The organism is Microbacterium hydrothermale (assembly GCF_004854025.1).
Taxonomy (GTDB): domain Bacteria; phylum Actinomycetota; class Actinomycetes; order Actinomycetales; family Microbacteriaceae; genus Microbacterium; species Microbacterium hydrothermale.
In genome coordinates this window covers 399,253-512,563 of the sequence record NZ_STGM01000002.1, presented here as the reverse complement: position 1 = coordinate 512,563, position 113,311 = coordinate 399,253, and the positions used below count along the sequence as shown (strand labels likewise).

Sequence of the window (113,311 nt, the reverse complement as noted above, 5' to 3'; positions counted from 1 at the left end):
CGTGCGGGGTCGGCAAGGGCGGCGTGCCGTGCGGCGCGCCTCTCGAGGTCTGTTTGCTCACCGTTCATTGTCTCAATCTTGATTGATGTAGTGTGGCGCCGTCAAGGTAGGAGAGACATGAATTCACAGACGATCGCCCCCGTCTTCGCGGAAGCGGTGGGCACCGCAGCGCTGGTCTGCGTCGTGGTGGGCTCGGGGATTGCCGCGTCATCCCTGACGGATGATGCGGGTCTTCAGCTCCTGGCCAACAGCATCGCGACGGCCATGGGCCTGTTCGCGCTCATCTCCGTCCTCGGTCCCGTCTCGGGTGCTCACCTCAACCCGGCCGTCACGGTGGTCGATCTGTTCCGCCCGGGGAGCGCCCTCTCAGGCCGCGTGGGCCGTGCCGCGCTCTACGTGACCGCACAGCTGGTCGGGGCGATCGGCGGAAGCGTTCTGGCGAACGCCATGTTCGATGTCCCCCAGGCCCTGTCCACCTCCGACCGCGGCGGGCTCGGGGTGCTCCTCGGAGAAGTGGTCGCGACGGCCGGGTTGATCGTCGTCATTCTGCTCGCCGCACGCCAGGGCGCGGGACGCGCGGTCGCCTTGTGGGTTGCGGCCTACATCGGCAGCGCCTACTGGTTCACCAGCTCCACCTCCTTCGCGAACCCCGCCGTCACCGTCGGGCGGATCTTCACCGACACGTTCGCCGGCATCGCCCCCGCCTCCGCCGCCCCCTTCGTGATGGCGCAACTGCTCGGCGCCGCCGTGGGCGTGGCGGTGGCCTCCCTGCTCCTGGCGTGGCCCCCGCGCGTGCCACGCGACGCCGTCGCCGCTCCCGTCGTCTCATCCCTCTGACCCGAAGGGCCCCTCATGCACATCGTCGCCATCGGCGGGAGTGACGCCGGTATCTCGGCCGCGCTCCGCGCCCGCGAGCTCGACCCGTCCGTCGACGTCACCGTCGTGGTCGCCGACGCCTACCCGAACTACTCCATCTGCGGCATCCCCTATTTCTTCTCCGGAGAGGTGACGCCCTGGCAATCGCTCGCGCATCGCACCGCAGTCGACCTCGAAGCAACCGGCATGCGCCTCCGGCTCGACACTCTCGCCACCGACATCGACGTCGAGGGTCACCGCCTGCACCTGCGGGGGCCGGACGGCGCGTTGAACCACCTCGATTACGACGCCCTCGTCGTGGGGACCGGTGCTGTACCGTCGCACGCGGGGATCGAGGGGCTCGGTGCCCTGGGGCCCGCGGATGGTGTGCATGTCATCCACTCCATGGGCGACACCTTCGCCCTCGACGACGACCTGAACGCTCGCAGCCCCCGCAGCGCCATCATCATCGGCGCGGGCTACGTGGGGCTCGAGATGGCGGAAGCCTTCATCGCGCGGGGCATGCAGGTCACCCAGCTGCAGCGCGGACCCGAGGTGCTCTCGACGCTGGATGCCGAGCTGGGCTCGCTGGTGCGCGACGAGCTCATCGCGCACGGCGTCACCGTGCGCACCTCGACCGTCGTCCGGGGCATCGAGAAATCGGGGACGGAACTCACCGTCCACGCCCTCACCGATGGCGAAGAGCGCGCGTACACGGCCGATCTCGTCCTGGCCGTCGTCGGAGTCCGCCCGAACACCGAGCTGTTGAGACGAGCCGGGGCATCCCTCGGGGCGGGCTCGGCGGTCACCGTCGATGCGGCGATGCGCACGGGGCTGCCCGACGTCTTCGCCGCCGGCGACGGCGTCATCACCCACCACCGTTTGCTCGGCGAGACCTACCTCCCCCTCGGCACCACCGCCCACAAGCAGGGCCGCGTCGCCGGAGAGAATGCGCTCGGCGGCACCGCCCGCTTCGCCGGTTCGGTCGGCACCCAGGTGGTGAAGGTGTTCGATCTCGTCGCCTCCCGCACCGGGCTTCGTCATCACGAGGCCGCGGCCGCCGGATACGCACCGTCGACCACGCAGAGCGTCGCCGACGACCACAAGCGCTACTACCCGGGCGCGCAGCCGATCACCCTCCGCATCACCGGCGACGAGAACACCGGACTGCTCCTCGGCGCGCAGCTGGTCGGGCGCCTGGGCACCGAGACCGCGAAACGCGTGGACACGTATGCCACCGCGTTGTTCGCCGGCCTGAGCGTCGAGCAGGTCAGCGATCTCGACCTCTCCTACACCCCGCCCCTCGGATCCCCGTGGGACGCCGTCCAGATCGCGACCCAGGCCTGGTCGCGGCAGCAGCATTCCTCTGGAGTACGCGCATGACCGCCCCCGCCGTCCTGTTCATCTGCACGCACAACGCCGGACGCTCGCAGCTCGGCGCGCACCTCATGGACCGCGTCGCACAGGGGAGGGTGCGCGTCCTCAGCGGCGGTGTCGCCCCGGCCGACCGGATCAATCCCGCCATCGCCACCACCCTCTCGGAGCTCGGGATCGACACGACCGACGCCACTCCCCGGGCCGTGACGGCCGACGACCTCGCCACCGCCGACGTGGTGGTGACGATGAAGCCCAACCTCGACCTCCCCGGTCCGATCCGCGGGGAGCACGTGCAGTGGAGCTTCCCCGACCCCGCCGAATGGGATGCCGACGGCGCCCGAGGAATGCGCGACGCGGTCAAGAGCGCGGTGGAAGATCTCGAGCGACGTCTGCGCGAGACGGCCCGCGCGCGCACCGCAGCGCGATCTCGCCGTCGTTCGTGAGGTGGTACTCCGCCCCCTTTCGGGCGACCCAGCCGAGGTTCGTCAGGCGCCACAGCGTCTCATCCCGCATCCTCGGCAACCGCTCGCGGTGTCCGGCGCCGAGGTCGGGACGTCGACGCTCCCACTCGCGAAGGATCCCTTCGCGGGTGAGCGGGCCCATGGCGGACAGGATCTCCAGGGCCAGGGCTCGCACGGCGGTGAGGTGTCGCGCGACGTCGATCTCGCTCATCCGCGCCCGTTCATCGTGCTGCGGCGCTCGATGAGCACAGTGTCGCGCCACTGCCCGGCCCGCGGGCCGACGGCCGAGCGGGCGATGCGTTCGCGGCGACCGACCTCGCGGAAGCCGAGGCTCTCGTGCAGGCGGAGGGATGCCGCGTTCTCGGGGAAGACGCTCGACTGGATCGTCCACACCCCGTTCATCTCGGCCGCGGCGATGAACGCGCGCAGGAGGGCGGTGCCGATGCCGCGGCCCTGCGCGCGCCCGGCGACGTAGACGGAGTGCTCGACGACGCCCCGGTACGCGGCGCGTGCCGACACCGGCGACGCCGCCGCCCACCCGACGACGCTGTGCGCGTCGTCGACGGCGACCAGCCGGCCGAACCGGGTCTTCGCGCGGTCGAACGCGTCCCAGGTCGGCGTCTCGGTCTCGAAGGTCGCGTTGCCACCCACGATGCCCTCGCGGTAGACGTCCTCGACCGCGGCCCAGTCCGCGCGTTCCAGCGCACGCACGAGCGTCATGTCAACAGCACCCGCCGGCATCCGTCGAACACACGCCGGTGGCCGGAAGGGCGAGCTCGACGCGCGAGGCCGAGGCAAGATCGCCCGCGAGCCAGGCCGCGATCGAGCGCACCTGCTCGTATCCGGTGGCCAGGAGGAACGTGGGCGCGCGGCCGTACGACTTCATCCCGACGACGAAGAAGCCGTGCTCGGGGTGCGTCAGCTCGCGGAAGCCGTGCGGCTCGACGGTGCCGCACGAGTGCGCGTTGGGATCGATGAGGGGGGCGAGCAGCCGCGGTGCCTCGACGACGGCATCCAGGTCGGTGCGGATCTCGCGCAGCGGGGCCAGGTCGGGCCGGAACCCGGTCGCGTTGACGACGACGTCGGCGGTGACCGCGTCGCGTTCGCCGCGTCGCGTTCCGAGGAGACGGATGCCGTCCGGCAGGGCCTCGACGCCGCCGATCTCGAACGAGTCGATCTTCTCGACGGCTCCGTCCTCGACGTAGCGGTCGACGCGTGCGCCGAGCTGCGCGCGTCCGACGAGCTCGTCATCCGCCGATGACGACACGCGCACGGCGCCGGCGTTGCGGATGAGCCACGTGATGCGGGTGCCGGGGGCGTCGCGCTGCAGGCGGACGAGCGAGATGAGGGTGTTCGCGGCGGAGTGCCCGGCCCCGACGACGACCGTGTGCCGCCCGGCGAAGCGGTCGCGCTCGCGGCCGAGCACGTCGGGGAGGGCGTGGGAGATGCGGGCGTCGTCGATGGTGGGGAGGCCCGTGGACAGGAGGGAGTTGGGGGAGTCGTACGTTCCCGACGCGTCGAGCACGGCGCGGGCGAGAAGCTCTCCCTTCGGGGTGCGCACGAGGAACGGCGTGTTCTCGCGATCGGCGGATCGCGTGCGGTCCATGCCCTCGCGCGCGATCCCGGTCACGCGCGCGCCGTAGCGGATGTGCGCCGCGATCTCGGGCAGCTCGGCGAGCGGGCGCAGGTAGGCGTCGACGAGCTCGCGGCCCGTGGGGGCGCGACCCTCCGCCGGCATGGTCCAGCCGGTGGCCTCGAGGAGGCGGCGCGCGACGGGGTCGACGACCTCGCGCCAGGCCGAGAACAGGCGCGTGTGCCCCCACTTCTCGACGGCGGCGGCGGGTCCGGATGCCGCCTCGAGCACGGTGAACGCGATGCCGAGGTCGGCGAGGTGCGCGGCGGCGGCGAGGCCGACGGGACCGGCGCCGATGATCGCGACGGGGAGGGTCGCGAGACGATCCGTGACCCGGGGCCGCGGGGTGAGGGTGAGCGTCGACATGGAACTCCTCGTGCATCGATGACGGTCGATGCTTTATCGTGCCCGCATCTATCGATGGATGTCAATATCGACTATCGTCGATGCATGACCACGCTGCCGCTCCTCGACCCCGTCGCCTGCTGCGTGTCCTCCGGGGGTGCCGCGATGTCCGTCGCCGACGCCGAGGAACTGGCCGGGCGGCTGAAGGCCCTCAGCGATCCGACACGGCTGCGCCTGCTGTCGATCGTCGCGAGCGCGGCGGAGCAGGAGGCGTGCGTGTGCGACCTCACCGAGCCGGTCGGTCTCTCTCAGCCCACGGTGTCGCACCACCTCAAGGTGCTGACCGAAGCCGGGTTCCTCACGCGTTCGAAGCGCGGCACCTGGGCGTACTACCGGCTCGTGCCGGGCGCGCTCGACGCCGTCGCGGGTGCGCTGCGCATAGAGGGGTGACGCGGCGCGGTGTCGTCGCCGTAGCCTGTCGTGGTGTCCACCGAGCGATCGAAGAAGTCGGCCGAGAAGCGCGTCCTCGGGTTCCTGCAGGACTACGACGAGCAGTGGCGTCGCGCCGCCCCCGCCTTCGAAGCCCGCGACCACACGGTCGACGCCTTCGAGATGTGGCGCGGGCTCACGCAGCGCGTGGCGCGTGAGCACTTCGTCGACGGGGCGGAGGATCTCTCGACGTCCTTCGGGACGCCCCCCGAGTACGGCGTGGCGGTCGAACGGATCGTGCGCTCGGAGGTCGACGCGGACACGGCCTACGTCCTGACCGAGGTGTTCGGGTCCCCGGTCGACATGTTCCACGAGTTCACGCTGCGCAAGAGCGGGTTCCGCTGGCGGATCGCATCGATCGCCCAGCATTTCGACGATCCGGTCGCGCCTTTCGCCTCGCCGGCAGACGTGCGGGCGTCCCTCGACGCGACGTCGACCGAGATGGCCTTCGACCCATTGCCCGCCCCGCAGCTCGGTCTCGACGAGGAGCGCAACTTCACGCCGCGCTCCGTGGTGTTCCCCGGCGGCGAGGGCCCCGAGATCGTGACGGTCGAGCACGTGGGGACCCTCGTCACCGACTCCGGAGCTCTCTCGGTCATCGACTTCGGCTACGAGAACGACGACGCACGACCGCTCGCGCGGCGCGTCGCCCCCGGCTCCTACCCCGTGGACCGGGTCACCGCGGCGGGACGCATCGCCGCCGTGCGCGTGCGCTTCGCCGACCGTCCCGCGGTGTCGTGGCATCCGGCCTCGCAGCGACCCGGTCAGGGCCACGTGATCGGCGTCGACGCGGGGTGCGTGTGCGTCGTGGACTATCCCGCGTACGCGGGCATGTCGCGCAGGGCGAAGGCCGAGCGGTTCGAGGCGTTCGGGGCTCGCCCGCGGCCCTCGGTCGCGATGTTCCCCCTCGGCGAGGGGCAGGTGGGGCTGGCGACCGAGTCGGGGTGGGGCGACGGCGGCTATCCGGTGCTCTGGGGCCTGGATGCCGACGGCGCGGTCGTGCAGCTCGTCGTCGACTTCATGGTGCTCGCGACCGAGGCGGAGGGCGGTCGGCTCGTCCACCTGTGACGGGCGGTGCGCCGATCCTCGATCTGCGCTCTCGTCGGGCGCGGACGCCCTGCGCGTGGACTCAGCGCCCGAACAGCTTCGCGAAGAAGCCGCCCTCGGTGGGCTGCTTCTGATGACCCTCGCAGCGATCGCGTCGGGGGACTCCCGCCATCACCTGGTCGACGTGCTGGCCGCATCCGGCCCACGTCGTCTTCGCGCACGTCCTGCACGCCACCTGTCGGCACATCTTCGGCATCCTTTCGTTCCCGGTCGCGATCGCGACAACGGCCTCACTATACCCCCGGGGGTATAAAGTGAATGCCATGAGGACGATCATCATCGGAGGAGTCGCCGCGGGCATGAGCGCCGCGACGCGGCTGCGTCGACTCGACGAGACCCGCGAGATCACGGTCTACGAGCGGGGCGAGCACGTGTCGTTCGCGAACTGTGGACTGCCGTACCACGTGGGCGGCGTGATCGCCGAGCGCTCGGCGCTGCTGCTGCAGACGCCGGAGTCGCTCGCGGCGCGCTTCGCCCTCGACGTGCGGGTCCGGCACGACGTGATCGCCATCGACACGGCCGCGCGAACGGTGACCGTGCGCGATCTCACGGCCGGCGCCGAGAGCGTCGAGACCTACGACGAGCTCGTGATCGCCACCGGCGCCGCGGCCGCACTCGGGCCGTCCGCGGGAGGTGTGCCCACGCACACGCTGCGCAGCGTCGATGACGTCGATCGTGTGCTCGAGGTGCTCGACGACGCGGGCCCCGCTCCGCGGGTCGTCGTGGCGGGGGCGGGGTTCATCGGCCTCGAAGCCGTCGAGAACCTCGTCGCACGCGGAGCGCGAGTGACGCTGGTGAGCCGCGGTCGCCAGGTGTTGTCGCCTCTGGATCCCGAGATGGCGGCGCCGCTCCTCGCGGTTCTGCGCGACGCGGGCGTCGACGTGAGGCTCGGCGCGACGATCGTCGGTGCCGAAGCGGGCACCGTGCGCCTCGACGATGGGACCGCGTTCGAGGCCGCGCTCGTCGTCGAGGCGAGCGGCGTGCACCCCGACCGCGGGCTCGCTGCCCTCGCCGGTATCGCGGTGGGCCCCTCGGGAGGCATCGCCGTCGACCCGCGACAGCGCACCTCCGCCCCGCACGTCTGGGCCGCCGGCGACGGCGTCGAGAAGCGCGACCACCTCGACGGCGAGCCGGCCCTGGTCACGATGGCGGGACTCGCCAACCGGCACGGTCGGGCGATCGCCGACGACATCGCGGGCCTCGAACCCTCCGACGCGCGCCCCGCGCTCGGCACGGCCGTGCTCGGCCTCTTCGGCACGACGATCGCCTTCGTCGGCTGGAGCGAGCGACGACTTCGCGCCGAGGGCCGGCCGCACCGCGCCATCCACACCCACCCCGCCTCGCACGCCACCTACTACCCGGGAGCGCAGTCGATGGCGATGAAGATGCTCGTCGACCCCGCGTCGGACCGGATCCTCGGGGCGCAGATCGTCGGCGTCGACGGCGTCGACAAGCGCATCGACGTGATCGCCGTCGCGATGGCGGCCGGGCTCACGGCATCCGCTCTCTCGGAGCTCGAGCTCGCCTACGCTCCGCAGTACAGCTCGGCAAAGGATCCCGTCAACATGATCGGGTACGTCGCCCAGAACCTCGCCGGGGGGACGACGGATGCCGTGCAGTGGCACGAGCTGCCCGCGGCGCTCGCCGACGGGGCGACGCTCGTCGACGTGCGCACCCCCGCCGAGCACGCCGCCGGCGCCATTCCGGGCGCGGTCAACCTGCCGCTCGACGAGCTCCGTGCGCACCACCACGAGCTTCCGGACGGACCGGTGATCGTGCACTGCCAGGTGGGGCAGCGCGGGCACACCGCCATGCGGCTGCTCGCGCAGCTCGGCCACGACGTGCGTAACCTCGACGGCGGATACCGCACCTGGCTCGCCGGCCGCGAGGCGATGTCCTCGAATCCCGTCGAAGGAGAACACGCATGAGTGACCGCAGCCTGCACGACCCCCAGGCCGTGAAGAAGGTCGCGAACCGGCTCCGCCGCGCGCAGGGTCAGCTCGCCGCCGTGATCGCCGCCGTCGAGGGCGGCGGCGACTGCCGAGACGTCGTCACGCAGCTCGCCGCGGTGAGCAGCGCGATCGACCGCGCGGGCTTCGCGATCATCTCGACCGCGATGAAGCAGTGCATCGTGGACCCGGATGGTCCGGATGCCGAAGACGAAGCCCCCTGCCGGCTCACGGTCGAGGAGCTCGAGAAGCTGTTCCTCACGCTCGCCTGAGCGGGGGAGCGGGACCGGAGCGCCGCGATGCTCCGGTCCCGCCGCTGCTCATACGGAGGCGAGCAGGTCTTTCATCGTGGCGATCTCGGCCGTCTGGCTGTCGATGATCGAGCGGGCCAGGTCGACGACCTCGCTGTTCTGTCCGTCGTCGATCTCGTCCTGGGCCATGTCGACGGCACCCTCGTGGTGCTCGATCATCTGCTCGAGGTACAGACGGGCCGCGTCGCCGCCCTCGGCATCCGCGAGCTCCTGCATGTCGGACTCCGACATCATTCCGCCGTGATCCATGCCGCTCATGCCCCCGCTCATCGACACGCCCCAGTCCGAGAGCCATCCCTCCATCGTCTCGATCTCGGGGCCTTGGGCGGCCTTGATCTGCTCGGCGAGGGCGGTGACGCGGTCGTCGACACCCGTCTTGCCGAGCAGGGTGTCCGACATCTCGATGGCCTGCTCGTGGTGCGGGATCATCATCGTGACGAACATGATGTCGGTCTCCGATGCGTCGGCGGCCGTGGTGGCCGTCGCCATCGGGCCGGAGCCGTGATCCATGCCGGGCATCGATCCGGATCCGCTCGTGCCGGAGCATCCCGCGAGGGCGATCATGGCGGCCAGGGGAAGAGCGGCCGCAGCCGCGAATCGGGTCTTCATTGATTTCTCCTTGTCGTCCGCCCGGGTGCGGGCGCTGTTGGGGTGAGGGGTCGCGCGCTGTCGCGCGCAGCTCACGTCCGACAGACGCAGAGGGAGATCCGCGAGGGGGCTCGGCCGGGGGCCTGACGCGCGCTGCGTCGTGTGCCCTCGAGAGTCAGGAGATCGCGCAGGGCGAGCCGGCGGAGCGCCGACGCCGCCGCGAAGACGAGGAGGGCCGCCACCACGAGCGCGAGGATGCAGCCCATCTCGGACATGGCGTGGTCGCCGCCGCAGTCCTCGCAGACCGGATCCGCGGCGCCCGTCGCCTGTGCGCTCATCGTTGCCAGGTTCGTGTCGACCGGGTGGACCTGATCCGACGCCGCCGGGGCGCCGATCGCGGCGGTGCCGTGATGACCGGTCATCGTGGCCCGGTCGTTGAGGACGTGCATCCCGAGCAGGCCGACGATGAGCGCGGCCGCGACCATCGCCAGGACCGCGACGAGCGCCGGTTGCCGCGCCTGGGCGTCGCGCAGCACCGATGTCCCTGCGAGCATCGTCGTCCTCCTCTCTTCCAAGCTAGGCGGTGGCTCAGCGCTCGGGGTCGTCCGCCGGCCGCAGGTCGAGGCGCCGGAGCAGCTGAGCGTTGACGGCGACGACGATGGTCGACAGCGACATCAGGATCGCCCCGATCGACATCGGCAGCACGAACCCGATGGGGGCGAGCACGCCCGCCGCCAGCGGCACCGAGAGCAGGTTGTAGCCCGCGGCCCACCACAGGTTCTGCGTCATCTTGCGGTAGGCGGCACGTGACAGGTCGATCGCGGACAGGACGGCTCGGGGGTCGTCGTGCGCCAGGATCACCCCGGCGGAGGCGATCGCCACGTCGGTCCCCGCCCCGATCGCGATGCCCACGTCGGCCTGCGCGAGAGCCGGGGCGTCGTTGACGCCGTCGCCGACCATCGCCACCGTCCTGCCCTCGCTCTGCAGCTGCTCGACCTTCGACGACTTGTCCTCGGGGCGCACGCCCGCGAAGTACCGGTCGATCCCGACGGCCTCGGCCACGGACGCGGCGACGGCCTCGGCGTCGCCCGTGATCATCACGACCTTCACGCCCCGCTCGCGCAGCGACCGCACGGCGCGGATCGACTCGGGGCGCACCTCGTCGGCGAGCCGCAGGGCTCCGGCGACCGCACCGTCGACCACGACGTGCAGGATGATCGCCCCCTCATCGCGCCACGCGTGCGCCGCGTCGATCTCGTCGAGCCCCTTCTCCTCGAGCAGGTGCGGCCCGCCGACTTCGACGACTCTGCCCTCGACCCGGGCGCGCACGCCGACGGCGGGAGCCGACGAGAAATCGTCGGCGCGCGGCACCGTGAGCGCCTTGGCCTCCGCGGCGGCGACGATCGCCCGAGCCAGCGGGTGCTCGGAATCGGATTCCGCCGCGGCGGCCCACGCGAGCACGCGGTCCGCGTCGCTGTCGGCGGTGGGGGCGACGGCCGTCACCGCGGGGGCGCCTGCGGTGAGCGTTCCGGTCTTGTCGAACAGCACGGTGTCGACGGACCGCATGCTCTCGAGGGCAAGACGGTCCTTCACGAGCACACCGGCGCGCGCGGCCCGCTCCGTCGCGATCGAGACCACGAGCGGGATGGCGAGGCCGAGCGCGTGAGGGCACGCGATGACGAGCACGGTGATCGTGCGCACCACCGCTTCGTCGGGCAGGCCGATGAGCGTCCAGGCCACCGCCGTGATGACGGCGGAGCCGAGCGCGAACCAGAACAGCCACGCGGCCGCACGATCGGCGATGCGCTGCGCGCGCGACGACGAGTTCTGCGCATCCGACACGAGCTTCTGGATGCCGGCGAGGGCGGTGTCGTCACCGACCGCCGTGATGCGGACTCGCACGCCCGAGTCGGTGGCCACCGTGCCCGCAACGACGGCATCGCCCTCGACACGACGGACCGGGCGCGATTCGCCCGTGATCATCGACTCGTCCATGCTCGCCGCGCCCTGGACGATTTGTCCGTCGGCGGGCACCCGCGCCCCCGGCCGCACCACGACGACGTCGTCGACGCGCAACTCCGACGGCGGCACGGTGACCGTGGAATCGCCCTCGACGCGCTCGGCCTCGTCGGGAAGGAGCGCGGCGAGCGAGTCGAGCGCCGAGGTGGTCTGAGCGAGCGATCGCATCTCGATCCAGTGCCCGAGCAGCATGATCACGATGAGCAGCGCGAGCTCCCACCAGAAGTCGAGTTCATGATCCAGGATGCCGAGACTCGCCCCCCACGATGCGAGGAAGGCCACGGTGATGGCCAGCGCGATGAGCAGCATCATGCCCGGCGCGCGGGAGCGCACCTCCGACACGGCGCCGGTCAGGAACGGCGATCCGCCCCAGACGTACATCACGGTGCCCAGAACCGGCGAGATCCACCCGAGCCACGCGGCATCCGGCAGCGGATAGCCCAGCAGCATCGCGAACATCGGCGAGAACGCGACGACCGGCACAGCCAGCACGAGCATGATCCAGAACAGTCGTCGGAAAGCGGCGACGTGATCGCCGTGTCCGGCGTGTCCGGCGTGTCCGCTGTGGTCACTGTGTCCGGTGTGGGCGGCATGGTCCTGGTGATTCGCGTGCTCCGCGTGGTCTCCGGGTGCAGAGTGCATCGAGTCGTGCTGCCCCCTCAGACCCTGGTCTTCCATGGGTCCTCCTCTCGTGCCGACCCGGTGAGCGTATACCCCATGGGGGTATCCGGGGGCGGTCTTGCGGCAGGATTCTCCTTCGGTTAGCGAATTCGCTCGGGCGACCCCTGAAGGCGGAGCCGTGGTGCACGGTCGCCTACCTCTTGCCCCCCGGATTGATCACCGCTAACGTGCAACCAAATGGTTGAACAACAGAGCGACGCCGACATCGACCGGGTGTTTCACGCCCTCGCCGATGCCACGCGGCGCGACATCGTGCGGCGCACGCTGGTCGCCGAGCAGTCGGTGACCCAGCTCGCGGCGGCCTACGCGATGTCGTTCGCGGCGGTGTCGAAGCACATCGCCGTGCTCGCCGAGGCGCGGTTGATCTCCAAGCGCGCGGAGGGGAGGGTCAGGCTCGTGCGTGCCGACCCCGCCGCCCTCGCCCGGGCGCAGCAACTGCTCCGCTCGTACGAAGACCTGTGGCGCGGCCGCATCGACCGACTCGACGCGCTCCTGTCCGGGGAGGCGGATGCCGCGGCATCCGTTCCGGATCGCGAGACGACCGCGCGCACGGCATCCACCCCTGAGAACTGACCTACGAAGGAGTCCGTCATGCCCGTCACATCCGTCGAGAGCGACACCGAGGCGCTCACCATGACGCTGGTCGCCGACTTCGCCGTCGGGCCCGAGCGGGTGTGGGCGGCGTTCGCCGATCCGCGGCAGCTCGAGCGGTTCTGGGGGCCCCCGGGGTGGCCGGCGACATTCACCTCGTTCGAGTGGGAGGTGGGTGGGCGCGCCCGGTACGAGATGCGCAGCGCGGGCGGCGAGGTCGCCCGGGGGAGCTGGAGGTTCGTCGCCATCGACGCTCCGCGCGGCTTCGAGGTGGTCGACTCCTTCGTCGACGAACACGGGGAGGCCATTCCCGGCATGCCGTCGATGCGCATGACCTTCGCGTTCGACGCCACCGGCGAAGGCACCCGGATGACGAACATCACGTTCTTCGACTCGCTCGAGGCCCTCGAACAGCTCGTGGCGATGGGCGCGGTCGAGGGATCGACCCTCGCGATGAACCAGCTCGACGCGGTGCTGCAGGGCCTGCGCGCCTTCGCCCAGGGCCGGGGGACGCGGCTCGAGATCCTCAGCGACCAGCACGTGCGCATCACGCGGCTGATCGACGGGCCGCGCGAGCTCGTCTGGCGCGCGCACCTCGATCCCGAGCTCATGCGGCGATGGATGCTCGGACCCGACGGCTGGCGCATGTCGGTGAGCGAGATCGACTGCCGCGAAGGTGGCCGCTACCGCATCGCCTGGGAGCCCGAGCCGGGAACCGAGGGGGAGTCGTTCGGCTTCGACGGAGAGATCCTGCTGCTCGACGAGCCGCGGCGCATGGTGCAGACCGAGCACATGACCGGCACCGACCTGCCGACCACGACCAACGACCTCTCGCTCTACGAGGAGGACGGCGCGACGCTGGTCACCCTGCTGATCGAGTATCCGGATGCCGCCACCCGCGACGCCGTGCTCGCCACGGGCATGGTCGACGGGATGGAGGAGAGCTTCCGCCGCATGGAGCGGGTCGTCCTCGGCTGACCGGCCGCACAACTCCTGCAGATCGGACGGATTCCCGGCTGCCGGGGGCGGGGCGAGCGGGATCTGCAGGAGTTGTGCCGGCCGGCTGAATCCGAGGGGGATTGGCGGGATCGGGATGCCGGGCCGGGAACCACGCCCCACCCGCGCACGACTCCTGCAGATCGGTCGGATTCCCGGCGCAAAGGGCCGGGCGTCGCGGATCTGCAGGAGTCGTGTCGGGCGGAGGACGCCGCTCCGTCCCCGCCGCGGCGCGTCAGCGGGGGACGGCCTGCTCCGATCAGCCCTTGATGTACCCGTTCGGGTTCAGCACGTACTTGCGCGGAGCGCCCTTGTCGAAGTCGGCGTAGCCCTGCGGAGCGTCGTCAAGGCTGATGGGCGTGGCGTTGACGGCCTTCGCGATCTGCACCTTGTCGTGCAGGATCGCCATCATCAGCTGCCGGTTGTACTTCATCACCGGGCACTGGCCCGTCGTGAACGACAGCGACTTCGCCCAGCCGAGCCCGAGGCGCAACGAAAGCGAACCGACCTTGGCCGCCTCGTCGACCCCGCCCGGGTCGCCGGTCACGTACAGACCCGGGATGCCGAGGGCTCCACCCGCCGCGGTGATATCGAACAGCGAGTTGAGCACGGTCGCCGGCGCTTCGTGCGACGAGTCGGAGCCGTGACCGCGGGCCTCGAAGCCGACCGCGTCGACCGCGGCATCCACTTCGGGAGTCCCGAGGATCTGCTCGATCTGATCGCGCGGGTCGCCCTTCGACACGTCGACGCTCTCGAAGCCCATCGACCGCACCTGCTCGAGACGGTCGGCGTTGAGGTCGCCGACGAGCACGGCCGCCGCCCCCAGAAGCTGCGCACCCACGGCCGCGGCGATGCCGACCGGACCCGCGCCGGCGATGTACACCGTGGATCCCGGACGGACGCCCGCGGTGTACGCGCCGTGGAAGCCGGTGGGGAAGATGTCGGACAGCATCGTCAGGTCGAGGATCTTCTCGAGCGCCTGCTCGCGGTCGGGGAAGACGAGCAGGTTCCAGTCGGCGTAGGGAACGAGCACGTACTCGGCCTGGCCGCCCACCCAGCCGCCCATGTCGACGTAGCCGTAGGCGCTGCCGGGGCGATCGGGGTTCACGTTGAGGCAGATGCCGGTCTTGCCCTCCTTGCAGTTTCGACACCGCCCGCACGCGATGTTGAACGGCACCGAGACGATGTCGCCGACCTTGACGAACTCGACATCGGGTCCGACCTCGATCACCTCGCCGGTGATCTCGTGCCCGAGCACCAGGCCGGCCGGAGCGGTCGTGCGCCCGCGCACCATGTGCTGGTCGGAGCCGCAGATGTTGGTGGAGACGGTGCGCAGGATCGCACCGTGGGGGACCTTTCGGCCGACGTTCGCCGGATTGACGCCGGGACCGTCCTTGAGCTCGAACTCCGGATACGGGGTGTCGATGACCTCGACGACACCGGGTTCTTTGTACGCCACTGCCTTGTTGCCGGACATCTTCGTCCTCTCCGGCCGGGTCGTCCCGACCTGATCGTGCCCCCGGGGCCGGCCGCGGTCGGCCCCGGCGCGACGCGCGACCGGATTCGGCCGTGAGCGACGCGAGGGATAAACCCAGCCAAGACGCCGGGGTCGGACGCGTCAAGGGATGGTGCGAGAAGCTACCTGCTGCATCATCCGGGTGGGTGCGGACGTCGCCGGGGTGAGAGCGCGGTCGGACTACCGCTTCCGACGCACCAGGCGGTCAGGCCGCCGGGGCCGCCCGACGGACCGCGTCGCGGATGCGCTCCTCGACCTCCGCCGTCACCTCGACCACGGCGAACGAGACCGGCCACATCGGCCCGTCGTCGAGCTGCGCGGAATCGTCGAAGCTCACCGTTCCGTACCGCGTCTTGAACTTCGACGCCGGCTGGTAGAACACCACGACCTTGCCGTCCTTGGCGTAGGCGGGGAAGCCGTAGAACGTCTTGGGGTTCAGGTGCCCCGCCTCCTCGAGGACGATGACGTGCAGGCGCTCGGCGACCGCGCGGTCGACGCCCTCGAGCTTGTCGATCGCCTCGAGGCAGGCCTCGTTCTCCTTCTGCAGCTTCGCGAGGCCCTTCAAACCCTTCATGGCCTGGAGTTCCTCTGCTCGCTGCTTCATCGCCGCGCGCTCTTCCGCGCTGAATCCGGTGGCCATGGCATCCGCCTCTCTCCGTCGTGGTCGCAGGATATCGCCGCCCCGGCGGCTTCACCATCCGCTGCCCGCCTCGTCGGCGATGCCCACGGAATCACCTCGTGAGTGTCCAGAACACCCGGACGGTCTTCTGAGGCGTCCGGGTGTTTTGGACACTCAGCAAGCGTGGGCGCGGGCGGGCGCGGGCGTGGGCGCGGGTGGGGCGACGTCCGGATGCCGCGACCTCAGGCCTGCCGCAGCCCCTCTTCGAGCGCAACCCACGCGAGCATCGCGCACTTCACGCGCGCGGTGTACTTCGACACCCCCGACAGGGCGGCTGCGTCGGCGAAGGTCTCCTCGTCGAGGGGGATCTTGCCGCGCGAGCGCAGCGCCTCGCGGAACGACGCGATCAGGGCTTCGGCGTCGGCGCGCGGCATCCCCTCGTCTCCGCCGTCCTCCTGCAGGAGCGCGACGAGCATCGAGGCCGAGGCCTGCGAGATCGAGCATCCCGCCCCCTCCCAGGTGACGGATGCCACGCGGTCGCCCTCGACGTCGACCCGCAGCGTGATCTCGTCGCCGCACACCGGATTGCGTTGGTGCACCGTGGCGCTGTGCGCGCCGGGATCGGCGAGACCGAAGCCGCGACGGTTCTTCGCGTGGTCGAGGATGAGCTCCTGGTACAGGGATTCGAGGCCGCTCACGCGCTCACCCCGAAGAAGCCGCGCACGCCCGACACCGCGTCGAGGAAGGTGTCGACCTCGGCTTCGGTGGTGTGGATCGCCGCGCTCGCGCGGACCGACGCGGTCATCCCGAAGCGCCGGTGCAGCGGCTGGGCGCAGTGGTGCCCGACGCGCACGGCGACGCCGCGGCTGTCGAGGAACTGGCCCACGTCGTGCGCGTGGACTCCCTCGACCTCGAAGGCCTGGAGGGCGACGCGGTCGGCGGCATCCGTGTCTCCGAGGAGGCGGATGCCGGGGATCGAGCGCAGCCCCTCGCGCATGCGCTTCTCGAGCATCGCCTCGTGCGCGTGCGCGGCCTCGAGGTCGTGTTGCCCGAGCCAGCGGACGGCGGCGGCGAGGGCGACGGCCTGCGACACGGGCTGCGTGCCCGCCTCGAAGCGCTGCGGCGGCGGCAGGTACTCCGCCTTGTCGAGCGTCACGGTGGTGATCATCGACCCGCCCGTGGTGAACGGCGGCAGGGCCTCGAGCACCTCGTCGCGCCCCCACAGCGCCCCGATTCCGTACGGTCCGTAGATCTTGTGGCCCGAGAACACGGCGAGGTCGACTCCGGATGCCGGAAGGTCGAGCGCCAGGTGCGGAGCCGACTGGCACGCGTCGAGCACCGTCAGCGCGCCGACGCCGCGGGCGAGCGTGACGAGCTTCGCGACCGGGTTCACGATGCCGAGGACGTTCGAGACGTGCGTGAACGCGACGACCCTCGTGCGCTCGCCGATGAGGTCGGCGGCGGCGTGCATGTCGAGCGTGCCGTCGTCGAGCACGGGGATGTGGCGCAGTCGCGCGCCCGTGCGGGCGGCGAGCTCCTGCCACGGGATGAGGTTCGCGTGGTGCTCGGCCTCGGTCACGACGATCTCGTCGCCCTCGCGCAGACGTCCGGCGTAGCCGAGGGATCCGGCGACGAGGTTGAGGCCCGCGGTGGCGCCGCTCGTCCACACCAGCTGCTCGGGCTCGGCTCCGACGAACTCCGCGACCGTGACGCGGGCGTCTTCGAACAGCTCGGTCGCCTCGGCGGCGAGGGTGTGGGCGCCACGGTGCACGGCGGCGTTCGCGCGCTCGAGGAAGTCGCGCTCGGCGTCGAGCACCGCGCGCGGCTTCTGGCTGGTCGCGCCGGAATCGAGGTAGACGAGGGGGTGGCCGTCGACCTCGGTCTCGAGGATCGGGAAGTCGGCGCGCACGGCGTCGACGTCGAAGGGGAGGGTCACGGTTCTAGGCTACGCGGCGGCGGGTGGGCGGGCGCCGGGTCGGCGCCGGGGCGTGGGCGGGGTCGGACGGTCGGTGCCGGGCGCCGATCGGACGGCGAGACTGCATCGGGCTGACAACTCGGCGGCATCCTGCAAACGAGATGTCAGCCCGATGCAGTCTCGGCTTATCCGGGTGGCTCGCTGGCGGGGCGGCCGGGCGGCGGGGCGCCGGGTGTGAGTGAAGGGTGAGGAACGGAGCGCGGGGCGTTCGCGAAGCGTGAGGACCGCGGATCGGCGCCGGCTCGAAGCGTAGACCGGATGCCATGACCCTCACGGCCCTGCTCCCCACCCTGCGCGCCAGCATCCCGGCGCCCTTCGACGCCACGGCGTGGCCCGCCGGCTCCGCCCCGACGCTCGACGACGTCACCGTCCGCGCGATGTCGGTCGGCCGCTACGCCGAGATCTGCGGCACGCCCTGCGTCTGCACGGGGCCGGCGGTGATCCCGGCGTCGGGCGGGGTGGCATCCGCGGTCCTGTCGACGACCGTGGTGGTCGCGACGGTGGTGGATGCCACTCCCGACACGGTGCGCCTGGACGCGTGCGCCGCAGGACTCGACGCGGTCTGGCGCGAGGCGCGGCTGCTCGGCCGGGTGTCGCACGCGTACGACGAGCCCTTCGCGGTGCTCGACGCGCACGGGGAGGAGCCGTGCGGAACCGTCGTGCTCCCCGGGGACGTGCGGGTCGGCGATCGGATCGCCTTCCCCTGCCCCGGATGTCACACCGTCGGCGAGGTGCGCTGATGCTGCTGCACTCGATCGTGTACGCCTGCCGCTGCGCGCGCGTGCAGGCCGAGTTCGAGGCGTGCGCGGGCGAGGACGAGGCGGAGGGCGAGCACAACTCCTGAGATTCCGCTCGATTGCGGCCGGAACGGGGGCTGGCGGGTGCGACCGGCTCGGTTCTTCAGGAGTTCGGCGCGGCCGGTGGCCGCCACAGCGGCCGGGCGACCGGCTCGGGCGGGTCGCGGGGCCGGTGGGTGGGAGGGGCCGGCGGGGGGCCGAGATGACCCGTAGGACGATCGAAACTCCTGAGATCCCGCGTGGTCGTGGCCTGAACGGGGGCGGACGGGGGCGACCGGCTCGGTCTTTCAGGAGTTCGACACAGCTGCACGCGCCGCGCGGAAGGCGCGTCACACCACCAGCCGGTACCCCATCCCCTGCTCGGTGAGCAGGTGCACCGGGTTCGAGGGGTCGGCCTCGAGCTTCTTGCGCAGTTGCGACATGTACAGCCGCAGGTATCCGCTGTCGGCGACCTGCTCGCTCGCCCAGATCTCCTTCAGCAGGGTCTGCCGCGTCACGAGCGAGCCCGGGTTGCGCGCGAGGAACTCCAGCATCCGCCACTCCGTGGGCGTGAGGTGCACGCGGTTGCCGTCGCGCAGGACCGCCTTCGCCGCCAGGTCCACCTCGACGTCGCCGAAGCGCACCGTCGACTCCCCGCTCGCGGGGACCGTGCGCCGCGCGTGCACGCGCAGGCGCGCGAGCAGCTCGTCGATCTGGAAGGGCTTGGTGACGTAGTCGTCGGCGCCGGCGTCCAACGCCTCGACCTTGTCGGCCGAGCCCGTCCGCCCCGACACGACGATGATCGGCGCGGTCGTCCACCCCCGTAGCGCCTCGATGACCTGCACGCCGTCGAGGTGCGGCATCCCGAGATCCAGCAGCACGAGGTCGGGGTGGGCCTGGGCGGCGAGGGTGATGGCGGCGGCGCCGTCGGCCGCCGCGACGACGTCGTAGCCGTGCGCGGCGAGCGTGATGCGCAGGGCGCGCACGAGCTGCGGGTCGTCGTCGGCGATGAGAACCTTCACGGGGCGTCCTCCGGGGATCGGGATGCCGGGGCCGCAGCCTCGGACGCGGAACGGGCGCGAACGACGGCGGGGCCGGGCGCGGGGGAGTCGCCCGCCGCCCCGCGCGGAACCGTGTACGGATCATCCACGGAGGCTTCGGCCGACACCGGCAGGGCCACGACCATCGTCAGGCCGCCGCCCGGGGTGTCCTCGGGCGTGAGGGTGCCGCCCATGCCCTCCGCGAAGCCCCTCGAGAGGGCGAGTCCCAGGCCGAGACCGGCGGTGTTGTCGGTGTCGCCGAGCCGCTGGAAGGGCGAGAACATGTCCTCGCGTCGTTCCGGGGCGATGCCCGGCCCGTGGTCGATCACGCGGATCTCGGCCGTGCCGCCCAGGCGGCTCGTCGCGATGCGCACGCGTTCGCCGTCGGGCGTGTAGCGCTGCGCGTTGGTGAGCACGTTGACCAGCACGCGCTGCAGCAGCACCGGGTCGGCGCGCAGGGCCGGCAGGTCGGGGTCGAGGGCGAGTTCGACGTCGTCGGGACCGAGGTCGAGTTCGTCCAGGGCCATCAGCACGACGCCCGCCGCGTCGGTCGGCGTCAGCGACACGGCGAGCACTCCCGCCTGCACGCGGCTGACATCGAGCAGGTCGGTGACGAGCACCGACAGTGTCGCGAGGCTCTCGTCGGCGGTCTCGAGCAGTTCGCGGCGGTCGTCGTCCGACAGGTTGTCGCCCGCGGCGCGCAGGCCGCCCAGGGAGGCGACGGCGGCGGCGAGGGGGCGCCGCAGGTCGTGGCTCACCGCCGACAGCAGGGCGCTGCGCACCTGGTCGGTCTCGGCGAGGGCCCCGGCTTCGGCGGCCGTTTCGGCGAGGTCGGTGCGTTCGAGGGCGGCCGCGAGCTGCGCGACGACGACGTCGAGAAGGCGGCGCTCGCCGGCGTCGAGGTCGCGGCCGTGCAGTTCGAGCACCGCGCGGTCGGCGCCCACCGGCACGGTCGTCGCTCGGCCGTCGCGCACGGGCTCGCCGTCGGTGGCCAGCGTCGCCCCGTCGGATGCCACCAGCCGCACCCCCGCGAGACCGAACGCCTCGCGGGCTCGGCTCACCAGCGCGGGCACGGCGCTCTCGCCGCGCAGGACGCTCCCGGCCACGGTGGCCAGCAGGTCGGCCTCGGCGGCGGCGCGGCGGGCGGCGCGGGCGCGCCGCGCGGCCTGATCGACCACGATGCTCACGAGCATCGCAATGATGACGTACAGCACCAGGGCGATCGCGTGCACGGGGTCGCTGATCGTCACGGTGTACAGCGGGGCGATGAAGAGGAAGTCGAGGGTGACCCCCGAGAGCACCGCCGCGAACACCGCGGGCCAGATGCCGCCGATGAGCGCGACGATGACGACGAGCAACTGATACGCCAGCACGTCGGTGGTGATCGACTCGTCGGAGCCGGTCGACAGCAGCAGGGCGGAGATGAGCGGCCCGCCCACGAGAGCGGCGACGAAGCCCAGGATGCGACGCTTCGCGCTGAGCGCGGGACCGCTGAGGCGCGGGAGGGTGAAGCGCCCGCCCGCGCGCGCGTGGTTGACGATGTGCACGTCGATGTCGCCGGAGAGGCGGATGACGGTCGCGCCGATGCCGGGACCGGTCAGGGCGGCGGCCACGCGCCCGCGGCGGCTCACGCCGATGACGAGCTGGGAGGCGTTCACCGAGCGCGCGAAGTCGACGAGCGCGGTCGCCGGATCGTCGCCGACGACCTGGTGGTAGGTGCCGCCGAGCGTCTCGACGAGGGCGCGTTGCTCGGCGAGGGCGCCGGGGGCGCTCGCGCGCAGGCCGTCCTGCGTCGACACGTGCACGGCGAGCAGCTCGCCGCCCGCCGATCTCGCGGCGATGCGCGCCCCGCGCCGCAGCAGCGTCTCGCCCTCGGGGCCGCCGGTGAGGGCCACGACCACGCGTTCGCGCGCCTGCCAGGATCCCTCGATGCCGTGCTCCGAGCGGTAGCGCTGCAGCGCCGAGTCGACCTCGTCGGCGAGCCACAGCAGCGCGAGCTCGCGCAGCGCCGTGAGGTTGCCGAGGCGGAAGTAGTTCGACAGGGCCGCGTCGATGCGCTCGGCGGGATAGACCGAGCCCGCCGCGAGCCGGTCGCGCAGCGACTGCGGGGCGAGGTCGACGACCTCGATCTGATCGGCGGCGCGCACCACGGCATCCGGGACCGTCTCGCGCTGGGTGACGCCGGTGATCTTCTCGACCACGGCGTTGAGCGAGGCGATGTGCTGCACGTTGACGGTGGTGATGACGTCGATCCCCGCGTCGAGGAGCGCGTCGACGTCCTGCCAGCGCTTGTCGTGGCGGGAGCCGGGCGCGTTGGTGTGCGCGAGCTCGTCGACGAGCGCGATCCGCGGGAGCCGCTCGAGAACGGCATCCAGGTCCATCTCGTCGAGCGAGACGCCGCGGTGCGCGACGGCCAGCCGCGGGACGACCTCGAGACCCTCGGCCTGCGCCGCCGTGGCGACACGGCCGTGGGTCTCGACGATCGCGATGACGACGTCACGGCCCTCGTCGCGCAGGCGCCGCCCCTCTTCGAGCATCTCGTACGTCTTGCCGACGCCCGGTGCCATGCCGAGCAGCACGCGCAGGCGCCCGCGCTTCACGACGTGCCCCTGGTGGAGACGGCTTCGACGAGCTCGGCCACCGTCGCTGTCGCGGCAGAGGTCCCTGAGCCGGTCGAAGGGACCGGAACCGCACGGCGCCGCCGCCGCGCGGGAAGCGCGACGGCGGCGGGGGACGCGACGACGGTCATGTCAGCGATTCTCGTCGCTCAGAGCGCGTCGAGCGCGCGATTGAGCTCCAGCACGTTGACCCGCGGGTCGCCCAGGTATCCCAGGTCGCGGGGCAGCGTGTGCTCCACGACCAGCGCCTCGACGTCGGAGACCGGGATGCCGCGGGCCTCCGCGACCCGCGCCACCTGGCGCTCCGCGGTGGCGACGGAGATGTCGGGGTCGAGGCCCGAGCCGGAGGAGGTGACGGCGTCGGCGGGAACCGAGCCCTGTCCGTTCAGGTCGACGAACGCCGAGCGGCCCTCCTCGATAGAGGCGATGAGGTCGGCGTTCTCGGGGCCCAGGTTCGACCCTGTCGAGGCGGCGCCGTCGTACGAGGCCGCCGAGGGGCGCGACTGGAAGTACTGCGGGAGCGCCTGGCCGTCGGCATCCTGGAACGACTGGCCGAGGAGCTGCGAGCCCACGACCGTCCCGTCGGCCGAGCGCACGAGCGATCCGTTCGCCTGGAAGGGGAGGGCGACCTGCCCGATCGCGGTGATGAGCAGCATGTAGCCGACGCCGAGCAGGGCGGTGAAGACGAGCATCGCGCGGACGGCGACGCCGGCGGTACGCAGGGTGGTGCGCATGACGGGGCCTTTCAGAAGCCGGGGAGCAGGCTCACGACGAGGTCGATGAGCTTGATGCCGATGAAGGGGACGATGACGCCGCCGAGCCCGTAGACGAGCAGGTTGCGGCTGAGGATGCTCGACGCGCTCGCCGCGCGGTACTTCACACCGCGCAGGGCGAGGGGGATGAGCACGATGATCACGATCGCGTTGAAGATGATCGCGCTCGTGACCGCGGATGCCGGGGAGTGCAGCCCCATGACGTTGAGCACCGCGAGCCCCGGGAAGACGCCCATGAACATCGCCGGGATGATCGCGAAATACTTCGCGATGTCGTTGGCGAGGGAGAACGTCGTCAGCGCACCGCGCGTGATGAGCAGCTGCTTGCCGATGCGGACGATGTCGATGAGCTTGGTCGGGTCGGAGTCGAGGTCGACCATGTTGCCGGCCTCTTTCGCGGCCGAGGTGCCCGTGTTCATCGCCACGCCCACGTCGGCCTGAGCCAGAGCGGGGGCGTCGTTGGTGCCGTCGCCGGTCATGGCGACGAGGTTGCCGCCCTCCTGCTCGCGCTGGATGAGGGCGAGCTTGTCTTCGGGCGTGGCCTCGGCGAGGAAGTCGTCGACGCCCGCCTCAGCGGCGATCGCCTTCGCGGTCAGGGGGTTGTCGCCCGTGATCATCACGGTGCGGATCCCCATCGCGCGCAGCTCGCCGAAGCGCTCGCGCAGGCCGTCCTTGACGACGTCCTTGAGGTGGATGACGCCGAGCACGCGGCCGGTCCCTTCGACAGGCTCAGGGACCTCGGTTGCGGAGGCGGCTGAGCTCGTCGAAGCCACCGGTCCCCGCGCCGGCGTCCACGTCGCTACGACGAGCGGCGTGCCGCCCGACTGGGCGATGGCATCCGTCTCGCTCATCAGCTGCGCGCGCAGCGCCGGGGCGACGGGGCTGCCCGAGGCTTCGAGCCACGCCAGAACGGCCGACCCGGCGCCCTTGCGGATCTGCGTGCCGTCGACCAGGTCGAGGCCGCTCATGCGGGTCTGCGCCGTGAAGGGCACGGACTCGGCGCCGCGGGGCATCTCGGCGACGATGCCCTGAGCGGCGGCGAGCTCGACGACCGACACGCCCTCGGGCGTGGGGTCGGCCTGCGACGACAGCGAGGCGTACTCGGCGAGCTCGGGGTTTCCGACGCCCTTCATGGGGACGAAGGCCGAGGCGCGGCGGTTGCCGTAGGTGATCGTTCCGGTCTTGTCGAGCAGGAGCGTGGTGACGTCTCCCGCGGCCTCGACCGCGCGGCCCGACATCGCCAGGACGTTGCGCTGCACGAGACGGTCCATGCCCGCGATGCCGATCGCGCTGAGCAGCGCCCCGATGGTCGTCGGGATGAGGCACACGAGCAGCGCGACGAGCACGGGGATCGAGACGGGGGATGCCGCGTACGAGGCGATCGGGTTCAGCACGAGCACCACCACGACGAACACGATCGACAGGCTCGCCAGCAGGATGTTCAGCGCGATCTCGTTGGGTGTGCGCTGGCGCGACGCTCCCTCGACGAGAGCGATCATGCGGTCGACGAACGTCTCGCCGGGCTTCGACGTGATCTTCACGATGATCCGGTCGCTGAGCACGCGCGTGCCGCCGGTCACCGCGCTGCGGTCTCCGCCCGACTCGCGCACGACGGGGGCCGACTCGCCGGTGATCGCCGACTCGTCGACGGTCGCGATGCCGTGCACGATGTCGCCGTCTCCGGGGATGAGCTCCCCGGTCTCGACGAGCACGACGTCGCCCACGCGCAGGTCGCCCGAGGGGACGGCCTCGGTCGCGGCGTTCACGGCCGACGGGTCGGCGGGGGAGTAGTCCACCACGCGGCGGGCCGAGGTCGTCGTGCGCGTCTTGCGCAGCGTCGCGGCCTGCGCCTTGCCGCGGCCCTCGGCCACCGACTCGGCGATGTTCGCGAAGAACACCGTGAGCCACAGCCAGATCGCGATGCCCCAGGTGAAGCCGAAGGGCAGGGAGCCGTCGGCGCCGCCGAGGAACGGCTCGGCGATCGCGATGAGGGTGGTCAGGGCCGCGCCGACCCAGACGAGGAACATCACGGGGTTGCGCCACTGCGCGGCCGGGTTGAGCTTCTTCGCGGCGCCCGGGAGGGCGGCGACGATCTGCGCGGCGCTGAACGCGCGGCGCGGGGCATCGGGGGTGGGGGTCGGCGCTTCGGGCGCCGGGGCGTGGGTGAGGGTGGACATCAGCGGGTCAGTCCTTCAGCGAGGGGTCCGAGGGTGAGGACGGGGAAGTAGGTGAGCGCCGTGACGATCACGGCGACACCGGCGAGGAGGCCGGCGAACTGCGGGCGGTGCGTCGGCAGGGTTCCGGCGGTCGAGGGCACGGCATCCTGGGCCGCGAGGGCCCCGGCCAGCGCGAGCACGAACACGATCGGCAGGAAGCGCCCCAGCAGCATCGCCACGCCGAGCGCGGTGTTGAGCCACGGGGTGTTCGCGGTGAGGCCCGCGAAGGCCGAGCCGTTGTTGTTCGCCGCGGAGGTGAAGGCGTAGAGCACCTCGCTCAGTCCGTGCACGCCCGGGTTGAGGATCGAGGTCGACTCCACGTCGTCCCGGATGCCGGGGACCCCGAAGCTCAGCGCGGTTCCCGCGAGCACGAGGGTGGGGGTGACGAGGATGTAGAGGCTCGCGAGCTTGATCTCGCGCGGCCCGATCTTCTTGCCGAGGTACTCGGGGGTGCGACCGATCAGCAGGCCGCCGACGAACACCGCGATCACGGCGAGGATGAGCATGCCGTACATGCCCGAGCCGACGCCGCCGGGGGCGACCTCGCCGAGCATCATGTTGATCATCGGCATCATGCCGCCGAGCGCCGTGAAGCTGTCGTGCATCGAGTTCACCGCCCCGGTCGAGGTGAGCGTGCTCGTCGAGCCGAACAGCGTTGAGCCGAAGATGCCGAAGCGCACCTCCTTGCCCTCCATCGCCCCGCCCGCGAGCATCGGGGCGGTTCCGGCGCCGGCCAGCTCCGCCCAGGTGAGCAGAGCGGTGGATGCCGCGAAGATCGCCGCCATCACCCCGAGGATCGTGTAGCCCTGACGGTCGTCGCCGACCATGCGGCCGAACGCGCGGGGGAGCGAGAACGGGATCACGAGCATGAGGAAGATCTCGAACAGGTTCGTCCACGGCGCGGGGTTCTCGAACGGGTGCGCGGAGTTGGCGTTGAAGATGCCGCCGCCGTTTGTGCCGAGCAGCTTGATGGCCTCCTGCGAGGCGACCGGGCCGCCGGGGATCGACTGCGCCGCCCCCGCCACCGTCGTGGCATCCGTGAATCCGGAGAGGTTCTGGATGACGCCGCCCGCGAGCAGCACGACGGCCGCGACGATCGAGAACGGCAGCAGCAGGCGGAACGTCCCGCGCACGAGGTCGACCCAGAAGTTGCCGATCACGCCGCTGCGACGCGACGCGAACCCGCGCACGAGGGCCACGGCGATCGCGATCCCGACGGCCGCCGAGACGAAGTTCTGCACGGCGAGGGCGGCGAACTGCACGGTGTAGCCGAGCGTGGACTCGCCGCCGTACGACTGCCAGTTGGTGTTCGTGACGAACGACACGGCCGTGTTGAACGACAGGGCCTCGCTCGGCGCCTCGAGGCCGAGGGCGAGCGGCAGCAGCGGCTGCAGGCGCATGATCGCGTACACGAACACGACGCCCACGAACGAGAACAGCAGGACCGACCGCAGGTAGGCCTGCCAGGTCTGCGCGCTCTTCGCGTCGACGCCGATGAGTCGGTAGAGACCGCGCTCGACGGCGAGATCGCGCTCGCCGGTGTAGATGCGGGCGATGTAGTCGCCGAGGGGGCGGTAGGCCAGGCCCAGGGCGACGATGAGGGTGAGGCTGGTCAGGACGATCGACCAGATGCTTCCGGCGTCCATGTCAGAACTTCTCAGGACGGACGAGCGCGACCACGAGGTACACGACGGCGGCGACCGCGAGCACCGCGGCGAGGACCGAGAAGACGATCACGAGCGCTCGCCTCCGCGTGCGGCGGGGCGGGCGGACGAGGGGCGGGCCTCGGGGCCCAGCTTCTCGACCCCCTTGGCGACGAGCGCGACCAGCGCGAACAGCGCGGCGGTCACGGCGAGGAAGACGACATCGAGCACGACGACTCCAGGTTCGGGTCTGTACCGCGGGCGGGCCGCGGGCGCCGCGGGGCGGCACGTCTGTCGATACAACTCCGCCGGGTCGCGGCATCCTCGGGCCCTAACGCTTTCCCTACGGGTCGCTCACGGACCCATACGGGGTGCTTACGGGCGGCGGGCTGGGCCGCGTCGCACATCTCCTGCGGATCGGGCCCGAGCCGGCGGGGGACGCGGGATGTGCCGGAGTCGTGCGGCGGTCCGGTGAGACCCTCGGGTTCTCCTGCCGGTCGCGCACAACTCCTGCACGACGTGATCGCGTGCGCTCCGAAAGCGTCGGAACCGCCGGTTCTGCAGGAGTTGTGCGCCGGACCGCGCATGATGGAGGCATGGCCGACAGCGACGTGCGCGTGAACGCCGCGCTCGTGATCCCGGCGTCCGAGCTGTCGTGGCGGTTCTCGCGTTCCTCGGGCCCGGGCGGTCAGGGTGTGAACACGGCGGATTCCCGCGCGGAGGTGATGTGGGATGCCGCCGCCTCGGCCGTGCTGTCGGACGTGCAGCGCGAGAGGATCGTCGACCGGCTCGGGGGGCGGCTCGTCGACGGGGTGCTCACCATCGCGGCATCCGAGCACCGGAATCAGCTGCGCAACCGCGACGCCGCGCGCGCCCGCCTCGCGGCCCTCGTCGCCGAGGCCGTGCGACCGCCGGCTCCGCCGCGCCGCGCGACGAAGCCGACCCGCGGTTCGAAGGAACGCCGGCTGAAGGCGAAGCAGCGCCGCACCGACGTGAAGCGGATGCGGCAGCGCCCGACGGACTGACGGGCGCGCGCCCGCGTCGGCCCAGCCATCCCCGTCGAGTGTCTAGAACACCCGGACGCTCCGAAGATCCGTCCCGGTGTTGTGGACACTCGACCCTGGTCGGGCGCGTCAGGCGCCGCCGCCCTCGGCCCGGCGGCGACGCACCTGCTCCTCGAGGTCGGCGAGGTGCATCTCGCGCTCGAGGTCGGCGATCTGCTGCTCGGTGCTGCGGGCGTCGTAGGGGCGCGGGACAGGGGAGGGATCGGGCGTCTTCTGCCAACGACGCGGGTCGCCGAACGACATCGGCGTGGATCGCTGCGCGTACTCGCGACCGATGGTGAACCACAGGATGGACCCGATCAGCGGCAGCAGCACGATGAAGAACACCCACACGAACTTGGGCATGTGCTTGACCTGGTCGTCGCGCCGCGTGATGGCGTCGATGAGGGCGAACACCATCACGGCGAGCGTCAGCAGGGCGAGGATCGGCATGCCTCCCACCTTGGCCGAGCCGCGCGCCGACGTCCACATCGTCCTGTCCCCTCCGCCTCTTCGGTGCACGTGCCCGGGTGCAGGGCACGCCGCGCGCTCCCGCGGCGTCGAGTGTCCGAAACACCCGAACGTCACGACGGTCCGTCCGGGTGTCGTGGACGCTCGAGCGGCCCGTCGGGCTCGACGACCCCGCCGGAAACGCCGAACGCCCCCGCCGGCGGCGAGGGCGTTCGGGACGGCTCAGGATGCCGAGCCGGCGGAGGTCTTCTTCGACCCGCGGTGCGCGGGGACCTCGGCGACCGGCTGGCCCCGGCGCTGCTGGCCGGGGAGCGGTCGGGAGCGACGGCCGTAGATGAGCTCGGACGAATCGAGCAGCCACGGCACGAGGGTGATCGACACCCCGTGCACGAGCATGAGCTGCTGCGCGAGGCGGCGCGAGCGCCGGTTGTGCAGGATCGACTCCCACCAGTGCCCGACGATGAACTGCGGCAGGTACACGGTCACGACCGACGAGCCGTGCTTGGCGCGGTAGCTCTTGATGAACGACGTGACCGGCGAGGTGTAGGTGCGGTACGGCGACTCGATGATGACGAGGGGCACGGGCATGTCGTGCTCCTCCCACTCCTTCTGCAGCTTCGCGGCATCCTCTTCGGTGATGGCCACGTGCACGGCGAGGGTCTTGTCGTGCTTGGCGGCGAGGGCGTAGTCGAGGGCCTTCATCACCGGCTTCTGCAGGCGGTTCACCAGCACGATCGCGACGTCGCCCGACGAGCCGAAGTGCACGCTGTCGTCCATCTGGATCTCGTGCTCGACGTCGCGGTAGTAGCGGTTCACGCCGATCATCAGCACCGCGAGGATCGGGATGGCGATGAAGACCAGCCACGCGCCGTGGGTGAACTTCGTGATGGTCACGATGACGAGCACGAGCACGGTCATGCCGGCGCCCACCGAGTTGATCCACAGGCCCGAGATGGCCGAGCGGCGCTCGTACGCGGCCGACTGCTGCTTCGCGGCCTCGGGGGGCAGGTCTTTCAGGCCGCTCAGCACGCGACGCCAGTGCTTGACCATGCCGATCTGGCCGAGCGAGAACGACACGAAGACGCCGATGATGTAGAGCTGGATCAGTGTGGTGAGGTTGGCCTGGTAGACCACGAGCACGCCGATGGCGACGATGCCGAGGATGATCATGCCGTTCGAGTACACGAGGCGGTCGCCGCGGGTGTTGAGCGCCTTCGGGGCGTACCCGTCGCGCGCGAGCACCGATCCGAGCAGCGGGAAGCCGTTGAAGGCGGTGTTGGCCGCGAGCAGGAGGACGCACGCGGTGGCCGCCTGGATGATGAAGAACGGGATGCTGCCCATGCCGAAGGTCGCGGCGGCGACCTGGGCCATGAGGCTCGGCTGCGGGTTGTTCGCGCAGTCGAAGCCGATGAGGTTGCAGGGGTTCTCGGCGTAGTGCACGCCCGAGATCAGCGCGAGGGCGGTGAGGCCGACGAACAGGATGATGGCGATGCCGCCCATCATCGTCAGCGTCGTCTGGGCGTTGCGGATCTTCGGCATCCGGAACGCGGGCACGCCGTTCGACACCGCCTCGACGCCCGTGAGGGCGGAGCAGCCGCTCGAGAACGCGCGCAGCACGAGCAGGATGAGCGCCGCCTGCGTGAGCGACTCGGCCTGCACCGCGTACTGCGCGCTCGAGGCGACCGGGGCGACGCCCAGCAGCGTGCGGCCCAGTCCGACGACGATCATCACGCCGACCGACCCGATGAAGAGGTAGGTCGGGATCGCGAAGACGCTCGAGGCCTCGCGCACGCCGCGCAGGTTGACGATGACGATGAGGATGACGAAGCCGACCGCGATCTCGACGCGGAACGGATTCAGTTCGGGCAGGGCCGAGATGATGTTGTCGACCCCGGATGCCACCGACACGGCCACCGTGAGCACGTAGTCGACCAGCAGGGCCGCGGCCACCACGACACCGGGCACCTCGCCGAGGTTCTTGCTGGCGACCTCGTAGTCGCCACCGCCCGAGGGGTAGGCCTTGATGAGCTGACGGTAGCTGAGCACCACCACGACCAGCAGCACCACGACGGCCACCGCGACCCACGGGCTGAGGGTCAGGAGGGCCGTTCCGCCGATGAGGAGGATCATCAGCAGCTCCTGCGGGGCGTACGCCACGGAGGAGAGGGCGTCGGAGGCGAAGATGGGCAGCGCCATCTTCTTGGGGAGGAGCTGCTCGTCGAGTTTCTCGGAGGTGAGAGGCTCGCCGATCAGGATGCGTTTCGCGATCGGCGTCTCTTCGCCGTCAACGCGACTTTCGTCAGTCACGGCGCGCGACATTACGCGCACTCCGGGCTCTGCGCAATCTGACGCGCACGTCGTTCAGCCTCTGGTCGCTCAGTCGTGATCAACGGGGGCGCAGGATGCCGTAATCCCGGCGTCGCCGGTGCGGTCCGTGCGCGGCGTTTCCTGCGGAGGAAGCCGCCGTCGCACCGATGACGATCCCCTACCGAAGAAGGGCTGCGCGGCTGCTGTGCACAAGGCGACGGAGACGCGCGCGCCGCCCGCCTAAGCTCGCGGGGTGCACAACATCCTCGGGTCGGGACTGCTCGCCGTCTTCGCGGGCGCGATCGTCGCGGTGCTGGCGTTCGTGCCCTTCGTCGCGGTCAGCTACCGCCGCCGCGGGAGACTCACACTCTGGCGCACCGTGCTGTGGGCCGGCGCCGCCGTGTACTTCTGGGCGATCTGGACCTACACGCTCATCCCCCTGCCCGACGGTGATGCCTACCGCTGCGCGGGGGTCAACCTGCGCCCCTTCGAGTTCGTCGACGAGATCCGCGCGGCGGTCGCCGTGTCGGGTCGCTACCTCACCGACCCCGTCGTGCTGCAGGTGGCGCTGAACGTGCTCCTCTTCCTTCCGCTCGGCTTCTTCCTGCGGGTGCTCGGCGGGCGCGGCATCCTGATCGCGGGGGCTGCGGGCCTCCTCATCTCGGGGATCATCGAGACGACGCAGCTCACCGGCGTCTGGGGGCTGTTCCCGTGCGCCTACCGCGTCTTCGACGTCGACGACCTCATCGCCAACACCTCGGGCGCCCTGCTGGGCTCGGTCCTCGCGTTCATCGTTCCGGCCCCGCACCGCGGGGTGCGCAAGAGCCCGGATGCCGAGCAGCCCCGCCCGGTGACGCGCCGGCGCCGTCTGCTGGGCATCGCGTGCGACGTGGTGGGCGTGTGGCTCCTCGGCTTCGCCGTCTCGGTGGCCGTGCAGGCCGTGATCGTGCTGACGCTGGGGGATGCCGCCACCTTCGCGACCGACGAGGTGGCCTCGCTCGCGGGGACGGTGGTCTCGGCCGGGGTGTGGCTGGTCGTGATCCTCGCGACCGGGAGGTCGATCGGCGACCTGGCCACGCGGGTGCGTTTCACGAACGGCGTGCTGCCGGCGTGGGTGGCGCGCCCGCTGCGGTTCCTCACGGGCGCCGGGGCGTACGCCGTGCTCTCCGCCCTGCCGGCGTCGTGGTCGCTGTCGGCGTTCGTGCTCGCCCTGGCGACCGGGGCGCTCCTCGTCGTCTGGCGCGACGGGCGCGGCCTCACCGGGTGGATCGGGCGCCGCCGGCTGGTCGACGACCGGGCGGGGGTGGTGAGTCCGTCGGTCGACGGCTGGACGGCTGCCCGTGCGGACGAAAAGCGATGACGCGCGGGCCCCTCGCTCCTGCCCCCGGGGTCACACCCCGGCGAATTCCTCCGCGAGCACGCCCATCAGCACCTCGTCGTGGAAGCGTCCGCCGTGGAACGCCACCGCCCGACGCACGCCCTCGCGCACGAAACCGGCCTTCTCGTAGGCGCGCAGGGCTCGCGTGTTGAAGGCCCACACCCGCAGTTCGACCTTGTTCACGCCCAGCTCGTCGAAGGCGTAGCGCAGCATCGTGCGGGTGGCATCCGTTCCGTAGCCCCGGCCGACCGCGTCGGGGCCCAGGATGATCGCGAAGGTCGCCACGCGCGCGGGCAGGCTGCCGCCCCACAGGGTCGCGTGGCCGATGAGGCGTCCGTCTTCGTCGTCGATGCTGAAGCCGGCCCCGCCGGGGGAATCGTTGCGGCTCCAGGCCTGGAACATCTCGCGCACGGATGCCGCGGGCCGATGCTGCACACCGCCCTGCTGCAGCACCGCCGAGTCGTCGCGACGCCACCAGTCCACGAGCGGGTCGAGATCGGCATCCGTGGTCGCCCGCAGGCGGACGCGTTCGCCGCGCAGGAGGTCGGCGCCGTAGGCGAGGGCGGAGGAGGTGTCGTGGAGGTCGTCCATCCCTCGACCGTAGCCAGTCGCCGACGTCGGCAAGACGGTCACGCGAACATCTGGCGGAGAGCGCGCAGATCCCCCGCGTCGAGAGCGCGGGCGATCACATCGGCATCGTCGGTCGACGGGAAGAGGCCCGCCATATCGTCGCGGAAGATCGCGCGCATCGCGTCGAGATCGTCCGCGTGGGCCGCGATCCTCATGGCCTCGACGGCGCGCTGATAGGGGATCTGCTGATAGCCCCCGGGAGCGTCGGGTGGGTTGAAGTACGGGATCCACGGAAGCGATCCGTCGGGCCGCAGGAGCAGCACGTCTCCGGGCTGGATCACGCGCGTGTGGTTGAGCGTTGCGATGCTCAGGGGGTTGGCGATGCAGAAACGATCGCCGATCGCGTAGAGGGAGTCACCCGGTTCGACGGTGTAGGTCGTGACGACACCGCCGTCGCCCACTCCCACGGGACCGGCGGCGAGGTCGCGCGGGCCCCGGTCGATCAGGTCGTTGTTCACGCTCGCGCTCATCCTGTCGAGGTGGATCCAGCTCGGGGCGTCGCATCCCTCGGGGTCGTTCCGCGGGATGCTGACGACGTTGCCCACCTGGACGTAGTCGTCGCCGAGGTCGGTCGGGTCGGTCCCCTCCGCGCCGGATGCCGCGACGTCGGTCGGGGACGGGGAGGGCGCGTCCGCGGCGATCGACGTCAGGTGCGGGAGAGCGGCCGACACGGCGGGAGCGGCGAGGGCGACGAGCCCCGCCACGACGAAGATCGACACCCCGGTCGCGATCGCCGCTTCCTTCTTCATGCGATCACCCTACGGGGGTGCCCCGCGGACCGCGGGTCCGATTCGCGCGCGGGTCGCGACCGAGCGTGGGCCCCGGGGCCTTTCTCGACGCCTGACCATCGCCCGCACCGATGTCGGTGGGGCCGCCTAGGCTGGAGGAGAAGGAGTCGCATGTCGTCGAGAGCAGGGCGCGCGCAGCGCGTTGGACGCGGAATCGCCGCGGCCGCCGTGGCGACCTTCATCGCGACCGTCTCGCACGCGTCCGTCGGGGCGCAGTTGCCGCCGGCGATGAACGTCGCTCTCGCGCTGTGCCTGGCCGCGCCCGTGTGCGTGCTCCTGGCCGGACGCACGGCGTCGTGGTGGCGGCTCGCGCTCGCCGTGGTGCTCAGCCAGGCGCTGTTCCACGGCATCCTGACCCTCGATCTGAGCGGGAGCGGCGCGGGACCGGTGTCGCACCACGGCGCCGCGCCGGTGCTGTGGGATGCGGCCGCCATGGGCCCGACGCACACCGCGCACTCGCCCTGGATGTGGGTCGCGCACGCCGTCGCTGCGGCCGTGACGATCCTCGCGCTCGGTCGCGGGGAGCGCGCCGTGCGCGCGATCGCGCGTTTCGTGGTCGCGGCACTGGCGGTCCTGCGCCCGTTCCGGGGGCTCGCCGCGCGAACGGATGCCGTCCGCCCGGCCCCCGAAGCCCCTCTTCTGACGAGGGCGATGACGGTGTTGTCGCCGATGAGGCACCGGGGTCCGCCGCGCGCGGCGTGATCCTCGACACCCTCATCTTCGGCGCGTCCGTCTGATCGGCGCGCCCTTTCAGAAAGCAGCATCCATGTCTCGCAAGACCACTCTTCGGCGTGCCCTCGTGGGCCTCGCGGCCGGCGCCGTGCTCGCCATCGGCGCCCCCCTGGCGGCCTCCGCCCACGTGACCGTCAACCCGAACACGGCGACACCCGGCAGCTACGCCACGGTGAACTTCCGCGTTCCGACCGAGTCCGAGACGGCGTCCACCGTCAAGGTCGAGGTCGCCCTGCCCACCGACACCCCGCTCAGCTCGGTGCTCGTCGAGCCCGTGTCGGGGTGGACGGCCACGGTCGAGAAGGGCGCCCTGCCGGCACCCGTCGAGGTCGACGGCAACACCATCTCCGACGCCGCCCTCAAGATCGTCTGGCAGGCCGACCCGGGAGTCGGCATCGGTCAGGACCAGTTCCAGATCTTCTCGGCCGTGCTCGGACCGGTGCCCGACACCGGGCATCTCCTGCTGCCGGCGACCCAGACCTACTCCGACGGCGAGGTCGTCGACTGGGCGGCGACGCCCGACCAGGTCGCGGCCGACGACACGCTCGAGCCCGCACCGGTGCTCTACATCAACGACACCCCGCCGACCGCGGAGCACAGCCACGGCTCGACCGCGACGACCACGGCATCCGGAATGGACGACCACTCGAGCGAGGCGAGCGCCGCGACGAGCGACTCCTCCTCGGGCGTCGCTCTGGGCCTGAGCATCGCCGCGCTGGTCGTCGCGGCCGCCGGCGCCGTGCTGGGCGCACTCGCGTTCGCCCGTCGTCCGAAGCGCGTCTGAGCATGCGCTCCCGCAACGCGCTGCGCCGCGTTCTCGCCGGGGCGGCGGTGATCGCTGCGGCGATGACCGCCGCCCTGGGCGGGGCCACCGCGGCCTCGGCGCACGACAGCCTCGTCTCGTCGTCTCCCACGGAGGGCGACGCCGTCTCGACCCTGTCGCAGGTCACCCTCGACTTCAGCGCCAACCTGCTCGGCGCCGACGGCGGCAACGTCGTGATCGTGGTCGGTCCCGACGGACGCCACTACGAGAGCGCCTGCACGGAGCTCGCCGGTCCCAGCCTCACCACCGAGGTCGCCCTCGGCGCGCCCGGCGCCTACCAGGTCGAGTGGCGCGCCGTCTCCTCCGACGGCCACCCGGTCTCGGGCGTCATCCCGTTCACCTACACGGGCGAGAGCACGTCCAGCGGAGCGGAGCAGTCGCCGTGCGCCTCGGCCGTGGGCGCCGGAGAGGCCGCTCCCGCGAGCGACGCCCCCGCCGGTGGCGGGATGTCGGGCCTGACCATCGGACTGCTCGCGGGCGGCGGCGCCGTCGTGATCGTCGGCATCCTGATCGTCATCATCCTGCGCACGCGCAGCCGCGAGGACTGACCCGCCCCGGGCCCTCCGGGCCAGCCGTCGTGCGCGGCGGGATCCCGGAGGGCCGGCTTTCAGGCCCGGATGCCGGCGTGCCGGGGCCGCAGTTCGCGGAACGGTCCGCAACCCGGCGCGGAACGCCCCCGCCTACAGGCTCGAGCCCGCGACCGAGAAGGTGTCGCAGGCGTTCACGCCGCCCTGGCGCCCGGCGTCGAACCACCGGGTCCGCTGCTCGCTCGAGCCGTGCGTGAAGCTCTCGGGGTTGGTGACCTGGCCCGCCTCGGCCTGGATGTGGTCGTCGCCGACCGCGGCTGCCGCTGCGAGGGCGTCGCTGATCTGCTGGTCGGTCGGGGGCTGCAGGTAGGGCGTGCCGTTCTCGTCGACCTGTTCGCCGGCCGCGGCGACCCAGGCGCCGGCGTAGCAGTCGGCCTGGAGTTCGGTGCGTACGCCGTTGCTGTCGGGTCCGGTTCCGTTGTTCGGATACTCCTGCATCACCCCGGTGAGGTTCTGCACGTGGTGCCCGTACTCGTGCGCGAGCACGTAGAGCTGGGCGAGGGGGCCCGCGGTGGTGTCGTACTGCTCCCGCAGGGTCGAGAAGAACGTGGGGTCGACGTACACGGTCTCATCCGGCGGGCAGTAGAACGGGCCGGTTGCGTTGGACGCCGTTCCGCACGCGCTCGAGGTCGACTGGTCGACGATGATCAGCTGCGGTTCGCGGTACCCGTCGAGGCGCTCCTGCCAGAACTGGTCGATGCTGAGGGTCGCCGCGGCGAGGCGGCAGGTGTCGTCGTTGTTGGCATCCTGTCCCGTCGAACAGTTCGCGATGGCTTCGCCGCCGCTCTGCGGGGCCGCGGGCGCCCCACCGCCGAGCAGCCCGGTCAGATCGGTGCCGGTGAAGGCCGAGATGAGCAACACCACGATCGCGCCGAGACCCACCGCGCCGCCGCCGACGGCCGCGACCGTCCCACCGCGCCGCTTGGCCGTGTTGCCGCCCACGCGGGCGTTGTCGTTGAAGGTCACGACCGTCACGGTACGCGCGGATGCCGCGGCGGCCACAGGGCTGGACTTCTCGCCGTCGAGCGGTGTGTGCAGCACTTCGCCGATTCCGCAACCCCCGGATGCCCGCCGGTCGTGAGCGTACCGTCGCCCGCGAGTAGCAGCGCAGCCCCGGCGTCCGCTCCTCGTTGTGCAACCAACGATCGGAGTTCGTCATGACCGTCACCCGCCGTACCTTCCTCGCCGGATCGGGCGCCCTCGCGCTGCCACTCCTGCTCGCCGGATGCGGCTTCGTGCAGACCGCACCCGCCGAGAAACGGCAGGGCACGCTGACCTTCACCACGTGGGGGACGGATGCCGAGCTGGCCGGCTTCCGCGCCGCGATCGCCGCGTTCGAGGCGGCCAACGAGGGCGCGACCGTCGAGCTCAACGCCGTGCCGTACGAGCAGATGTTCACGAACATCGACGCGCAGCTGCAGGCGGGCAATCCGCCCGACATCTTCCGCGTGCCGTATTACACGTTCGGCGCGTACGCCGGTCGCGGCCAGCTGCTCGACCTGAAGCCCCTGCTGTCGGCCGACCGCCAGGAGCAGTTCACCCCGCAGGCGTGGGCCGCGGTGCAGAACGGCGACGGCACGTTCGGCCTGCCGCACCACACCGACACCTCGGCGATCCTCGTCAACCTCGACCTGTTCCGTCAGGCCGGCATCGACGCGTCCGAGATCCCCACCTCGGCCGATCAGGCGTGGACGTGGGAGCAGCTCGACGCCCTCGGCGCCCGGCTGCGCGCGGGCCTGTCCGCCGATCGCTGGCCCTGGGCCTACAACTGGCAGGGCAACGGCGTCACGCGATGGCTCAGCCTGCTCTTCCAGTCCGACGGGGCCTTCCTGGAGTCCGATCAGAAGACCCCGGCGATCGACTCCGACGCGGCGCGCGAGGCGGTGGCGTTCTCGAGCTCGTTCTTCACGAAGAACTACGTGCCCGCCAACAACACGATCGCCTCGTCGAGCTACGCGGCGGAGTCGTGGTTCTCGCAGTCGGTGGCGATGGTGTGGTCGGGGGCTTTCCAGATCCCGGATGCCGACACCACGGCCGACTTCGAGTGGACGGCGACCTACGCCCCGCGCAACGTGCGTGCGGGCAGCGATTTCGGCGGCAACGCGCTCGTGGCGACCGCGAACACGCAGCAGCCCGAGCTCGCGGCATCCTTCCTCGAGTTCGTCACCGACGCCGGACCCATGCGCGACTTCTGCCGGGCGGCGTCGCTGCTCCCGACCCGCGCCGACCTGCTCAACGACCAGCTCACCTTCGACGTGCGTCCCGAGCTGGCTCCCGTCTTCGCGGGCCAGGCGGCTCTCGTCCAGCCGCAGGACGTCGCGCAGGTCGCGAGCCCCTCGATGTCGGGGATCATCCCTGTGCTGAAGCAGCAGCTCGACCTGGCCTTCACCGGAGCACAGGATGCCGCGACCACGGTGACCACCATGAGCTCGGGCATCCAGGCGGCCACCGGTGGCTGACACCCTCGCCGCCCCGCGGGGCGCCCTGCGGGAGCGGGCGACCGCGCCGCGACGGCCGGGCGCTCGGCGGGAGGCGCTCGCCGCGTACGGCTTCATCGCGCCGAACTACCTGCTGCTGCTGGTCTTCGTGCTCGTCCCGCTGATCGGCGCCTTCGCGGTCAGTCTGCAGCGCACCGACGGCTTCGGCGACGGCACCTTCGCCGGTCTCGACAACTACGCCCGTCTCGCGGGCGACCCGCTGTTCTGGCGCGCGCTCGGCAACACGGTGCTGTTCACCGTCCTCGTCACGCCGCTGTCGATGCTGCTCGGCCTCGTCGCGGCGACGCTGCTGAACACGGCGCTGCCCGCCCGGCCGCTGTGGCGGTCGCTGCTGATCCTGCCGATGGCGGTGTCGGGGGTGGCCACGGCCCTCATCGGGGTGCTCGTGTTCGATCAGAACTCCGGCATCCTGAACCGCCTCCTCACCGCGGTCGGGCTCTCGCCCGTCACCTGGCAGTCCGATCCCGTCCCGGCGTTCGCGACGATCGTGCTGGCGACGGTGTGGTGGCGCACGGGGTTCAACATGCTGATCTACCTCGCGGGGCTCCAGGGCATCGGTCCCGACCTGTACGAGGCGGCGACGCTCGACGGGGCGAACCGGCTGCAGCGGTTCCGCAACGTGACGGTCCCCCTGCTGGGGCCGACGTCGTTCTTCCTCGTGGTGCTGAACGTGATCTTCTCGTTCCAGGTCTTCGACATCGTCTTCGTGCTCACCGGCGGCGGACCGGGAGGGGCGACGAGCGTGCTGGTCACCTACGCCTACGAGACGGGGTTCGTCACGCGCGATCAGGGCTACGCGGCCGCGATCGGCATGGTGCTGTTCGTCTTCGCCCTCGTGTTCGCCGCCGCGCAGTATCGGGCCAGCCGCACGAAGGACGTGGTCGAGTGAGCGTCGACGAGCGGGTGGCATCCGCTTCTCCCGTGGCCCCGCCGACCGCCCCGCCGGCCCGTGGTCGCCGACCCCGGCGCGGGGGTGTCGTGGTGCGCACGGTCCTCGTCGCCGTGATCGGCCTGGCCGCCGTCTCGCCGCTGTACTGGATGCTCGCCGTCGCCTTCTCGTCGCGCGCCGAACTGCTCGGCGGTCGCGAGCTGCGCCTGTGGCCCCGGGCGGTGACGCTCGAGAACTTCGAGCGGGTGTTCTCGTCGTTCCCGGTGGCGACGTGGTTCGGCAACTCGGTCGCGATCGCCGTCGTGGTCACCCTCATCTCGGTGACGACGAGCCTGCTCGCGGGCTACGCGTTCGCGCAGTTGCGGTTCCGCGGGTCGACGGCGCTGTTCTTCGTGGCGCTGGCGACCCTGGTGCTGCCGGTGCAGGTGATCATGGTCTCGTTGTTCCGCATCGTGACGATGACGGGGCTCTACGGCACGTACTGGGCGGTGATTCTGCCGGTGTCGGCCTCGGCGTTCGGGCTGTTCCTCGCGCGGCAGTTCATGCTCGGCATCCCGCGAGAGCTCATCGAGGCGGCCCGCCTCGACGGAGCGGGACACCTGCAGACCTTCACGCGCGTGGTGCTGCCGCTGTCGAAGCCGTTGATCGCGGTGCTCGTGTTCATGAGCCTGCTGTCGTCGTGGAACGACTTCGCCTGGCCCCTGATCGCGCTGCGCGAGAACCGCCTGTTCACGCTCCCCATCGGACTGCTCTACCTGCAGGGGCAGTTCGGCAGCGACTATGGCGCGACGATGGCGTACGCGCTGCTGAACGTCGTGCCGATCGCGATCGTCTTCCTGGTGTTCCAGCGGTACTTCGTGGCGGGCTTCGCGCGCAGCGGCATCAAGTGAGGCTCCGAGGACCCGGCTGCTGCGGCGGGCTCGGACACGCGTGCGGGTCGCGCCGGCGGTTGCGCCGGGACCGCGTCCCGCGGAGGCCCCGCGAGCTCAGCCGTTCACGCCCATCGGATGCGTCGAGATGTCGTAGGTCACGAAGGGGAAGGGGGAGAGCAGGGAGAAGTCGCTCCAGTCGGTCACGCGCACGGTCATGATCGCCACGTACCCCACGACGAACGTCACGATCGTGAGCACGAGGATCGCTATGCGCGCGGTGCGCGTCATGCGCAGCGCGTCGTCGACGGTGTCGGCTCGGCGCAGGATCCGCGTCAGCGTCAGGACCACGATGAGCGCGATCGCGGTGTAGACGAGGGGGTTCGCCGTCATCGTGATCGACCCGCACAGGGGTGCGGTGTCGGTCGGGTCGCCCGCCGAGTCGACGAACCCGCCCGACGGGTCGATCCCGCCCGGGCATCCGCTCATCGAGCCGTGCAGGAACAGCGCGATCATCGCCGCCGCCACGATCGCCCAGACGAGAAGCGATCGGATGCCGACGATGATCGCGGCTCCGGGCAGCAGTCCGGCGGTACGGGCTTCGTCGCGCGTGATGGTCATGGTGGCCCCCCAGAGGTCCCCTCCACCCTCACACGACCGCGCGTCTCAGTCCAGGAACTCCCGTGCCGCGACCACGAGGTTCTCGACCCCGCGGTCGATCGTCGGCTGCATGACCGGTGCGAAGAACGGCGAGTGGTTGGTGGGGATGTCGCGCTCGATCGTGCCGCCCGCCAGTGCGTCCGCGAATTTCTGCGGGTCGACCCCGCCCCAGAACCAGAACACCAGCGGGGCGCCCGACTCGCGGGCGAACCACGACACGTCCTCGCTGCCGGTGAACATGCCCGGGTCGACGACGCCGGCCTCTCCGAACGCCCGTCGGAACGCGGCCGTCAGGCGGGAGGTGGCATCCGGGTCGTTGATGGTCGGGGGGAGCGAGTGATCGGTGGTGATCGTGGGCTCCTTCTCGGCTCCGGATGCCGACGCCTCGGCGCGCACGATCCGCTCGACCTTCGCCATCACGCGCTCGCGGGCCGCGTCGTCGGGGTAGCGCAGGCTCAGTTCGAGCTTCGCCTCGGCCGGGATGATGTTGTTCTTCAGTCCCGCGTGGATCGAGCCGACCGTGACGACGGCGACGTCGCGCGGGTCGACCTCGCGCGAGACCACGGTCTGCAGGCGCATGACGGTGGCCGCGGCCATGACGACGGGGTCGATGGTCGAGTGCGGGCGCGAGCCGTGACCGCCGCGGCCGTGCAGCACCACGGTGAGACCGTCGGATGCCGCCATCTGCGTACCCGGGCGCACGCCGATGACGCCCGCGGGGAGGGGCGTGACGTGCTGGCCGAGCACGATGTCGGGCTTCGGGTAGCGATCGAGCACCCCGTCGGCGATCATCGCCTGCGAGCCCGCGCCGTACTCCTCGGCCGGCTGGAACACGGCCACGATGGTGCCCGACCATTCGTCGGTCGTCGCGACGAGCCGCTCGAGCGCGCCGATGAGCGCGGTGACGTGCATGTCGTGTCCGCACGCGTGCATGACGGGCACGGCGTTGCCGGCGGGGTCGGTGCCGCGGGCGGTGCTGGCGTAGGCGAGCCCGGTCTGCTCTTCGACGGGCAGGCCGTCCATGTCGGCGCGCAGCCACACGACCGGACCGGGGCCGTTGTCGATCCTCGTGACCACGCCGGTGCGTCCGACGCCCTCTTCGACCGGGAGGCCGAGGTCGGCGAGGTGCGCCGCGATGACGCCCGCCGTCCGCGTCTCTTGGAACGACAGCTCCGGGTGGGTGTGCAGGTCGGTGTAGAGGCTTTCGAGGTCGACGCTCATGGATCGAGCCTAGTTCGCACCCACGACATCGACACGGGTTCGTCGCGGCGCGCGGTCGTCTGCCGCGGCGTCGCGGTCGCGGTGCGGCGGCGGGACCCTGGCGCACAACGCAGGAGATCCGCTGCCGTGCCGCGGAGCCACCGCGTCGCCGCGGGCGGTGCCGCCGGAGACTCCTGCGTTGCGCTCGGGCGCCGCCGCTGCCTCCACCCGCTACCCGATGCCGCGCACCCCCGCAACCCGCCCGATCCGGCCAGGCGGGGCGGGGAGGCTGTGCGCATGACCACGACACACTTCGATTACCTCATCGTCGGCGGCGGGATGGTCGCCGACACCGCCGCGCGCGGCATCCGCGAGATCGACACGGACGGGTCCATCGGCATCCTGAGCGACGACGTCGACGAGCCGTACACGCGCCCCGCCCTCAGCAAGAAGCTGTGGACCGACGACGAGTTCACGTGGGAGAAGGTGCCGCTGGGCACCGCCGCCGACACCGGCGCCGACGTGCGGCTGCGCACGCGCGCCTCGGCGATCCGTCCCGACGCGCACGAGGTGGATGCCGCGGGCGAGACCTTCTCGTACGGAAAGCTCCTCATCGCCACCGGCGGAAAGCCCGTCCCCCTTCCGATCGACGACCGTTCCGACGGGTCCCGCGCCCTGTCGTTCCGCACCGCCGAGGACTACCGCGCGTTGCGCGCCCTGGCGGGCGAGGTCGAGCGCATCGCGGTCGTCGGCGGCGGCTACATCGGCTCCGAGCTGGCCGCGGCCCTCGTGCAGAACGGCGTAGACACGGTGCTCGTGCACACCGGCGCGGTGCTCGGCGACGCGGTCTTCCCGGCCGCCCTGGCGGAGCGCTTCGAGAAGCTCTTCCGCGACGCGGGCGTCGAGATCGTCGCGGGGTCGAAGGTCACGGGGGGAGAGGCGGATGCCACGGGCGCCCGCCTCGAACTCGAGAACGGTGACGAGGTGCGCGCCGACGCCGTGGTCAGCGGACTCGGCATCGAGGTCGCGGCCGACCTGGCCGACGACGCCGGAATCTCGGTGGACGACGGCGTCGTCGTCGACGCGCAACTGCGCGCCTCGGTCGACGACGTGTACGCCGCGGGCGACGTCGCCAGCTACCCGGACCGTCTGCTCGGGCGTCGTCGCGTGGAGCACGTCGACAACGCGAACGAGCAGGGCAAGACGGCGGGGCGCAACCTCGCGGGCGCCGCCGAGCCGTACACGCACACGCCCTATTACTACTCCGCGGTCTTCGGCATCCGGTACGAGGCGGTCGGAACCCTCGACTCCTCGCTCGAGACCGTCGAGGACTGGATCGACGCCGACCACGGCGTCGTCTACTACCTCGACGACGACCGGGTCGTCGGCGTTCTGCTGTGGAACGTCGAGGAGGCTCGGGATGCCGCCCGCGCGGTGCTCGCGGAGGCCGACACCCTCACGCGCGACGACCTGGTCGGCCGCATCCGCTGACGAGACGGCCCTCCCGTCCGGAGCCTCTGCGCCCCCGGCGGGAGGGCGGCCGGGCGGTGTCGCGTCGGCCACCCCGGGACTAACCTGGACGCGCGTTGTGCGTCTCACGGCGCGGGATACCCGGGAGCATCCATGGCCACCGCAGAACTGCGCCTCACCCTGCCCGTCGACCGTGCACGCGAAGCCGTCGCGGCGGCGCTGACCGAACAGGGCCTCGCGGTCCAGACCACGGCCGGAGGCTCGCTCGACGTGTCGCGCGGCAGCTTCGGCACGACCCTCGTCGCGGGCGCTTTCGCCGGGCAGGACATGCACGTGCGGTTCGACGTGCACCTCACCGAGACCGCCGAGGGCGCCCTGGCGTCGTTCGAGCACTCGGCGGTCGGCGGGTTCTTCAAGGGCGGGGCGATCGGAGCGGCGAAGGCGGGCGATGTGGTCCGCGAGGCCGCGCACCTCGCCGGAGCCCGCCTCGCCTCCCAGGGGGTGATCGCCGGCGGTGTCGCGGGTGATTCGGCGGCCGCGTCGCCCGCTCCGGCGCACGGGGAAGCCGTGCCCCCGGTCGCCGGCGACGCGGAAGCGGGCGCGACCCCGCCCGGCGCCCCGGCGTGGCCCGCTCCGTCCGTCCCCCGCGACGGCGTCTCCGACGTGCCCGCGGCTCCCGCTCCGCCGTCCTCCGGGGCCCCGGCGGTGACGCCGACCGGCTACCCCGGCTATCCGGGGGCGGCCCCGGCGGGCGCGCCCTCCGCGCCGACGGCCCCGTACGGCTACGGACAGACGCCGTACGCCCCCGGCCCCGGCGCGGGCGCGGGCCCCGCGGCATCCGGTCGCACGAACGGCGTGGCGATCGCTGCGATCATCATGGGCTTCGTCCTGCCGCTCGGTGGAATCATCGCCGGCGCCGTCGCCCTCGCGCAGATCAAGCGCACCGGCGAGAAGGGACGCGGTCTCGCCATCGGCGGTATCGTCGCCGGCGCGGTCATCGGGGTGCTCTCGATCATCGCGATCGTCGGTCTGGTCTTCTTCGCGTTCGTGGGCGCGGGGGTCGCCTCGTCGTCGTCCGACCCGTTCGGCCTGCCCGAGGAGCCCGACGGGGGATCCGTGACGATCGGACCGGGTGAGCAGGCCCCGAGCGACGCGTACACGCTGCCCGTCGGAGCGTGCCTCGACGACGTCCCGAGCGGCGTCATCTCGCCCTCCAACCTCATCGACTGCGCGCAGCCGCACACCTACGAGGTCTTCGGCAGCTTCTTCCTCTCCGACGGTGCCTTCCCCGGCGACGACGCGATCGAGTCCTCGGCGTACGAGGGATGCGACGCGATCTACCCCGACTACGTCGGCATCCCGTGGGAGCAGTCGACGCTCGCGTACTACTACGTCTCGCCGTCGGAGGAGACGTGGGCCGAGGGCGACCGTGAGATCTCGTGCCTGCTGTACGACCCCGACGTCGACCAGACGACCGGATCGCTGCGGGGCGCTGCGCGCTGAGATCGTCGAGGCGTGCGATGAGCTGTGGTGTACAACGTTGTACCCTGAGCGCATGGAGATCCGATGACGGCCACGCTGCATGATGTCGCGCGGCTGGCCTCGGTGTCGATCAAGACCGTTTCGAACGTCATCAACGACCGTCCGAACATCCGGCCGGCCACACGTGAACGGGTGGAGCGGGCCATCGCCGAGCTGGGCTACACGCCCAATCTGACCGCGCGGAACCTCCGCAGCGGACGAACGGGCGCCATCGCCCTCGCCGTGCCCGACCTGGCCCTGAGTTACTTCGCGGAGCTCGCCGCGATCGTCATCGCCGAGGCGGAACGGCGGGGGGTGGTCGTGCTCGTCGAGCAGACCGGGGGAGACCGTGAGCGTGAGATCGAGTTGCTTCGCTCGCCGCGGCTCAAGCTGACCGACGGGCTCATCTTCAGCCCCCTCGGAATGGGGCAGGATGACGTCGACCGGCTCGAAGTGCCCTATCCCCTGGTGCTCTTGGGTGAGCGCATCTTCGACGGCCCGACCGATCACGTGACGATGCGCAACGTCGACGCCGCGCGGGACGCGACCCGATTCCTGCTACGCAACGGGCGACGACGCATCGCCCTCGTGGGTGCCCATGACGGGGAGGTCATCGGCTCGGCAGGACTCCGCCTGAGGGGGTATCGCGAGGCGCTCGACGAGGCGGGGGTCGCCTACGACGACGACATCGTCGGGTACACGACCATGTGGCATCGCGCGAACGGTGCCGATTCGATGCGGGAGCTCCTGGGCCGAGGCGTGGACTTTGACGCCGTTCTCGGACTGAACGACACGCTCGCACTGGGGGCCATGAGGGCCCTGCAGGAGGCGGGACGACTCGTGCCCGACGATGTGTGGGTGGTGGGGTTCGACGACCTCGACGAGGCGAAATACTCGATCCCCTCGCTCACGACCATCGACCCGGGTCAGGAGTGGATCGCGCGCACGGCGGTCGAGACGCTCCTCGCGCGCATCGCCGACGCCACAGGGGCGCCCGATCCGCACCTCGTCCTCGCCGAGTATCGCCTGGTCGTGCGCGAATCGGCGCCCGGCGCGAACTGACGCGTTCTCGCGGCGCTTGACACGTCGTCCCCCGGGCGGCATCATTCGTTTACAACGTTTACTTCCAACGTTGTAAATCGTGCAGAGCGGCACTTCCACGGCGCCGGGCTGCGCCGATCCATCTCCGAGAGACACCGGTGTTTCGCACCGCGAGAGGAATACACAGCCCATGAAGAAGAAGGTCTTCGCCGGTCTCGGCGTCGTCGCCGTCACCGTGGCTGCACTGACCGGGTGCAGCTCGTCGTCCGAGTCCGCCGCAGCCTCGTGCACCAACGAGATCCTCAAGCCGGATGCCGCCCAGGTGAGCGTCTGGGCGTGGTACCCGGCCTTCGAGCAGGTCGTCGACCTGTTCAACCAGAACCACGATGACGTGCAGATCTGCTGGACGAACGCCGGACAGGGCAATGACGAGTACACGAAGTTCTCGACGTCGATCGAGTCGGGCTCGGGAGCTCCCGACGTGATCATGCTCGAGGCCGAGGTGCTCTCGAGTTTCTCGATCCGCGACGCGCTCGTCGACCTGTCGGCGTACGGTGCGGGCGACGTCGAAGCCGACTACACCGATGGGGCGTGGAAAGACGTCTCCAGTGGCGACGCGGTCTACGCGATCCCGGTCGACGGTGGCCCGATGGGCATGCTCTACCGCCAGGACATTCTCGACCAGTACGGCATCGCCGCTCCCACGACGTGGACCGAGTTCGCCGACGCCGCGCAGAAGCTCAAGGATGCCGGAGCCCCCGGAGTCCTGGCGAACTTCCCGCCGAACGGGCGCGCCTTCACGCAGGCGCTGTTCGCTCAGGCCGGCTCGAAGCCGTTCACCTACGACAACGCCGCTCCCACCGACATCGGCATCGACGTCAACGACCAGGGCGCGAAGGACGTGCTCGAGTACTGGCAGGGCCTGACGTCCAAGGGCCTCGTCGCCACCGACGAAGCGTTCACCGCCGATTACAACACCAAGCTGGTCGACGGCACGTACGCGATCTACGTCGCGGCGGCGTGGGGTCCCGGCTATCTGCAGGGTCTCGAGGGTACCGACGACAGCGCGAAGTGGCGCGCGGCGCCCATTCCGCAGTGGGACGCCGCCAACCCCGTGCAGGTCAACTGGGGCGGCTCGACCTTCGCGGTCACGAGCCAGGCGAGGGATAAGGAGGCGGCCGCGACCGTCGCGAAGGAGGTCTTCGGCACGGAAGAGGCGTGGAAGATCGGCATCGAGGAGGCCGCGCTGTTCCCCCTCTGGAAGCCCATCCTCGACTCGGACTACTTCCGCGACCTCGAATCGCCGTTCTTCGGGGGTCAGCAGATCAACAAGGAGGTCTTCCTGCCGGCGGCCGCGGGGTACAGCGGCTTCACCTTCAGCCCCTTCCAGAACTACGCCTACGACCAGCTCCAGCAGCAGGTCACAGCCGTGACGGTCGACGGTTCGAAGGACGCGGCGACCGCGTTGGACGACCTCCAGTCGACCCTCGAGCAGTACGCCACCGAACAGGGCTTCACGATCAAGTGAGTCCGGGGTGGGCCGGCCCACGGGTCGGCCCACCGCCCGCTCTTCCCTCTCGCCCTGACCTCACCGGGAGAACACATGGCCACGCACACCGTCACGACGCCCCCGCGGCGCCGCGCCACAGGACACGCACGTCGACAGCGCGTCGGGTGGCTCTTCATCACCCCGTTCCTGGTGATCTTCGCGGCGTTCCTGATCTTTCCGCTCATCTACGCCTTCGGGATGAGCCTGTTCAGCTCCACGCTGGCCACAGGGACCAAGTTCGTCGGCGCAGCCAACTACCTCAAGGCTTTCACCGACCCTCTCTTCCTCGGCGGCTTGGGACGAGTCGCGCTCTACGCGCTCGTCATGATCCCGGCTCAGCTGTTGGTCGCTCTCGTCGCCGCTCTCGTGCTCGACACCCTGGGAACCTGGCTGGCGAAGGCGTCGCGCCTGCTGATCTTCGCGCCGTATGCGATTCCCGTCGTCATCGGGGCGCTCATGTGGAGCTTCCTGTACAGCCCTCGATTCGGCCCGGCCGGCACGATCTTCGGGCTGTTCGGTCTCGATGCCCCCGACTTCCTCGCCAGTAGCGCCATCTTCGGCAGCCTCGTCAACATCGTGACCTGGCAGTGGTCGGGCTACTACATGATCGTCATCTACGCCGCTCTGCGCTCGATCGACCCGTCGATCTACGAGGCGGCGCGCGTCGACGGCGCCGGCGGATGGCAGATCGCGACGCGCATCAAGGTGCCGATGATCGCCTCGTCGATGGTGATGGTCATCACCTTCGCCCTGATCGGAACGCTGCAATTCTTCACGGAACCGACCGTGCTGCGCTCGATCGCCTCGGGGGCGCTTCCGGCGGAGTACACGCCGAACATGTACGCCTACGCCCTCGCGTTCAGCTACAGCCAGTTCAACTACGCCTCGACGATCGCTTTCTCTCTCGCGATCGTGGTCTTCATCGGCTCGTTCGGCTTCCTCTTCCTCACCCGCAAGCAGAACGGACTCAAGTGATGGCCGTCCCCACCACCGCGCGAGACGACCGCACGCGCACCATCGTCACCGCCGGGGCGGGTCGCCCCGACCGCGCGGCCCGCCGTGAGGCGCGCCGCAACGCCCGCCTCGCGCAGGGGGGCCGCCGTATCGGTTCGCACGTGCTGCTGCTGATTCTCGCCCTGTATTTCGTGATCCCGATCTGGTGGCTCTTCGTCGCCGCGACCAAGAGCACGGGTGGGCTCTTCTCCAGCCCCGCGTTCTGGTTCGACGATCCCCTGCAGCTCTTCGCCAACATCGCCGGTCTCTTCGAGCACCAGGGTGGCATCTACTGGACCTGGCTCGGCAACTCATTCGTGTACTCGTTCGTGTCGGGAGTCGGGGCGACGATCGTGGCCGTGCTCGCCGGATACGGCTTCGCGAAGTACCGCTTTCGTGGCAGGGGCTTCGTGTTCGGCATGATCCTCGGGTCGGTCATGGTGCCGCTGACCGCGCTGGTCATCCCGCAGTTCATGCTGCTCAGCCAATACGGACTCGTGAACACCGGATGGGCCGTCATCCTGCCCTCGCTCCTCAACCCCTTCGCCGTCTACCTCATGCGTGTCTACACGCAGGACACCGTGCCCGACGAGCTGCTCGAGGCGGCCCGCATCGACGGCGCGGGGGAGTGGCGCACCTTCACCACGATCGTCGTGCCCCTGCTGCGCCCCGCGATCGTGACGGTGCTGCTGCTGTCGATCGTGGGCACATGGAACAACTTCTTCCTGCCGCTCGCGATGCTCACCAACCCCGAAACCCTGCCGGTGACCGTGGGGCTGAACCGCTGGCTGGCGCTGTCGAACGCGGGCGCCGGCGGTGAGCAGGTGTGGAACCTCATCACCTCGGGCGCCTTCATCTCCGTGCTGCCCCTGCTGTTGTCGTTCCTCCTTCTGCAGCGCTACTGGCAGGGCGGCCTGACGCTCGGCAGCGTCAAGTGACGGCCCCGCACCTCCCGACATCCTCTTCTCGCACGACCACAGAAAGCGCACCCATGCCTGACGCACGTCTCTCCATCGACCCCGGAGCCGTCATCGGCCCGATCCGGCGCAAGATCTTCGGCGGGTTCGTCGAGCATCTCGGCCGCCACATCTACACCGGCATCTTCGAACCCGGTCACCCCACGGCGGATGCCGATGGCTTCCGGCAGGATGTCATCGAGCTCGTGAAGGAGCTCGGCGTCGACACCATCCGATATCCCGGCGGCAACTTCGTCTCGGGATTCCGGTGGGAGGACTCGGTGGGACCCGTCGAGAAGCGTCCGCGCCGCATCGACCTCGCCTGGCACTCGACCGAGACGAACGAGATCGGCCTGCACGAGTTCTCGTCGTGGCTCGACAAAGTGGGATCCGACCTCATGATGGCCGTGAACCTCGGCACGCGCGGAACGCTCGAGGCACTCGACCTGCTCGAGTACTCCAACGCCCACGGCGGCACCGCACTCAGTGATCAGCGCATCGCCAACGGGCGCCCGACGCCGTTCGACGTGCGCATGTGGTGCCTCGGCAACGAGATGGACGGCCCATGGCAGCTGGGTCATCGATCTGCCGACGACTACGGGAAGATCGCGTCGCAGGCCGCCAAGGCGATGCGGATGTTCGACCCCGACCTGCAGCTCGTGGTCTGCGGCTCTTCGAGCGCCCACATGCCCACCTTCGGCGAGTGGGAGCGGGTCGTGCTCACACACACCTACGACGACGTCGACCTCATCTCGTGCCACGCCTACTATGAGGAGCGCGGCGGCGACGTCGACAGCTTCCTCGCCTCGGCGGTCGACATGGACGCGTTCATCGAGAAGGTCGTCGCTACGGCAGACCACGTCGGCGCGGTCAAGCAGTCCAGGAAGCGCATCGACATCTCGTTCGACGAATGGAATGTCTGGTACATCGATCGCTACCACGAGGTCGACAAGCTCTCGGGGGTCGGCAACTTCCCCGTCGCCCCGCGGCTGCTCGAAGACTCCTACTCCGTGCTGGATGCCGTCGTGTTCGGCAATCTCATGATCTCGCTCCTCAAGCACGCCGACCGTGTGGCATCCGCTTCTCTGGCGCAGCTGGTCAACGTGATCGCGCCGATCATGACGGAGCCGGGCGGGATCGCGTGGAAGCAGACGACGTTCTTCCCGTTCTCGATCACGTCGCGTCTGGCGCGCGGCGAGGCGCTGCGTCTCGACCTGCAGGCGCCGACCTACACGACCGAGGCCTACGGTGAGGTTCCGCTGGTCGACGCGGTCGCCACGCATGACGCGGAGGCCGGGCGCAGCGCGGTATTCCTCGTGAACCGCTCGACGACCGAGGCCCTCGACGTGGCGATCGACGTGTCGGAGCTGGGGGAGATCGCAGTACTCGAGACGCACACGCTCGCGGACGACGACCGGTCGGCCGCCAACACACTCGACGACCCCGAGCGCGTCGCGCCGGTCCCCAACGACTCGGCGACGATCACGGCCGGGAGCCTGAAGGTCACCCTGCCGCCGGTGTCCTGGACCGCCATCTCGCTCGGATGACGCGAAGGGAGACCGGTCCGCAACCGGCTCGGTCTCCCTGGCGCCCTCGCCGCGCAGAACGGTCGGTGAGGGCAGAGCCCATTCCGGCGCTCTCCGAGGTCGGGCGGAGAGCGGTCGCGCGGATCGTGCCGCGGAGCGGTGCGCTGAGGCGCGAGAGGGTCAACGCCGAGACGGAGCGGCCGTCGAGCCGCGATCGACGAGTTCGAACGGCAGGGTGCCGCGTCCGCGGGCGGGCTCGGCGCCGTCGAGCTCGGCCAGCACCGCGTGGGCCGCGCGTTCGCCCTGACCCCGCGCGAACTGATCCACGGTGGTCAGCCCGAACCACCGGCCCAGTTCGTGACCGTCGACGCCGATGATCGACACGTCGTGAGGAACGCGCAGGCCCCGGTCGCGGGCGGCGAGGATCGCCCCGATCGCCATCTCATCGGATGCCGCGAACAACGCGGTCGGCGCATCGGGTGCGGCGAGGGCGCGTGCCGCCGCCGCCGACCCGCCCTCGATCGTGAAGTCGGCCGGTTCGAAGCGCGCGTCGGTGACCCCGGCCTCCGCGAGCACCTGCTCGAAGCCGCGTCGGCGTAACGCCGGCACGGTCGATCCGGCGTCGATCGCGGCATCCGCCCCGATGTGGGTGATGCGGCGATGACCGAGACCGAGCAAGTGCGTCGTGGCGAGACGGCCGACCGCGAGGTCGTCGACCGTCAACGTGGTCACCAGGGGGTTGGGGCCGGCGATCGCGACGATCGGAACGTCGAGGCCGTTCAGCGACGCCGACTCCTCGGCATCCAGTTCGAGGGCGATCGTGATGACGGCGTCGATCCGGCGGCGCCGGAGGTGGTCGTCGAAGACGCGGCGGCGCTCGGCGGGGTCGGCGCTCACGCTGTACAGCGTGATGTCGTAGCCCTTGCGCACGAGGGCGTCGGAGATCCCGGCGAGCACGGTGCTGAAGAACCAGCGGTCGAGGAAGGGCACCACCACCCCGACGGCGCGCGTGCGCCCCGAGGCGAGGCTCGACGCGGACGCCGAGACGACGTAGCCGAGGCTCTCCGCCGCGGCGAGCACGCGATCCCGCGTCGCCACCGACACCGGACCGCGCCCGCTGAGGGCGCGCGAGACCGTGGCGGTCGACACTCCCGCGGCGCGCGCGACGTCGTCGATACCGGCCACGGTCCCGGGCCCTCGAAGAAGCGGATGCCGCGGCTCAGGCCGCGGCGATCCAGACGGTCGTGTCGGTGGGCAGGCGCTCGCCGTCGAGGGGGCCGCTCGCGACCAGCACCTCTCCCGCGGGCAGCTCGACCGCGGCGTCGCCCAGGTTGGCGATCACGAGCAGCGTGCCGTTGCGGAACGCCACCACGTCGTCGCCGTACCCGTCGACCCACGCGAGGTCGCCCGCGCCGAGGTTGCGGGCGCGGCGCTCGGCGAGCAGCGCGCGGTAGAGCGTGAGCGTCGACGACGGGTCGTCGACCTGCTGGTCGAACGCGAGGTCGGCCCACTCAGACGGCTGGGGCAGCCACGAGGCCCCGGTGTCGTTGAAGCCGTAGGCGGGCGCATCGGCCGTCCAGGGCAGGGGCACGCGGCATCCGTCGCGACCGTAGCGCTCGCCGTTCGTGCGGAACCACGTCGGATCCTGACGGGCGTCGTCGGGCAGGTCGATGACCTCGGGCAGGCCGAGCTCCTCGCCCTGGTACAGGTACGACGAGCCCGGGAGGGCGAGCATCAGCGAGGTGGCCGCGCGGGCGCGACGCAGGCCCTTCACGGGGTCGGGCTGGCCCGGGGACTTCGGGCCGATACCGGCGCCCTGGGGGTTCTCGGCCGTCAACGCGAGGCGCGAGGCGTGGCGTACGACGTCGTGGTTCGACAGCACCCAGGTGCTGGGGGCGCCGACGGCACCGTACTCGTCGAGCGACTCGGTGATCACGGCGCGGAGGGCCGCGGCATCCCATTTCGTCTCGAGGTAGTGGAAGTTGAACGCCTGGTGCATTTCGTCGGGGCGCACCCACAGGGCCGTCTCGGCGACGGTGGGCAGCCACGCCTCGGCGCAGAGCGCCCGGTCGCCGTCGTACTCGGCGAGCACCTCGTGCCATTCGCGCCACACCTCGTGCACGCCCGGCTGGCCCCAGTAGGGCACCGACTCGGCGTCGCCGCCCATCGACCCCCCGTCGGGGTCGGGCGTGTAGTCGGGGAGGCCCTCGGCCTTGATCAGGCCGTGCGCGACGTCGACGCGGAAGCCGTCGACCCCGCGGTCGAGCCAGAAGCGCAGCACGTCGCGGAACTCCGCGCGCACCTCGGGATTGGTCCAGTCGAAGTCGGGCTGGCTCTCGTCGAAGATGTGCAGGTACCACTGGCCGGGCGTGCCGTCGGCCTCGGTGACGCGCTTCCACATGCCGCCGCCGAAGACGCTCTCCCAGTTGTTGGGGGGCAGTTCGCCGTTCTCGCCCTTGCCGTCGCGGAAGATGTACCGCGCCCGCTCCGGGCTGCCGGGGGCGGCCGTCAGCGCCTCCTGGAACCACACGTGCTGATCGCTGGAGTGATTGGGCACGAGGTCGACGATGACCCGGATGCCGCGCTCGTGCGCGCCCGCCAGCATGGCGTCGAAGTCGGCCAGGGTGCCGAAGATCGGGTCGACGTCGCGGTAGTCGGCGACGTCGTAGCCGGCGTCCTTCTGCGGCGAGGTCTGGAAGGGGCTGAGCCAGATGGCATCCACCCCCAGCTTGCGCAGGTCGTCGAGGTGCGCGGTGACGCCGGGGAGGTCGCCCAGGCCGTCGCCCGACGCGTCCGCGAACGAGCGCGGGTAGATCTGGTAGATGACGGCGGTGCGCCACCACTCCGAGCCGGGTGCGGACGCGAGTTCGGGTCGCGAGTCCTGCTGCGTGAAGGTCATGGGTCCACGTTAGTGCAAGCGCTTGCAGTGACGTCAAGGGCGGTGCGGGTTCGGGTCGTGCGGGGGCGGGGCCCGGGCGCCGGGCCCGGCGCCGGGCGCGGGGCGGCGCGGGAGAGCCGCGATTAGGCTGGAACCGTGCCCGACGCCTCCGCCCTCGCCCGCGCTGAATCCCTCATCACGAGCATCCCCGATTACCCGAAGCCCGGGATCGTGTTCCGCGACATCACGCCGTTGCTGACGGATGCCGCGGCCCTGCGCACCGTCGTCGAGGCGCTCATCGAGCCTTTCGCGGGCCGCTTCGACGCCGTCGCGGGTGTCGAGGCCCGCGGGTTCCTCCTGGCGGGGGCCGCGGCCATCGCCGCGAACGTCGGTCTCATGCCGATCCGCAAGGCCGGCAAGCTGCCGCGTCCCGCCGCGACCATGTCGTACGACCTCGAGTACGGCTCGGCGCAGATCGAGATGCACGACGACAACGCCGCGGGCGCCCGCGTCCTGCTGCTCGACGACGTGCTCGCGACCGGCGGCACCCTCGGCGCGGGCCGCGACCTGCTCGAGGCCGTGGGCAGCGAGGTCGTGGGGATCGCGACGCTGCTCGAGATCGACGGTCTCGGCGGCCGCGAGGTGCTCGGCGACGACGTGCACTCGGTCTTCCACGTCTGACGCCTCCCTCTCGGAGGTGCCGTCGCCGGGTGGCGGCGTGCGAAACTCCTGACTTTCCGCGCCGTGAGGGGCGGGATGCCCCGGATTTCCGCCGTCGCAGGGTGGGCGGCGTCCGATTTCTCAGGAGTTCTGCCCGGCCCCCCGGGTGCGGAAGCCGCCGCGCCCCTCAGCCCAGAACGCTCGCGCCCAACTCCACCGGGCTGCCCTCGATGTTGCCCACGATGCCGCGGATGACGCCCGTGCCGTCTTCGCGGCGCAGGCCGTCGTACCAGGCCTGCGTCGCCTCGACGTCGAAGGCGTGCGTCTCGTGCGCGCGCTTTCGGGCGCGCAGTACGAGGTCGCCCGCGCGCTCGGTGCGGATGCGCTCGTAGCGCTTCAGTGAGTCCTCGACGCCGAGGGTCGAGGTCGCGAAGACGATGCCGAGGGCGAAGCTGTCCTCGAGGGCCGAGCACGCGCCCTGGCCGATGTCGGGGGCGGTGTTGTGCGCGGCGTCGCCGAGGATCGCCACGCGCCCGCGCACCCAGGTGTCGAAGGGGTCGATGTCCCAGATCTCCACGCGGTTGAGCGACTCGTCGGGGTCGATCCCGTCGAGCAGCGCGCGCACCCCGGGGGCGCCCCACGAGCCGAAGGCGTCTTCGAGGGCGGCCATGCGGTCCTCGACCACGCCCGACGGTCCGGGCACGTCGACGAAGAAGTAGAAGCGGTCGCCCGCGACGGGCATGACGGCGCAGCGCTTGCCGTCGCCCACGTAGGTCGTCCACTGGTCGAGGGGGCCGATCCGCTCGTCGGCGGTCACGAGGCCGTTGTAGTTGACGTACCCCGAGTAGGTGCGCTCGGGGCGGATGCCGCTCGGCTCGGTCACGTAGTCGCGCACGAGCGAGCGCGCCCCGTCGGCGCCGATCAGCAGGTCGGCCGTGTCGCTCGACCCGTCGGCGAAGACGGCTGTCACGACACCGTCGGTCTCGGAGACGCCGGTGAGCTGCTTCCCCAGCCGGATGTTGTCGGGGCCGACGGCATCCATCATCAGCTGCTGCAGGTCGGCGCGCGCGACGGGATAGGGACGCTGCCCCGTCTGCGCGGTGACGGGGGCGAGGCTGAAGCGGCACATCTCGTCGCCGGTGTGCCCGTCGTAGTAGGCCATGTCGTCCATTCGCCCGCCGAGGGCGGCGACCTGGGGGCCGAGTCCCAGCCAGTTGAGCACCTTCACGCCGTTGGACCACAGCGACAGGGCGGCACCGACGGGGCGGTTCTCGCGCATGCGGTCGTAGACGACGACGTCGTGTCCGAGCTTCTGCAGGGCCAGGGCGGCGGAGGTTCCGCCGACACCGGCGCCGATGACGATGACCTTCATGACTCTCCTCAGCTGCCGCGGTAGGTCGAATAGGCGAACGGGCTGAGCAGCAGCGGCACGTGCAGGTGCGCGTCGCCCGAGACGGTGAACGCGATGGTCGCGACGGGATGGAACGACGCGACGCCCCGGCCTCGGAAGTACGCGCCGGTCGCGAAGGTGAGGGCGTAGTCGCCGTCGTCGAGCACGTCGGGGCCGAGGGCGAGGCGGCCGTCCGCGTCGGTCGCGGCGGAGTCGATCGTCGCGCCATCGAGGTGGGCGAGGGTCACGGAGACTCCGGCGGCGGGGGTGCCGGCGGTGGCGTCCAGGACGTGGGTCGTCAGGTGGGTCATCGGGGGATACCTCGTGGGGGGATGCGGCGGGTCATTCGGCGGCTTCGGGTTCGGCGGGAGCGTCGTCGGCGAAGGTCGTGCGCAGCCGCAGCAGCGCGATCTCGGCGAGCTGGCGGGTGGCTTCGATCGTCTCGGCATCCGGGTCGTTCGTCAGGCGACGCTCGAGCTCGGCGCGCATCTCGCCGGGGGTGCGTCCGGCGGCGCGGATGAGGAAGACGCGGCCGAACCGCTCCTCGTAGGCGAGGTTGCCGGCGGCGATGGCCGCGACGTCGTCGTCGTCGGCGGATGCCATGGAGCCCTGCTCGCGCCGGGACGCCGCGGCCTCGGCGCCGTCGCCCGACACTCTCGCCCCGATGCGCGGGTGCGCGTGCAGGGCCGTCGCGAGGTCGTCGGGCGACCACGCGGAGGCGAGGTCACCCGCGTAGGCGGCGAGGGCGTCGACGCTCGCGTAGGGGCGACCGGCGACGACGGCGTCGACCCACCCCGGGATGTCGGCCCAGACGCGCACGACGCCCGTGGCATCCGCGTCGTCGAGGGCGTGGAAGTCGAGCAGGTGCATGCCGGTCAGGCTAGGCGCGCCGCGTTACGGGCCTGTGGCGGGATGTGTCCGCGATGTTGCTGTGGCGAACATTCAGGGGTGGCCGCCGGCTCGCACCTGCGACACAACGCAGGAAATCCGCCGCCGTTCAAGGCGGCGTCGACGGCATGGCGGGGCCCCAGACGGGCGGATCAGCGAATCTCCTGCGTCGTGTCCGCCGATCGCGCGGGACCGCCGCGCGTCAGGCGTGCACGATCAGCCAGTGCGCCACGGCATCCGTCTCGCCGGTGTTGTGCAGGCGGTGGGGGACCGAGCAGGGGTAGCTGATGGCATCCCCCGCCCGCAGGATCACGCGCTCGGCCTCGAAGTCGATGGTGAGCTCGCCCGCGACGACGGTGCCGACCTCGTATCCCTCGTGGTGGAACAGCCCGTCGGCGCCGTGGGCGGAGGCTCCGGGCGGGTAGATCGACTCGAAGTAGTCGACGCCCGGTGACGATCCGGGGGTGAGGCGGCGGAACGACACCCCGCTGTCGAGCACGATGTCGGGCGACTGCCCGGCCCGCTGCAGCGTGAAACCCGAGGGTCCCGCGGGTTCGACGGGGCGATCGGATGCCGGGTCGAAGGCCGCCACGAGGGGAACGCCCAGGGCGTCGGTGATCGCGATGAGCCGCGAGACGCTCGGCTGCATGACCCCCCGCTCGATCTGCGAGACGGCGCTGGGGGAGATGCCGAGGGTCTTCGCGAGGGCCCGGGCGGAGATGCCGCGGGCTTGGCGCAGGTCGCGGATGCGGGCCCCGACGGATGCCGACGCCTCGGCCGCCGCGGCCGAGTCGCGATCAACGGCGTCGGCGAGGGGCGGCTGCGTCATGCCCTCGAGTCTAGGGAGCGGCGAAGTGTGAAGGAGCGACTTCACATGCTCGTTACACGAGCGAAACCGGCGGCGTCGTGTGAACCCATAACTTCACATCAGAGCTCCACTCCGGCCGCGGACTCCACGTCGTGGCATCCATCGTCCTGAGAGGAATGACATGACTTCCACCCCCCTCACCGGCCCCCACGACCTCGTGGAGGCCGCCGGCCACCCCCACGGGGGCGGCAACATGAAGCCCCACTACGACGAGCGTCTCGCCAACGAAGACCTCGCTCCGCTGCGGAAGCAGAAGTGGTCGAGCTACAACATCTTCGCGTTCTGGATGAGCGACGTGCACTCGGTCGGCGGCTACGTCACGGCCGGATCGCTCTTCGCGCTCGGCCTGCAGTCGTGGCAGGTGCTCGTCGCGCTGATCGCCGGCATCGTCATCGTGCAGGTGTTCGCCAACCTCGTCGCCAAGCCCAGCCAGAAGACGGGTGTGCCCTACCCGGTGATCAACCGCGTCGTCTTCGGCATCCGTGGCGCGAACATCCCCGCGATCATCCGCGGCCTCATCGCGATCGCCTGGTACGGCGTGCAGACCTTCCTCGCGGCGGAGTCGCTGAACATCGTGTTCCTGAAGTTCATCCCGGGTTCCGCGGCCCTGCTCGACGTGTCGTTCGCGGGCCTGTCGGCGCTCGGCTGGATCTCGTACGCGATCCTGTGGACCGCGCAGTTCCTGCTGTTCTGGAACGGCATGGAGGTCATCCGCCGCTTCATCGACTGGGCGGGCCCCGCGGTCTACCTGGTGATGATCGTGCTTGCGGTGTACCTCGTCTCACAGGCCGGCATCGAGAACATCTCGTTCACCCTCTCCACCACCCAACTCGACTTCTGGGCCTCGATCCCGGTGATGTTCGCCGCGATCGCGCTGGTCGTGTCGTACTTCTCGGGCCCGATGCTGAACTTCGGCGACTTCGCCCGCTACGGCAACAGCTTCGCCGCGGTGAAGAAGGGCAACTTCTGGGGCCTGCCGATCAATTTCCTCTTCTTCTCGCTGCTGACCGTCATCACGGCCTCCGCCACCGTCCCGGTGTTCGGCGAACTGCTGACCGACCCCATCAAGACGGTCGAGCGCATCGACACCCCGTTCGCGATCCTGCTCGGCGGGCTCACCTTCGTCACGGCCACGGTCGGCATCAACATCGTCGCCAACTTCATCTCGCCCGCGTTCGACTTCTCCAACGTCGCCCCGAAGAAGATCTCGTGGCGCGCGGGCGGCATGATCGCCGCGGTCGGCTCGACGTTCCTCATGCCGTGGAACTGGTACTCCAACAGTGACGCGATCCACTACTCGCTCGGCGTGCTGGGTGCGCTGATCGGCCCGCTCTTCGGCATCCTGATCGCCGGTTACTACTTCGCCGCCCGCCAGCGCGTGAAGGTCGACGCGATGTTCACGATGGATGCCGCGGGCCCCTACTGGTACCGCAATGGTTTCAACCCGAACGCGGTCAAGGCCGTCATCGCGGCGGGTGTGCCGACGGTCGCGATCGCCGTCTTCCCGAAGCTGTTCGCCGACCTCGGACTGTTCAACGTTTCGTGGATCAGCGATTACAGCTGGTTCATCGGCTGCGGTCTCGGCCTGATGCTCTTCCTGCTCTTCGAGCGTCTCGACCCGCGGGTACCGACGTTCGACGGTGAAACCGAGGGCATCTCGGACGGTGCGGTCCACGGAGCGGCCGCGACCGCGGCATCCGAGCCCCCGGCGATCTCGGGCGGGGTGCCGGTGCCGGGCTCCGGAAGCTCGGGAGCGGATGCGCCCGCGGTGCTCGCGCGAACGGCTCAGGATGCCGCCGTTCCGGAGCGCGGGACAGCGCTGCCCGGGCGCGCGACCGCCGCCGGCCCGCGCACAGGCCTGCTCGCGTGAGGATCCTGCTCATCAACCCCAACACCTCCCGGGCGATGACCGCGAAGATCGCGGACGCCGCCCGGGGGGTGGCGGGACCCGACGTGGTCGTCGACGCGGTGTGCCCCGCGGTCGGGGCGTCGGCGATCGAGAGCCACGTCGACGAGGTCGCCGCGGCCGCCGCGGTGGTCGAGCTCGTCGCGGCGGACCGCGACGGTCCCGCGCCCGCCGATGCCTACGTGATCGCGTGCTTCGGCGACCCGGGACTCGACGCGGCGCGCGAGCTGGTCGACGCTCCGGTCGTCGGGATCGCCGAGGCGGCGATGCACCTGGCCGCGGTGTCGGGGCGGCACTTCGGCGTCGTCACGACCCTGAGCCGCACCCTCGGTCGGGCCCGCGATCTCGTGGGGCGCTACGGCATGGACCGGGCGTGCGTCTCGCTCGCGGCGACCGGCATCCCGGTCCTCGACCTCGAGGACACCGGGTCCGCGGCCGTGGCGACCATCGAACGCTTCGCGGCCGAGGCCGCGTCGGGCGGTGCCGACGTGATCGTGCTCGGCTGTGCGGGAATGGCCGATCTGTGCGCCGAGCTCACGGCGCGCGTCGGGGTGCCGGTCGTCGACGGGGTCGCGGCGGCGGTGGGGATGGCATCCGGAATGGTGCGGATGGGACTCGGCACGAGCAAGCGCGACGAGTACGCGTCGCCGCCGGTGCGGGAGGGGCGGGTGCCGGTCGCTTCGCGGATCGGGGCGGGTCACGTGCCCACCCCGGGTCCGTCGGCAGGGGGCTCTCTCGCGCTCACGACTCCTCCCCAGGCGGCGGATGTCGAGGTGTTCGCATGAATGTTGATGACGGTTACATTCGTGAAACGCGAGCCGCTTAGCGTGAGCGGCATGAGCACACGGATCGCCGCGCGTCGGGTCTTCCTCGGCGACGCCTTCGCGCCCGCCACGGTCGTGATCGACGACGGGGTCGTCTCCTCCTTCGAGGAGTTCGACGTCGGCGCCGACACCGTGCTCCCCGCCGACGCGGTGCTGCTGCCGGGGCTCGTCGACTCGCACGTGCACCTCGACGAACCCGGCCGCACCGAGTGGGAGGGCTTCGCCACCGGCACCGCGGCGGCGGCGGCCGGCGGCGTCACGACCGTGGTCGACATGCCGCTCAACAGCGTCCCGGTGACCACCTCGGTCGACGCGCTGGAGGCCAAGCGTGCGGCCTCCCGGGGAAAGCTCGCCGTCGACGTCGCCTACTGGGGCGGCGCCGTGCCCGAGAACCTCGGTTCGCTGCGCGAGCTGGCGGATGCCGGGGTCGTCGGCTTCAAGTGCTTCCTCTCCCCGAGCGGGATCGACGAGTTCGGGCACCTCGACGCCGACCAGCTCGAGCGGTGCCTGGAGGAGTTGGCCGCCTTCGACGGGCTGCTCATCGTGCACGCCGAAGACCCCGCGCACCTGCCCGCCCACGACGCCCTCGGACCGCGCTACCGCGACTTCGAGGCGAGTCGACCGCCGCTCAGCGAGCGCGCGGCGATCGAGCGGGTCATCGCGGCCGCCCGCCGCACGGGGGCCCGCGCGCACATCGTGCACGTCTCCGACGGCGGCTCCCTCGACCTCGTCCGCGCGGCGAAGGCCGAGGGCGTGCGCCTCACGATCGAGACGTGCCCGCACTACCTGACGCTCGACGCCGCCGAGGTGCCCGACGGGGCCGGCGCCTTCAAGTGCTGCCCGCCCATCCGCGGGGGCGACAACCGCGACCTGCTATGGGCCGGAGTGATCGACGGCACCGTCGACGCGATCGTGAGCGACCACTCGCCCGCGACGGTCGAACTCAAGACCAACCCCGACTTCGGCCTCGCCTGGGGTGGGATCGCGGGGCTGCAGACCGGACTCTCGGCGATCCACTCGACCGCGCGAGAGCGCGGCCTGGCCTTCGAGACCCTGCTGCCGCTGCTGACGACCGGACCTGCGAAGATCGCGGGCCTCACCGGTCTCGGGGTGATCGAGGTCGGCGCTCCCGCGCACCTCGTCGCCTTCGCCCCCGACGAACAGGTCGTCGTCGACGCCGCCAGCCTGGAGTACCGCCACCCCCTGTCGCCCTGGCACGGCAAGACGCTCACCGGTGCGGTGCGCGAGACGTGGCTGCGCGGGCGGTCGGTGTACCGCCGCGGCGCGCCCGTGACCGACCGCGAGGGCCGCGAGCTGCTCCGCACCGCCGCGACGGTGGAGGTGTGAGCGCCGTGTCGCCGACCTCCCCGCTCGAGATCCTCCAGCCGGGGGTCGGGTCGATCCCCGGCGATCACTACGTGCCGGCCACCCCTGCCACGGTGATGTGGGGCCGACTGCCCTGCGCTGCCGACGCCGCGGTGCTCGAGGTCGCGTCGGGTGAGAGCGTCACCTTCGACACCGTGAGCCACGAGGGGATCCTCGACGACCAGGGCAAAGACCCGCTCGCCTACTTCTCGGCCCACGGCGTACCCGCCGACCAGGTGCTCGCCGACGCGATCGAGATCGCGGCATCCGTCGGCCGTGACCCCTTCGCCGACGGTCCGCACGTCGTCGTCGGCCCCGTGCGCGTGCGGGGCGCCCGACCGGGCGATCTGCTGAAGATCACCGTCGAGGCGCTCGCTCCGCGCGTCCCGTACGGGGTCGTTTCCAACCGTCACGGCAAGGGCGCCCTGGTCGGCGAGCTGCCCCGCGGCGAGCACAACGTCAGCGTCTTCGCCGCGGTCGCCGAGCGCGACGGCATCCTGCACGGGACGCTCCCCGTGGTCGAGGGCGGCGAGCCGATCGTCGCGTTCCCGCTCGCCCCCTTCCTCGGGACGATGGGGGTCGCCGTCGCCGCCGACGAGCGGCCGCACTCCGTTCCGCCGGGCGCCCACGGCGGCAACATCGACGTGAACCTGCTCGTCGAGGGGACGACGCTGTTCCTCCCGGTGCAGGTCGAGGGGGCCCTCGCCTACGTCGGCGACCCGCACTTCGCCCAGGGCGACGGCGAGGTCGCTCTCACCGCGCTCGAGGCGTCGCTGCGGGCGACGCTCCGCTTCGAGGTGATCCCGGCGGATGCCGCCCGCGCGGCCTTCGGAGAGGTCACCGGCCCGCTCGTGCGCACGCCGGAGTACCTCGTTCCCACCGGCATGGACACCGATCTCGACGCCGCGATGCGTGCGTGCGTGCGGGCGTCGCTCGCGCTCATCGAGGGGCGCTGGGGGATGGCGGAGCACCTCGCGTACGCCTACCTCAGCGCCGCGACCGACTTCGACATCTCGCAGGTCGTCGACATCGTCTCGGGGGTGCACGCCCGCATCCGGGAGGCGGACTTCGCGGGTGTGCCCGCGGTGGAGCCCGTCGCCCTGGCATCCGGTGCCGTCGCCTCGCCGTCCGAAGCCGTTCCCTCGCACGATGAAGGAGACGTCGCATGAGCCCCGTCCTCGCTGCCGCCCTGGCCCGCGCCGAAGCCGCCGCCGGCGACCTCGCGGGCGTTCCGGCCGACACCGGCGCCACCCCGCCCCGCCGAGCGTCCAGAACACCCGGACGGTTCCTCGGGATGTCCGGGTTTTTCGGACAGTCGACGCAGGTCGGGGAGGCGCAGCGCGGAGGGGCGCAGCGCGTGGAGACGCAGCGCGGAGGGGCGCGGCGCGGAGGGGGGCGCGGACGATGACGGATGCCACGACGGCGACGCCAGAGCCCGCTGCACCCGCACCGGGCTCGGCCACGGGCTCCCCGCCGATCCCCGCCGACCTGCGCGCGGCGTTCGACGCGTACGAGCGGGCGATCGTCGCCAATGACCTCGACGCACTCGACGACTTCTTCGCCCCCGGCTCCGACACCCTGCGCGGCGACACCGCGGGGCTGCTCGTGGGGCACGAGGCGATCAGCGGGTTCCGGTCGCTGCGCGGGGGCGTGCCGCCGCGCGAGATCACCGAGATCCACTACCGGCCGCTCGCGTCGGGGGGCGGGCTCGCGGCATCCGGAACCGCGAGCGCCGACGGCGACGTCGCCCTGCTCATCTCGGTCTCGCAGTTCTCGGGCGGGGGCCGGGGCCTGCAGACGCAGATCTGGCAGCGGGTCGACGGCCGGTGGCTGATCACGGCCGCGCACGTGACCCCGCGCACCCCGGCCCTCGACCGCACGATCTGGCAAAGCGTCGGCGACCCGTTCCTGCAGGGCGCGTGGGAGGGACCGCTCGCGGGACTCACCGTGGCGGTCAAGGACCTCTTCGCGATCGCGGGCTTCCGCATCGGCGCGGGCAACCCGACCTGGCTCGGGGAGGCGCGCCCCGAGAAAGTCACCGCTCCCGCCGTCGCCGACCTGCTGCGCGCGGGCGCGTCGCTGCGGGGGATCGCGCGCACCGACGAGTTCGCGTACTCGATCGCGGGCGACAACGTGCACTACGGCACCCCGCCCAACGGCGCGGTGGTCGGGGCGCTGCCCGGCGGATCGTCCAGCGGGCCGGCCTCGGCGGTGGCCCTCGGTCACGCCGACATCGGGCTCGCGACCGACACCGCCGGCTCGATCCGCGTGCCCGCGTCGTACCAGGGGCTGTGGGGTCTGCGTACGACGCACGACCTCGTCCCGCGCCAGGGCATGCTGCCCCTCGCACAGTCGTTCGACACGATCGGCTGGCTCACCCGCGACGGCGAGACGCTCCAGCGGGTCGCCGAGTGGTGCCTCAGCTACGACGGTTCCGCCTCGACCGAGAGCGTCTACGGGGCGTCCGGCGACGACCTGCCCTGGCGCTTCCTCGTGCCCGAGGACATTCTCGCGTGCGTCGACCCCGCCACGCGCGACGCCTTCTCGCGGCTGGTGGCCGCGGTGGCGGCATCCGAGGATCCGCCCTCGTTCCGCGCCGTGCACACGGGAGACCTGGATGCCACCTTCACCGCGTTCCGCACCGTGCAGGGCGCCGAGGCGTGGCGCAACGACGGCGAGTGGCTGCGCGCGCACCCCGGGGCCGTGGGCCCGGCGGTCGCGGAGCGCTTCCGCGCCGCGTCGCAGATCACCGCGACCGAGGAGTCCCGCGCCCGCGCCGACCTCGAGCCGATCGCCGCGCACCTGGCCGAGCTGGTCGACGGGGCGGTGCTGATCTTCCCGACCGTTCCCGGCCCCGCGCCGCTGCGGACGGCCGACGTGGATGCCGTCCGCGCAGCGACCCTGCGCATGACCGCCCCCGCGGCGGCGGCGGGGCTGCCCGCGATCTCGGTGCCGCTGCTGACCGTCGGCGGCGCTCCCGTCGGCGTGTGCCTGGTGGCGCGCGCGGGCACCGACATCGCGCTGGTGCGTCTCGCCCGTCGGCTGCACGCCCTGGTCGGGGCGGGGACCGGCCGATGACCCGCGTCGCGGCGTCGGCCGGCCGCCGTGCGAAACTCCTGACATTCCGCCCCGAGCGGTCGGCGGCCGGCGCCGGCGTGGCATCCACCGTCGGTTCTTCCGGAGTTTCGCCCGCTCGCGCCGCTTGGTCGCTCCCTGCCTCCCGGCGCGCGTCCACGCCCGACGACGGCGGGTGGACACGGGCGGAACTCCTGAGAATCGGGCACGATCTCGCTTCGGCACCGGTTCCAGCGGCATTCGCGGCCGGCGTTTCAGGAGTTTCGCTCGCCCGCACGCCCGCACCGCGATGCACCGGCCGCACCCGCCCGACGTCCCACCACCCCCGCTCCCTGGAGTCCTGATGTCCCACCTCCCCGGCCCGATCGATCCGCCCGCTCGCCTGCTCATGGGTCCCGGCCCCATCTCGGCGTACCCGAGCGTGCTGCGCGCGATGGGCGCCCCGCTCGTCGGTCAGTACGACCCCTTCATGACGGCCACGATGACCGAGACGCAGGAGCTGTACCGGCAGGTGTGGGGCACGTCCAACGACGCCACGCTGCTGATCGACGGCACGAGCCGCGCCGGCATCGAGGCCGCGATGGTCTCGCTGATCCACCCCGGCGACCGCGTGCTCGTCCCCGTCTTCGGCCGCTTCGGGCACCTGCTCGCCGAGATCGCCGAGCGCGCCCTCGCCGAGGTGCACACGATCGAGGTGCCGTGGGGGCAGGTCTTCCCGGTCTCGACGATCCGCGCGGCAATCGAGCGGGTGAAGCCCCACCTCGTCGCGTGCGTGCAGGGCGACACCTCCACGACGATGCTCCAGCCGCTCGACGAGATCGGCGAGATCTGCCGCGCCCACGGCGCCCTGTTCTACACCGACGCGACGGCCTCGCTCGGGGGAAACCCGTTCGAGATGGACGCCTGGGGCCTGGATGCCGCGACCGCCGGCCTGCAGAAGTGCCTCGGCGGTCCCTCGGGATCGGCGCCGATCAGCCTGTCCGAGCGCGCCGTCGAGGTCGTGCGCTCGCGGGCCCGCGTCGAGGCCGGCATCCGCGAGGAGGGGGATGCCGTGGCATCCGACTTCATCCGCTCGAACTACTTCGACCTCGCGATGATCCTCGACTACTGGGGACCGCGGCGCCTGAACCACCACACCGAGGCGACGACCATGCTCTACGGCGCGCGCGAGTGCGCGCGCGTGCTGCTGCTCGAGGGGCGCGACGAGGTCATCGCGCGGCACCGGCTGCACGGCGACGCGATGCTCGCGGGCGTCGAGGGCCTCGGGCTCACCGTCTTCGGCGACGTCGCGCACAAGATGACGAACGTCGTCGCCGTCGAGATCCCGGACGCCGTCGTGGGCGACGCCGTGCGCAGCGAGCTGCTCGGCGACTTCGGCATCGAGATCGGCACCTCGTTCGGCCCGTTGCACGGCCGCGTCTGGCGCATCGGCACGATGGGCTACAACGCCCGGAAGGACGCCGTGCTCACCACGCTCGCCGCCCTCGAGACGGTGCTGCGCCGCCACGGGGCGACGGTCGCCGCCGGCGGCGGGGTCGAGGCGGCGCAGGGCGTGTACGCGGGGGCGGGGGAGTGAGTCCTCGCTCGTCCTCCGCTCCGCGCGACGCCGCAACCGGGGCCCGCCGATGACCACCGCGACCCGCCTGCAGGCGGCTCCCGAGCGCATCGCGGCCGCCGCCCGCCGCGTCATGGGGCGGTGCGAAGAACTCGCGCGGGTCACCGCGACGCCGGGGAGCATCACCCGCGTCTACCTCTCGCCCGAGCACGCGCGGGTCAACCGCCTCGCGGCGGAGTGGATGCGCGAGCTCGGCATGACGACCCGGCAGGATGCCGCGGGCAACCAGGTCGGACGACTCGCTCCCGCGGGCGCCCCCGACGCCCCCGCCCTGCTGCTCGGGTCGCACCTGGACACCGTCCCCGACGCCGGACGCTTCGACGGGATCGTCGGGGTGCTGATGGCGCTCGAGGTCGTCCGGCTGCTCCGTCTCATCGACGACGAGGGCGCGGCATCCAGTCCCTTCCCGTTCGCGCTCGAGGTGATCGCCTTCAGCGACGAGGAGGGCACGCGCTTCGGCAAGGCCCTGCTGGGCTCTTCGGCCGTCGCGGGGCAGTGGGACCCCGCGTGGTGGGACCTCGCCGACGCAGACGGCACCACGTTGCGCGAGGCGTTCCGCGAGTTCGGTCTCGACCCCGGACGCGTGGGCGAGGCCGCGCGCCGACCCGACGAGCTCGTCGCGTACCTCGAAGCCCACATCGAGCAGGGACCCGAGCTGCACCGCAGCGGGCAGGCGCTCGCCGCGGTGTCGTCGATCGCCTCGGCCCGTCGGTTCCAGCTCGTCGTCGAGGGCGAGGCCCGGCACGCCGGCGGGACGCCCTACGACATGCGGCGCGACGCTCTCCTCGGGGCGAGCGAGGCGGCCCTCGCCGTCGAGCGCGTCTGCCGCGGAGAGCACCACATCATCGGCACGGTCGGTCAGCTCGAGGCCTTCCCCGGCGCGGTGAACGTCGTCCCGGGCGAGGCGCACTTCTCCCTCGACCTGCGCGGGGAGTTCGACGACGCGCGCGATCGCACCTGGGTCGAGATCTCGAACGAGCTCGACGCGATCATGGGCCGCCGGGGTCTGCGCTGGCGTTCGCGCGAGGTGCACAGCGCCCCCGCCGTGTTCTGCGCGCCGCTGCTGCAGGACGTCGTGCGCGCCGGCATCGGATCCGAGGCCCCGACGCTGTTCAGCCGCGCCGGCCACGACGCGATGTCGATCGGTGCGATCACCGAGGTGGGCATGCTGTTCCTGCGCAATCCCGACGGCATCAGCCACCACCCCGACGAGGCCGTGAGCGGGGCGGACGTCGCGGCGGGACTGCGCGCTCTCGCCGAGGCGATCCTGCACCTGGGGGCGGAGCGGCGCTGAGGCGAGGGGTGCGTCCGGCAGCGGATGGACCGGTGCCGCGGCGGGGGCGTTCGGCGGCGCGTGTACCGGTACCGGGGCGGCCGCCGCACCGGTCCACCGATCCCCGACTGGCCCCCGGCGACGGGCGGCGACCTGCGCGAGAATCGCTGGATGACCGAAACACCCGGCATCCTGCACCTGCTCGCCTTCGCCGCCGAACCGGGCGGCGGCAACCCCGCGGGAGTGGTCCTGGATGCGACGGACCTCGACGACGCGGACATGCAGCGCATCGCGACCGACCTCGGCCACCCGGAGACGGCGTTCGTCGGTGAGCGCGACGGCCGCCGGGTCGCCGTGCGGTACTTCTCCCCGGGCGCCGAGGTTCCCTTCTGCGGACACGCGACCATCGCGACGGCGGTCGCCCTCGCCGAGGCGGAGGGAGTCGGGCCGTTCACGTTCGACACCGCAGCGGGCGCGATCGAGGTCGCGACCGACCGCGACGCCGAGGGCCACGTCACCGCCGGGTTCACGAGCGTCGAGCCCGACACGATCGAGCTCGAGCCCGACGTCGCCGACCGACTCCTCGGCATCCTGGGACTCGACCGCGCCGATCTCGACGACCGGATACCGCTCGCGCAGGCCTTCGCCGGCAATCTGCATCCGGTGGTCGCGATCGCGTCCCGCGAGACGTTCGATTCGTTCACGTTCGACCCCGCGGAGCTCCGTGAGCTCATGGACGAACGCGGCTGGAAGGGCACCGTCATCACCGCGCACGTCGCGGGCGAGCTCGTCGACGGCGTCGTCGTGGAAGCGCGCAACCTCTTCCCCGTCGGCGACATCACCGAAGACCCCGCCACCGGCTCCGCCGCGGCCTCGTTGGGCGCGTACCTGCGTGACCGACTCGGCCTGCCCTCGCCCTTCGCCTTCACCGTGCGGCAGGGCCGGCACATCGGCCGGCCGAGCGTCCTGGAGGTGGAGGTTCCGGCATCCGGCGGCATCCGCGTCTCCGGCACGGCTGCGCTGCAGGAGGGCTGAGCACGTCGCGCCCGGCTTGTCCCACTTGTGGCCGGTTGAGCCGGCCCGCACCGGCAATATGTGGGACAAACACCGGCTATATGTGGGACGAGGGTGCGCCCCGGCCCGCGCCTGCCCCCGGCCTGCGCCTGCCGCCGGCCTGCGCGTGCGGCCCGGTCCTTCGCCCCCTTGTCCCACTTATGGTCGGTCGAGCCGGCGCGCACCGGCCATTTGTGGGACGAGCACCGGCGACAAGTGGGACGAGCCCCCCGCCGCAGCCGGAATCGCCTCACTCCCCGCCGGCCAGCCTCCACACCCGGTCGCGCGAGAACGGCAGCTCGTACCCTCGACGGCCGACGGCTCGCGACACCGCGTTGCCGATCGCCGCACCGACGGGGTTGTAGGGCGACTCGCTCATCGACTTCGCGCCGAACGGGCCCAGGGAGTCGTCGGTCTCGGCGAAGTACACCTCGGTGTCGGGTACGTCGGCGAACTGCGGCACGCGATACGTGCGGAACACGGGATTCTGCACGACGCCGTCTTCGAGCAGCACCTCCTCGTACAGCGCGCCACCGAGCGCCTGCGCGGCCCCGCCCTCGATCTGCCCGCGGCACTGGGCGGGGTTGATGACGACCCCGGCGTCGGCCGACTGGATCGACTGCAGCACCTTCACCGTCCCGGTCTGCGGGTCGACGGCCACGCGCACCGCGTGCACGTTGAACGCGAGCGAACGGAGGTCGCCGAACTCCGCGCCGTCCGCGGTGAGCTCGCTCTCGCCCGAGGCCGCGACGATCCGCGCCCAAGAGACGATCTCGTCCCCCACGCGGATTCCGGATGCCGTGAACTCGACCTCTCCGTCCTTCGACGGCGCGTCGCGGCCGACGCCCGACCCGACGGTGGATGCCGCCACCGCGCCCTCGCCGTCCTCGAACGACGCGTCGCGGCCGACGCCCGACCCGACGCCGGATGCCGCCACCGCGACCTCGCCGCCCTCGAACGACCCGGCGCGTTCGGCCGACCCGCGCGCCCCCGACCCGACGGCGGATGCCGCCATCGCGAGGTCCCGGGCATCATCCCCGGTCGCGAGTTCTCGCGCGAGGTCGACCATCCGCCGCCGCAGCGCCGTGCACGCGCCGAAGAGCGCCTTGCCCGCGACCACCGTTCCGGCCGAGGCGAAGGCCCCGGTGTCGTGGCGCACGGCGTCGGTGTCGGCGGCCCACAGCTCGAGGCGCTCGGGCGACGCATCGAGCACGGTCGCGGCGATCTGGCGGTGCACGGTCGAGGTGCCGTTGCCGAACTCCGCCGTCCCCACCCGCAGCAGGTACGTGCCGTCGGGGCGCAGGGTGGCGGTGGTGTGGGCGATGTGGCCACGGGGAGCCATCGTCGCGATCATGGCGGTCGCCATCCCCTCGCCGACGAGCCACCCCTCGGGAGCGTCGACGCCGTTGCCGCGTCGCAGGGCGTCCTGCGCGAGGTCGAGGCACTGGTCGAGGCCGTAGCTGCCCCAGATCAGGTCCTCCTCGTACTCCTCGTCGTCGTCGGGGTGCAGGGGGTCGCCCTCGCGCACGGCGTTGATGCGTCGCAGGTCGAAGGGGTCGATGTCGAGCTCCTGCGCGAGCGCGTCCATCGCCGACTCGACCGCGAAGACGACCTGCCCGAGCCCGTACCCGCGGAACGCCCCCGACGGCGGATTGTTCGTGTACACCGCCTCGGCGTCGATCCACTTCGTCGGCACCCGGTACAGCGTCGTCGACTCGGCGCACGAGTGGAACAGCACGCCGATCGCGTGGTTGCCGTAGGCGCCGGTGTCGCTCAGCACGTCGATCTTCATCGCGGTGAGCGAGCCCGCGGCATCCGCCCCGAGGGTCGCGCGCACGCGCATCGGATGCCGCAGCGACGCCCGCACGAACTGATCGGTGCGCGAGAACTCGTAGACCACCGGACGGCCGAGCGTCAGCACGGCCAGGGCGGTGAGGTCTTCGGTGAACAGCTCCTGCTTGCCGCCGAAGCCGCCGCCCACGCGCGCGGCGAACACGCGCACGCGATCGCGTTCGAGGCCGAAGATGTGCGCGATCTCGTCGCGGGCGAGGAACGGCACCTGCGTCGACGAGCGGATGACGAGGCGCCCGTCGTCGTCGAGCCATCCCACGGCCGCGTGCGTCTCGAGGGCCGCGTGCGTGACGCGCGACGACCGCCACTCGCCGGTCACCGTCGCGTGGCTCGCGGCGAGGGCCTGGTCGATGTCGCCGCCGTGACCGGTGTGGAAGCCGGCGACCACGTTGCGTCCGGCCTCCATCACGCGCTCGTCGGGCGTGCGGTCGGGATGCAGCAGGGGAGCCCCCGGGCGACGCGCCTCTTCGGGGTCGAAGACCGCGGGGAGCACGTCGTAGTCGATCCGGACCGCGCGGCATCCGGCATCCGCCGCCTCCGCGGTCTCGGCCACGACCGCGACCACGCGCTGCCCGACGTGCCGCACGACATCGTCGAGCATGCGCGTGTCGTCGGGGTCGTCGGTGCGGTGCTCGTGCCGACCGGAGGAGTAGCGCACCTCGGGCACGTCGGCGTGGGTGAACACGGCGACCACTCCCGGCAGCGCGAGCGCCGCGGACGTGTCGATCGAGCGGACGCGCGCGTGGGCGTGCGGCGAGGACACGACTCGCAGCACGAGCGGCGGGCCGCCGGGCACGGGCTCGTCGAGCGTGAACGGTTCGCGGCCCTGCACGAGGCGGCGCGCGGCCTCGGGGATGACCGAGGCGCCGACGCGCGCGGTGGTCGCGGGCGTGCAGGACTCCTGCAGATCGGGCTGTTCCGGGGCGGACGGCAGCGGACCGCGCGGTTCTGCAGGAGTCGTGCGCGCCGCCGGGGCGGATCCGGCTGCGGCGGAGGCGCCGGCGTGTCCGCCGCAACCCGCGCCACAGGCGTCGGCGCCCGCCCGTGCGGCGCCCGTCCCTGCGGCGCCCGTCCCCGCGGCGCCCGTCCCCGCGGCGCCCGTCCCTGCGGCGCCCGTCCCTGCGGCGCCCGTCCCCGCGGCGCCCGTCCCTACGGCGCCCGTTCCCGCGGCATCCGCCCCGCTCCCCGTCTCACGGACGGGGCCCAGCACCGAGGCCCGGATGGCCTCGCGGATCGGGCGGTACCCGGTGCAGCGGCACAGGTTGCCCTTCATGCGGCGGTCGAGGTCGTCGAGGTCGTCGGCGCCCAGGGTGGACGCCGTGACGCTCATCCCCGGGGAGCAGAAGCCGCACTGGAATCCGAAGCCCGTCGCGATCGCCTCCTGCACCGGGTGCAGGTCGTCGCCGGGGGCGAGGCCCGCGGCCGTGGTGATCGCGCGACCCTCCAGACGCATCGCGGGCACGATGCACGAGTGCGTGGGGGTGCCGTCGAGCAGCACGGAGCAGGCGCCGCAGTCTCCGGCGTCGCAGCCCTTCTTGACCTCGACGTGACCCGTCTCGCGCAGCAGTGTGCGGGCGCATTGGCCGGGCCGCGGCTCCGCCTCGACCGGGGAACCGTTGACATGGAATCTCACGCGGTCGCCTCCCCGGCGGTCGAGGGGCGGTGCGGTGCGGGCACTTCGTCGTGGGAACGGATGCCGCGCCGGTGCCGCGCTCCGGAGGGTGCGCCCGGATCCTCGCCGCACGCCCACCGTGAAGACGTCGACATGCGCGGATAGAGCGGCACGAGGGCCCCGCCGCTCACGCGGCACCCCGCTGCAACGGGTGACGGGCGAAACCCGCCCGCAGGCGCTCGGCCAGCACGATGCTCACGCCGCGACGCCAATCGGCGCTGCCCAGCGGATCGGTGTAGAAGTCGGTGGCTCCGGCGACGGCGTCGCGCAGCTCCCCGGCCCCGGGGACGCGCGCGAAGCGCAGCACCCGCGGGCGACGCACCGCGGCGGTCACGACGAACACGCTCGTGCCGTCGGGGTCGACGCGCGCCGTGACGACGGCGCCCGAGCGTCCCAGCTCGGCGAGGGCGATCTTCTGCAGCCCCACGCGTGCGGTCAGGGCCCGTGCCGGGATGTCGAGGGCGCGCACGACCTCCCCCGGAGCGAGCGAGGTCGCGGCGTTGTCGACGACCAGATCGGCCACCGCGATGCGGCGCTCGCCGCCATCGGGCGTCCAGATCAGAGCCGTGGCATCCAGGGTCGAGAGCATCGCGATCATCGCGCCCGCCGCGAAGGCCTGGCAGACGTTGCCGCCGACGGTCGCGGTGTTCCAGATCTTGAACGAGGCGAGCAGTGCGTCGGCCGCGGGGCGCGCGAGGGCGAGCGACGTCCAGTCGAGGGGCGCCTCGTGCTCGACCCAGGCGAGCAGGCGGGCGATCGTGCACGTCGCTCCGATGCGCAGACCCTCGTCGGTCGCCTCGAGGTCGGCCCAGCCCAGTCCCGTCAGGTCGACGAAGCCGGTCGTATGCGGCTGCGGCTCGCTCATGAGCCACGTGCCGCCGGCCATCACGACCTCGCCGGGGCGCAGGGCGAGGTCGGCGCGCGAGCGCGCGACGCGGTACGAGGTGACGCTGGTGATGTCCATGCTCAGCCCGCCTTGATCCGGCCGGTCCAGCGCCCGTCGGCGAGGGTGTAGTGCTGCCGCGTGCTCTGGCCGAGGGCGTCGCCCCGCCAGAAGGTGAGCGTCACCGGGCGCACGCGGAAGCCGACCCAGCGTTCCGGCGGGTCGAGGTGGGGGTGCGCGGCGTCGAACTCCGCCCACAGGTGTCGACGTTCGAGCACATGCAGGTGCGCGTTCTCGTCGGTGTTCAGCCACGCGAGCAGCTGCAGGTAGCGCGAGCGTTGGCGGTATACCTCGGCGGCCTCATCGGCGCCGACGCGCTCGACGATGCCGCGCACGACGAGCTGCCGCCCCACCTCGGGCCAGGCGACCGACATCGCGGCGACCGGGTTCGCCGCGATCTGCGCGACCTTGGCGCTCGCGGCGTCGGTGTGGAAGTACAGCCCGGTCAGGTCGCGGTCGCTCACCAGCACGTGTCGCAGCGACGGCAGTCCGTCGCGGCCCATCGTGGCCAGGGCGGCGAGGGGCCGCAGTTCGCTGTCGTGCGGAGGGAGCCAGCGCACGAGAAGGCCGAGCGGGTCGTCGACGAGCGTGTCGACGTCGTCGACGTCGGAACCGAACGTGGTGCCGGCCGTGATCATGGCGATGCGACCTCCGGGGATGCTGCGGGTAGCGACGAGCGTAGGCACCACGCGTTTCGGCGATGTTGCCGTCATGAACATTCGACGAAACACCGGGTTCGTACACTCCCGGCATGAGCGTGCTGCCCCTCATCGACACCTGCCCGAAGAGCATGGAGTACGGCCCCTGCGGCGGGGTCGGCTTCGACGGATCGTGCGAGGTCGACGCGGCGCACCGCTGCGCGTTCCTGCACCGCCCGACCGTGCCGTGGACGGGACTCGACCGCTCGACCGAGGTGGCCCCGGCGCCGCGCACGGCCGCCGCCGCGCGCACCCTCGACGCCCTCGGCACCCGCCCCTGGGTGGTGGCCGATCTTCCCGCGCGGGCGCTGAGCGTGGCATCCATCGATCGGTGCGCCGCGATCCTCTCCGGAGAGGTGGATGCCGTCCTCGCCGGCGACGCGGGAAGCGCGCGGGTCCAGTTCCCTCCCGCCTACCGCGCGCACCTGCTGCAGAGCCGGGGCCTGCGCGTGTGGACGGGCCTGAACATGCGCGACCGCAATCGCGTGGCGATCGAGGGCGAGCTCGCGGCCCTCGCGGTCGAGGGGGTCGCGGGGGTGCACTGCGTGACCGGCGACCACACCCGCACGGGACACCGACCGGATGCCGCGCCGGTGTTCGATCTGGATTCGACGGAGGCCGCCGCGCTGGCCCGCGCCGCCGGGCACGCGGTGTCGGTGGCGGCCTCACCGGCGGCCCCGCCGACGGACCGACGCGCGGCGCGGCTGCGCGAGAAGATCCGGGCCGGAGCGGACGTGTGCTTCGTCAACCACGCCGGCGGGGCGGCGCCCGTGCGCCGGTTCATCGAGGAGGCGGGAGACGGTATCCGGTACATCCCGTGCGTGCCGGTGGTCGTCGATCACGCGTCGGCCGACCTGCTGGAGTCGTTCACGACCTTGGTGCTGCCCGAGGACTTCCTGGAGCGCGTGCGGCGCTCGCGCGACCCGCGGGCGGAGGGGATCTCGCTCGCGGTCGAGATGGCGCGGGAGATGCTCGCCGTGCCGGGCGTCGTCGGCGTCAACCTGTCGGGCGGTCGCGAGGGCGCCGAGGAATCGTTCGCCGAAGCCCTCGCCGAGATCGCGCGCCGGCTGCGCTGAGCGCGCGGGGGCACGGGGGGGCGCGCGCCGGGCGGGCGCGGGGCGGGCGCCGGGCGCGTCAGCGCGTGACGGCGGGCGAGAGCTCGGCGGCCACCGCGACGAGGTGCCCGCCCTTGCGCTCGGCGCGGACGACGCTCCGGGAGTCGGCGGCGTCGCGCTCGAGCAGTCGCCACGGGTGCGCGTCGATGTCGGCGCCCCCGGTCGCGCACGCCAGCAGGGCGAGGGGTTCGAGCACGCGCCAGCGGCCCCGCGGGCGCTGCATGTCGACGATGCCCGCGCGTCCGCCCGGGCGTACCGCGGCGCACGCGCGGCGCCAGGCCTCGTCGCGCGCGGGGATCACGCTCAGCGCATAGGTCGAGAAGACGGCATCCGCTCCCCGTCCTCCGGCGGCGGCGCGAAGGGTCGCGGGGTCGAGCGTCGCGGCGTCGGCCTCGACGAGCGTGACGATGTCGTGCCACCCCGCGGCGGCAGCGCCGATGCGACGACGGGCCACGGCCAGCATGTCGGAGCTGCGGTCGACGCCGATCACGCGTCCCGTCGGTCCCACGGCCGCGACGAGACCGGCGAAGTTCAGTCCGGTGCCGCACCCGAGGTCGATCACGGTGTCGCCGGGGCGCGGATCGAGAAGGCGGATGCCGGCCTCCCGGCCCGCCCGGTACACCCAGCGTTCGCCCGAGAGCACGTCGTACCAGCGTGCGCCGACGCCGTAGCGGCGCATCGGTGTCGTCATCGCGCCACCCCCTCTTCCGACCACCCTAGGCTTCGGGAATGACCTCCGTCTCGCGTCGCCGCGCCCGTCCGCTCACCGCCGTCGAAGCGGGTCGGGCGGAGTGGGACCTCGTCGTGGTCGGGGCCGGGAGCGCCGGCCTCGTCGGAGCCCGCACCGCGGCCGTGCTCGGGGCGCGGGTGCTTCTCATCGAGGCGAACGGGTTCGGTGGGGAGTGCCTATTCACCGGCTGCGTGCCGTCGAAGGCGCTCATCGCCGCGGCCGACGCCGCGCACGACGCGCGCGACGCGGCGCGACTCGGCGTCCACGTCGACGGCGTGCGGGTGGACTTCGCCGCCGTGATGGCCCACGTGAAGGGGGCGATCGCCGCGATCGAACCCGTGGACTCGCCCGAGGCGCTCGCCGAGACCGGGGTTTACACGCTGCGCGGCCGCGCCCGGTTCGACGGCCCCCGCTCGCTGGTCGTCGAGGGCGTCGGCATCCGTTTCCGGGATGCGCTGGTGGCGACCGGCAGCACGCCGATCGTGCCGGAGGGCGTCGACGTGCTCACGAACGAGACGCTCTGGGACCTCGACGAGCTGCCCGCGACCCTGCTCGTGCTGGGCGGAGGGGCGATCGGATGCGAGATGGCCCAGGCCTTCGCGCGCCTCGGCTCGCGCGTGACCCTCGTGCACCGCGGCGAGCGGCTGCTGCCGAAGGAGGATCCCGCCGCGAGCGCCCTGGTGCTGTCGGCCCTGCGCGCCGACGGCGTCGACGTGCGTCTCGGGACCACGCTCGCCGACGCCTCCCGCGGCGACGGGCGAACGACCGCGCGGCTCAGCGACGGCACGACGGTGGTCGCCGACCGCGTGCTCGCGGCCCTCGGCCGCCGCGTCGACACGACGGGACTGGGACTGGATGCCGCGGGCGTCGACCTCGACCGCTCGGGCGCGATCGCGGTGGACCGCACCCTCGCCACGAGCAACCCGCGCATCCGCGCCGCGGGCGACGCGACACCGCTGCCGCGCTTCACCCACACCGCGGGGATGTTCGGCAGCATCGCCGCCACCAACGCCGTGCTCGGTCTGAAGCGCCGCGTGCGGCTGGACGACGTTCCGCGCGTGACCTTCACCTCTCCCGAGGTGGCGGCGGTGGGGGCGTCGACGGCGGATGCCGCGGACGCGGACGTGCGCATCGTCGAGACCGCGCACCACGACCTCGACCGGGCCATCGCCGAGGGCCGCACCGCGGGGTTCACGCGCCTCGCGGTCGACCGCAAGGGGCGGGTGGTCGGTGCCACGATCGTCGGTCCGCGCGCGGGGGAGTCGCTCGGGGAGCTGTCGACGGCGGTCTCGCGCGGTCTCTCGGTGCGCGACCTGGCGGGCGTGCTGCACGCCTACCCGACGTATTCGGATGCCGGCTGGAACGCCGCCGTGCGCGATGCCCAGGGCGCCCTGCGCTCGGGCGCGGTCGCCGCGGTGATCCGGCTGCTGCGGCGCGTGCGGCGGCGTCGGGGCTGACGCGGCGGGGAGGGGCCGACTGCGGCGCATGCGGCGGCGGGGCTGACGCGCGGGGTCGGGCCGGCTGCGGTGCGTGCGGCGGCGGGCTGAGGCGCGGGCCCGAGGTCGGCGGGGCTGATGCCCGTCCCGACCCGGGTCGACGCCGTCGCGGCGTCGCGCGCTCCCGGGGCCGCCGCGCCCCGGCGGTCACCGCAGCAGGCGGTACCCCACGACGACCCGCTGCACGGCGCTGATCCCCACGAACACGCCCCACACGAGGGCGATCCACCCGGCCCAGAACGGCAGCAGCAGCCAGAGGGTGTGCACCACGATCGTCTCGGTGCCCTCGGCGATGCGCCCGAGGAACGACAGCGACCGCCCGTCGTCGATGCGGCGGCCCGTGCGTTCGGCGATCGATGAGAACGCCAGGAACGCCGTGCCGTTGACGTAGTACGTCAGCAGCACGAGCAGGAAAGGCCACCACGGGATGCCGAACGCCACCGTCGCGCCCCACGCGACGCCGAAGACGCCGGCGCCGTAGGCGATGAAGTCGGCCGCGATGTCGAGGAATCCGCCCGCCTCGCTCTCGCCGCCGTCTCCGCGCGCCCGCCGCCGCCGCGCGAGCGTGCCGTCGAGCCCGTCGGCCACCCGCGACAGCAGCCACAGAACCGCTGCGACGACCCACCACTGCGCGGCGGCTGCACCGGCCGAGGCCAGGGCGAGCACGAGGCCGGCGACGGTGAGCCGGTCGGGCGTGATCCCGGGACGGTCGAGGGCCGCGGCCGCGGCATCCAGGGGACCCGAGAGCACCGCGCGCATCGTGCGATCAAGCATCCGGCGCTCCCCGCTGATCGCGACGGCGGCGCACGATCGCCCCCGCGACGAGTCCGCCGATCACGAGCACGCCGATCGCGGCCAGCGCGATCCAGAACCCGGGACCCAGCTCCCACCCGAACGCGCCGAGCGCCACGTACGCGGCCGACCCCGGGAGGATGCCGACCGCGGTGCCGATCGCGTAGTCGCGGCGCCGCACCGAGGTCAGGCCGGCGCCGTAGTTGATGAGCGTGAACGGGATGACGGGGATGAGCCGGGCGCTCAGCACCGCGAGGAGTCCGCGGCGCCCGAGCGCGGCATCCAGTCGGGCCACCCGCGCCCCCGTGAAGCGTTCGACGGCCTCGCGGCCGAGGGCGCGACCGATCAGGAAGGATGCCGCGGCCCCGAGCAGCGCACCGATGTAGACCATCGCGAACGCCACCGGGAAGCCCCACACCAGACCGGCGGCGATGCCGAGGACGTTCTTCGGGGCGGGGCTCAACGTCAGCGCCGCGTAAAGCAGCGTGAACAGCACGACACCCGTCCAGCCGACCTGGGTCGACCACGCGCGGATCTGTTCGACGTCGTGCGGGACGAAGACGAAACCAACCGTTGCGACGACGGCGACGAAGACACCGAGAAGCACCAGACGGAGAAGGGGTCGGCGCATCGCACCGCGCGCGGGCGCGTCGGTTCGGTTCGGTTCCATCGATCACCCTCCGCTTCCCCATACCCTAAGTCCGCACGCGACCTGCGGTCGCCGGTCCCGACCGAGGAGCCCCCATGACCCCCCTTCGACACCGACGTCGTCTCGCCGCGATCACCGTGGCCGCGGCATCCGCCCTCTTCGCCCTCGCCGGCTGCGCCGCGCCCGCGGCCCCCGACACGGCGGAGTTCGCCGACTGGGATGCCGTGCTCTCGGCCGCGAAGGGTCAGACCGTGCAGCTGTGGATGTACGGCGGCGACGACCAGGGCAACGCCTACATCGACGACGTGCTCGCGCCCGCGGTCGCGGAGTACGGCGTGACGCTCGAGCGCGTTCCCGTCACCGACACCCGCGACGCGCTGAACCGCGTCTTCACCGAGCTCCAGGCCGGCCGCGAGGACGGCAGCGTCGACCTGGTGTGGGTCAACGGCGACAACTTCCGCACGGGCAAGGAGGCCGGGGCGTGGCGCTGCGGCTGGACCGGGATGCTGCCGTCGATAGCGAACACCTCGGCCGACGACCCGCTGCTGCAGTCCGATTTCGGCACCCCCGTCGACGGGTGCGAGGCGCCGTGGCACAAGGCGCAGTTCACCCTGGCGTACAACGCCGAAGCGATCCCCGACCCGCCGACCACCCTCGCCGGGGTGCTCGACTGGGCCGACGCCCACCCCGGTCGGTTCACGTATCCCGCGCCGCCGGACTTCACCGGCTCGGTGTTCGTGCGCGAAGCCCTCGCGAGCGTGTCGGGCGGAGCCGACGAGGTGCCCACGGCCTTCTCGCAGGACGCCTTCGACGAGCTCACGCCGGCCCTGTGGAGCCGTCTCGACACGCTCGCCCCGAACCTCTGGCGCGGCGGCGACACCTACCCCGCCAACGAGACCGAGCTCGGTCAGCTGTTCGCCGACCGTCAGGTCGACATGACCATGACCTACGGCCCGGCGACCCTCACGGGCCTCGTCGCCGACGGCACCTACCCCGCGCAGACCAAGGTGCTGACGCTCGAGGACGGAACGGTCGGCAACGCCAGCTTCCTCGGCCTGCCCGTCAACTCCGACGCCGCGGCGGGCGCGATGGTCGTCGCCAACGTCGCCCTGTCGGCCGAGCAGCAGGCGAAGAAGGCCGAGCCCGACGTGTGGGGGCAGTTCCCCGTGCTCGACCTGAACGCCCTGTCGGCCGAGGACCGCGCCCTCTTCGACGCCCTGCCGGTCTCGCCCGTCGTGCCGCCGTATGACGAGCTCTCGCGCAACGCGCACGGCGAGCTCGCCGCCGAATGGGTCCCCGCACTCGACGACGGCTGGCGGCAGAACGTGCTGTCGCGGTGACCTGGGCGCCCGTCGCCCGGCGCGCCGGCTCGCCCCGCGAGAAGCTGCGCGGGGCGCTGCTGGTGCTGCCCGCCGCCGTGCTCTCGCTCGTGGTGCTGGGCGGCGGCATCGGGGCGACGGCGCTGCAGGCGTTCGGGCTGCTGCCGGTGGTGGGGCGGCCCACCCCGGGGGTCGAGGCCTTCACCGCGCGTCCGGGCGAGCTGTTCGCCGCGGTCGGGGTCTCGCTCAGCGTCGCGGCGGTCAGCACCGTGCTGGCGGTGGTCATCGGCACGCTCGCGGCGATCGTGATCGTCTCGCGCACGCGCAGCAGCCGCGCGGTGGCCGCCCTCGGCACCCTCACCGTCACCATCCCGCACCTCATCGCCGCCGCCACCGTGGGGCTGCTGCTGTCGGACGCCGGCGTGCTGCCGCGCCTGCTCGGCATCCCTCCCGAGTCGTGGGCGCCGTGGGTCGGCGGACCGCTCTGGGGCGCCGCGATCGTCGAGCTGGCGTGGAAGGAGTCGGCGTTCATCGCCCTCATCGTCACGGGCACGCTCGCGACCCGCATCCAGACCTACGACGAGACAGCGGCGCTGCTCGGCGCGGGCCGCGCGCAGCGCTTCCGTCACGTGCTGCTGCCGTTGACGGCGCCGACGATCCTCATCGGAGCGGCGATCAGCTTCGTCTACGCGCTCGGGTCGTACGAGGTGCTGTGGTTGCTCGGACGCACCTCGCCCGAGCCGCTGCCCGTGCTCGCGGTGCGCCTGTTCCAGGGTGTGTCCCTCGACTCGCGGCCCGAGGCGGCGGCCGTCGCCCTCGTCACGAGCGTGCTCGCCCTCGCGGCGGTGGCCCTGACCTTCGCTGCGCTCCGGCGGACGGCGGCGTGGCGATGACCGCCGTCGACAGTCCCCTCACCCGCTCGCGCGGCGCCGGCAAGGCCCTGCGGCGACTGCTCGCCGTCGCCCTCGCGGGGTGGTTCGCTCTGCCCCTGCTGCCGCTCGTGCTGTGGTCGTTCGCCGACCGCTGGAGCTTCCCGTCCGTGCTCCCCACCGCTCTCGGCATCCGCTCGATCGACCAGGCGATCGCGCTCGGCGCGGTGCCGGCTCTGGGCCGCTCGCTCGTGCTCGGGGTCGTCGTCGCGATCGCGGCGACGCTGCTGGGTGCGCTCGCCGCCCGCGCGCTCACCTTCGGGGCCGTGCCGGGGGCGCGGTTCGTCTCGGTGCTGCTGCTCGCGCCGATCGCGCTCCCGCCCTTCGCGGCGGTTCTCGGCGTCAACGTCGTGCTGCTGCGCGCGCACGTGCCCTCGCTCGTCGGGGTGGCGATGGTGCTGACGGTCATGGCGCTGCCGTACACGGCGTTCGTGATGCGCACCGCCTACGGCGCGTACGACCGCTCCTACGAGGAGGAGGCGCGCCTCCTCGGTGCCGGGCGCCTGCAGGTGCTCCGCCGCGTGCAGCTTCCGCTGATCGCACCGGCGCTCGCGCGCGCCGCGTTCCTCGCCTTCCTCGTGGCGTGGAGCGACTACATCGTCACCCTCATCGTCGGCGGGGGAGAGGTCGTCACCCTGCCCCTCGTCGTCGCCTCGGCGGCCGCGGGGCTGGGCAACGACGCCGCAGTCGCCCTGATGTCGCTCTCGGCGGTCGCCCCGCCCGTCCTGCTGCTCGTCGGCGTGCTGGCCTTCGGCCGCCGCCGCACCCGTTCGTCGAAAGAGGTGAGCGCGTGAGCGCCGACCTGGTCCTCTCGGGACTGACCAAGACCTTCGCCGCCTCGACGGACCCCGCCCTCGACGACCTGTCGCTGACGGTCGCCGCGGGAACCTGCACCGCGGTGCTCGGACCCAGCGGATCGGGCAAATCGACGCTGTTGCGCGTGATCGCCGGCCTCGAGTCGCCCGACCGCGGCACGGTCGCGATCGCCGGCCGCGACGTCGCCGCCGTCGCCGCCGAGCAGCGCGGCGTCGGCATGGTCTTCCAGCGCTCCCTGCTGTTCCCGCACCTGTCGGTGCTCGACAACGTCGCGTTCTCGGACCGGGTGTCGGGGATGCCGCGTGCCCGCGCCCGCGAGCGCGCTGAGCGCTACCTCGACACCGTGCGGCTCGCCGGGTACGGCCGACGCCGGGTCGGGGAGCTGTCGGGCGGGCAGGAGCAGCGCGTCGCGATCGCCCGCGCCCTCGCCGCCGAGCCCGCCGTGCTGCTGCTGGACGAACCGTTCAGCGCGCTCGACTCGGCGCTGCGGGCCGACATGCACGATCTGCTCGAGGCGGTGCGCGCCGACGTCGCCCCGACGATCCTGCTCGTCACGCACGACCGCGACGAAGCCGCGCGGGTCGCCGATCGCATCGCGCTGGTCGAGCACGGCCGCCTGCTGCACGAGGGCACGGTCGTCGAGGCCTACCGCCGCCCGGGGAGTCTGCGCGCGGCCGAGCTCATGGGCACGCGCAACGCCGTCCCGGGCGAGGTGCGCGGCGGCATCCATCGCAGCGCGCTCGGTGAGGTCGCCGCGACGGGCCTCGCCGACGGGCCCGCGACCCTCGTCTTCCGGCAGGAGGACGTGCGGGTGGGAGAGGGGGCGGATGCCGGCCCCCTGCGCATCGTCGGAACGGTCCGATCGCGCCGGCCGGTGGGCGCGCGCAGCGAAATCACCGTCGACGCGGGCGCGCTCGAACTGCACGCGGAGGTCGGGTCGATCTCGCCGCTGCGACCGGGGGACGAGGTCACGCTGTCGGTGCCGGAGGCTCTTGCGCACGTCATCGCGGGCTGACGTGCGTAGGGGCGGCCTCGACCCGCGTGCCTGACGGCTCCGCACGCGGTGTCGCGGAGCCACTGGTTCCTGACCGAGACCCGCCCAGGACGGATGAGGCGCTTACCGCTGAGGCGGATTAACGAAGGCCTCGGGTAGGACGCTCGCGGAGACGGTGCCGTTGTGATCGCCGACGCTGTGGATGATGTGGGCGTCACCGTTCGACGTGTCGCCGCCCAGCTATTCGACGGGTGTTACGCCGCCTGTGGCGCGACAGAGGGGCACGTTCGGGGTGATGGTTGAATCTGTGAATGACGCCTCCTGTCCGGCCCTCACAACCTGAGGACGCTGAAACGATCACGGCTCTCCATGTGGCCTCACGAGCCTTCTACTACGGTGACTCTCTCCGAGATGGCGAATCCGAGCGCAGTCGCCTGAACATGTGGACGCGATTTTTATCGGAAGCCCACCGAAAGACTTTCGTTGTCGATACGCCCACGGGAATGGCCGGCTTCATTCACTTCCGCGTCCCGCCGGAAGAAGCGGAGCCCGTCGAGCTCGTCGGGCTCTATGTCATTCCCGAGCGGATCGGATCGGGAATAGGGACCATGCTCTACACCCAGTTCGCTCAATCGCTCGGTCTGCGACAAGCCGAACTCGGAGTCTGGCACGGCAACAAGCGTGCACAGCGCTTCTACCGGGAACGCAATTGGGTTCCCACGGATCGGTTTCGCGCGGGACCGAACGAACAGCCGTTCGTGACGTGGCGACTTTCGCGCGGTCCCGTCGGACTCTGAGCTCAGGGGCGAAACGAACGTACGAGAGTTGTCGGGACGAGATCGGCTGCAGAATCTACCTTCGCTGCCCGGGCCGGGGTCGCATCACGGGCCGCACGCTTCAATGCGTTGGGGCGGATTGCAAGCGGTGGCAGCCGTGCGTACCACTGCGAGCATTCGACGATGACAGACGGACCCACGCGCCCTACCGGGGTCATCTGGCTGGGAGTCATCTTCCTGCTGTGCGGGATCTTGGCCGTACCGCTGCTGATCTCCGACCCGACCTCGACCGGCCGCGTTCTGCCCATATGGAGTGCCGTTCTCGCTCTTTGGGTGGGCGGGACATGCGTGGTCGCGTGGGGCTGGTACTGGCGGGCGCGGAGGCGCCCCACCCGATGGGCGTGATCTGGGATCTTCTCGCCGCGCTCGTCGATCCGCTGGCGGCCCTTCTCGCCCGAGAAAGGGGCGACCCTGACGCCGAATCTCACGACAGGGGCGAGTCCGACGCTGGGGCACGGTACTGATCGCAATCAGCACCGTGGGCTCCTTCCTCTGGTACGCCGTGCTCTACCGCCGAATGCGTCGCCGGATGGAAGGCGAGCTCGAGGCAGGACTCGCCTCCCAAGTTCCCTAAGGGTGGTGCGAAACCGATCGGTTTTGCACCGTTCATCTGCTGACTTTTGGGCAACGGAGTTCAGCGCTGGTTGGAGGATTCGCGCCTGAGTGGGATGTTGTAACTCCCGCGACCCGCGCCGCCCACTGCCCAATTGCGTGGAGCGACGGTTCGTCGACGAGCATCCCGTTTGACGCACCCAGCCCCTGCCGGTGAGCCTCGTCGAGGATCGCGCCCATCGCGGAATCGCCCGCGCCGATCGTGTCGGCGACCACGATGCTTTCGGCGGGCACGGTGACGCGCGCGACGGAGGAGGCGAGCAGCAGCCCTTCGCCTCCGCGCGTAACCACTGCGAGCTGCGCGCCGAGCTCAAGCAGTCGGGCTAGCACGCCGTCGAGGTGCATTGTCGGGTACAGCCATTCGGCGTCCTCGTCACTGAGCTTGACGATCTCGCAGGACGCCGCGACCCGCTCGAAACGCGCGAGCGCTTCTCTCTGCCCGCCCACGAGAGCCGGGCGGATGTTCGCATCTACGCTCGCGGTAACTCCCGCCGGCAAGGCCTCGAGTATTTCGAGCACGGCAGAGCCGCCCGGCTCGAGGTAGATGGCGATGGAGCCCGTGTGCACGTGGGTGACGTCACTCAGGTCGGCGGTCGGCGGGTTCCAGGAGAGGTCGAAGACGTACTGGGCGGAGCCATCCTCGCGCAGCGTCGCACGGGCTGTCGAGGTGCGCGAAGCATCGCCGTGGACAACTCTCACGCCGGAGGCGCTGAGGTGTTCGGTGATGCGCCGGCCGCGGTCGTCGTCGGCGATGTCGGTCACGAGCGTCGCCTCGCGGCCGAGCCGCGCGAGCGTAAGGGCGACGTTTGCGGGGGACCCGCCCACGTGCTCCGTGACAGAGCCGTCCTTCTCGATGATGTCGATCAGGGCCTCGCCGACGACCAGGATGCGGGCCGCCGCGCTACTGCCATAATGCTGAGCGTTGGCGGGTTGCGTCTTTCTGCTGGTGGGCATCCGCTTCTCCTTCTGTGGTGACACTACGCGACGGATGCGCGAGGTCCGGGCCCCTCAGCCCTCAGCCGTCATGGTGCCTGTGCCACCGAGCCGCCCAACAGGCGCCTCTGTGGCGCAGGCACCACAAACGCGTTGCTGTTAGCGGCGCTTGTAGAGCTGCTGGCGGCGGAGGTGGTCGACGGCGACGGCGCAGACGAGGATGGCGCCGACGACGATGTTGTTGAACTGGGGTGGGATGCGGGACACGATGAGGGCGTTGTCGATGAGGGAGAGCAGGACGGCGCCAATGGCGACGCCCGTGATGTTCCCGAGCCCTCCGAGCAGGCTGACACCTCCGATGAGGACAGCTGTGACGACGACGAGCGTGGTCGCCGAGCCGCCCGCTTCAACCTGTCCTGCCCCGACTCGCGCGGAGTAAAGCAGGCCCGCGATGCCGCCGGTGACGGCGGCGATGGCGTACAGAGCGAGGTCGAGCTTCTTCACATGGAGGCCATTGGCAACGGCGGCCGCGCGATTGCCGCCGAGAGCGCGGACGTTGACGCCGAAGCGGGTGTGCTCGAGAGCAAACCACGTGATGATGCCCACCAGGACAGCGATCCAGATGATGTTGGGGACGCCGATGAAATATCCCTGACCGAGACGGACGAACTCCGTGGGGAGTGGGAGCACGTCGAGGCCTCCCGTGATGAGGGAGTTTGCGCCGAGGACGACGAAGAACACGCCGAGGGTGGCGATGATCGGGGGGACGTGCCAGTAGGTGATGATCAGGTGGTTGAGCACGCCGACGAGTGCCGCGATGGCGAGTGCAGCGACAATCGCGACCGGAATGGGCACCCCCATTTTCATCAGCGAGGTGCCGGTGAGGGCGCTGAGAGTGAAGATCGCGCCGACGGAGAAGTCGAGTCCGCCGCCGATAATCAGCAGTGCCGCACCGCAGGCCATCACGAAATAGATGACGGAACTGCGGAGGATTTCGGTGATGTTGTCGCGGTGAGAAATGCTGGGTTGATCACCGTCGCCGCGATGACGATGACGGCGACGACGCCGAGGAGGGATGCCTCTTGGCGAACCAGCACCGAGGAGATCCGGCGTGAGGCCTTCTGAGTGACAACCGGGGCCGGGGCCGGGGCTGTCGAGGTGATCTGTGTCATGACTTCTCCTTGAAGGCGGTAGCCGCAGCGCCGCGGGGGATCGCGCCGGTGATCATGCCGATGATCTCGTCACGTGTCGTTTCGGCGGTGCGCCGGGTTCCGACGCTGTTCCCGAGCCGGAGGACGGTGATGCGGTCGGAGTGTTGGAAGACGAAGTCGAGATCATGGCTAATGACGATGACGGCCTTGCCTGCGGCGCGGAGCTCGTCGAGCATTCGTCCGACCTGTGCTGTTTCCTGCACGCCGAGGGCGGCGGTGGGTTCGTCGAGCAGGATGGTGGGGGTGTCCATGCGGACTGCGCGCGCGATGGCGACGACCTGCCGTTGACCGCCCGAGAGCAGTCCTACCGGTGTCTTCACGTCGCCGACTCGGACGTTGAGGTCGGTGAGTACCTTTGCGGCTTCTCGATCCATGCGCTTGCGATCAAGGATCATTCCGAAGCGCTTGGGAAGGTTCCCGAGTGCCATGTTGGTGGAAATGTCGAGACATTCCACGAGAGCGAGATCTTGATAGACGACGGCGATGCCCTTCTCGAGGGTGCTGGCGCCGTGACTTTCGACGACGTCGCCGTTGATCAAGATGTCGCCGCCATCGCCTCGGTGGATGCCGGTGATGATCTTGATGGTGGTGGATTTGCCGGCGCCGTTATCTCCGACGATGGCGTGAATTTCTCCCGGGAAGGCGGCGAGATCCACGTGCTCGAGGGCGGCGACGGATCCGAAAAACTTCTTGATGCCTCGGAGTTCGAGGGCGGCGGTGTCGGTCACGACCATCCCTTCGCGACGTACTCGGCGTAGTCGTCCTTCGTGGCCATGCGAGTGCCCATGTCGATCAAGGTTGCCGCGCCCCCGGCAGCGGTGCCGCTTTCCAGACGATCGGCGACGGCGTTGAGTGCATCCTTTCCGCCGTCGCACAGCGCTTGGAGCAGGAAGCGGTACTCGGCTCCGCTTTCGATGGCTTCCTTGCCTCCGTTGTCGGGGCCATTGCCGATGAAGGAGATCTCACCGGTGAGGCCCTTCGCTTCGATGGCGGAGATCGCACCCTGGGTAGCGGTTCCCATGTTGGTGAGGATGACGTTCACGTCGGGGTGAGCGGTGAGGAGGGCGTTGGTCTGCGCTAGTGCCTTGGCGGAGTCATCGCCGGTGTACACCTCTCCGACGATCTCGATGTCGTCGGTGGCTGCGACGGCGGTCTTGACGCCGTCCATGAACAATTTGCCGATGCCGGTGTCGGCGCTCGTGATGATTCCCACCTTCTTGTCACCGGGGAGCTTTTCGACTTCGTCGATGTAGACCTTGCCGAGTTCGGTCCAGTTGATGCCGACGTTGATGTCGGCGCCGCTGCCATCGGCCCCGTCGCCGTACATGGTGGCCGTGACGATTCCTGCGTCGCGGGCCTGCTGGAGGAGGGGGCCGAAGGCGTCGCTGGCGGGCAGGGTGATGATGCCAGACTTCTTATTCGCGATGGCGCTCTGGATCTGCTCGATCATGGTGGTGGGGTCCATGGCCTGCCCGGTCGGGCCGGTCTCGTTAAAGTCCACTCCGCGTTCCTTGGCCTGGTCGGCCATGCAGTCGCCGATGACACGCCAGGCGGGATAGTTGGGCAGAGGGTTGACGAATTGGATGCTGACGGCGTCGGCGCTGGCGCCATCCTTGGCGGCGTCAGATGCGCCGAGCGGGCCGTCGCTGCATGCACTGAGCGACAAAGCGAGGGCGGCGGTGCCCACGAGCGCGATCATCCGGGTGGTGCGGTTCATGATGGTGCCTTTCTGAAACGGGTGGACAGGTGAAGAGCAGGAAGAGGTCAAAGGGCGTTTGAGGCGACGGACTCGAACGCGTTGCCTCGGCGAAGACGTTCAAGGGAGGAGACGTACGTCGTTCGGAAGGTGGGGTTCTCGCCGAGCGCACCGAACCAGTCAGTGCGATCCAGAAATGACCCTGCGACAACGCGCTCGTCCAGGAGTCCCTGCCACACGTCCTCCACTTGGCGGTCTGCCAGTGGACGTGAGTTGTTGTGTCTCGTCGAGGCGACGGCGACCCAACTGGCGATGACCGCTGCGGCCTCGGGCGCCGGCTGGCTGTGCTGGATGAGATCCCGGGCGATGGGGACGACGAACTTGGGGATGCGGTCGCTGGCGTCCGTGGCGAGGCGTTCGAGGGTGTCTCGAATAGAGGCGTTGGAGAAACGCTTCAACAGCGTCATGCGATAGGCGAGAAGATCGATGCCCGGGAGAGGGGGAACCGTGCTCTCTGCCTCTTGGAGGAAGGCGTCGACCAAGGAAGCCACGGCAGGATCAGTCATCGCCTCGTGGACGAACGTGTGACCGCGGAGAAGACCGACGTATGCGAGAGCCTGATGGGCCCCGTTCAGCATCCGAAGTTTCATCGTCTCGAATGGCGCGACGTCGTCGACAAGTTGAGCTCCGACGTCCTCCCAACGCGGGCGACCTGACGGGAAGTGATCTTCCATCACCCACTGGGTGAAGTCTTCGCTGACGACAGGCCAGGAATCGTCGTACCCCGTCGTGGCGCGAACCCACGCGCGGTCGGCGTCGGTGGTGACGGGAGTGATGCGATCGACCATGCTTCCGGGAAATGCGGTGTTCCCCTCGACCCAGTCGGCCAAATCGACGTCGGTCATCCCGATGAATGACACCAGTGCTTCGCGGGCCATGTCGCCGTTGTTCTGGATGTTGTCGCAGGACAGGACCGTGAACGGCGCTATCCCCGCACGACGACGGCGGCGAAGGGCGGCAGCAAGGTATCCGAAGACGGTGGTGGGGCGGTCTTCGTTCCAGGTGTCGGCGCGCATCGCGGTGTTCGTGGTGTCGAATCGTCCGGTCGCGTCGGAGAGGTTGTAACCGCCCTCGGTAATGGTCAGCGACACGATGCGGGTAGACGCAGCCGCGAGCATCTCGATGAGCGCGGCCGGGTCGTCGGGCCCGTAGAGGTAGCCGGTGATGGACGTGATCCGGTGCACTGCATTGGTGCCATCGGCGGCGCATTCGACGAGGGTGTAGGCGTAGTCCTGATCGCGGAGGGCGTCGCGCATGCGGACATCTCCGGGGAGCAGCCCCGCTCCCACGATCGCCCACTCGAGGTCACGGCCCTCACTGTGTAGCTGGTGCAGGTATTTGGCTTGGTGGGAGCGGTGAAAGTTGCCCACACCGAAGTGGAGGATGTGTGAAGTGATCATGTCGGCGTCCTTCGTTCCTTTCAACGCCCCAGCGCGGTCAGTGCCCAGGCGGGCGTGCCGCCACCGGCAATTGCCGCGCCGAAGGCGGTGTATGCGCACCGGAGAGCCTCGGCAGCCGCGGGGACGCGTGGAACCATCTGCTGGAAGCCATGGGTGAGCCCAGGATTGGGGAGGTATGTGGTGGGCACCTCCGCGCTGATGAGGCGGGAAGCGAGGTCGCGGTCCTCGTCGCGAAGCGGGTCGAAATCTGCACTGACGACAACCGTCGGGGGAAGCCCTTCGAGCTCCGCGAAGCGGGGGGCGGCGCTCGGATGACGACGGTGATCGTCTGAGGGGGTATATAGATCCCAAAACCCGCGCATGGCTTCCGCAGTCAGAAGATAATCGGCACCGTTGTCCCTGTAGGAACGGTTGTCGAATGCCGTCGGGTCGACCACTGGGTAGAGCAGGAGCATCGACGACACGATGTGCTCGGCCTTTAAAGCGATCGTCGCGCCGAGGGCGAGATTTCCGCCGGCGCTGTCTCCAGCGAGGGAAAGTGATCGACAAGGTCCTTGGTGCAGCTCCCGGAGGACGGCGATGCAGTCGTCAATGGCCGCGGGAAACGGGTGTTCCGGTGTCCGGCGGTAGTCGATCGCGACGACGGGGAGCCTGAGGTGTGCGGCCAGCCGGCGAACATCCGGGTCGTAGGAATCGACATCGCCCGCGAGCCAGCCGCCCCCGTGTATGTACACGACGAGGTCCGAATCAGCCCGCGGCTCCTCGCCATACCAGCGAACGCGTATCCCGGCTACGGAACTGTCTCGCGCAGGGACGCGCGCGAGCTCCGGCTCGACATCGCCCCGCATCCACGAGTGGAGCCGGGCCTCTCTGGCCCTGATTTCGTCCACAGTGGTCGCGGGATCGAGATTCAGTACGGAGGGCGCGTTCGCGATCAGTGTCACGACGTCGGGATCGACGGGGGCGCGAGAGGTCATCGTTGTCCTTCCGGGGCCGAAACGATCCCGGACCGCAGACACAGGGCGGTTATGCGTTCGCGGGATTCGAGACGACTTGAGGTGTACAACCGACGCTACGTCGGCACCCTCGCCTCGTTGACCGCCATTTGGCTCAATTCCTCACCAAGATTGCGCCATGCGGCGCGTCAGGTGCGAAACGCCCATCGCAACGCGGTGATTTGATCATCGAGTGCTCGCTGGCCCAGGCCCGTCATGCGGTAGCCATCGAATCCGTGGATGGTGCCCGGATATTGGATCATCCCGACGGGGACGTTGGCTGCCATCAGCTTTTGGGCATAGGCGTGTCCCTCATCGCGCAGTGGGTCGTACTCAGCTATCCAAATGGAAGTCGGCGGCGCTCCCCTGACGTCGTCCGCCAGAGCGGCGGCCGCTCTGTGGTCAACTGGCGCAGTGGAGCCGCCCAGGTAGAGCTCCCACATGAGCTGGTTCTGAGCGAGGTTCCACCCGGGCGTGGTCCTGAACCGTTGCATGGATGCCGTCTCACTTCGGCAATCCAAGACGGGGTTCACGAGAAGCTGATGCACGAGAGGTGGGGCCTCGTCCGTGCGAGACGCCAGCGCGACGGATGCGGCGATGGCCCCTCCGGCGCTGTTCCCACCGATGCTCAGCCGACGGTTGTCGAATCCCAGAGCGTCCGCCTCATCGTGCATCCACCACAGGGCGTCTACGCAGTCATGAAAGGCCGCCGGGTAGGGATGCTCCGGAGCGAGGCGGTAGTCGACGGAGACGACAGCGCAGTGCGCGTCTCGCGCGTAGTACGCGCACCGGTCGTCCTCGGTGTCTAAGCCGCCGAGCACGAAACCACCGCCGTGAATGTAAAGGATGGCGGGTAGCGTTTCGACGAGTTCGGGTCGGTAAACGCGAACAGCGAGGGCAGAGCCGTCTCGACGGGCAATCATGATGTCCTCCGCCAAAACCCCCTCAACTGTGCGACGACCTTGGGAGACGAGCTCCTGCTCAAAACGCCGTGACCCTGCCACATCGGTGAAATCGAAGCTGGGGATCATGACGCTGATCGCTGCGAGCTCTGGGTCGAGATACAGGGGGGAGGAGAGGCCGTCGACAGTCACCCCCACATCATCCCTCTCGTCCCCGCGACGCTTCGACCGCCAATCGGCACGGGGGATCTCGAAGATCAGCCGAACGGCTGGCAATCGGCGATCGTGACCGTAAAATCGGGGCATGCAGGGCCTCATGGTGAAGCTGCTCAACGTCGACACTCCCGGGGAGCGTGCCCTTCGTGTCGTGGCATTTTTCGACCAGCTGGCATCGAATACACCCGACCTCGATGCAGTGATTCGAGCGACTGCGGTCCTCGCGGATTGCCCAGCCGGCGCTGAACTCTCGTCCCAGGGCCTGCTGATTCGATACTCCAATGACGGTTCCCGGCTGGCCGGTCCGCCCACCCAGACCCCGCGAACGGTCACCGTTGAGCTGGGTCGTCATGAAAGCGGAACGCTGTGGCTGGAGCGCAGCGATGCCGGCTATGAGCTCGATGAGTTCATCCTCGAGCGGTTTGCATTGACCGTGAGGGCTGTTCTCGCCCGGCAACGCCCCTACGGTGGAGCAGAGGCCGCATCGGGTCTGTCTGACCCAGCGCTGGCTCAGCTGCTCATCAACTCGCACAGCTCTGAGGCGGAACGGTCTCGCGCCGCACGCCTCATCGGGCTCCAAGCGGCCAGTGCGATTCAGCTCATCGCGGTTGAATCGACAGAATCGGCGCCGGGAGTCCTTGCCACCCAGCCTCTGCGCACAGCGTGGCAAAGACCGGTTCACATCGCACCGCTCTCTCGCCACCTTTCACTAGTCATTGCGGTAGGTGCAGAACCCGTTGACTGGACAGCAGCCCATGGCATCACCGGCCGAGCGGCCAGCGGCCCCGTCGTCGACATCCTCGACGCGCCACGATCCTGGGCCATCGCTCGCGAGACTCTGCGATTCGCCGGCGCGACGACGTCTTGGCCCCGCATGTTGAACTCCGATCAACTCGGCGCTCTGCGCTTGCTCGGCACACTGGACCCCTCGGCCGTCGCTGAACAATCCGACATCCTGCACCTCGAGCGGCTAGCGACCGGCCCACAAGGGGCGGAGAGCATCGAGATCTTGGACCACTACCTTCACGCGGATTCCCTGCGTTCAGCGGCGCGAGCCACAAATTTCCACCACAGCAGCTTGCAGAGCAGGATCACGCGAATCAGTCAGACCCTCGGCGTCGATCTAACATCAGCGGCAGGCCGCGAGCGGATTGCCGTCGCCATGTTGCTATGGAGAGTCTTCAGAAGCTCGATGACCTGACAATCCCGATCGCAGGGGCGCGGTCAGGCTGGGTCTAGATCGCTCATCGTTTGTGCAGTGCGTCCGACTACTACCGACCCCCGCAATGCGACGAAGTCATCTCGTCTGCTATCGCAGCGTCGCGCCTGTGATAACCCGCTGAGTGCGCCGGATCCACGCCGACACGCTCGACCCGCGCCGCGTGGTGCGAAACCGATCGGTTTCGCACCACACAGCAGCGCCTGGGACCCGTACAGGCCGTCAGCGTGAAAACCAGAGTCGCCACGACAGCGCCCCGCAGTGCTCGCATACCCTGGCCGAAATAAAGGTGGCAATCGCGCGCCGTTTGCGCGTCGACGCGTTTGCGCTCACGCGCGATTCCAGGGCGGGAGTGGGTACTGCTCCCCCACCGGCGGAACCGACAGGGCCGCGGCGGTCAACCCGAGCACGACCACAGCGCTCACCGCGACAAGAACACTTGCGAGCACCGGGCGCCGCCGCGACCGCCCGAACAGCAGGATGAAGAATGCGCCAGCCGTCAGCGCGAACCACAGGATCAACGCCGTCACCCCAATGGGACGCTGAAGCTCCGTTCGGCATCCCATTGGGAGGAGTCCTTAAGGACGGTAGCGGGCTTTGAGAAGGTCCAATCGAGCCCCGTCTCAGCGAACGCAAAGGGGCAGAAGAGCCCCAGTGCCGTCGCCACGATCAGGAGCACGATCCCGCTGATGAGACGCATGGTGTCATCATGCCGACTCGCAACGGCCGTGCGACCGCCTGAGGGCCACCGCCATCGATCAGTCGACGCACCCGGCCACGCGGTTGAGGCCGGTGGCGCGCCAGCGGATGTCTGTCTCCGCCTCAACAAATGGATTCGCGAACCCCGGCTCAGGCCGTCCGTGTGCCCGTCTCGCGCACCGCGGTCAGCCCCGACGGCCGGGCCGTCACCGTCGCACCCGGGCGCACGGTCGGCAGCGGCAGGATGCGGCGGAGCTCCTCGTTCTCCTTCGGGTCGAGCACCGAGTGCTGCACGCACGCGGGCACCAGACGGCCGTCCTCGGGGTGCGCCATGGCGTACATGCACGCGCCCAGGCGCTCCTGCGTCTCGCGCAGCAGCGGGTCGTCGGCGACGACGCCCTCTTCCATGAGCTTCCACGCGGGCGCGACCTGCTCGGCATCCATGAAGTTGTGGATCACGAAGGTCTTGAACGACACCTTGCCGCGGCGCGCGGCCGACACGACCTTGCGCAGACCACCCGCGCGGCGCAGCACGCGTGACATCAGGCCGATCAGCGGGGGGATGTCGCCCGGGTGCGACGCGAGAGCGCGCACGACCTTGACGGCCAGGACGTGACGGGGGATGCCGCCGAAGATCATCCCGCCGAAGTGCGACAGGAACCGGTCGCGGGCCGCGATGTCCTTGGGGTCGTCGGGATCGAGCACGGGCGCGAAGGTCTTGCCGACGCGCACGCCCACGGTCGAGCGGTTGCAGCGCGGGTCGCCGAACTGCGTCGCCTGCCACGGCAGCTTCTGCCCCGCGCCGGCCTCGATCTTCTCCCAGACCGCGTCGATGGTGACCTCGCCGAAGTCCTCGCGCCAACGGCGGTCGTCGCCGATGAACGCCGCCGGCTGGAACGACATCATGTCGAACGGCATCTCGAGCACGTCGCGCGTGACCTGCTCGACCTCCGCGACGTTCGACGGGGTGACCGTCATGTTGTGCGCGAGGTAGCTGCTGACGCCGTGGTCGCGCTTGAGGTCGACGAACATGCGCGCGAACTTCTCGCGGAACGGGTTGAGCTCGGCCTCGCCACGCGGGCGCACGGCACCGCGACGACCGCGCATGAGCGAGTCGAAGTGCGCCGCGAACGACACCTTGTCGAAGCGCGGTTTGCCGTCTTCGTCGAGGACGACGTCGAGCAAGTAGTCGTAGTCGAAGTCGCCGTGCGTCATCGACATCGGCTCGCGGCCGACGGCGCGCATGGCGAGCAGGGAGCGGGCGTGGTCCTCGGCGCTCAGCAGACTCACCTCGCCGCCGATGAGCTGGGCGTGCGCGCGCGGGCCGCGCACCGCGCGCAGGTAGTCCATCTGCCGGGTGACGTTGTCGACGGTGTGGTCGCCGTCGATGCGCACCTTGTTGGCATCCGCCGAGTGGTAACAGGGCGAACACGTCAGGTTGCACTTGGGGAAGACGCCGTGCGTCCCCTCGCACCCGACGGCGCTGCGCCCAAGCAACTGGCTGGGCGTCTTGGCGTGTTCGGGCAGTTCCGCCCACCGCTGGTCGAGAGCGCGGCGCGTCTCGGGGTGGATGGGGCGGGTGTCGAGTTCGAACCGCCGGAGGGTCGTCGCCAGTCGCATGTCGTCCTTTCGTGGCGTCATCGCACTACGAGAAGTGTTCGCCGCGCGCCCGGGTTCGGATTGCGCAGGGCTCCATCCTGCCCCCATCCGGAGCGGAGCACCCTCGAGCCGGGCGAAACTCCTGAGAAGTCGCGCGGTGGCGGTCGGGCCGCGCGGCAGGGCGCGGGATGCGCGAGCCGATGGCGTGGTTTCTCAGGAGTTTCGCTCGCGCGCCCGGGCCGGGCCGGGCGGGGACCCGGTCGTGGCGGCGCGTCGGGATCGCCGGATGGGCGGGTCAGCGGATGCCGGCGACCCGGCGCGCCGTCGCGGCGGCCGTGACGGCCCCCGCGACGCGATCGGTCTGCCGCAGCGACAGGGCGTTGGAGTTCGGTCGGGTGAAGGCGCCGGCCTCGATTCCCGCGGTGAAGGGACCCAGCGCGAACAGCGTCTCGTGCGCGCTGCCGTCGCGCGCGATCACGCGGCCGTCGGGGTCGACGTCGATGCGCCCGAGCGAGCCGGCGAAGGCCTCGTCGGCGACGTGCACCTCCCGCCCGTGGCGCGTGGCCAGTTCGCGGAGGGCGGGGTTGTCGCTCGCGGCGGCCCCCGGGGCGGGGAGCCAGGCGTCGACGAGGGCGGTCGCGACGACCTCGCCCCGGTGGCGCGGCGAGGTCGCGACGAACCCTCGCTCGGGGTCGAGGTGCACGGTGAGGTCGGGCCCGAGGAAGCGCACGACACCCGCGTCCGCGAGCGCGAGCAGCTCCTCGAGGCGGTGCGGCGGAGGCCCCGACGCGACGTAGCTGAAGAAGGTGTGCCACGTGACCGGCAGGTCGACCGCACGCGAGCGCGCGCTCCAGCGGTCGACGGGGATGTCGCCGAGCGCGAGGAACGATCCGAGGATGGTCAGGAACAGCGCCTGCGTCGCGCTGTGCTCCGGCGAGGTGCGCAGCAGCAGGTCGTGGGCGACGTGCTGCCGCACGCGCGCGTGCACGGCGTCCTCGTCGGAGAAGGTCTCGTCGCCGAGGGGGAGGTCGAGCGCGGGCACGTCGAAGCGATCGAGGGGGTCGGGCACCACCTCGGCGACCGCGCGGCGCAGGGCCGCCGTATCGCCGTCGATCGCCCGCAGGGTCTCGGAGAAGACCTCCCAGCTGGTGGTGACCCGTTCGGGATGCCCCGTGAACAGCTCGCGGTAGTGGCCCCACATGAGCTCGCGCGCGATGAGCGGCCACACGTCGTGAAGGAAGTCGATCGAGCCCGGACGCGCCAGCAGCGCGGCGATCGCCGCCGGCGTCAGCACCTCGCGCTCGGGCGGGTTCCCCCGCACCTGCGACGTCACCTTCGACCGGTACGGCACGCCCCGGCGCGATCCGAGGTGCAGCCGCGGCTCGCGACCCGACGGCGCGTACTCGAGTGTGCCGTCGGCGCGACGCGAGAACCGGCCGCCGCGCCCCTGGGTGAGCAGCACGACGGCATCCACCGAGGCCAGTCCCATCCCCCGAACGATCACGTCGGCGCCGGGAGCGAGTCGCGAGAGGTCGGCATCCGCGGTGAACGCGGGCTCGAGGTAGGAGAAGCCCGCCGCGGCGGCCGCGGCGCTCAGGTCGAGAGCGGTGCTCTCGGGTTCACGGCCGTTGTGTCCGAGGGCGTAGACGACGACGTGGGCCCCGAGCCGCGTTCCGTCGGCGAGAGCCACCTCCCACCCGTCGGGGACGTCGTCGACCCACTGCACGGTGCCCGGCTGCCACCGCACCTCGACGCCGGGCGGGGCGATGGCGACCGTGCGCCGCCAGAACCAGTCGAGGTACAGGCTCTGGAGGCGGCGGGTCGGAAAGCTGTCGCCGCGCAGGGCCTCCACCTCGGCGAGGAGGTCGGGGTCGTCGATCTCGACGTCGGGCAGCCGCCCCTCGCGGACGCGCTCCGCCCACTCGCCGAGCGACGGGCCGGAGCGGACCGGACCCGCGATCACGCAGCTGTCGTCGGTGAAGACCGTGACGTCGCGCGCCATCGAGTTGAGCTTCAGCAGCGGGGATTGGGCGTAGCGCCAGATCCGGCCGCCCCCGGGAGGGAACGGATCGACGAGCGTGATGCGCAGGGGAACGGCGTCGGCGCGGGTGCGGCGCGCGAGCACACGCTCGACGAGCATCACCGCCCGCGGCCCCGCCCCCACGATCACGATGTCGGTCATCGTCCGACGACCTCCCGCGCGACGGAGGGCAGCCCGAGCAGGTCGTGCAGTGTCGCGCCCTCGTCGTACGAGCGGCGGTACGAGCCGCGCTCCTGCAGCAGGGGGACCACCTTCTCGACGAACTCGTCGAGGCCGTGCGGGGTGACGTGTCCGACGACGGTGAATCCGTCGGTCGCGCGCTCCTGCACGTAGCGGTCGATCTCGGATGCCACGTGCTCCGGCGTCCCGACGAACGTGTGGTTCGCGGTGAGACGGATGACGAGCTCGCGGATGCTGAGGTTCTCGGCCGCGGCCTGGGCGCGCAGCTGCCCCACGCGCGCGCGGATCGCCGCGTGCCGGCCCGCGAAGCCCTGCGCGGTCTCGACGCCCGTGTCGGGTTCGACGTCGGGCAGAGGTCCCTCGGGGTCGTAGCCGCTGAGGTCGCGGTTCCAGATCTGCTCGAGGTAGGTGATCGCCGTCTGCGGGCGCACCTGGGCGAGGGCGATCTCGCGGGAGCGCTCGCGGGCCTCCGCCGCCGTGTCGCCGAGGACGAACGTCGCTGCGGGCAGGATCTTGAGCGAGTCCTCGTCGCGTCCGTGGGCGGCGAGCCGCCCCTTCACGTCGCGGTAGAACTGCTGCGCGTCGTCGAAGGCGGTGTGCAGCGAGAAGATGACGTCGGCGTGCTCGGTCGCGAAGTCGCGGCCGTCGGGGGAGTCCCCGGCCTGTACGATCACGGGTCGGCCCTGCGGCGACGGCGGAACGTCGAAGACCGCGTCGACGTCGAACAATCGCGACGCGTGCCGCACGCGCGCGATCGCGTCGTCGCGCAGGAACGTCCCCGACGCGGCATCCGCTTCGATCGCGTCGTCGCGCCACGACGACCAGAGCGCCTTCGACAGCGCCGCGAACTCCGATGCCCGCACGTAGCGGTCGGCGTGGTCGAGGTAGCCGCCGCGGCGGAAGTTCGCGCCGTGGAACGCGTCGGAGCTGGTGACGGCGTTCCAACCGGCCCGCCCGTTCGAGAGCAGGTCGAGCGTGCCGAGCTGTCGCGCGAGCTCGTACGGCTCGTTGAAGGTGGTGTTGAGCGTGCCGACGAGGCCGATGTGCTCGGTCACCGCGGCCAGGGCGGTGAGGATCGCGAGGGTGTTCGGGCGCCCGGCGACGTCGAGGTCGTGCAGCTGCCCGCGGTGCTCGCGCAGCCGCAGCCCCTCGGCGAGGAAGAGGTAGTCGAAGACGCCGCGCTCGGCGGTGCGGGCGAAGTACTCGAACGACGAGAAGTCGATCTGACTGCCCGCCGACGGGTCGGTCCAGACGGTGGTGTTGTTCACGCCCGGGAAGTGCGCGGCGAGATGGATCCGACGGCGGGTCATGCGCCGACCTCCTGACGGGCGTAGCGGCTGGCGGGGCGGGGGAGTCCGAGGCGTTCGCGCAGCGTCGGCGCCCCGTCGTCGGGCAACAGGATGCCGGCGGCCGCCGCGCGCGGGACGACTCGCTCGGCGATCGCGTCGAGGTCGGCGGGCAGCCGCGCGGGGCGCAGGCGGATGCCGTCCACCCCCGCCGCGGCGAGCGCGCGGATCTCGTCGACGACGTCGTCGGCGCTTCCCACGACGACGCGCGCGTCGCTGCGCAGCGGTGCGCGGTCCTGCAGGCGGTTCCATACGGCTTCCGCCTCGGCGCGCGTCTCCTCGACGAGCACGAGCAGATCGGCGAACACGCGCAGGGGCTCTCCGCGGTCGACCGCGGCGCCGTCGAGCTCGCTCAGGATGCCGCCGACCTCCCCCGCATCGGCGGGGGTGACGAACACGAGGTCGGCGTGCTCCGCGGCGAAGCGGTAGGGCACGCTCTGGTGCGCGAGCGCGGTGATCAGCGGCTGACCCTGCGGGGAGCGGGGCACGATCGAGGCGCCGGTGATCGAGAAGAACTCGCCCGCGAAGTCGACGTTGTGCACGCGATCGCGGTCGAGGAACTTCCCGGTCTCGAGGTCGCGCACGATCGCGTCGTCCTCCCACGAGTCGGCGAGCAGGCGGATCGCCTCGGCGACCTCTCCCGCCTCGCGGAACGCCGCGAGCAGAGCGGGGTCGTCGTCGACGCGACCGGATGCCGGGAGACCGGTGGGTCCCTCGGTGCGGCGTCCGAAGTTCGCGCGCTCTTGGGGCGTCGAGCCCGCGATGAGACGCACGCCCGCGCGGCCGCGGCTCGCGTGATCGAGGGTCTGCAGCCCCGTCGCGAGGTGGAAGGGCTCCGGGTGGGCGGTCGTCGCGGTCGGGACGAGGCCGAGGCGCCCGGTGAGCGGGGCGAGGAACGACGCCAGCAGCACCGCGTCGAGGCGCCCCCGCACGCGATCGCGCCGGGTCTCGGCATCCGCTTCGAAGGAACGCCCGCCGAGGCTCAGCGCGTCTTCGATCGTGGCGAAGAGAAGACCCGCGTCGTCGGCGGTGCGCACGAGGTCGCGCCAGTAGGCGGCCGACGTCAGCTCGCGGGGCCGGGCGGTGGACTCGCGCCACGCGGCCGGGTGCCAGCCGGCGCCGTCCAGGGCGACGGCGAGATGGATGCGGTCGGGCATCGGGGCTCCTTCGCGGCGGGCCGGTCCCGCCGAGAGGCCTACTGTGCCGCCGGGCGCGCGGCGGCACAATCGCGCGCGTCACACAGCGCCGCGAGGCGTCATTGTTACGGCGCGCACGCGTGCTCGGCGCTGCGATCGCGCGTCGGGTGTCCACGAAACCCGGACGCCGCGGGGATTCGTCCGGGTGTTCTGGACACTCGGTGCTCGGTGCTCGGTGCTCGGTGCTCGGTGCTCGGTGCTCGGTGCTCGGTGCGGGGCGCGGGGCGCGGGAGCGCGGGAGCGTAGCGGGAGCGCGGGAGCGTAGCGGGAGCGCGCCCGCACGCGCTCGATCGTGACGCCGCGCGACGTTGCGTGACGGACCGCGACGCATCGCGACGGCGCGTTTCCGTCGAGGTGAGGGCGGCACCGGTGTCGCCCTAGCTTCGGCTGCACTTCCGTCCCCATCCCGAGAGGCCCGCCCATGAGCGCTCCCCCCGCGACCGTCCTCCGCACGGGCCTGTCCGCCCTGCTCGAAGCCGTGGCCGCGGAGGCGCCGCACCTCGACGTGCGCGCGCCGTCCGCCGCGACGGCCCCGTTCGCGTGGGACGCCGGCACGGCGCCGCGTCACGGTGAGGGCGTCGAGGTCGACGGGCCCGCGGTGGCTTTTCCGACGACCGCCCTCGAGGTGCAGCAGCTCGTGCGCCTGGCCGCGCGGTACGGGGTGAGCGTCGTGCCGCGCGGGGCCGGCAGCGGACTGTCGGGAGGGGCAACCGCGACCCGCGACCAGCTCGTCGTCTCGACCGATCGCCTCGATCGCATCGTCGAGGTGTCGCCGGCCGACGAGATCGCGGTCGTCGAGCCCGGCGTCCTGAACGCGGCCCTCAACGAGCACCTCGCCCCGCTCGGCCTCTTCTACGCCCCCGACCCCGCGAGCTGGCGCATCTCGACGATCGGCGGCAACATCGCCACGAACGCCGGGGGCCTGCGCTGCGCGAAGTACGGCGTGACACGCGAGTCGGTGCTCGCCCTCGACGTCGTCCTCGCCGACGGGAGCCTCGTGTCGATCGGGCACCGCTCGATCAAGGGCGTGACCGGTCTCGACCTCGTGTCGCTGTTCGTCGGGTCGGAGGGGGTGCTCGGCATCGTGGTCGCCGCGACCGTGCGCATCCGGCCGCTCCCCGTCGCGCGCCGCACGGTGACGGCGTTCTTCGCCTCCACCGCCGCGGGAGCGGCGGCGATCGGGGCCATCACGGCGTCGCGCGTGCGTCCCAGCGTCATCGAGTTCCTCGACGAGCCCACCCTCGACGGCATCGACGCCGCCAACGACTCCGGCCTGCGCACTCGCGGCGCGGCCCTGCTGCTCATCGAGCTCGACGGCTTCGGCATCGAGGAGCAGACCGCCGAGCTCACCACCGCGCTCGAGGCCGTCGGCGCCCGCGTCGCGGTCGAGAGCGAGGCGGATGCCGAGACGCTCTGGGAGCTGCGCCGCTCGGGCCGTCGCCTCGGCGACGGGTCGTGGTTCGTCGGCGGGGACGTGGCCGTGCCGAAGTCGCGGATCGCCGACGTCTTCGCGGGCTTCCCCGCCCTCGAGGCCCGCTACGGCGTCGCCGTGAGCGCCGTCGCCCACGCCGGAGACGGCAACCTGCACCCCGTCATCACCCTGCCCATCCCCGCCGGCGCCGACCCCGCCACCGTGCCCGCGGTCTTGCACGACGCGGCCGATGACCTCGTCCGTGCGGCCCTCTCCGTCGGCGGCACGGTCAGCGGTGAGCACGGCATCGGCACGGTCAAGCGCGACCTCGCCGCCGAGGAGCTCATTGAGCGCGTGCGCATCGCGCAGCTCGCGATCAAGCACGCGCTCGATCCGGCGGGTCTGTTCAACCCCGGAAAAGCCCTGTAACCCGTTCCCCACCGCACAAGGATCCTCATGACCACTCGCCTCCGACGCCTCCTCGGCGTCGCCTCCGCCCTCACCGTCGGCGCCGTCCTGCTCAGCGGGTGCGGCGCCGGATCCTCCGCCGCTCCGGCGGAGAGTTCCTCGCCGAAGCCCGGCGGCGACCTCGTCTTCCTCATCGACTCGCTCGGCGCCACGTGGATCCCCAACAACAGCGCGATCTCGAGCTACCAGGGCCAGATCTGGGGCAACCTCACCGACAAGCTGATCTACGTCGACGCCGAGGGCACCCTCAGCCCGTGGATCGCCGAGAGCTGGGACGAGAACGCCGACAAAACGCAGTTCACCCTGCACCTCAAGGAGGGCGTCACCTTCTCGGACGGCACGCCCCTGGATGCCGCCGCGGTCGTCGCGAACATCGACATCTGGGCGAAGGGGCGTCCCGACGACGGCATCAACCGCATCGGCCTTTTCCCATCGGCGAATTACGTGGGCGCCGAAGCGGTGGATGCCACGACGGTAAGGGTGTCGTTCTCGGCTCCGACCCTGAGCTTCATCCCGACCCTGGCCTACCACGGCTCGATCCTCATCTCGCCGGCCACCCTCGCCCTCCCCGCCGCGCAGCAGGCCGACCTCACGAAAGACATCGGCAGCGGCCCGTTCGTCGTCGAGAAGGTCGCCGAGGGTGACAGTGTCGTGCTGAAGAAGCGCGACGACTACGACTGGGGCCCCGAGGCCGTCGGCCACGAGGGCCCGGCCTACCTCGACACGATCACCTACAAGCAGGTCGCGGAGCCCACCCTGCGCACCGCCTCGGTCGAGTCGGGCCAGGCGCAGGTGGCGTACAACGCCAGCCCGCAGGATCTGGAGGCGTTGAAGCAGGAGGGTCTGACCGTCGAGACGCCGCGCTACCTCGGATTCGTGAACGGGTACGCGCTGAACACGTCCGTCGCCCCCTTCGACGACCTCACGGTGCGCCAGGCCGTCCAACACGGCATCGACCGGGACGAGATCCTCTCGACGGTCTACACCCCCGACTGGTTCGCGGCCGAGTCGCTGTTCCAGAGCACGGTGCCCGAGGCCACCGACCACACGACGGACTTCGCGTACGACCCCGACAAAGCCGCGGCTCTGCTCGACGAGGCGGGCTGGACGAAGGGCGCCGACGGCGTCCGCACGAAGAACGGCCGGAAGCTGTCGTTCACGCTCTACCCCAACCCGTACCTGCAGGCCTCGCAGGCGGTCGACGAGCTCGTCGACCAGCAGCTGACGACCCTCGGTTTCGAGGTGAACCTCGAGACCTACGACGTGCCCACCTACGGGCAGAAGGTGATCGGCAACGCGACGATCCCCGCGACCGAGATCACCCGCAGCTTCGTCGACGTCGGGACCGTGGCCGGCGTCCTGACCTCGCAGAAGAAGGGCGACGAGGACTGGTTCAAGGTCGGCACCTCGGATGCCACGCTGAACGACCTCTCGACCCGGATCGCCACGGCGACCGACCGCGACGCCCGCGCAAAGGTCGCCGACGAACTGCAGGGGTACGTGCTCGAGCAAGGCTACTTCGTGCCGCTCACCCAGATCGTGCAGCGCGTGTACGTGCAGTCACCCGAGGTCAGCGGCGTCAGCTACAACGGCCTCGCCTACGCGTACTACCTGGACGCCTGGCTGAACAGCTGATCCGAAGGGGGGCGGATGCCGTGGCATCCGCCCCCGTTCGCCCCACCGACATGGAAGGAGAGAGCATGCTCCGCACCTACGGCCGCTTCGCGCTGCGGCGCACGGGCCAGGCGCTCGTCGTCGTGCTGCTGGCGTACCTGCTCACGTTCTTCGTGATCAGCATCCTGCCCGGCGACCCGATCACGAGCACGCTGCGAAACCCCGACAACGGCTTCACCGAAGACGACATCGCGCGCATCGTGGCCTACTACGGTCTCGACCAACCCTGGTGGGTGCAGCTCGCGTCGTCGCTCGGGCGCTTCCTCGTGGGCGACCTCGGCGTCTCGCTGCGGTCGAACCTGCCCGTGAGCACCCTCGTGCTCGACGCGCTCGGCTCGACCCTCAGCCTCGCGGCCGCTGCCCTGCTGGTGGCCGTCGTCCTCGCCGTGGCGATCGCGTACGGGACGCAGTTCCTGCCCGCGCGCTTCGGTCAGGGCGTCCTGCGCTCGCTGCCGTCGCTGTTCCTGTCCGTCCCGAACTTCGTGATCGGCCTGCTGCTCATCCACGTCTTCGCGTTCGGGCTCGGACTGTTCAGCATGATCGACACCGAGACGCCGTGGGGCACGTTCTTCGCGGCGGTGGCGCTCGGCATCCCGGTCTCGGCGCAGCTCGCCGAGGTGCTCATCGCCTCGCTCGATCACGAGTCGCGGCAGGAGTACGTCGCGGTGGCCCGCTCGCGCGGGCTCGGGCAGGGCGCGCTGTTCCTGCGTCACCTCGTGAAGCCCTCGGCGCTGCCGGCGGTGACCGTGCTCGCGCTGATCGTCGGCGAGCTGCTGGGCGGCGCGCTCATCACCGAGGCGATCTTCGGTCGCGTGGGCATCGGCACCCTCGTCGAGCAGGCCGTCGCGAGCCAGGACCTCCCGGTGCTGCAGGCGGTCGTCTCGCTCGCGGCGATCGTGTTCGTCGTGGTCAATCTCCTCGCCGACCTCGCGTACCCGCTGCTCGACCCCCGCGTGTTCATCGGGGCGCGCGGGCGCGCGGTCGTCGCCCCCGCGTCCGACGAACCCGCACCGCCGCTCCGTGAGGAGGTGAGCATCGTATGACCGCCGCGCCCCTGCCCCCGGTCGCATCCCCGGTGCCGCCCGCGGCCGACCCGTCGCCGGGATCGGTACCGGAATCAGTGCCGGGCGGGCCGCTCGCCCGCATCCGTGGCATCCGTCTCTCCGTTCCGATCGACGTGATCGTCTCGTTCGCGGTCGTCGCCGTGGTCGTGGCCTTCTCGCTCGCGCCGTGGCTCTTCACCGCGCAGAATCCCGCGCAGGGGGTGCCCGCCGACAAGCTGCAGCCGCCGAGCGCGGCGCACCTGCTGGGCACCGACCACCTCGGTCGCGATCTGTTCGCCCGTATCGTCTTCGGCGCGCAGTCGTCGGTGACCAGTGCCCTCGTCGCCGTGGCGATCGGGGTCATCGTGGGCGGGCTCATCGGACTGCTCGCCGGATTTCTCGGATCGTGGACCGACACCGTACTCGCCCGTCTCGTCGACGTGCTGCTGGCCATCCCGGCCTTCCTGCTCGCCGTGGTGATCGTGAGCTCGCTGGGCTTCCAGACCATCAACGCCGCGATCGCCACGGGCGTCTCGGCCGTCGCCGTGTTCGCGCGGGTCATGCGGTCCGAGGTGCTGCGCGTGCGCTCGGCGGTGTTCGTCGAGGCGGCGCGCCTGCAGGGCGGCTCGAGTCTGCACGTGCTGTTCCGACACGTGCTCCCCAACGCCTCGCGCTCGCTCATCCCGCTCGCCGTGCTGCAGTTCGGGCTGTCGATCCTCGTCATCGCGGGGCTCGCCTTCCTCGGCTACGGCGATCCGCCCCCGGCATCCGACTGGGGTCTGCTCATCTCGGCCGGCAAGGACTATCCGCGCGCGCCGTGGCTCGTCGTCTGGCCCGCCGTGGTCACGGTGGCGACCGTGCTCTCGATCAACCGCATCAGCCGCTGGCTCCGGAGGACGTCATGACCCTCACCGCCCCTCTGCGCGAGCAGACGCCCGCGCCCCTCTTGCGCGTCGAGGACCTCTCCGTCGCGTACGGCCGCACCCCCGTGGTGCACGACGTGTCGTTCTCGATCCCGCCCGGGGGCAGTCTCGCCCTGATCGGCGAATCCGGCTCGGGCAAGTCGACGATCGCGCGCTCGGTGCTGCGACTGCTGCCGCGCGGCACCGGACGCGCACGCGGACGCGTGGAGTTCGCCGGCGACGAGATGCTCGGCCTGACCGAGGCGCGGTTCCGGCCGTTCCGCGGCCGTCGCATCGGCTTCGTCCCGCAGGACCCCTCGCACGCGCTCAACCCCGTGCGCACGGTCGGCGCGCAGGCGCTCGAGGCGGCGGCGCTGACCGACGCCCCCGACCGCCGCGTGGCTGTCCTCGACATCTTCGCCCGGGTGGGGCTGCCCGACCCGGCCCGCGTCTACGATTCCTACCCGCACCAGCTCTCCGGCGGCATGCTGCAGCGCGTGCTGATCGGTCTCGCGGTGCTGCCGCGGCCCGATCTGCTCGTGGCGGACGAGCCGACGAGTGCCCTTGACGTCACCATCCAGAAGCGCATCCTCGACCTTCTCGACGAGCTGCGCGCCGACCTCGGCATCGGCCTGCTGCTCATCACGCACGACCTCGCGATCGCGGCCGAGCGCACCGATGAGATCGTCGTGCTGAGGGACGGCCGGGTGCAGGAAGCCGGACGCACGAGCGAGGTGTTCGCCGCGCCGACCTCGCCGTACACGCTGCAGCTCCAGGCCGATGCCCCCGCTCTCAACCCCGACCGCTACCGTCACGCCGACGGGCGCGGGGTCGACGCCTGGACCACCGACACCACCGCCGCCCGCATCGAGGTGCGCGAGATCTCGAAGAGCTTCGTCGTCGACGGCACGGCTCGAGCCGCCGTGGCCGGGGTCTCCTTCCGCGTCCCGCCGGGCACGACCCACGCGCTCGTGGGCGAGTCGGGTTCGGGGAAGACCACCACGGTGCGCCTGCTGCGGGGGCTCGAGACCCCCGACGCCGGCGAGATCCTCGTCGACGGCGCGGCGGTGACCGGGCGCACCGAGGCCGAGCTCCGCGGCATCCGTCGGCACCTCCAGCTCGTCTACCAGAACCCCTTCACGTCCCTCGATCCCACATGGAGCGTCGGGCGGATCATCCGCGAACCGCTCGACCGGTACCGCGTCGGCACGCGCGCCGAGCGGTCCGCGAAGGTCGCCGAAGCCCTGGATGCCGTGGGCCTGCCGCCGCAGCTCGCTCGCCGTCGCCCCGACGCGCTGTCGGGCGGTCAGCGTCAGCGCGTCGCGATCGCCCGCGCGCTGGTGCTCGAACCCGACGTCATCGTGCTCGACGAGCCGACGAGCGCCCTCGACGTGACGGTGCAGGCGGGGGTGTTCGACGTGCTGCGCCGCCTGCAGCGCGAGCGCGGCCTCACGTACCTGTTCGTCTCGCACGACCTGGCTCTCGTGCGCCAGATCGCCGACACCGTCTCGGTGCTCAAAGACGGACGGGTCGTCGAGGCCGGTCGGGTGGCCGACGTGCTCTCGCACCCGCGCGAGGACTACACGCGAGCCCTCGTCGACGCCATCCCCACCCCCGACCTCCGGAGCCCCCGATGACCCTTCTGTCCCCTCCCCGCCCCGCGCTCATCGAGGCCTTCAGCGCCCCGAAGGGCTTCGGAGACCAGACCCTGCGCGACCGCCGCCCCGACGCGATCGAGCTGCTTGGCGGCATCCCGGATCCGTCCGTGCTCCCCACCGCCGAGCTGGCCGAGGCGACCGCCCGCGTGCTCGCGCGGCCGGGAGCGCCGGCCCTGCAGTACTCGCGCACCGAGGGGATCCCCGCGCTGCGCGAGTGGATCGCCTTGCGCGAGGGCGTGGACGTGCACCGCGTGCTCGTCACGAACGGCGGGTTCCACGGACTCGCGATCGCGGTGCAGACGGTGCTCGAGCGGGGCGACCTCGTCGCCGTCGACAATCCGGTGTTCCCGCTGTTCCTGCGCGGGCTCGAGCTCGCCGACGCGCGCGTGCTGCCCGTCCGCGTCGGTGCCGAGGGCCTCGACGTCGACGCGCTCGCCGCCCAGCTGCGCGCCGGCGCCCGCCCCGCCGCCGTGTACACCGTCCCCGAGTTCCACAACCCGTCGCAGTCGTCACTACCCACGGCCCGACGCCGCGAGCTCGTCGACCTCGCCGAGAGGTACGGCTTCGTCGTGTTCGCCGACGATCCCTACCGGGAGCTGCGGTTCCACGGCGAGCCCGAGTCGCTCGCGCCGTTCCACGACTCCGACCACGTCATCCACGTCAACACCTTCACCAAGACCCTCGGCCCGGGCCTGCGGCTGGGCTGGGTCGTGCTGCCCGAGCGCCTGATCCCGGATGCCGTGGCCCTGCGCAGCCGCCAGGACTCGCACTCGTCGACCCTCGTGCAGGCGGTCGTCGCTGAGCTGTTGACGAGTGACGAGACGCTCTTCGACCGGGTGCTCGGTCGCGCGCGGACGCTGTACCGGTCGCGGGCGCACACCCTCGCCGCCGCGCTCTCGGCATCCGGTTCGTTCGAGGTCACCGTGCCCGAGGGCGGTCTGTTCCTCTGGCCGCGTCTGACCGACGACACGGTGGATGCCGACCGCCTCGCCGCCGACGCGAGCGCCGAGGGCGTGGAGTACCAGCGGGGGTCGTTCTTCCCCTCGGGGCCGGGAACCGACGCCGACCGGCACCTGCGCCTCGCCTACGGCGACACCGAGGAGTCGTCGTTGCGCGAGGCCGCGGCGCGGTTGGGGCGGGCGGTGGCGCGGCAGGGGTGACCGGGCGCGGGTCGTGGCGTGTGCCGCGGCGGGCGGGGTGGCGGGGTGGCGGGGTGGCGGGTGCGGCGCTCGTGCGGGTGCGGCGTGCGGGCGGCGGCCGCGGGCGCGGTGCGGGCTGCGCGCCGGGCGGACGCAGCCTCCGTGATTCGCGTAACCTCACGCGTTTCGGGGGGTGGGGGGGGCTGAGGTTGTGCGGATCACTGAGGTTGTGCGAGCGGTCAGGCCGCGCGTGCGGGTGCGGCGAGCGGGTGGCGGCTCCGGGGCGCGGGCTGCGCGCCGGGCGGGCGCAGCCTCCGTGGTTCGCGTAACCTCACGCGTTTCGCGGGGTGGGGGGCTGAGGTTGTGCGGATCGCTGAAGTTGCGACGTCGCCCCGCACCCGCACCCGGCGCTCCGGTTGAGCGCGGCGGCGGGGTCGCGGCATCCGGGATCCAGGCCTCAGCCCGCCGCCGGCGCCCACCCCAGCAGCGGCCCGAGCCGCCCCGCGATGTCGTCGAGGATCTGCGCGTAGTCCTCGGCGGCGAACGAGAACGGCAGCGCGAAGGCGACCTCGTCGACCTCGGGATAGGCCCGTGACGACAGCAGGCGTTCGGCGATCTGCTCCGCGGTGCCGACGAGGTCTTCGGCGAACAGCATCCCCTGCGGACCGTGGGGGATGCCGACGCGCCCGCGCCGCGATTCGGCGTAGGCCGCGTAGCGCCGGCGCTGCTCGGGCGTGGCCGAGTCGGTGGGGATGACCACCAGCCCCTGCGACACCCGCGCGTTCTCTCCGTCGGGGTGCGTGTCGCGGTAGAGCCGGATCTGCGCGTACTGCTCGACGTCGAAGTCGGTCGAGGCGGTCGATCGGATGACGCTGCTGGTGAGCAGGTGGAAGCCGTTCTCGGCCGCCCACGTGGTGGATGCCGGGCTCCCGGCGCCGTACCAGAGTCGATCCGCGAGGCCCGCGGCGTGCGGTTCGACGCGCTCCGAGTATTCCTCGATGCCCTCCGTCCCCGCGAACGGGCTGGCCGGTTCTCCGGCGAGGAAGCGGCGCAGGCGCGCGAGCCGTTCGTACCCGTAGTCTTCGCGGTCGGCGGTGTCGGGGTACAGCGCAGGCGCGATGTCGTCGAGGCGTCGCGGCGGCCCCACCGAGAAACCGGGTTCGAGGCGGCCGCCCGACAGCACGTCGACGGTCGCGAGATCCTCCGCGAGCCGCAGCGGGTTCTCCCATCCGAGCGGGATCACCGCGGTTCCGAGGCGGATGCGACTCGTGCGCTGGGATGCCGCGGCCAGCACCGCCACGGGGGAGGAGATGCCGTACTGCAGGTGCCGGTCGCGCAGCCAGGCGCTGTCGAAGCCGAGCCGCTCTCCCCGCTCGATGATCGACAGGGTCGTCTCGTGTCCGGCGCGGGGGTTCTCGCGGTCGAACAGGCCGATGGTGAGGAAGCCGAGGGAGCGCAGCGGTCGGGCCATGTCGGTCACGCTAGCCGGGACGCGAACGGCGAGGGCCGAGCGCCGTCACGGACAGTCACGCGCGGTCACGGCATCCGGCGTCCAGAACACCCGGACGCCTCGAGAATTCGTCCGAGTTTCGTGGACACTCGGTCGCAGCACCTCCCGCGGAGCATCTCAGGCAGGCGTCCGCACCGCCGCGAAGCGATTGCGCCGCCGCAACGCGAAGCCGAGCTTCTCGTACGCCGCGATGGCGTTCACATTTCCGGCGGCCGCGTGCATCATCGCGCGGTCCCCGCGCTGCTGGATGTGGAAGGCGACGTCGAGCACGAGCCGCGAGGCGAGGCCCTGGCGTCGGTGGTCGGCATCCACCGCCACCGCGCTGATCTCGGTCCAGCCGGTGGGGTGCAGGCGCTCGCCCGCCATGGCGACGAGCCGACCCTGGCGACGGATGCCGATGTACCGACCGAGCTCGTACGTGCGGGGCCGGAAGGGGCCGGGCTGGTTGCGCTCGACGATCGCGATCATGTCGGGTGCGTCGTCGGCGCCGAGCTCGATGACCTCGTCGAAGGGGCGGGTCTGCAGGGCGTCGGTCTCGACGAGCTGCACCCCCTCGCCGCCGCCCAGGTACTCCCAGCCCTCGGGGATCGCCCCCTCGTAGCCCGAGAGGCCGACCTCGGCGCCGGGCCCGACGAGCTCGCGCAGTGCATCCCAGACGCCCGGTTCGTCCCACGAGCGTACGGCGACGAACGGTGCGACGTCGGCCGGATAGCGGCGCACGAGGTCGCCGCCGATCGCGAAGGCGGCGTGGGGACCGGCGAGCGAGTGCCAGGCGGCGTTGTCGAGGACGGTGGCGTCGGCGTGGGGGACGGGGAGGGGCGGAGCGGAGGTCACCGGGACACTCTGCGCCGGTCGCGGCCTCGGTGCAACTCGGCGGTCACCGCGGGCAACGCACCGTCGCGGGGAGAGATCGACGGGGCGACCGAGGGTGCCCGCGGCGAGCCCGGGGGGCCCGTGTTACCCGCCGTTTCCCGCGCGGCCCGGGGTGGCGCGCGGCGCGGCGATACTGGCGGGATGACCGCTGCACACGCCACGTGGACGATCGAGAACGTCACCTGGGACGACGAGCGGGCCGCGGCTCTGCGCGCGGCGATGGATGCCGAGATCTCGCCCCGCTACGCCGAGGTCTTCGCCGCTTTCGACGAGCGCACGCGGGCTCTGCTCGACGCAGACTTCGCGGTCGACCCGTCGACCATCGTCGAGGTGATTCTCGTGACCGACGCCGAGCGGCGAGCGGTGGGACACGCGGCGCTGCGCGCTCTCGGCGACGAGCTGGAGGTCAAGCGCGTCTACGTCGCCCCCGAGGCGCGGGGACGCGGTGCCAGCCGAGCGCTCATGGCCGAGCTGGAACGGCTCGCGCGACAGCGCGGCGCCGCGCGCCTGGTGCTGCAGACGGGAGACCGGCAGCCCGAGGCGATCGCCCTCTACGAGCGGCTCGGGTACCGCCCTGTCGCCGTCTTCGCGCCCTACACGCGCTTCGCGGGCTCGCGCTGTTTCGCGAAGGACCTGCCCGCGTGAGCGTCGAACGCGTCGACGTCGCGGTCGTCGGTGCCGGCGCGATGGGGGCGGCGACCGCGTGGCATCTCGCGCGCGCGGGTCGCGACGTCGAGGTGTTCGAGCAGTTCGAGCCCGGACACGTCCGCGGTGCCTCGCACGGCGCGTCCCGCAACTTCAACGTCGCCTACACCGAGCCCGAGTACCTCGCCTGGCTCCGGGATGCCGAGGTGCTGTGGCGCGAACTCGAGGCCGAGGCGGATCGCCCGCTGCTGACGACCACGGTCGTCGTCACGCACGGTCCCGGCGTCGACCACGCCGCCACGGCCGCGGCGATCTCGGCGGCCGGTCTCGCCGCCGAGGTGCTCGATCGTCACGAGGCGGCCTCGCGTTGGCCGGGCCTGCGCTTCGACGGTCCGGTGCTGCACAACCCCCGGGCGGGGCGACTGGATGCCGACGCGTCCGTGGCCGCATTCCTCTCCGGCGCCGCGCGGGCCGGCGCCCGCACGCGCTGGAACTCCGCCGTCACCGACATCGAGGTGCACGGCGATGACGACGTCCGCTTCACCGCGACCGACGCGGCCGGGAGCCGCCGCGTGCACGCGCGACGCCTCGTCTGCACGGCGGGCGCGTGGACGGCGAAGACCCTGGCGGGAGTCCGCGGCGCGACCCTCCCGGCGTTGCGCGTGACGCAGGAGCAGCCCGCCCATTTCCGGCCGCTCGACGCCGCGGCATCCTGGCCCGGGTTCAACCACCACCCCTCCGCCGACGACGCGGCGACCGCGGGGTTCGCCGCGGTCGTCTACGGCATGCAGACGCCCGGTCAGGGGCTGAAGGCGGGGTGGCACGCGGCGGGACCCGAGGTCGATCCCGATCGCCGCAGCTTCGTGCCCGATCCGGCGCTCACCGCCGCCCTCGTCCGCTACGCCTCCGAGTGGCTCCCCGGGGTGGATGCCACGGACGTCAGCGAGATCACCTGCACGTACACCTCGACGGTCGACGCGCGCTTCGTGCTCGAGCGCTTCGGCCCGGTCGTCGTCGGCGCGGGGTTCTCGGGCCACGGCTTCAAGTTCACGCCGGTCGTCGGCCGCACGCTCGCCGCGCTGGCCGCGGCCTGAGCGGGCCCGGCCGGGGCGGGTCGTCCGCGCTCGGCCCGCGCGGGCCCGGCCGCTGGGGGTCGTCCGCGCTCGGCCGGCATGGGCCCGGCTCGGGCTGCGAGACGACATTCTGCGGACCAGTCGGTTGCAGGAGGTCACCGAGTCGCCAGCCGGATGCCGTCTCGTGGTGAGGTGAGCCCGGGGCGGCGGTTCAGAGATCGAACCCGAACGCCCGCAGGTCGAGCCAGCGCCCGGGCTCGACCTCGATCGGCGCCTCGCGCTCGGTCAGGCGGCGGAAGCCCATCTTGAGGTACAGCGCGTGGGCCCCGAGCATCTCGGGTCCGCTGTTCATCACCACCCGGGTCGCCCCGCGCTCGCGCGCGAGCTGAAGGACGTGGCGCGTCAGCTGCTCGCCGATGCCGCGTCCGCGGGCCGAGGGGGCCACCGCGAGCTGACGGAAGTCGAGCTCACCCTCGGCGGCGAGCTCGGACAGGCGCTCGCCGGGCCGCGGGGTCCAGACGGTGCCGACGATCCCGCCGCCGTCGACCGCGACCCACACCTCGCCCTGCTCCACGCGTCCCGCGACGTCGGCGAGCGAGTCCAGGTACGCCTCCGACAGTCCCGCGTAGCTGTGGCGGTAGGCGTCGGCGGTGAGGCGACCGGCCTCGGCGTACTCGGCGGGCTCGACGAGGCGGATGGTCAGGGTCGACGTGGGCTCGGGGGTCATGGCATCCATTCTTCTCTTCGTGGCGCACGACACGGCCCGGCCGCCGAAGGACCGGGCCGTGCGCGGGAGTCAGGACTTCGGGAGTCCGGGAGGGTTGATCTCGCTCTTGTCGACGCCCTCGGACTCGAGGCCCCAGGCGTCGAGCACCTTCGCGTAGGTGCCGTCGGCGATGTAGGCGTTCAGCACGAGGTTGACGGGCTCGATGAGGCCGTTGCCCTTCTTCGTCGCCGCGGCGATGTCGGCCGCGAGCGGCCATCCTCCGGGGATGATGCCGACGAGCTTCGTCTCGCCGGTCTCCCGCGCGGCCCAGGCCGCCGTGGCGTTGGGGCCGAAGGTGGCGTCGACGCGCCCGGACTGCAGCGCGAGCGTCGCGGCGGCGGTGTCGTCGTAGTAGTTCAGTTCGGCGGGAGCCTTGCCGGCGGCGGTGAGCTCCTCGTTCCACTTCAGCAGCACCTTCTCCTGGTTGGTGCCGGAGCCCACCACGATCTTGAGGCCCGAGATGTCGTCGGCCTGCTCGATCTTCGAGATCGAGCTGTCGGAGCGGACGTAGAAGCCCAGCAGGTCCTGACGGTAGCTGGCGAAGTCGTAGAGCTGCTTGCGCTCCTCGGTGACCGTGACGTTCGAGGTGATCAGGTCGTATTTGCCCGATTGGATGCCGAGCGGCCAGTCGGCCCATGCGACCACGACCGGGTTGTACTCGAGGCCGAGCCCCTCGGCGATCAGCTCGCCGAAATTCGGC

General features: G+C 71.4%; 105 protein-coding genes (2 of these 105 running past the window's edge). 51 read left to right on the top strand and 54 right to left on the bottom strand.

Annotation, left to right across the window (positions count from 1 at the left end):
- Positions 1–68: the start of an arsenate reductase/protein-tyrosine-phosphatase family protein gene (locus tag FB047_RS06045; protein WP_136586283.1), read on the bottom strand. It extends 598 nt beyond the left edge of the window; the window shows 68 of its 666 coding nt (coding positions 1–68); it begins with the start codon at positions 66–68; its stop codon lies off the left edge, out of view.
- A gap of 49 nt (positions 69–117) precedes the next feature.
- Here FB047_RS06045 and FB047_RS06040 point away from each other — a divergent pair, with 49 nt between their 5' ends.
- Genes FB047_RS06040 through FB047_RS06030 form a run of 3 tightly spaced genes read left to right on the top strand, consistent with a single transcriptional unit; the run spans position 118 to position 2,675 of the window.
- On the top strand, positions 118–837 hold the full coding sequence (locus FB047_RS06040; protein WP_136586282.1) for an aquaporin: 720 nt from the start codon (positions 118–120) through the stop codon (positions 835–837).
- Positions 838–852: 15 nt separating this feature from the next.
- Complete coding sequence (locus FB047_RS06035) at positions 853–2,238, top strand: FAD-dependent oxidoreductase (RefSeq protein ID WP_136586281.1); 1,386 nt, start codon at positions 853–855, stop codon at positions 2,236–2,238.
- Positions 2,235–2,675: an arsenate-mycothiol transferase ArsC gene (locus FB047_RS06030; protein ID WP_136586280.1), complete on the top strand. Its 441-nt coding sequence runs from the start codon at positions 2,235–2,237 to the stop codon at positions 2,673–2,675. Before FB047_RS06035 ends, FB047_RS06030 begins: the two co-directional genes overlap by 4 nt.
- Positions 2,676–2,900: 225 nt before the next feature.
- On the opposite strand, the gene FB047_RS06025 is transcribed toward FB047_RS06030, so the two are convergent.
- Both FB047_RS06025 and FB047_RS06020 read right to left on the bottom strand, forming a co-directional pair.
- Complete coding sequence (locus FB047_RS06025; RefSeq protein ID WP_136586279.1) at positions 2,901–3,413, bottom strand: GNAT family N-acetyltransferase; 513 nt, start codon at positions 3,411–3,413, stop codon at positions 2,901–2,903.
- A 1-nt stretch (position 3,414) separates the two neighbouring features.
- Entirely contained in the window at positions 3,415–4,692 is a 1,278-nt protein-coding gene (locus tag FB047_RS06020) for an NAD(P)-binding domain-containing protein (RefSeq protein WP_136586278.1), read from the bottom strand.
- An 84-nt stretch (positions 4,693–4,776) separates the two neighbouring features.
- Here FB047_RS06020 and FB047_RS06015 point away from each other — a divergent pair, with 84 nt between their 5' ends.
- Both FB047_RS06015 and FB047_RS06010 read left to right on the top strand, forming a co-directional pair.
- A complete protein-coding gene (locus tag FB047_RS06015) occupies positions 4,777–5,121 on the top strand; it encodes an ArsR/SmtB family transcription factor (protein WP_136586277.1) in 345 nt (114 codons plus the stop codon).
- Positions 5,122–5,154: 33 nt separating this feature from the next.
- Positions 5,155–6,228 (top strand): DUF4241 domain-containing protein, encoded by a 1,074-nt coding sequence (locus FB047_RS06010; RefSeq protein WP_136586276.1) that lies wholly within the window; start codon positions 5,155–5,157, stop codon positions 6,226–6,228.
- A 61-nt stretch (positions 6,229–6,289) separates the two neighbouring features.
- On the opposite strand, the gene FB047_RS16865 is transcribed toward FB047_RS06010, so the two are convergent.
- Positions 6,290–6,454 (bottom strand): hypothetical protein, encoded by a 165-nt coding sequence (locus FB047_RS16865; RefSeq protein ID WP_167494164.1) that lies wholly within the window; start codon positions 6,452–6,454, stop codon positions 6,290–6,292.
- Between the two features lie 76 nt (positions 6,455–6,530).
- Between FB047_RS16865 and FB047_RS06005 the strand changes: the two genes are divergently transcribed.
- Together FB047_RS06005 and FB047_RS06000 are read left to right on the top strand one after the other, a co-directional pair.
- A complete protein-coding gene (locus FB047_RS06005; RefSeq protein ID WP_136586275.1) occupies positions 6,531–8,195 on the top strand; it encodes an FAD-dependent oxidoreductase in 1,665 nt (554 codons plus the stop codon).
- Positions 8,192–8,488, top strand: a complete 297-nt coding sequence (locus FB047_RS06000) for a metal-sensitive transcriptional regulator (RefSeq protein ID WP_136586274.1) — start codon at positions 8,192–8,194, stop codon at positions 8,486–8,488. Before FB047_RS06005 ends, FB047_RS06000 begins: the two co-directional genes overlap by 4 nt.
- Positions 8,489–8,536: 48 nt before the next feature.
- On the opposite strand, the gene FB047_RS05995 is transcribed toward FB047_RS06000, so the two are convergent.
- From FB047_RS05995 to FB047_RS05985, 3 genes are all read right to left on the bottom strand, one after another.
- Positions 8,537–9,136: a DUF305 domain-containing protein gene (locus tag FB047_RS05995; RefSeq protein ID WP_136586273.1), complete on the bottom strand. Its 600-nt coding sequence runs from the start codon at positions 9,134–9,136 to the stop codon at positions 8,537–8,539.
- Between the two features lie 71 nt (positions 9,137–9,207).
- Entirely contained in the window at positions 9,208–9,669 is a 462-nt protein-coding gene (locus FB047_RS05990; RefSeq protein WP_136586272.1) for a DUF6153 family protein, read from the bottom strand.
- Between the two features lie 34 nt (positions 9,670–9,703).
- Positions 9,704–11,812, bottom strand: coding sequence for a heavy metal translocating P-type ATPase (locus FB047_RS05985; RefSeq protein ID WP_136586271.1), 2,109 nt, complete (start codon positions 11,810–11,812; stop codon positions 9,704–9,706).
- A gap of 180 nt (positions 11,813–11,992) precedes the next feature.
- Between FB047_RS05985 and FB047_RS05980 the strand changes: the two genes are divergently transcribed.
- Both FB047_RS05980 and FB047_RS05975 read left to right on the top strand, forming a co-directional pair.
- Complete coding sequence (locus FB047_RS05980) at positions 11,993–12,388, top strand: ArsR/SmtB family transcription factor (protein WP_136586270.1); 396 nt, start codon at positions 11,993–11,995, stop codon at positions 12,386–12,388.
- Positions 12,389–12,406: 18 nt separating this feature from the next.
- Complete coding sequence (locus FB047_RS05975; protein ID WP_136586269.1) at positions 12,407–13,384, top strand: SRPBCC family protein; 978 nt, start codon at positions 12,407–12,409, stop codon at positions 13,382–13,384.
- Between the two features lie 277 nt (positions 13,385–13,661).
- Here FB047_RS05975 and fdhA read toward each other — a convergent pair whose 3' ends face one another.
- The 4 genes from fdhA to FB047_RS05955 all read right to left on the bottom strand — a co-directional run bounded on the left by fdhA (position 13,662) and on the right by FB047_RS05955 (position 17,473).
- Positions 13,662–14,879 (bottom strand): formaldehyde dehydrogenase, glutathione-independent, encoded by a 1,218-nt coding sequence (gene fdhA / locus FB047_RS05970; protein WP_136586268.1) that lies wholly within the window; start codon positions 14,877–14,879, stop codon positions 13,662–13,664.
- 244 nt (positions 14,880–15,123) lie between these two features.
- Complete coding sequence (locus FB047_RS05965; protein WP_136586267.1) at positions 15,124–15,558, bottom strand: hypothetical protein; 435 nt, start codon at positions 15,556–15,558, stop codon at positions 15,124–15,126.
- Positions 15,559–15,779: 221 nt separating this feature from the next.
- Positions 15,780–16,235, bottom strand: coding sequence for a Fe-S cluster assembly sulfur transfer protein SufU (sufU, locus tag FB047_RS05960; protein ID WP_136586266.1), 456 nt, complete (start codon positions 16,233–16,235; stop codon positions 15,780–15,782).
- The gene (locus FB047_RS05955; protein ID WP_136586265.1) at positions 16,232–17,473 is read right to left on the bottom strand and encodes an aminotransferase class V-fold PLP-dependent enzyme; all 1,242 of its coding nucleotides are present in this window, start codon (positions 17,471–17,473) and stop codon (positions 16,232–16,234) included. Before FB047_RS05955 ends, sufU begins: the two co-directional genes overlap by 4 nt.
- A gap of 302 nt (positions 17,474–17,775) precedes the next feature.
- Here FB047_RS05955 and FB047_RS05950 point away from each other — a divergent pair, with 302 nt between their 5' ends.
- Positions 17,776–18,252 carry a hypothetical protein gene (locus tag FB047_RS05950; protein WP_136586264.1) on the top strand — a complete coding sequence of 159 codons (477 nt, stop codon included), beginning with the start codon at positions 17,776–17,778 and terminating at the stop codon, positions 18,250–18,252.
- A gap of 386 nt (positions 18,253–18,638) precedes the next feature.
- On the opposite strand, the gene FB047_RS05945 is transcribed toward FB047_RS05950, so the two are convergent.
- The 7 genes from FB047_RS05945 to FB047_RS05915 all read right to left on the bottom strand — a co-directional run bounded on the left by FB047_RS05945 (position 18,639) and on the right by FB047_RS05915 (position 26,809).
- Complete coding sequence (locus FB047_RS05945) at positions 18,639–19,310, bottom strand: response regulator (RefSeq protein ID WP_136586263.1); 672 nt, start codon at positions 19,308–19,310, stop codon at positions 18,639–18,641.
- Positions 19,307–21,928: an ATP-binding protein gene (locus FB047_RS05940; RefSeq protein ID WP_136586262.1), complete on the bottom strand. Its 2,622-nt coding sequence runs from the start codon at positions 21,926–21,928 to the stop codon at positions 19,307–19,309. Before FB047_RS05940 ends, FB047_RS05945 begins: the two co-directional genes overlap by 4 nt.
- Before the next feature lie 167 nt (positions 21,929–22,095).
- On the bottom strand, positions 22,096–22,680 hold the full coding sequence (gene kdpC / locus FB047_RS05935) for a potassium-transporting ATPase subunit KdpC (protein WP_136586261.1): 585 nt from the start codon (positions 22,678–22,680) through the stop codon (positions 22,096–22,098).
- An 11-nt stretch (positions 22,681–22,691) separates the two neighbouring features.
- Positions 22,692–24,896: a potassium-transporting ATPase subunit KdpB gene (gene kdpB / locus FB047_RS05930; RefSeq protein WP_136586260.1), complete on the bottom strand. Its 2,205-nt coding sequence runs from the start codon at positions 24,894–24,896 to the stop codon at positions 22,692–22,694.
- Positions 24,896–26,581: a potassium-transporting ATPase subunit KdpA gene (gene kdpA / locus FB047_RS05925; protein ID WP_136586259.1), complete on the bottom strand. Its 1,686-nt coding sequence runs from the start codon at positions 26,579–26,581 to the stop codon at positions 24,896–24,898. Before kdpA ends, kdpB begins: the two co-directional genes overlap by 1 nt.
- Position 26,582: 1 nt before the next feature.
- A complete protein-coding gene (kdpF, locus tag FB047_RS05920; protein WP_136586258.1) occupies positions 26,583–26,672 on the bottom strand; it encodes a K(+)-transporting ATPase subunit F in 90 nt (29 codons plus the stop codon).
- A complete protein-coding gene (locus FB047_RS05915; protein ID WP_240752649.1) occupies positions 26,669–26,809 on the bottom strand; it encodes a hypothetical protein in 141 nt (46 codons plus the stop codon). Before FB047_RS05915 ends, kdpF begins: the two co-directional genes overlap by 4 nt.
- Before the next feature lie 365 nt (positions 26,810–27,174).
- Here FB047_RS05915 and arfB point away from each other — a divergent pair, with 365 nt between their 5' ends.
- A complete protein-coding gene (arfB, locus tag FB047_RS05910; RefSeq protein WP_136586256.1) occupies positions 27,175–27,603 on the top strand; it encodes an alternative ribosome rescue aminoacyl-tRNA hydrolase ArfB in 429 nt (142 codons plus the stop codon).
- A 108-nt stretch (positions 27,604–27,711) separates the two neighbouring features.
- Here the strand turns inward: arfB and FB047_RS05905 are convergent, their stop codons facing one another.
- Complete coding sequence (locus FB047_RS05905) at positions 27,712–28,074, bottom strand: PLD nuclease N-terminal domain-containing protein (RefSeq protein ID WP_136586255.1); 363 nt, start codon at positions 28,072–28,074, stop codon at positions 27,712–27,714.
- A gap of 240 nt (positions 28,075–28,314) precedes the next feature.
- On the bottom strand, positions 28,315–30,411 hold the full coding sequence (locus tag FB047_RS05900) for an APC family permease (protein WP_136586254.1): 2,097 nt from the start codon (positions 30,409–30,411) through the stop codon (positions 28,315–28,317).
- Positions 30,412–30,652: 241 nt separating this feature from the next.
- Here FB047_RS05900 and FB047_RS05895 point away from each other — a divergent pair, with 241 nt between their 5' ends.
- A complete protein-coding gene (locus FB047_RS05895) occupies positions 30,653–31,759 on the top strand; it encodes a VanZ family protein (RefSeq protein ID WP_240752648.1) in 1,107 nt (368 codons plus the stop codon).
- 30 nt (positions 31,760–31,789) lie between these two features.
- Here FB047_RS05895 and FB047_RS05890 read toward each other — a convergent pair whose 3' ends face one another.
- Together FB047_RS05890 and FB047_RS05885 are read right to left on the bottom strand one after the other, a co-directional pair.
- Positions 31,790–32,368: a GNAT family N-acetyltransferase gene (locus FB047_RS05890; protein ID WP_136586253.1), complete on the bottom strand. Its 579-nt coding sequence runs from the start codon at positions 32,366–32,368 to the stop codon at positions 31,790–31,792.
- Positions 32,369–32,406: 38 nt separating this feature from the next.
- Positions 32,407–33,156, bottom strand: coding sequence for a LysM peptidoglycan-binding domain-containing protein (locus tag FB047_RS05885; protein WP_136586252.1), 750 nt, complete (start codon positions 33,154–33,156; stop codon positions 32,407–32,409).
- A gap of 150 nt (positions 33,157–33,306) precedes the next feature.
- Between FB047_RS05885 and FB047_RS05880 the strand changes: the two genes are divergently transcribed.
- The 3 genes from FB047_RS05880 (at position 33,307) to FB047_RS05870 (ending at position 35,298) form a co-directional block, all read left to right on the top strand.
- Positions 33,307–33,897: a hypothetical protein gene (locus FB047_RS05880; protein ID WP_136586251.1), complete on the top strand. Its 591-nt coding sequence runs from the start codon at positions 33,307–33,309 to the stop codon at positions 33,895–33,897.
- A gap of 64 nt (positions 33,898–33,961) precedes the next feature.
- On the top strand, positions 33,962–34,711 hold the full coding sequence (locus FB047_RS05875; protein WP_136586250.1) for a YcnI family copper-binding membrane protein: 750 nt from the start codon (positions 33,962–33,964) through the stop codon (positions 34,709–34,711).
- 2 nt (positions 34,712–34,713) lie between these two features.
- Positions 34,714–35,298 (top strand): copper resistance CopC family protein, encoded by a 585-nt coding sequence (locus FB047_RS05870; protein WP_136586249.1) that lies wholly within the window; start codon positions 34,714–34,716, stop codon positions 35,296–35,298.
- A gap of 132 nt (positions 35,299–35,430) precedes the next feature.
- Here the strand turns inward: FB047_RS05870 and ypfJ are convergent, their stop codons facing one another.
- Entirely contained in the window at positions 35,431–36,303 is an 873-nt protein-coding gene (ypfJ, locus tag FB047_RS05865) for a KPN_02809 family neutral zinc metallopeptidase (protein WP_136586463.1), read from the bottom strand.
- A gap of 191 nt (positions 36,304–36,494) precedes the next feature.
- Between ypfJ and FB047_RS05860 the strand changes: the two genes are divergently transcribed.
- From FB047_RS05860 to FB047_RS05850, 3 genes are read left to right on the top strand one after another with little or no spacing between them, the layout of a single operon-like run.
- The gene (locus tag FB047_RS05860) at positions 36,495–37,796 is read left to right on the top strand and encodes an ABC transporter substrate-binding protein (RefSeq protein ID WP_136586248.1); all 1,302 of its coding nucleotides are present in this window, start codon (positions 36,495–36,497) and stop codon (positions 37,794–37,796) included.
- Positions 37,789–38,724, top strand: coding sequence for a carbohydrate ABC transporter permease (locus FB047_RS05855; protein ID WP_240752647.1), 936 nt, complete (start codon positions 37,789–37,791; stop codon positions 38,722–38,724). The genes FB047_RS05860 and FB047_RS05855 overlap by 8 nt, the downstream gene beginning before the upstream one ends.
- A complete protein-coding gene (locus FB047_RS05850; protein WP_240752646.1) occupies positions 38,721–39,614 on the top strand; it encodes a carbohydrate ABC transporter permease in 894 nt (297 codons plus the stop codon). The genes FB047_RS05855 and FB047_RS05850 overlap by 4 nt, the downstream gene beginning before the upstream one ends.
- Positions 39,615–39,710: 96 nt before the next feature.
- On the opposite strand, the gene FB047_RS05845 is transcribed toward FB047_RS05850, so the two are convergent.
- Together FB047_RS05845 and FB047_RS05840 are read right to left on the bottom strand one after the other, a co-directional pair.
- Positions 39,711–40,214, bottom strand: coding sequence for a hypothetical protein (locus FB047_RS05845; protein ID WP_136586247.1), 504 nt, complete (start codon positions 40,212–40,214; stop codon positions 39,711–39,713).
- Between the two features lie 45 nt (positions 40,215–40,259).
- Entirely contained in the window at positions 40,260–41,474 is a 1,215-nt protein-coding gene (locus FB047_RS05840) for an amidohydrolase (protein WP_136586246.1), read from the bottom strand.
- A gap of 276 nt (positions 41,475–41,750) precedes the next feature.
- Here FB047_RS05840 and FB047_RS05835 point away from each other — a divergent pair, with 276 nt between their 5' ends.
- The 7 genes from FB047_RS05835 to arfA all read left to right on the top strand — a co-directional run bounded on the left by FB047_RS05835 (position 41,751) and on the right by arfA (position 50,530).
- Positions 41,751–42,944: an NAD(P)/FAD-dependent oxidoreductase gene (locus FB047_RS05835; protein ID WP_136586245.1), complete on the top strand. Its 1,194-nt coding sequence runs from the start codon at positions 41,751–41,753 to the stop codon at positions 42,942–42,944.
- Between the two features lie 132 nt (positions 42,945–43,076).
- On the top strand, positions 43,077–44,426 hold the full coding sequence (locus tag FB047_RS05830) for a DUF4190 domain-containing protein (protein WP_136586244.1): 1,350 nt from the start codon (positions 43,077–43,079) through the stop codon (positions 44,424–44,426).
- Positions 44,427–44,489: 63 nt separating this feature from the next.
- Positions 44,490–45,506 (top strand): LacI family DNA-binding transcriptional regulator, encoded by a 1,017-nt coding sequence (locus FB047_RS05825; protein ID WP_136586243.1) that lies wholly within the window; start codon positions 44,490–44,492, stop codon positions 45,504–45,506.
- A 169-nt stretch (positions 45,507–45,675) separates the two neighbouring features.
- Positions 45,676–47,013, top strand: a complete 1,338-nt coding sequence (locus FB047_RS05820; protein WP_136586242.1) for an ABC transporter substrate-binding protein — start codon at positions 45,676–45,678, stop codon at positions 47,011–47,013.
- A 75-nt stretch (positions 47,014–47,088) separates the two neighbouring features.
- The gene (locus tag FB047_RS05815) at positions 47,089–48,009 is read left to right on the top strand and encodes a carbohydrate ABC transporter permease (RefSeq protein ID WP_136586241.1); all 921 of its coding nucleotides are present in this window, start codon (positions 47,089–47,091) and stop codon (positions 48,007–48,009) included.
- The gene (locus FB047_RS05810) at positions 48,009–48,965 is read left to right on the top strand and encodes a carbohydrate ABC transporter permease (protein WP_136586240.1); all 957 of its coding nucleotides are present in this window, start codon (positions 48,009–48,011) and stop codon (positions 48,963–48,965) included. The genes FB047_RS05815 and FB047_RS05810 overlap by 1 nt, the downstream gene beginning before the upstream one ends.
- A 53-nt stretch (positions 48,966–49,018) precedes the next feature.
- Positions 49,019–50,530, top strand: coding sequence for an arabinosylfuranosidase ArfA (gene arfA, locus FB047_RS05805; protein WP_136586239.1), 1,512 nt, complete (start codon positions 49,019–49,021; stop codon positions 50,528–50,530).
- Between the two features lie 159 nt (positions 50,531–50,689).
- On the opposite strand, the gene FB047_RS05800 is transcribed toward arfA, so the two are convergent.
- Positions 50,690–51,694 (bottom strand): LacI family DNA-binding transcriptional regulator, encoded by a 1,005-nt coding sequence (locus FB047_RS05800; protein ID WP_136586238.1) that lies wholly within the window; start codon positions 51,692–51,694, stop codon positions 50,690–50,692.
- Between the two features lie 34 nt (positions 51,695–51,728).
- Positions 51,729–53,408, bottom strand: coding sequence for a glycoside hydrolase family 13 protein (locus tag FB047_RS05795; protein ID WP_136586237.1), 1,680 nt, complete (start codon positions 53,406–53,408; stop codon positions 51,729–51,731).
- A 135-nt stretch (positions 53,409–53,543) separates the two neighbouring features.
- On the opposite strand from FB047_RS05795, the gene FB047_RS05790 reads away from it, so the two are divergent.
- Positions 53,544–54,068, top strand: a complete 525-nt coding sequence (locus tag FB047_RS05790) for an adenine phosphoribosyltransferase (protein WP_136586236.1) — start codon at positions 53,544–53,546, stop codon at positions 54,066–54,068.
- A gap of 166 nt (positions 54,069–54,234) precedes the next feature.
- On the opposite strand, the gene hpxO is transcribed toward FB047_RS05790, so the two are convergent.
- From hpxO to FB047_RS05770, 4 genes are all read right to left on the bottom strand, one after another.
- Positions 54,235–55,419, bottom strand: coding sequence for an FAD-dependent urate hydroxylase HpxO (gene hpxO, locus FB047_RS05785; protein ID WP_136586235.1), 1,185 nt, complete (start codon positions 55,417–55,419; stop codon positions 54,235–54,237).
- An 8-nt stretch (positions 55,420–55,427) separates the two neighbouring features.
- Positions 55,428–55,748 (bottom strand): hydroxyisourate hydrolase, encoded by a 321-nt coding sequence (uraH, locus tag FB047_RS05780; RefSeq protein ID WP_136586234.1) that lies wholly within the window; start codon positions 55,746–55,748, stop codon positions 55,428–55,430.
- A gap of 31 nt (positions 55,749–55,779) precedes the next feature.
- Entirely contained in the window at positions 55,780–56,307 is a 528-nt protein-coding gene (uraD, locus tag FB047_RS05775) for a 2-oxo-4-hydroxy-4-carboxy-5-ureidoimidazoline decarboxylase (protein ID WP_136586233.1), read from the bottom strand.
- Positions 56,308–56,527: 220 nt separating this feature from the next.
- Complete coding sequence (locus FB047_RS05770) at positions 56,528–57,154, bottom strand: helix-turn-helix domain-containing protein (RefSeq protein WP_136586232.1); 627 nt, start codon at positions 57,152–57,154, stop codon at positions 56,528–56,530.
- Positions 57,155–57,314: 160 nt separating this feature from the next.
- Between FB047_RS05770 and FB047_RS05765 the strand changes: the two genes are divergently transcribed.
- From FB047_RS05765 to FB047_RS05730, 8 genes are all read left to right on the top strand, one after another.
- Positions 57,315–59,063, top strand: a complete 1,749-nt coding sequence (locus tag FB047_RS05765; protein WP_136586231.1) for an NCS1 family nucleobase:cation symporter-1 — start codon at positions 57,315–57,317, stop codon at positions 59,061–59,063.
- Positions 59,060–59,884 (top strand): aspartate/glutamate racemase family protein, encoded by an 825-nt coding sequence (locus FB047_RS05760; protein WP_136586230.1) that lies wholly within the window; start codon positions 59,060–59,062, stop codon positions 59,882–59,884. Before FB047_RS05765 ends, FB047_RS05760 begins: the two co-directional genes overlap by 4 nt.
- 51 nt (positions 59,885–59,935) lie before the next feature.
- Positions 59,936–61,270 (top strand): allantoinase AllB, encoded by a 1,335-nt coding sequence (allB, locus tag FB047_RS05755; RefSeq protein ID WP_240752645.1) that lies wholly within the window; start codon positions 59,936–59,938, stop codon positions 61,268–61,270.
- A complete protein-coding gene (locus FB047_RS05750; RefSeq protein WP_240752644.1) occupies positions 61,267–62,457 on the top strand; it encodes an acetamidase/formamidase family protein in 1,191 nt (396 codons plus the stop codon). The genes allB and FB047_RS05750 overlap by 4 nt, the downstream gene beginning before the upstream one ends.
- Before the next feature lie 235 nt (positions 62,458–62,692).
- Positions 62,693–64,366 (top strand): AtzH-like domain-containing protein, encoded by a 1,674-nt coding sequence (locus FB047_RS05745; protein ID WP_136586228.1) that lies wholly within the window; start codon positions 62,693–62,695, stop codon positions 64,364–64,366.
- A 340-nt stretch (positions 64,367–64,706) separates the two neighbouring features.
- Complete coding sequence (locus tag FB047_RS05740; protein WP_136586227.1) at positions 64,707–65,939, top strand: pyridoxal-phosphate-dependent aminotransferase family protein; 1,233 nt, start codon at positions 64,707–64,709, stop codon at positions 65,937–65,939.
- 49 nt (positions 65,940–65,988) lie between these two features.
- Positions 65,989–67,272, top strand: coding sequence for an allantoate amidohydrolase (locus FB047_RS05735; protein ID WP_136586226.1), 1,284 nt, complete (start codon positions 65,989–65,991; stop codon positions 67,270–67,272).
- 150 nt (positions 67,273–67,422) lie between these two features.
- On the top strand, positions 67,423–68,286 hold the full coding sequence (locus FB047_RS05730) for a PhzF family phenazine biosynthesis protein (protein WP_136586225.1): 864 nt from the start codon (positions 67,423–67,425) through the stop codon (positions 68,284–68,286).
- A gap of 268 nt (positions 68,287–68,554) precedes the next feature.
- On the opposite strand, the gene FB047_RS17205 is transcribed toward FB047_RS05730, so the two are convergent.
- The 3 genes from FB047_RS17205 to FB047_RS05705 form a co-directional block, all read right to left on the bottom strand.
- Positions 68,555–71,788, bottom strand: a complete 3,234-nt coding sequence (locus tag FB047_RS17205) for a molybdopterin-dependent oxidoreductase (protein ID WP_240752643.1) — start codon at positions 71,786–71,788, stop codon at positions 68,555–68,557.
- Positions 71,789–71,954: 166 nt separating this feature from the next.
- On the bottom strand, positions 71,955–72,791 hold the full coding sequence (locus FB047_RS05710; protein ID WP_136586224.1) for an FAD binding domain-containing protein: 837 nt from the start codon (positions 72,789–72,791) through the stop codon (positions 71,955–71,957).
- 2 nt (positions 72,792–72,793) lie between these two features.
- A complete protein-coding gene (locus FB047_RS05705) occupies positions 72,794–73,456 on the bottom strand; it encodes a pyridoxine/pyridoxamine 5'-phosphate oxidase (RefSeq protein ID WP_205822686.1) in 663 nt (220 codons plus the stop codon).
- A gap of 65 nt (positions 73,457–73,521) precedes the next feature.
- Here FB047_RS05705 and FB047_RS05700 point away from each other — a divergent pair, with 65 nt between their 5' ends.
- Complete coding sequence (locus FB047_RS05700; protein WP_136586222.1) at positions 73,522–74,544, top strand: methylenetetrahydrofolate reductase C-terminal domain-containing protein; 1,023 nt, start codon at positions 73,522–73,524, stop codon at positions 74,542–74,544.
- Between the two features lie 58 nt (positions 74,545–74,602).
- On the opposite strand, the gene FB047_RS05695 is transcribed toward FB047_RS05700, so the two are convergent.
- A complete protein-coding gene (locus tag FB047_RS05695; RefSeq protein WP_240752642.1) occupies positions 74,603–75,274 on the bottom strand; it encodes a methyltransferase domain-containing protein in 672 nt (223 codons plus the stop codon).
- Positions 75,275–75,312: 38 nt separating this feature from the next.
- Here FB047_RS05695 and FB047_RS05690 point away from each other — a divergent pair, with 38 nt between their 5' ends.
- Positions 75,313–76,770, top strand: coding sequence for a dihydrolipoyl dehydrogenase family protein (locus FB047_RS05690; RefSeq protein WP_136586221.1), 1,458 nt, complete (start codon positions 75,313–75,315; stop codon positions 76,768–76,770).
- A gap of 186 nt (positions 76,771–76,956) precedes the next feature.
- On the opposite strand, the gene FB047_RS05685 is transcribed toward FB047_RS05690, so the two are convergent.
- Positions 76,957–77,583, bottom strand: a complete 627-nt coding sequence (locus FB047_RS05685) for a CDP-alcohol phosphatidyltransferase family protein (RefSeq protein ID WP_136586220.1) — start codon at positions 77,581–77,583, stop codon at positions 76,957–76,959.
- Complete coding sequence (locus FB047_RS05680; RefSeq protein WP_136586219.1) at positions 77,576–78,271, bottom strand: TVP38/TMEM64 family protein; 696 nt, start codon at positions 78,269–78,271, stop codon at positions 77,576–77,578. The genes FB047_RS05685 and FB047_RS05680 overlap by 8 nt, the downstream gene beginning before the upstream one ends.
- Positions 78,272–78,345: 74 nt before the next feature.
- On the opposite strand from FB047_RS05680, the gene FB047_RS05675 reads away from it, so the two are divergent.
- From FB047_RS05675 to FB047_RS05650, 6 genes are all read left to right on the top strand, one after another.
- The gene (locus FB047_RS05675) at positions 78,346–79,590 is read left to right on the top strand and encodes an ABC transporter substrate-binding protein (RefSeq protein ID WP_136586218.1); all 1,245 of its coding nucleotides are present in this window, start codon (positions 78,346–78,348) and stop codon (positions 79,588–79,590) included.
- On the top strand, positions 79,587–80,462 hold the full coding sequence (locus FB047_RS05670; protein ID WP_240752641.1) for an ABC transporter permease: 876 nt from the start codon (positions 79,587–79,589) through the stop codon (positions 80,460–80,462). The genes FB047_RS05675 and FB047_RS05670 overlap by 4 nt, the downstream gene beginning before the upstream one ends.
- Positions 80,459–81,292 (top strand): ABC transporter permease, encoded by an 834-nt coding sequence (locus tag FB047_RS05665; RefSeq protein WP_136586458.1) that lies wholly within the window; start codon positions 80,459–80,461, stop codon positions 81,290–81,292. Before FB047_RS05670 ends, FB047_RS05665 begins: the two co-directional genes overlap by 4 nt.
- The gene (locus tag FB047_RS05660; RefSeq protein WP_136586216.1) at positions 81,289–82,329 is read left to right on the top strand and encodes an ABC transporter ATP-binding protein; all 1,041 of its coding nucleotides are present in this window, start codon (positions 81,289–81,291) and stop codon (positions 82,327–82,329) included. The genes FB047_RS05665 and FB047_RS05660 overlap by 4 nt, the downstream gene beginning before the upstream one ends.
- Positions 82,330–82,619: 290 nt before the next feature.
- Complete coding sequence (locus tag FB047_RS05655; RefSeq protein WP_136586215.1) at positions 82,620–83,105, top strand: GNAT family N-acetyltransferase; 486 nt, start codon at positions 82,620–82,622, stop codon at positions 83,103–83,105.
- A gap of 162 nt (positions 83,106–83,267) precedes the next feature.
- Entirely contained in the window at positions 83,268–83,489 is a 222-nt protein-coding gene (locus tag FB047_RS05650; RefSeq protein WP_136586214.1) for a hypothetical protein, read from the top strand.
- A 261-nt stretch (positions 83,490–83,750) separates the two neighbouring features.
- Here FB047_RS05650 and FB047_RS05645 read toward each other — a convergent pair whose 3' ends face one another.
- The 8 genes from FB047_RS05645 to FB047_RS05610 all read right to left on the bottom strand — a co-directional run bounded on the left by FB047_RS05645 (position 83,751) and on the right by FB047_RS05610 (position 91,145).
- Positions 83,751–84,710, bottom strand: coding sequence for a carbohydrate kinase family protein (locus FB047_RS05645; RefSeq protein ID WP_136586213.1), 960 nt, complete (start codon positions 84,708–84,710; stop codon positions 83,751–83,753).
- Positions 84,711–84,848: 138 nt separating this feature from the next.
- On the bottom strand, positions 84,849–85,652 hold the full coding sequence (locus FB047_RS05640; RefSeq protein ID WP_136586212.1) for an ABC transporter permease: 804 nt from the start codon (positions 85,650–85,652) through the stop codon (positions 84,849–84,851).
- Entirely contained in the window at positions 85,652–85,861 is a 210-nt protein-coding gene (locus tag FB047_RS05635; protein WP_136586211.1) for a hypothetical protein, read from the bottom strand. Before FB047_RS05635 ends, FB047_RS05640 begins: the two co-directional genes overlap by 1 nt.
- Positions 85,858–86,628: an ATP-binding cassette domain-containing protein gene (locus FB047_RS05630; protein WP_240752640.1), complete on the bottom strand. Its 771-nt coding sequence runs from the start codon at positions 86,626–86,628 to the stop codon at positions 85,858–85,860. Before FB047_RS05630 ends, FB047_RS05635 begins: the two co-directional genes overlap by 4 nt.
- Positions 86,625–87,617: a sugar ABC transporter substrate-binding protein gene (locus tag FB047_RS05625; RefSeq protein WP_136586209.1), complete on the bottom strand. Its 993-nt coding sequence runs from the start codon at positions 87,615–87,617 to the stop codon at positions 86,625–86,627. Before FB047_RS05625 ends, FB047_RS05630 begins: the two co-directional genes overlap by 4 nt.
- A gap of 47 nt (positions 87,618–87,664) precedes the next feature.
- Complete coding sequence (locus FB047_RS05620) at positions 87,665–89,056, bottom strand: mannitol dehydrogenase family protein (protein ID WP_136586208.1); 1,392 nt, start codon at positions 89,054–89,056, stop codon at positions 87,665–87,667.
- Between the two features lie 20 nt (positions 89,057–89,076).
- Complete coding sequence (locus tag FB047_RS05615) at positions 89,077–90,033, bottom strand: alpha/beta hydrolase (protein ID WP_136586207.1); 957 nt, start codon at positions 90,031–90,033, stop codon at positions 89,077–89,079.
- Positions 90,034–90,200: 167 nt separating this feature from the next.
- Complete coding sequence (locus FB047_RS05610) at positions 90,201–91,145, bottom strand: alpha/beta hydrolase (RefSeq protein WP_167494162.1); 945 nt, start codon at positions 91,143–91,145, stop codon at positions 90,201–90,203.
- Positions 91,146–91,257: 112 nt separating this feature from the next.
- Between FB047_RS05610 and FB047_RS05605 the strand changes: the two genes are divergently transcribed.
- Positions 91,258–92,370, top strand: coding sequence for a PucR family transcriptional regulator (locus tag FB047_RS05605; protein WP_136586205.1), 1,113 nt, complete (start codon positions 91,258–91,260; stop codon positions 92,368–92,370).
- A gap of 347 nt (positions 92,371–92,717) precedes the next feature.
- On the opposite strand, the gene FB047_RS05600 is transcribed toward FB047_RS05605, so the two are convergent.
- From FB047_RS05600 to FB047_RS05580, 5 genes are all read right to left on the bottom strand, one after another.
- Positions 92,718–92,918, bottom strand: coding sequence for a hypothetical protein (locus FB047_RS05600; RefSeq protein ID WP_167494161.1), 201 nt, complete (start codon positions 92,916–92,918; stop codon positions 92,718–92,720).
- Positions 92,919–93,237: 319 nt separating this feature from the next.
- Positions 93,238–94,728, bottom strand: coding sequence for a hypothetical protein (locus FB047_RS05595; protein ID WP_205822677.1), 1,491 nt, complete (start codon positions 94,726–94,728; stop codon positions 93,238–93,240).
- 253 nt (positions 94,729–94,981) lie between these two features.
- A complete protein-coding gene (locus FB047_RS05590) occupies positions 94,982–96,868 on the bottom strand; it encodes an FAD/NAD(P)-binding protein (protein WP_136586203.1) in 1,887 nt (628 codons plus the stop codon).
- Positions 96,865–98,217, bottom strand: coding sequence for an NtaA/DmoA family FMN-dependent monooxygenase (locus FB047_RS05585; RefSeq protein ID WP_136586202.1), 1,353 nt, complete (start codon positions 98,215–98,217; stop codon positions 96,865–96,867). Before FB047_RS05585 ends, FB047_RS05590 begins: the two co-directional genes overlap by 4 nt.
- Complete coding sequence (locus FB047_RS05580) at positions 98,214–99,410, bottom strand: LLM class flavin-dependent oxidoreductase (RefSeq protein WP_136586201.1); 1,197 nt, start codon at positions 99,408–99,410, stop codon at positions 98,214–98,216. Before FB047_RS05580 ends, FB047_RS05585 begins: the two co-directional genes overlap by 4 nt.
- Before the next feature lie 460 nt (positions 99,411–99,870).
- Here FB047_RS05580 and FB047_RS05570 point away from each other — a divergent pair, with 460 nt between their 5' ends.
- The 6 genes from FB047_RS05570 (at position 99,871) to FB047_RS05545 (ending at position 107,765) form a co-directional block, all read left to right on the top strand.
- Positions 99,871–101,289, top strand: coding sequence for an FAD-binding oxidoreductase (locus FB047_RS05570; protein WP_136586199.1), 1,419 nt, complete (start codon positions 99,871–99,873; stop codon positions 101,287–101,289).
- A 27-nt stretch (positions 101,290–101,316) separates the two neighbouring features.
- Complete coding sequence (locus FB047_RS05565; protein WP_136586198.1) at positions 101,317–102,963, top strand: ABC transporter substrate-binding protein; 1,647 nt, start codon at positions 101,317–101,319, stop codon at positions 102,961–102,963.
- 65 nt (positions 102,964–103,028) lie between these two features.
- On the top strand, positions 103,029–104,045 hold the full coding sequence (locus FB047_RS05560; RefSeq protein ID WP_136586197.1) for an ABC transporter permease: 1,017 nt from the start codon (positions 103,029–103,031) through the stop codon (positions 104,043–104,045).
- Positions 104,042–104,950, top strand: coding sequence for an ABC transporter permease (locus FB047_RS05555; protein ID WP_205822675.1), 909 nt, complete (start codon positions 104,042–104,044; stop codon positions 104,948–104,950). Before FB047_RS05560 ends, FB047_RS05555 begins: the two co-directional genes overlap by 4 nt.
- On the top strand, positions 104,947–106,584 hold the full coding sequence (locus FB047_RS05550; protein WP_136586196.1) for a dipeptide ABC transporter ATP-binding protein: 1,638 nt from the start codon (positions 104,947–104,949) through the stop codon (positions 106,582–106,584). Before FB047_RS05555 ends, FB047_RS05550 begins: the two co-directional genes overlap by 4 nt.
- Positions 106,581–107,765 carry an aminotransferase-like domain-containing protein gene (locus FB047_RS05545; protein ID WP_136586195.1) on the top strand — a complete coding sequence of 395 codons (1,185 nt, stop codon included), beginning with the start codon at positions 106,581–106,583 and terminating at the stop codon, positions 107,763–107,765. Before FB047_RS05550 ends, FB047_RS05545 begins: the two co-directional genes overlap by 4 nt.
- Before the next feature lie 436 nt (positions 107,766–108,201).
- On the opposite strand, the gene FB047_RS05540 is transcribed toward FB047_RS05545, so the two are convergent.
- Both FB047_RS05540 and FB047_RS05535 read right to left on the bottom strand, forming a co-directional pair.
- Positions 108,202–109,215, bottom strand: coding sequence for an LLM class flavin-dependent oxidoreductase (locus tag FB047_RS05540; RefSeq protein WP_136586194.1), 1,014 nt, complete (start codon positions 109,213–109,215; stop codon positions 108,202–108,204).
- A 156-nt stretch (positions 109,216–109,371) separates the two neighbouring features.
- Positions 109,372–110,088, bottom strand: a complete 717-nt coding sequence (locus FB047_RS05535; protein ID WP_136586193.1) for a GNAT family N-acetyltransferase — start codon at positions 110,086–110,088, stop codon at positions 109,372–109,374.
- Positions 110,089–110,268: 180 nt separating this feature from the next.
- Between FB047_RS05535 and FB047_RS05530 the strand changes: the two genes are divergently transcribed.
- The gene (locus FB047_RS05530) at positions 110,269–110,772 is read left to right on the top strand and encodes a GNAT family N-acetyltransferase (RefSeq protein WP_136586192.1); all 504 of its coding nucleotides are present in this window, start codon (positions 110,269–110,271) and stop codon (positions 110,770–110,772) included.
- On the top strand, positions 110,769–111,866 hold the full coding sequence (locus FB047_RS05525) for an FAD-dependent oxidoreductase (RefSeq protein ID WP_136586191.1): 1,098 nt from the start codon (positions 110,769–110,771) through the stop codon (positions 111,864–111,866). Before FB047_RS05530 ends, FB047_RS05525 begins: the two co-directional genes overlap by 4 nt.
- Positions 111,867–112,056: 190 nt before the next feature.
- Here the strand turns inward: FB047_RS05525 and FB047_RS05520 are convergent, their stop codons facing one another.
- Entirely contained in the window at positions 112,057–112,572 is a 516-nt protein-coding gene (locus FB047_RS05520; RefSeq protein WP_136586190.1) for a GNAT family N-acetyltransferase, read from the bottom strand.
- A gap of 69 nt (positions 112,573–112,641) precedes the next feature.
- On the bottom strand, positions 112,642–113,311 hold the 3' portion of the coding sequence (locus tag FB047_RS05515) for an ABC transporter substrate-binding protein (RefSeq protein ID WP_136586189.1). 332 nt of this gene lie beyond the right edge of the window; 670 of the gene's 1,002 nt are visible here — the last part of the coding sequence; its start codon lies off the right edge, out of view — the gene reads right to left on this strand; the stop codon is at positions 112,642–112,644.

Excerpts from the sequence above, each read along its gene's own strand:
- FB047_RS06040 (WP_136586282.1), top strand. The coding sequence starts at position 118 with ATGAATTCACAGACGATCGCCCCCGTCTTCGCGGAAGCGGTGGGCACC.
- FB047_RS06035 (WP_136586281.1), top strand. The coding sequence starts at position 853 with ATGCACATCGTCGCCATCGGCGGGAGTGACGCCGGTATCTCGGCCGCG.
- FB047_RS06030 (WP_136586280.1), top strand. The coding sequence starts at position 2,235 with ATGACCGCCCCCGCCGTCCTGTTCATCTGCACGCACAACGCCGGACGC.
- FB047_RS06025 (WP_136586279.1), bottom strand. The coding sequence starts at position 3,413 with ATGACGCTCGTGCGTGCGCTGGAACGCGCGGACTGGGCCGCGGTCGAG.
- FB047_RS06020 (WP_136586278.1), bottom strand. The coding sequence starts at position 4,692 with ATGTCGACGCTCACCCTCACCCCGCGGCCCCGGGTCACGGATCGTCTC.
- FB047_RS06015 (WP_136586277.1), top strand. The coding sequence starts at position 4,777 with ATGACCACGCTGCCGCTCCTCGACCCCGTCGCCTGCTGCGTGTCCTCC.
- FB047_RS16865 (WP_167494164.1), bottom strand. The coding sequence starts at position 6,454 with ATGTGCCGACAGGTGGCGTGCAGGACGTGCGCGAAGACGACGTGGGCC.
- FB047_RS06005 (WP_136586275.1), top strand. The coding sequence starts at position 6,531 with ATGAGGACGATCATCATCGGAGGAGTCGCCGCGGGCATGAGCGCCGCG.
- FB047_RS06000 (WP_136586274.1), top strand. The coding sequence starts at position 8,192 with ATGAGTGACCGCAGCCTGCACGACCCCCAGGCCGTGAAGAAGGTCGCG.
- FB047_RS05995 (WP_136586273.1), bottom strand. The coding sequence starts at position 9,136 with ATGAAGACCCGATTCGCGGCTGCGGCCGCTCTTCCCCTGGCCGCCATG.
- FB047_RS05990 (WP_136586272.1), bottom strand. The coding sequence starts at position 9,669 with ATGCTCGCAGGGACATCGGTGCTGCGCGACGCCCAGGCGCGGCAACCG.
- FB047_RS05985 (WP_136586271.1), bottom strand. The coding sequence starts at position 11,812 with ATGGAAGACCAGGGTCTGAGGGGGCAGCACGACTCGATGCACTCTGCA.
- FB047_RS05980 (WP_136586270.1), top strand. The coding sequence starts at position 11,993 with ATGGTTGAACAACAGAGCGACGCCGACATCGACCGGGTGTTTCACGCC.
- FB047_RS05975 (WP_136586269.1), top strand. The coding sequence starts at position 12,407 with ATGCCCGTCACATCCGTCGAGAGCGACACCGAGGCGCTCACCATGACG.
- fdhA (WP_136586268.1), bottom strand. The coding sequence starts at position 14,879 with ATGTCCGGCAACAAGGCAGTGGCGTACAAAGAACCCGGTGTCGTCGAG.
- FB047_RS05965 (WP_136586267.1), bottom strand. The coding sequence starts at position 15,558 with ATGGCCACCGGATTCAGCGCGGAAGAGCGCGCGGCGATGAAGCAGCGA.
- FB047_RS05950 (WP_136586264.1), top strand. The coding sequence starts at position 17,776 with ATGACCCTCACGGCCCTGCTCCCCACCCTGCGCGCCAGCATCCCGGCG.
- kdpC (WP_136586261.1), bottom strand. The coding sequence starts at position 22,680 with ATGCGCACCACCCTGCGTACCGCCGGCGTCGCCGTCCGCGCGATGCTC.
- kdpB (WP_136586260.1), bottom strand. The coding sequence starts at position 24,896 with ATGTCCACCCTCACCCACGCCCCGGCGCCCGAAGCGCCGACCCCCACC.
- kdpA (WP_136586259.1), bottom strand. The coding sequence starts at position 26,581 with ATGGACGCCGGAAGCATCTGGTCGATCGTCCTGACCAGCCTCACCCTC.
- arfB (WP_136586256.1), top strand. The coding sequence starts at position 27,175 with ATGGCCGACAGCGACGTGCGCGTGAACGCCGCGCTCGTGATCCCGGCG.
- FB047_RS05905 (WP_136586255.1), bottom strand. The coding sequence starts at position 28,074 with ATGCCGATCCTCGCCCTGCTGACGCTCGCCGTGATGGTGTTCGCCCTC.
- FB047_RS05900 (WP_136586254.1), bottom strand. The coding sequence starts at position 30,411 with ATGTCGCGCGCCGTGACTGACGAAAGTCGCGTTGACGGCGAAGAGACG.
- FB047_RS05890 (WP_136586253.1), bottom strand. The coding sequence starts at position 32,368 with ATGGACGACCTCCACGACACCTCCTCCGCCCTCGCCTACGGCGCCGAC.
- FB047_RS05885 (WP_136586252.1), bottom strand. The coding sequence starts at position 33,156 with ATGAAGAAGGAAGCGGCGATCGCGACCGGGGTGTCGATCTTCGTCGTG.
- FB047_RS05880 (WP_136586251.1), top strand. The coding sequence starts at position 33,307 with ATGTCGTCGAGAGCAGGGCGCGCGCAGCGCGTTGGACGCGGAATCGCC.
- FB047_RS05875 (WP_136586250.1), top strand. The coding sequence starts at position 33,962 with ATGTCTCGCAAGACCACTCTTCGGCGTGCCCTCGTGGGCCTCGCGGCC.
- FB047_RS05870 (WP_136586249.1), top strand. The coding sequence starts at position 34,714 with ATGCGCTCCCGCAACGCGCTGCGCCGCGTTCTCGCCGGGGCGGCGGTG.
- FB047_RS05860 (WP_136586248.1), top strand. The coding sequence starts at position 36,495 with ATGACCGTCACCCGCCGTACCTTCCTCGCCGGATCGGGCGCCCTCGCG.
- FB047_RS05845 (WP_136586247.1), bottom strand. The coding sequence starts at position 40,214 with ATGACCATCACGCGCGACGAAGCCCGTACCGCCGGACTGCTGCCCGGA.
- FB047_RS05840 (WP_136586246.1), bottom strand. The coding sequence starts at position 41,474 with ATGAGCGTCGACCTCGAAAGCCTCTACACCGACCTGCACACCCACCCG.
- FB047_RS05835 (WP_136586245.1), top strand. The coding sequence starts at position 41,751 with ATGACCACGACACACTTCGATTACCTCATCGTCGGCGGCGGGATGGTC.
- FB047_RS05830 (WP_136586244.1), top strand. The coding sequence starts at position 43,077 with ATGGCCACCGCAGAACTGCGCCTCACCCTGCCCGTCGACCGTGCACGC.
- FB047_RS05825 (WP_136586243.1), top strand. The coding sequence starts at position 44,490 with ATGACGGCCACGCTGCATGATGTCGCGCGGCTGGCCTCGGTGTCGATC.
- FB047_RS05820 (WP_136586242.1), top strand. The coding sequence starts at position 45,676 with ATGAAGAAGAAGGTCTTCGCCGGTCTCGGCGTCGTCGCCGTCACCGTG.
- FB047_RS05815 (WP_136586241.1), top strand. The coding sequence starts at position 47,089 with ATGGCCACGCACACCGTCACGACGCCCCCGCGGCGCCGCGCCACAGGA.
- FB047_RS05810 (WP_136586240.1), top strand. The coding sequence starts at position 48,009 with ATGGCCGTCCCCACCACCGCGCGAGACGACCGCACGCGCACCATCGTC.
- arfA (WP_136586239.1), top strand. The coding sequence starts at position 49,019 with ATGCCTGACGCACGTCTCTCCATCGACCCCGGAGCCGTCATCGGCCCG.
- FB047_RS05795 (WP_136586237.1), bottom strand. The coding sequence starts at position 53,408 with ATGACCTTCACGCAGCAGGACTCGCGACCCGAACTCGCGTCCGCACCC.
- hpxO (WP_136586235.1), bottom strand. The coding sequence starts at position 55,419 with ATGAAGGTCATCGTCATCGGCGCCGGTGTCGGCGGAACCTCCGCCGCC.
- uraH (WP_136586234.1), bottom strand. The coding sequence starts at position 55,748 with ATGACCCACCTGACGACCCACGTCCTGGACGCCACCGCCGGCACCCCC.
- uraD (WP_136586233.1), bottom strand. The coding sequence starts at position 56,307 with ATGCACCTGCTCGACTTCCACGCCCTCGACGACGCGGATGCCACGGGC.
- FB047_RS05770 (WP_136586232.1), bottom strand. The coding sequence starts at position 57,154 with ATGACGCAGCCGCCCCTCGCCGACGCCGTTGATCGCGACTCGGCCGCG.
- FB047_RS05765 (WP_136586231.1), top strand. The coding sequence starts at position 57,315 with ATGACTTCCACCCCCCTCACCGGCCCCCACGACCTCGTGGAGGCCGCC.
- allB (WP_240752645.1), top strand. The coding sequence starts at position 59,936 with ATGAGCACACGGATCGCCGCGCGTCGGGTCTTCCTCGGCGACGCCTTC.
- FB047_RS05745 (WP_136586228.1), top strand. The coding sequence starts at position 62,693 with ATGACGGATGCCACGACGGCGACGCCAGAGCCCGCTGCACCCGCACCG.
- FB047_RS05740 (WP_136586227.1), top strand. The coding sequence starts at position 64,707 with ATGTCCCACCTCCCCGGCCCGATCGATCCGCCCGCTCGCCTGCTCATG.
- FB047_RS05735 (WP_136586226.1), top strand. The coding sequence starts at position 65,989 with ATGACCACCGCGACCCGCCTGCAGGCGGCTCCCGAGCGCATCGCGGCC.
- FB047_RS05730 (WP_136586225.1), top strand. The coding sequence starts at position 67,423 with ATGACCGAAACACCCGGCATCCTGCACCTGCTCGCCTTCGCCGCCGAA.
- FB047_RS05710 (WP_136586224.1), bottom strand. The coding sequence starts at position 72,791 with ATGGACATCACCAGCGTCACCTCGTACCGCGTCGCGCGCTCGCGCGCC.
- FB047_RS05700 (WP_136586222.1), top strand. The coding sequence starts at position 73,522 with ATGAGCGTGCTGCCCCTCATCGACACCTGCCCGAAGAGCATGGAGTAC.
- FB047_RS05695 (WP_240752642.1), bottom strand. The coding sequence starts at position 75,274 with ATGACGACACCGATGCGCCGCTACGGCGTCGGCGCACGCTGGTACGAC.
- FB047_RS05690 (WP_136586221.1), top strand. The coding sequence starts at position 75,313 with ATGACCTCCGTCTCGCGTCGCCGCGCCCGTCCGCTCACCGCCGTCGAA.
- FB047_RS05685 (WP_136586220.1), bottom strand. The coding sequence starts at position 77,583 with ATGCTTGATCGCACGATGCGCGCGGTGCTCTCGGGTCCCCTGGATGCC.
- FB047_RS05680 (WP_136586219.1), bottom strand. The coding sequence starts at position 78,271 with ATGGAACCGAACCGAACCGACGCGCCCGCGCGCGGTGCGATGCGCCGA.
- FB047_RS05675 (WP_136586218.1), top strand. The coding sequence starts at position 78,346 with ATGACCCCCCTTCGACACCGACGTCGTCTCGCCGCGATCACCGTGGCC.
- FB047_RS05665 (WP_136586458.1), top strand. The coding sequence starts at position 80,459 with ATGACCGCCGTCGACAGTCCCCTCACCCGCTCGCGCGGCGCCGGCAAG.
- FB047_RS05655 (WP_136586215.1), top strand. The coding sequence starts at position 82,620 with ATGACGCCTCCTGTCCGGCCCTCACAACCTGAGGACGCTGAAACGATC.
- FB047_RS05650 (WP_136586214.1), top strand. The coding sequence starts at position 83,268 with ATGACAGACGGACCCACGCGCCCTACCGGGGTCATCTGGCTGGGAGTC.
- FB047_RS05645 (WP_136586213.1), bottom strand. The coding sequence starts at position 84,710 with ATGCCCACCAGCAGAAAGACGCAACCCGCCAACGCTCAGCATTATGGC.
- FB047_RS05640 (WP_136586212.1), bottom strand. The coding sequence starts at position 85,652 with ATGGCCTGCGGTGCGGCACTGCTGATTATCGGCGGCGGACTCGACTTC.
- FB047_RS05635 (WP_136586211.1), bottom strand. The coding sequence starts at position 85,861 with ATGACACAGATCACCTCGACAGCCCCGGCCCCGGCCCCGGTTGTCACT.
- FB047_RS05625 (WP_136586209.1), bottom strand. The coding sequence starts at position 87,617 with ATGAACCGCACCACCCGGATGATCGCGCTCGTGGGCACCGCCGCCCTC.
- FB047_RS05620 (WP_136586208.1), bottom strand. The coding sequence starts at position 89,056 with ATGATCACTTCACACATCCTCCACTTCGGTGTGGGCAACTTTCACCGC.
- FB047_RS05615 (WP_136586207.1), bottom strand. The coding sequence starts at position 90,033 with ATGACCTCTCGCGCCCCCGTCGATCCCGACGTCGTGACACTGATCGCG.
- FB047_RS05605 (WP_136586205.1), top strand. The coding sequence starts at position 91,258 with ATGCAGGGCCTCATGGTGAAGCTGCTCAACGTCGACACTCCCGGGGAG.
- FB047_RS05595 (WP_205822677.1), bottom strand. The coding sequence starts at position 94,728 with ATGACGCCACGAAAGGACGACATGCGACTGGCGACGACCCTCCGGCGG.
- FB047_RS05590 (WP_136586203.1), bottom strand. The coding sequence starts at position 96,868 with ATGACCGACATCGTGATCGTGGGGGCGGGGCCGCGGGCGGTGATGCTC.
- FB047_RS05585 (WP_136586202.1), bottom strand. The coding sequence starts at position 98,217 with ATGACCCGCCGTCGGATCCATCTCGCCGCGCACTTCCCGGGCGTGAAC.
- FB047_RS05580 (WP_136586201.1), bottom strand. The coding sequence starts at position 99,410 with ATGCCCGACCGCATCCATCTCGCCGTCGCCCTGGACGGCGCCGGCTGG.
- FB047_RS05570 (WP_136586199.1), top strand. The coding sequence starts at position 99,871 with ATGAGCGCTCCCCCCGCGACCGTCCTCCGCACGGGCCTGTCCGCCCTG.
- FB047_RS05565 (WP_136586198.1), top strand. The coding sequence starts at position 101,317 with ATGACCACTCGCCTCCGACGCCTCCTCGGCGTCGCCTCCGCCCTCACC.
- FB047_RS05560 (WP_136586197.1), top strand. The coding sequence starts at position 103,029 with ATGCTCCGCACCTACGGCCGCTTCGCGCTGCGGCGCACGGGCCAGGCG.
- FB047_RS05555 (WP_205822675.1), top strand. The coding sequence starts at position 104,042 with ATGACCGCCGCGCCCCTGCCCCCGGTCGCATCCCCGGTGCCGCCCGCG.
- FB047_RS05550 (WP_136586196.1), top strand. The coding sequence starts at position 104,947 with ATGACCCTCACCGCCCCTCTGCGCGAGCAGACGCCCGCGCCCCTCTTG.
- FB047_RS05545 (WP_136586195.1), top strand. The coding sequence starts at position 106,581 with ATGACCCTTCTGTCCCCTCCCCGCCCCGCGCTCATCGAGGCCTTCAGC.
- FB047_RS05540 (WP_136586194.1), bottom strand. The coding sequence starts at position 109,215 with ATGGCCCGACCGCTGCGCTCCCTCGGCTTCCTCACCATCGGCCTGTTC.
- FB047_RS05530 (WP_136586192.1), top strand. The coding sequence starts at position 110,269 with ATGACCGCTGCACACGCCACGTGGACGATCGAGAACGTCACCTGGGAC.
- FB047_RS05520 (WP_136586190.1), bottom strand. The coding sequence starts at position 112,572 with ATGACCCCCGAGCCCACGTCGACCCTGACCATCCGCCTCGTCGAGCCC.